The organism is Streptomyces sp. NPDC034086 (assembly GCF_055575515.1).
Genome location: NZ_JBVISM010000002.1, coordinates 470865 through 583657, shown reverse-complemented (window position 1 = coordinate 583657; position 112793 = coordinate 470865). Strand labels below are relative to the sequence as shown.

Below are 112793 nucleotides of genomic sequence, written 5' to 3'. Positions count from 1 at the left end.
TGACGTGGATCCGGGTCACTCCGCGGACCAGGGGCTGGATGCGCTCGTCCGGGAAGGTCAGGCGCTGCATCCAGTCGAGGATCTCCTCGCCGAGCAGGGTGCAGGCGAAGGAACCGGGGGTGGTGGAGACCGTCTTGAGGATGCGGGCGAGGTTGTGGTTGAGCCGGGTGACGGGATAGTCGGGCGCTCCGGCCTTCTGGATCATGCGGGCGAACATCATCGAGTGGCGGCACTCGTCGGCGATCTCGGTGAGGGCGTACCGGACGTGGTTGCTGGTCAGCGGCTTGTCGTAGATGTGCCGGACCAGGAGCTGCATGAGGATGATCTCGAACCAGATGCCGAGGGAGGCGAGGGACGCCGCTTCGTGGCGGGAGAGGTCGATGCGCTGCTCCTCGCCCATCTTCTTCCACATCGGGGTGTCGTAGAGGGAGAGCAGCTCGGGCGGCCAGTAGTACGTGCCGTCGATCGGCGGGGCGTCCCAGTCGAGTTCCCGGTCGGGGTCGAAGGAGTGCTTGGCGGAGGACTCGAGGAGTCGTTCGGCGATCTGCTCGCGGTCCTTGAGGAGGCCGAGGGCGTCCCTCAGCGCGGCTCGTTCCGTCACGGTCGTCATGGCTCCGGGTCCCTCGCGGTCGGTCGGGTTACCTGCGGTCACCTCTTATGAGACTGCTTGTCAGCAAGGTCGTCAATCCCTCGCGCACGACTTGTTGACCCCGCGTCTACCAACGTGTGACGCTGCCAACTGTCCGCCCACGCGCGGCAGTACGCGAGACGAGGAGGCATCCGTGTCGACGCACGAGTTCTACACCCAGGCCCCGCACGAGAGCGTCTGGCCGGTCCCCGCCTCCGGTGCGGCCCGCTTCAGCTGGGAGTACGACGGGGGCCGCGACCGCCTCCTCGCCCTGTACCAGAAGGGCAAGGACAAGCAGTGGGACGGCGCCAAACGCATCGACTGGGACATCGAGGTGGACCCGTACGACCCCCTCGGCACGCCCGACGAGATGCTGACGCTGCACGGGACCCGCCACTGGGCCGGGATGACCGAACGGGACAAGGGCGAGCTGCGACGGCACTACAGCGCCTGGAACTTCAGCCAGTTCCTGCACGGTGAGCAGGGTGCGATGGTGTGCGCGGCGCGCATCGTGGAGTCGGTCCCGGACCTGGACGCGAAGTTCTACTCCGCGACCCAGACCATGGACGAGGCCCGTCACGCGGAGATCTTCGGGCGTTTCCTGCACGAGAAGGTCGGGATGCTCTACCCGATCAACGACAGCCTCCAGGGGCTGCTCGGCGACACCCTGCGCGACTCCCGCTGGGACATGCCCTACCTGGGCATGCAGGTGCTCATCGAGGGGCTGGCGCTCGCCGCCTTCGGAATGATCCGCGACACGACGGACAAGCCGCTGCCCAAGCAGATCCTCGCGTACGTGATGCAGGACGAGGCCCGCCACGTGGCCTTCGGGCGGATGGCCCTGCGCGACTACTACAGGCAGCTGACCGATGCCGAGCTGCGCGAGCGCGAGGAGTTCGTGATCGAGGGCTGCTACCTGATGCGCGACCGGCTGCGCGGGGTGGAGGTGCTGGAGAACTTCGGCGTCCCCCGGCGGGAGGCGGTGGAGTACACCGAGCAGTCGGAGTTCCTGCACTTGTTCCGGAAGCTGCTGTTCAGCCGGATCGTGCCCTGCGTCAAGGACATCGGGCTCTGGGGGGACCGGCTGCAGAAGGCGTACCTGGAGATGGGAGTCTTCGAGATGGGCGACTCCAACCTCGACCTGCTGATGACCCAGGACGAGGAGATCGCCGAGACCCTGGACCGCGAGCGCTTCGCGGCGGAGGAGCGGGCGCGGGTGGCGGAGGTCGAGGCGGCCATCCAGGAGGGCGCCGCCCCGGCCTGAGGGCGGCCGGGCCGGCTGGGGGACCTCCCCGGCGCCTTCGGACCCTCGCGCGTCAGTGTTCCGCCAGTGCCGCCTCCATCACCGCCCGGGCGATCGGGGCCGCCGCGCCGTTGCCGCTGATGTCCCCGCGCACCGCCGAGGCGTCCTCGACCACGACCGCCACCGCCACCGCCGGCTGCGGTTCGTCCTCCGCGCGGGCCCAGGCGATGAACCAGGCGTACGGGGTGCCGGCGTTGCCGACGCCGTGCTGGGCGGTGCCGGTCTTGCCGCCGACCCGGGCGCCGGGGATCGCCGCGTTGCGCCCGGTGCCGTCCTCCACCACCTTCACCATCAGCTCCTGCATGCGCAGCGCCGTGGCCGGGCTCATCGCCCGTCCCAGGGTGCGCTGGTCGGCGCGCCGCAGCGGGGAGCCGTCGTCCCGGGTCGTGCGGTCCACCAGGTACGGGGTCCGCAGCTCGCCGCCGTTGGCGACGGCCGCCGCGACCATCGCCATCTGGAGCGGGGTGGCCCGGGTGTTGAACTGCCCGATCGAGGAGAGCGCCAGCTGGTCCGGGCTCATGTCGGTGTCGAAGTTGGACCGGGACACCCACGACGGCACCCGCATCCCCTCGTCGTTGAACCCGAAGCGGGCGGCCGCCTCCGCCATGCCGCGCAGCCCCACCCGCACGCCGATGTCGGCCATCACCGTGTTGCAGGACCACTGCACGGCCTCCGCCATCGAGGCCTCCGCGCAGCCGGTGGCCGCGTTCGGCAGCACGGTGCTGGTGCCGGGCAGCCGGTACGGGTCGGGGGTGCGGGTGGGTGCGTCCACATCGGTGACCACGCCCGCGTCGAGGGCGGCGGCGGCCGTCACGATCTTGAAGGTGGATCCGGGCGGGTAGGTCTCGCGCAGCGCCCGGTTGAGCATCGGCCTCGCGGGGTCCGCGTTCAGCCGCGCCCAGGCCGCCTTGACCCGCGTACCGGTGCCGGAGAGCAGGCCGGGGTCGTACGAGGGGCTGCTGACCAGGGCCAGGATCCTGCCGGTGGCCGGCTCGACGGCGGCCACCGCGCCCCGCTTGCCCCCGAGCCCCCGGTACGCGGCCTGCTGCACGGCGGCGCGCAGGGTGGTCTCGGCGTTGCCGCCGCCGGGGCGGCCGCGCGAGAGGTCGTACCAGAGGGGGAAGGCGGACAGCCCCGGGTCGGTGCCGGAGAGGACGGCGTCCTCGGCCCGCTCGACGAAGCTCGTCCCGTACGTCTGGGAGGAGAATCCGGTGACGGGCGCGTAGAGCGGGCCGTCGGTGTAGGTGCGTTCGTAGCGCAGCAGCTGGCCGCTGTCGCGGGAGCCGGTGACGGGCTTGCCGTCGACCAGGATGTCGCCGCGCGGTTCGGCGTAGCGCGCGATGGCGGGGCGCTTGTTGGCCGGGTTCGCCCCGTAGGCGGCGGACTCCCACACCTGGACGCGGGCGACGTTGGCCAGCAGGGCGGCGAGCAGCAGGGCGCAGAAGTACGCGCACCAGCGGATGTAGCGGATCACGCGGGGGCCTCCCCCGGTTCCGGGCCGGGTCCGGGGCCCGGTCCCGGGCCGGGTCCGGGTCCGGGTCGGCGGGCGTTGTCGCTGAGCCGGACCAGCAGGGCGACGATGATCCAGTTGGTGACCACGGAGGAGCCTCCCTGCGCCAGGAAGGGCATGGCCATGCCGGTGAGCGGGATCAGGCCGGTGACGCCGCCCGCGATGACGAACACCTGGAGGGCGACGATCGAGGCGAGCCCGGTGGCGAGCAGCCGCCCGAAGGGGTCGCGCAGCGCGAGCCCGGCCCGGAACCCCCGGGACACGAGGAGCCCGTAGAGGAGCAGGATGGCGGTGAGGCCGACGAGGCCGAGCTCCTCCCCGGCGGTGGCGAGCACGAAGTCCGACTTGGCGGCGAAGCCGATGAGGAAGGACTGGCCGTGCCCGAGCCCGGCGCCGAGCAGGCCGCCTGCGGCGAAGGCGAAGAGGGACTGGGCGAGCTGGCCGGGGCCGTCGCCGCGCTCGATGGAGGCGAAAGGATTCAGCCAGTCGTCCACGCGGCTGTGCACGTGCGGCTCGAAGGTCCCGACGGCGTACGCCCCGAGGGCGGCGAGCAGCAGCCCGATGGCGATCCAGCCGATCCGCCCGGTGGCGGTGAACAGCATGATCACGAAGAGCCCGAAGAAGAGCAGAGAGGTCCCGAGGTCACGCTCCAGGACGAGCACCCCGACGCTGAGCAGCCAGATCGCGAGGATCGGCCCGAGCACCCGGCCGGGCAGGAGCCGCAGCTTCCAGAAGAGCCGGCGGCCGGTGAGGGCCAGGGCGGTGCGGTTCGCGGCCAGATAGGCGGCGAAGAAGAGGGCCAGCAGGATCTTGGCGAACTCCCCGGGCTGGAAGGACAGCCCCGCGAAACGGATCCAGATGTGGGCGCCGTTGACGGCCGGGAAGAAGACGGGGACGAGCATCAGCACGAGAGCGGCGGTCACGGACAGGTAGGCGTACCGCTGCAGCACCCTGTGGTCGCGCAGCAGGGCGAGCACGAGGACGAAGAGCACCACCCCGAGCGCCGACCACCGCAGCTGGTCCTCCGCCCCGGGCTCCCCGGGGGTGGCGAGGTCGAGGCGCTGGATGAGGACCAGGCCGAGCCCGTTGAGCAGGACCGCGATCGGGAGGAGCAGCGGATCGGCGTACGGGGCCCTGAACCGGACGGCGAGGTGGGCGAGCAGCGCGGCGCCCCCGAGCCCGGCGGCGTAGGGGGCGGCGGGGTAGGGGGCGTCGGGGTGGGCGGCCCCCGCCCGGCCGGGCGCGCCGTCGGCCGCGAGGCCCACGTAGAGGTGGCCCAGTACGGAGATCAGGACCGCGCCCGCGAGGAGCGCCAGCTCGATGCCGCGCCGCTTGGCGGCACGGCCGTCGGGGGGCGGGGACGGAGCGGGCTCCGTCACCTTCGCCGTCAGAGCGGTCATACGGGGAAACGTAGCAAGGTCGCGGCTGGTATGTCCGCTTATGTCATAGGGTGCCGAAGAGTCGTCAGAAACGGTCAGCAGCGACAGGAGTGAGGAGCCCCGGCGCATGGGACCAGTGGAGTTCATCGTCCTCGCCTTCCCGGAGGAACAGCTGCGGGTCCCGGCGGTCGAGGCCGTGATGGGGCTGCGGAAGACCGGGGTGGTCCGGCTGATCGACGGGCTCGTCACGACGAAGACGGCGTCGGGGGAGGTCCTGGCGGCGGAGTTCGACGAGTTCGTGGAGCTGCGGGGCATCCTGGCCGGCCGTGACGTGGCCCGGCTGATCGGCCCGGAGGACGTGCAGGAGGCGGCGGAGCTCCTGGACCGGGGCAGCAGCGCGCTGCTGCTGGTGGTCGAGCACGTCTGGGCCCAGGACGCGGCGATCGCCGTACGGGCCGCGGGCGGGCGGATCGTCGGCTCGGTCCGCATCCCGGCGGAGCGGGTGGGGGTGGCGTGATGTTCATCCGGCCGGTGGGCGTGACGGTGAGGGCGGCGGTCCGCCCGGCGGGCCGCCCGCTGCTGCGCGGGCTGCTGCGGCGGGCGGCGGGCGCGGCGGAGTGGGCCCAGGCGGAGGACACCGGGGAGGCGATGGTGGAGGGGTTCGGGGAGGAGGACGAGTTCGGGGAGGGCGACGGGCGGCCCTGGGGGGAGGCACCGGGTCCGGGTCCGGTCGCCGAGACGGAGGAGCAGCCGGGCACGGCGGAAGCACCCGAAGCGGGCGGGGTGGGGGCGGGAGCCGGCCCACCGCCGGTCGGCGGCCTGGTGGCGGCCGGCGCCCTGGTGGCGGAGCTGACGCAGCTGGCCGACCTGACCCGGGAGGGTCTCCTGACGCGGGACGAGTTCACCAGGGCGAAGGCCCTCCTGCTGGGCAGCGGGGGCACGGGGACGGAAGCCTAGGGGGCGGTATCAGGGCTGGTTTGGGGGTTTCCCGTCAGTCCCATCGTCCTTCCGTGTCGGGCCGGTCCCTCAAGGGCGCTCCTTCGTCGCGTCGCTACGCGATGGCCTTCGGCCACCCTTGACAGACCAGCCCGCCCCGGAAAGCCGAAAGACTGCCGAGAACCCCCCAAAGAAACGGGACGGACCAGAGGAGAAGCACTCCCGCATCAGCGATGAGACGAGGTGGGCGGACGTCGGTCCGCCGGGCATCCGGGCCCCTCAGAGACCCTCGGCAGTCCACCCCCACGCGCCAGATCGCTACGCGCTCCCCATGGCTTAGCGTCCGGCGACCGTCCTGGGCCGGTACCTGCACGAAATGCCGATCAGAGCCCCATCCGGGAGCGGTGGGCGCGTCAGATCGCTACGCGCTCCTCCCGGCCCAGTGTCCGGCGGCCGTCCTGGGCTGGTCATAAGCGGGCTGGACGTTGGCCACGGCGGTGGTGAATTCACGTCCCGAGGCGCCATGGATGTAAGCGAGTTCCATCCAGTGCTCGATCCCGGTGTTCGAGACGTTCTCGTTGATCACCGCCATCAGGACGCCCTCGGCACCTGAAGCAATGTCGCGCACGCGCTGACGGAGGAGCCGGTGGGGGACGTACTCGTAGCACTCACTCATCGCGCGCCCCCGCAAAGGTGCCGAGGAAGCGCTCCCAGCCGGCCAACGCCGGGTCGAGGAGATCCGTACTGGGTTCCGCCATGACCTCCACCCGCACCACAAGGGTGTCCGAGGCTTCGTCGCGGGTACAGCTGCACAGGTTCACGGGCCACTCCTACCGTCGTCAGGACGCTGAACCACGACGTTAGGGAGGGATGCCGGAAAGGAGGGGCCCGGTCCGGGCCCCTTCCCGCTACGCGGCCAGCAGACCGATGTCCACCGCCAGGCGACTGGCTCGCTGCCGGCGTTCGGGCAGCCGCGAGGCTGTCTCCTCCAGCACGATGGCCCGTGCGTACCCGTTGTACCGGGTCGTGTCCGGAGCCACGGCGTGGGCCTGTTCCAGTGTCGCGAGCGCCACGTCCGGCTGTCCGTCCAGGTGGTAGGCGCGCGCCTGCTCGATGCGGTGGCGGGCCCGGCGCGGCAAGGACGGGATCACCGCCGTCTCCGGACCGGCGGCCTGCCGTACGGCCTCACCGGCGGTGCGCAGTTCCACCGCCACGCTGACCCCGTGTGCACCCATCACCGGGCGACCGAAGCTCGTCACGTGGTGGAAATAACCGTGGGGAAGCCCCTCGGCCACACGGTCCGCTCGCTCCCACCACCCCCAGGCGGCGCCGGTCTCGCGGCGCCTCGCGGCAGTCAACCCGGCCTCCGCCCGCAGCGCGCCCACCATCGCCCGGACCTCCACGGCCGCATCCGCCAGCCCCGGCTCCAGTAGGCGCAGCGCCCGCTGGACCACGTCGTCCGCCTCGTCGTACTGGCCGGAATCACGGTGCGCCTGTACGGACAGCCAGGCAGCGACGGCCATGGCGTGGGGGTCCTCGGATTCCTGCGCGGCACTCATACCGCGATCGGTGACCCGCCAGAGCAATGAGGGGTCCGGCTGGTAGGCGACGAAGAACTGGGCGAGGAAATAGGTCTCCGCCTTGAGGCGCAGCGCACTTCGGCGCTCGGCGGCGGTCTCCGCCTGCCGCACCGAGAGTTGCGTGTCCCGGATCAGTCCCGGCAGCAGGGCACCGATGACCGCCCGGTGGTTCGACGCCTTGTGCCGGGCCGCCCAGGCAGCGTCCAGGGCCGCTCGCAGGAACGCCTGGGAGGGGGCCTGCCGGTCATCACCGACCGGAAAGGCGGTGAGCGCGGCACGGACAGCAGGCAACTGGTCATGCCCGGGGCCGAGGAAGAGATCGGTGTTCTGCCCCGTACCGATGTCGCCCACCAGGTCATTGAGGCGACGGACACGGAGGGCCTGGCCGATGGCGAGGACCTCGGGCAGTCTCGGCATTCTCATGGCGCCCGTCTCGACTTTCTTGACCCACGACGGATGATGGCCGAGGAGCCCGGCCAGCTGCTCACGGGTCATACCTCGGCGAGTGCGGTAGATCTGAACACGTTGCCCGAATGCGACAGGGTGGTCGTACGGGTCGGGGGGTGCATCGGAGGACACGGCCTTGCCCCTTCTCTGTGCAGCTCGACAGCGAACAGCCTAGGTGCCAGGGCCATTTGCAGTGCTGAAAACCATCAGCCCCGGACAGTCCGCCTGACGCGTCCGCCCGCTTCCTCCGCTGCCCTGATCGACATGTGGTGCAGGTACCAGCCCAGGACGGCGGCCGGACGCTAAGCCGGGAGGAGCGCGTAGCGATCTGACGCGCCCACCGCTCCCCGATGGGGCTCTGATCGACATTTCGTGCAGGGATCAGCCCCGGACGGTCGTCGGACGCTATGCCGACAGGAGCGCGTAGCGATCTGACGCGTCCGGGTGGACGGCCGGGGGTCTCTGGGGGCCCGCATGCAGGACACGGTCAGGGCCCGCCCCACCCCGTCACATCGCTGATACGGGAGTGCTTCCCCTCTGGACCGTCCCGTTTCTTTGGGGGGTTCTCGGCAGTCCTTGTCTTTCCGGGGCGGGACGGTCGGTCAAGGGTGGCCGGAGGCCATCGCGCAGCGACGCGACGAAGGAGCGCCCTTGAGGGACCGGCCCGACACGGAAGGACGATGGGACTGACGGGAAACCCCCAAACCGACTGTGACACCGCCCCGCAGAACCCCCGCCCCCGGAACCCCGCCCCGCCCAACCGGGTGACCGGCCTCGACCCGCCAGTCGGGCTCGGGGGAGGGGGCGGGTTCGCGTGGCAGCATCGGGCGGCGGAGGTGATTACATGACAAAACGACTACTGCGGACCGTGTGTCTCGCCGCCGTCTTCGTCACCGCTGGCTCCCCGCCCCCCGTCCACGCCGAGCCCGCACCGCGCCCCGGACCCGCCGTCGCCGAAGGTCCCCTCCCCCAAGCCCGCACCGCGCCCGCCACCGCGCCCGCCACCGCGGCCGCAGCCGCGCCCGCCCGCGGGGTCGGGGAGCTGCTCGTCCGGTTGCAGGGCCTGTACCAGAGGGCCGAGGAGGCCAGCGAGGCCTACAACGCCGCCGACGTGGCGCTCAAGGCCCGCCGGGCGGAGGAGGAACGTCTCACCACCGCCCTCGGCAGGGCCCGTTCCGCCCTCGACTCCGAGCGGGCCACCGCCGGGCGGCTCGCCCGGGAGCAGTACCAGGGGGCCCACGGCGGCGCCCTCTCCCCGTACCTGCGGCTGCTGCTCTCCGGGGACCCCCAGCAGGCCGTCGACCAGCGACGGCTCGCCGCCCGCGAGGGTGCCCGGCGGGCGGCGGTCGTGGCGCGGCTGGAACGGGACCGCAAGCAGGCGGGAGCGCTCGCCGGAGCCGCCCGCAAGGCCCTCGACGAGCAGCGGGCCCTCGCCGCGCAGCAGGAGCGGGCCCAGCGGGAGGTCACGGGCCGGCTCAAGGAGGTGGAGCGGCTGCTGGCCGCGCTCACCCCCGAGGAGCTGGCCGGGCTCGGGGCGCGCGAGGCGGCCGTCACCGCCGGGGCGCAGCGCTCTCTGCTGGACTCGGGCCGGCTGCCCGCCCGTACGGGGACGCCGACCGCCGCCGGCGGGGCCGCCCTGCGGTACGCGGCGGCGCAGATCGGCAAACCGTACGTGTGGGGCGCGGAGGGGCCGGCCTCCTTCGACTGCTCGGGGCTGACCTCGCGGGCCTGGGAGCATGCCGGGCGGTCCATCCCCCGGACCAGTCAGGAGCAGTGGGCGCGGCTGACCCGGGTGCCGCTGGACCGGCTGCGCCCGGGCGATCTGGTGGTCTACTTCCCGAAGGCCACCCATGTGGCCCTGTACCTCGGGGACGGCAAGGTGATCCAGGCACCCCGTCCGGGGGCCGCCGTGAAGGTGTCGCCGATCGCCGCCAACCCGCTGCTCGGGGCGGTCCGCCCGGACCCCGAGGGGACGCCGCTGGAGGAGTTCACCCCGCCGCCGCTCCCGGAGGCGGCGACGGCGGGGGACGACACGGGCTACTCGGCGGAGGAAGGACCGGCGGCGGAGGCGGAGACCTCCGCCAGGTAGTCGGCCGTGTCCTCGGGGTCGTAGAAGTACGCGTCGAAGTCGGCCGGGTTGTCGAAGCCGTTGGCGAACCGGTCCGCCACCGGCTGGAGCTGCCCGGCCGCGCCGATCAGGTTCAGCACGTGCTCCGGGGGGACGCCCAGCATGGCGTTGGTCCACTGGGTCACCGGCTTGCCGGTGGTGAACCAGTACTTGTCGAAGGTCGCCTTCATCCACGCCTCGTCGAACGGCTTGTCGCCGTGCATGAGGATCGAGGAGAGGTACGAGGCCGCGCACTTGGCGGCCGAGTTCGAGCCCTGCCCGGTGATCGGGTCGTTCGCGACGACCACGTCCGCGACGCCCAGGACCAGGCCGCCGCCGGGGAGGCGGCCGATGGGGTTGCGGACGACGGGCGCGTACCGGCCGGAGAGCGTGCCGCCCGCGTCCGTCAGCTCCACCTTGGTCGCCCGCGCGTACTCCCACGGCGTGAACTTCTCCATGAGCTCCAGCGTGAGCGCCAGGTGCTCGGCCGGGTCGTTGACCCCCTTGAAGACGTCCAGGGGTCCGCCCGGCACGCCCTCCCAGAACAGGATGTCGGCGCGCCCCGAGGTGGTCAGGGTCGGCATGACGAACAGTTCGCCGACGCCCGGGACCAGGTTGCAGCGCACGGCCTCGGTCTCCAGGTGCTCGCGGCGCGGTCCGAGGCCGTGGACGTACGCGACGGCGAGGGCGCGCTGCGGGGCGTCGTAGGGGGAGCGCGCGGCGTCCCGGCCGAACATCGACACGAGCTCGCCCTTGCCGGCGGCGACGAGGACGAGGTCGTACGTACGGGAGAAGAAGTCCAGGTCGGCGACGGACGCGCCGTGGATGACCAGCTGTCCGCCGCGCTGGGTGAAGGTGTCCAGCCAGCCGGCCATCTTCACGCGCTGGTCGACGGACTGCGCGTGTCCCTTGAGGCGGCCGAGCCAGTCGATGGCGCGGGAGCCGTCGGGGGCGGCGACGGAGACGCCCAGGCCCTGGATCTTCGGGGCCTGCCTCTCCCAGAAGTTCAGCTGGAGGTCCCGTTCGTGCTGGAGCGCCGTGTCGAACATGCACTGCGTCGACATGACCCGTCCGGTGCGGATCTCGTCGGGGGTCCGGTTGGACATGAGGGTGATCTCGTACCCCTTCGCCTGGAGGCCGAGGGCGAGTTGGAGACCGGACTGGCCGGCCCCGACGACGAGTATCTTGCGCATCTCACGTTCTCGATTCGGGGGGAGGGTTTCTTCGGCACGTGCCGGGCCCGCGCGCGGTGTCAGCGCACCGCGCCCGCCCGTGCGGGAGCGGGCCCGCCTATGCGGGGGTGGCGTCCAGCGCGTGGCCCACCAGGGTCAGCAGGGACTCCACGACCGTGTCCCGGCGCCGCGCGTCCATGATCACGACGGGCACGTCCGGCGGGATGGTGAGCGCCTCCCGCACGTCCTCGACGTCGTAGGAGCGCGAGCCCTCGAAGTGGTTGACGGCGACCGCGTACGGAAGCCCGCAGGTCTCGAAGTAGTCGAGCGCCGGGAAGCAGTCCCGCAGCCGGCGCGTGTCGGCCAGCACCAGGCCGCCGATGGCGCCGCGCACGAGGTCGTCCCACATGAACCAGAACCGCTCCTGGCCGGGGGTCCCGTACACGTAGAGCACGAGGTCGTCGTCGAGGGTGATGCGCCCGAAGTCCATGGCGACGGTGGTCGTGTTCTTGTCCGGGGTCCCGCTCAGGTCGTCGGTGGTGACGCTGGCCTGGGTCATCACCGCTTCGGTGCGCAGCGGGGTGATCTCGGAGACGGAGGACACGAAGGTGGTCTTGCCGACGCCGAAGCCACCGGCGACGAGCACCTTGACGGCGACGGGCGCGCGCGAGCGGTCGTACTGCCACGGCTGGACGGGCTCGTCGTCCAGGGGGCCGGGCGTCCCGGCGGCGTCGGTGACGGCGGAGGCGAAGTCAGAGACGGCGGAGGCCACTGAGCACCCTTTCGAGCAGCGCGCGGTCGGGCCGGCCGGTGCCGTGGCCCGTGCCGTAGACGCGGATCCGGCCCTGGTCGGCGAGGTCGCCGACGAGGACCCGGACCACGCCGAGCGGCAGCTTCAGCAGTGCGGATATCTCGGCGATGGTCCGCATCCGGCGGCACACCTCGACGATGGCGCGCATCTCGGGCATGCGGTCGGGGGTCTTGGCCGGGCCGCTGTCGAGGGTGGCGACGAAGGTCTCCACCAGCAGCACCTGCGTGAAGCGGGTGCGGCCGCCCGTGAGGGAGTACGGGCGGACGCGGGCGGGACGGCGGTCGGCGCCGCGTATCGGCAGCCGGTCGGAGGCCGTACTCCTCACGGGGTCTTCTCCATCGACTGGCGCAGCTCACTGCGGACTTCGGGGGTCAGGACGTGGCCGGCGCGGCCGACGAAGAGCGCCATGTGGTAGGCGACGACGCTCATGTCGCAGTCGGGAGTGGCGTGCACGCCGAGCAGGGAGCCGTCGCTGATGGACATGACGAAGACGGAACCGTTCTCCATGGCGACCATCGTCTGCTTGACCGTGCCGAACTCCATGAGGGCGGCGGCGCCGGTGGTGAGGCTGCCGAGCCCGGACACGATGGTGGCGAGGTCGGCGGAGGCACCGCGGGGGCCCTTGGGGCGGTCGCCCGGGGCGGGTTCCGCCGCCGGCTCGGAGGAGAGCAGCAGCAGCCCGTCCGAGGACACGACGGCCACGGAGTTGACGCCGGGCACCTCCTCGACCAGGTCGGTCAGCAGCCACTGCAGGTTGCGGGCCTGGGTGCTCAGTCCGTACGTACTGGGCGCGGTCATGTGCGTGCCTCCTGTGCGCTGTCCCCCTGGTCGGTGTGCCCCTGCCCCAGGTCCTGCGGGTCCCGGCGGTCCTGGGCGAGTTCCGCCGCGACGACCCGGCGCCCGTCCTGGGCGCCCTGGTAGAACCCGCCGAGCCTGCGGCGCAGTTCCTCGGCGTCGACGCGGCGCGGCTCGGGGCGGACCGCCGCGGGCTGTGCGGTGCCGGGGGCCGCCACGGAGCGGGGGGTCCGCTTGGGGAGGCCCTTGGCGGTGACGGTTCCGGTGGCGGGCTCGGCCATGGGCTCGGGGTGGCTGCCCTGGCGGGGGACGAAGCCGTCCTCCGCGTCGGCGGCCCGCCGGTGGCTGGACCGTTCGGCGTGGGGCGCCGACTCGGTGTGTCCTTCGTCCTGTACGGGTGCACCGGGCGCGGTGTCCGGTCCCCCGGGGGCCTCCTCGTCGAAGGCCTCGGCCAGGGTGACCACCTTGGGGGGCTCGACGCCGGCGGTCTGTCCGGCGTCGGGGGTCTGTCCGGCGTCGGGGGCGGCGGTGACGACCTGGTCGGCCGGGGGGAGCCCGGTGTCCGGGGACGGCTGCGCGGGCCGCGCTTCGGCGAAGGCCCCGGCACCGAAGGCCTCGGCCACCAGTGACCCGGCGTCGAAGGTGTCGGACTCGTAGGAGTCGTGGGAGTCGCGGGGCTCGTCGGAGTCGCGCGGCTCCAGGGACGCGTGGGGCTCGGCGGTTCCGGCCGCGGAGGCCGCGGAGGCCTCTGCGGCCTCGGCCTCGGCCCCGGACGGCTCCTGCTCCGCGGTGTCCCGGCCGGCGCCGGCCGCTTCGCCCGCTTCCGCCTCGAAGGCCTCGGCGAGCGTGACCACCTTGGCGGGCTCCGCGTCCGCGGACACCGGCCCGGCCTGGGCCGTGGGCTCGGCATCCGCGCCGGCCGAGTCCGCCGCGTCCCGCTCGGCCGGGGCCGTGCGCAGCCGCGGCGGCAGGGTGTTCTCGTTGGCCTCGGCGATCACGCCGGGCAGCTGGAACGCGGGGGCGCCGGGCGTGCCCAGGGTGTGCACCGGGGAGGCCGGCGGGGTGTCGGGCAGCAGGGCCGCCGGGACCACGACCAGGGCCTCCAGGCCGCCGTGCCGGCCGGCGCGCAGCTCGGCGCTGACGCCGTGGCGGGCGGCGAGCCGTCCGGCGACGTACAGGCCGAGTCCGAGGCCATGTTCGGCCTCGGGTTCCTCGTCGTAGGCGTCGGGGGTGGCCAGGCGGGTGTTCAGGGAGGCGAGGCGGTCCTCGGTGACGCCGATGCCCTCGTCCACGACGGACAGGACCACGTCGCCGGCGTCGTTCAGCCGGCCGGACACCTTCACCTTGGCCTCGGGCGGGGAGAAGGTCGTGGCGTTCTCGAGGAGTTCCGCGAGGACGTGCGAGATGTCGTCGGCGGCGTGTCCGGCGACCTGGGTGTAGGAGGGCATGGCGGCGAGGTCGACGCGCTCGTAGCGCTCGATCTCGCTGACGGCGGCCCGCATGACGTCGACCAGGGGCACGGGCAGGCTCTGGCCGTGCCCGTGCTCCTGTCCGGCGAGGACCAGCAGGTTCTCGTTGTGCCGGCGCATGACCGTCGCGAGGTGGTCCAGCTTGAAGAGGGTGGCGAGCCGGTCCGGGTCGCCTTCCTTGGACTCCAGTTCCTCGATGACGGCGAGCTGGCGCTCGACGAGGCCGAGGGTGCGTAGGGAGAGCGAGACGGAGGTCGTCGACATGATGCGGCGGTGCTCTTCGAGCCCGGCGCGCAACTGCTTGAGCTCCTGTTCCAGGGCGTCGCGGCCGCCGGCGAGGGCCTCGTTGCGGCCGATGAGGCGGCGGCGGTCGGCGTCGAGCCCGGCGACCCTGGTGTGCAGGGCGACCGTCTGTTCGCGGACGGCGTTGAGGTGGCGCACGACCTCGGCGAACTCGTCGTTGCGGCCGGTGAAGCGGACCGGCTCCTGCGAGCCCTCGGGGGTCGCGAGCCGTTCGGCGCCGCGGCGCAGCACGGAGAGCGGGCGGGTGAGGGAGCGGGCGACGGCGGTGGAGAAGCCGACGACGAAGAGGAAGAGGACGCCGAGTCCGGCGACCATCAGCTCCAGCCGGGTCACGTCGTCGTCGCGCAGGGTGGTGAAGGCGGTGGCCCGGTCGCCGGCGAGGGTGGACTCCACCGAGCGCATCCGGTCGATGCGGGCGGTCAGGGCGGTGGAGACGGCTTGCGCGTCGGTGGCCCTGCGGTCGGCGGGGGTCAGGGTGGGCCGGTCGGTGAGCCGCTTGAGGTGGTCCTCGGCGGCCTTGACCTCGGGGCCGGTGACGGTGGCGGCGAGGGTCTGGCGTACGCCGGGCCGGGCGGCGCGCGCGAAGTCGTCGAGGGCGGCCTGCTCGCGGACCCGGGAGCGCTGGGCGGCGCCGGTGAGCTCGTCGGCGGCGGCGGAGTTCGGGGCCTGCTCGGCGCGGGGCACGGACAGGGCGGCGAGCAGCAGGCCGCGGGTGGCCGAGGCCTGGTCGACGGCCTGGCCGAGGGGGGCCATGGGCCGGGTGACGGCCAGGGCGGCCTCCGCGCGGGGCGGGGTGAGTTCGGCGAGGCGGTCGCCGGGGGCGAGGAGTTCGGTGAGGAGTGCGGCGTAGGCCTGGTGCGCGGCGAGGGCGGTGCCCTTGCCGTCGACGGCTTCGGCGCGGACGGCCTTGACCTTGCCGAGGGCGCGGGCGAGTTCCGCGTCGGCCTCCGGCTTGAGTTCGGCGATCTGCCGGTCGGTGCGCGCGGTGCGTTCGTCGACGGTGCCCTTGGCGTTGCCGGGCCGGCCCTTGGCCGCGTACTCGACGACGGCGTCGCGCTCGTCGCCGAGGAGGTGGGCGAGGGTGAGGGCGTGCCGGGTCTGTTCCGCCAGGGTGACCAGGCGCTGGGAGTCGTTCAGTTCCCTCGTGGCGGAGACGACGGCGGGGGTGCCTGCCGCGAGGACGGTGAGTCCGGCGACTGCTACTCCGACCACCAGCCTGCTGCGGACGCGTACGCGCCGTCCTGCCTTGGCGGGTCCGTCGGCGCTGGCGGTGCCGTTCTTCCGAGACCGCTTCTTCTGCACCGGTGCTCGCAATCCTGTACGTGTGCTCGTGCTCGTCTACTCGTGTGGCCGAGGTAACGGCCGGTCAACAAGTAAACGCCCCCTGCCCCCTCGTACCGCCTCAGACCTTCGCAGTGTGTTGGGAGGAGAGCCGCCCATCGCCCACCCGGCCACTCGAAGGAGTGAACATCACGGAGGAGGGGCCGACCAACTCGGGCACCGCGTGTCAGGGGCCCGCCGTGGACGGGTGGTTGAAAGAACGCGGCGGGCTTTGGCAGTATGCGCGCCCACATCTCGCGGGGAGCGGGCGGGCGGGGCCGTCGGGCGGTCCGGCACCCCGCCGCCGGCATTGGTACGGACCTGCCGCCCTCGGCCGGGTCCCGCCGGGCAGAATGCCCGCATGCGCATCGACCTGGCCTCCGAACCCGGCAACCCGGAACACCCCAATCAGGACTGGGTGTCGGCGTCGGCACCCGCTTCGGGAGGGGGCGTCGTGATCGTCCTGGACGGGGTCACCCCGCCCCGCGGGGACGACGGATGCGTGCACGGAGTGCCCTGGTTCTCCACCCGGCTCGGCGGCCGATTGACCGAACTGTCCGGATCGCGGCGGGACATGCCCCTGGAGGCGGTCCTGGCCCGGGCCATCGCCGACACCGCCGACGCGCACCGCGGCACCTGTGACCTTTCTCACGTCCGGACCCCCCAGGCGACGGTGGTGATGGTGCGCTGGGACGCGGCGTACGTGGAGCACCTCGTGCTCTCGGATTCCGTGCTCCTGCTCCGCGGACCCGGCGGCGCGGTCACGCCGGTGCTCGACGACCGGCTGGACCGGGTGCCGGGCGAGGTGCGCGGCTCGGTGGCGGCGACCGACGCGCTGCGCAACGCCGAGGGGGGCTTCTTCACGGCGGCCGCGGACCCGGCGGTGGCGGCCCGGGCCCTCACCGGGCGCACCCCGCGCGCGGAGGTGCGGGCGGTGGCCGCGCTGACGGACGGGGCGAGCCGCTGGACGGACACGTTCGGGGAGGGCGACTGGGCGGCCTGCCTGGACGTGCTGCGCAAGGAGGGCGCGCAGGGGCTGATCGGGCGGGTCCGGGCCGTGGAGTCGGATCCGCTGCGCCCGCCGGCCCGGTACAAGCGGCACGACGACGCCTCGGCGGTGTACGCGGAGCTGTGAGCCGCCCGGCGGGGGCCAGGCCGTCTCTTCCGGATCTTGCCTGACCGGCAAGATCCGGAAGAGACGGCCTACTCCTCGCCGGAGTTCAGCTGGTTGAGCAGGCGGGCCAGCTCCGCGACCTCGCCGCGGTCCCAGTCCGCCAGCTTGCGCATGTACCGCTCGCGCCGGGCGCCCCGTACGCGCAGGAACCGCTCCCGGCCCTCCGCGGTGAGGCCGACGAGGAAGGCGCGGCCGTCCGCGGGGTCCGGCTCGCGGGCCACCAGCCCCAGCACCTCCAGGGCGCGCAGCTGGCGGCTCATGGTGGCCTTGCCGACGCCGAAGTAGGCGGCCAGCTCGGTGGCCCGCTGGCGGCCGGCGGCCTCCAGCCGGACCAGCAGCCCGTACGCGGCCGGTTCGAGCTCGGGGTGCAGGGCGCGGGCCATCTCTCCGGAGGAGGCCCGGGCACGCCTCAGGAAGACGGACAGCTCCCGCTCCAGGGCGAGGAACTCCTGGTCTTCGCTGCCGTGCACGTGCCGCTCCCATCGATGGCGGGGCGCACTGTGGCACCCCTGTTCGGGACCAGTATTTCGCAGCGGGCGCGCCGACGGCCCGGGGCCCCGCCGTGGGGGTCCTCCGGGCCGTCGGGGAAGGGGCCGGGGCCGGTCAGGCGGCCTGGTCGAAGGACACCGCGGCCGGGGTGAGGGCGAGCTCCAGCACCTGGCGGACGTCCGTCACCGGGTGCACCTCCAGCCCCTCCAGCACCTCGCTCGGGACGTCGTCCAGATCGGCCTCGTTCCGCTTGGGGATGATCACGGTGGTCAGCCCGGCGCGGTGCGCGGCGAGCAGCTTCTGCTTGACCCCTCCGATCGGGAGCACCCGTCCGGTCAGCGAGACCTCACCGGTCATGGCCACGTCCGTGCGCACCTGGCGGCCGGACAGCAGCGAGGCCAGCGCGGTGGTCATGGTGATGCCCGCGCTCGGGCCGTCCTTGGGGACGGCGCCCGCCGGGAAGTGGATGTGCACGCCCCGGTCCTTGAGGTCGGCGACCGGGAGCTCCAGTTCCGCGCCGTGCGAGCGCAGGAAGCTGAGGGCGATCTGCGCCGACTCCTTCATGACGTCGCCCAGCTGGCCGGTGAGGGTCAGTCCGGCCGCGCCGGTCTCCGGGTCGGCGAGCGAGGCCTCGACGAACAGGACGTCGCCGCCGGCCCCGGTCACGGCGAGGCCGGTGGCCACGCCGGGCACCGCGGTACGCCGCTCCGCCGGGTCCTGGGCGGACTCCGGGACGTGGTGCGGCCGGCCGATCAGGCCGCGCAGCTCGCCCGCTCCGATGGCGAAGGGGAACGCGCGCTCGCCCAGCTCGTGCTGGGCGGCGACCTTGCGCAGGAGGCGGGCGATGGACCGCTCCAGGGTGCGCACGCCGGCCTCGCGGGTGTACTCGCCCGCCAGCTTGCGCAGCGCGTCCTCCTGGAGGTCCACCTCCTCGGCGGTCAGGCCGGCACGCTCCAGCTGGCGGGGCAGCAGGTGGTCACGGGCGATGACGATCTTCTCGTCCTCGGTGTACCCGTCGAGGCGGACCACTTCCATGCGGTCGGCGAGGGCCTCGGGGATGGCCTCCAGGACGTTGGCGGTCGCGAGGAAGACCACGTCGCTGAGGTCCAGCTCGACCTCCAGGTAGTGGTCCCGGAAGGTGTGGTTCTGCGCGGGGTCCAGGACCTCCAGCAGGGCGGCCGCCGGGTCGCCCCGGAAGTCGGAGCCGACCTTGTCGATCTCGTCGAGGAGCACGACCGGGTTCATCGACCCGGCCTCCTTGACGGCCCGCACGATGCGGCCGGGCAGGGCGCCGACGTAGGTCCGCCGGTGGCCGCGGATCTCGGCCTCGTCCCGCACGCCGCCGAGGGCCACGCGCACGAACTTGCGGCCCATCGCGTGGGCCACGCTCTCGCCGAGCGAGGTCTTCCCGACGCCGGGCGGGCCCACGAGCGCTAGCACGGCGCCTCCGCGGCGGCCCCCGATGACGCCCATCCCCCGCTCGCCGCGCCGCTTGCGCACGGCGAGGTACTCGGTGATGCGGTCCTTCACGTCGTCCAGGCCCGCGTGCTCGGCGTCGAGGACCGCCCGGGCGCCCTGGATGTCGTACTCGTCCTCGGTGCGCTCGTTCCAGGGCAGCTCCAGCACCGTGTCCAGCCAGGTGCGGATCCAGGAGCCCTCCGGGCTCTGGTCGCTGGCCCGCTCCAGCTTGTCGACCTCCTTGAGCGCGGCCTCCCGCACCTTCTCGGGCAGGTCGGCGGCCTCGACGCGGGCCCGGTAGTCGTCGGACTCCTCGCCCTCCTTCTCCCCGCCCAGCTCGCGCAGCTCCTTGCGGACCGCCTCCAGCTGGCGGCGCAGCAGGAACTCCCGCTGCTGCTTGTCGACGCCGTCCTGGACGTCCTTGGCGATGGACTCGGCGATGTCCTGCTCGGCCAGGTGGTCGGTGAGCGCCTTGACGGCGAGCCGGAGCCGGGCGACCGGGTCGATGGTCTCCAGCAGCTCCACCTTCTGGGCCACGGTCAGGAACGGGGAGTACCCGCTGTTGTCGGCGAGGGCGGAGACCCCCTCGATCTGCTGCACCCGGTCCACGACCTGCCAGGCGCCGCGCTTCTTGAGCCAGCTGGTGGCGAGGGCCTTGTACTCCTTGACGAGCTCGGCGACGGCCCCGGGCAGCGGGTCGGGGACCTTCTCGTCGACGCTCTCGCCCTCGACCCAGAGCGCCGCTCCCGGCCCGGTGGTCCCGGCGCCGATCCGGACCCGGCCGCGCCCGCGGATCAGCGCCCCGGGATCCCCGTCGGAGAGCCGCCCGACCTGTTCGACGGTCCCCAGCACTCCGATCCCCGCGTACGTCCCGTCGACGCGCGGCACGAGCAGCACCCGGGGCTTCCCGTCCCCGGCCGCCGCCTGCGCCGCCTCGACGGCTGCGCGCACCTCGGCGTCGGACAGGTCCAGGGGAACGACCATCCCGGGCAGCACGACCTCGTCGTCGAGCGGCAGTACGGGCAGGGTGAGCGTTACGGACGTCGAAGCCATGATCTTCCCTCCGGCAGTGAAGTTGAGCTACGTCGACTCAATGGTTCTGCGCCGCCCATTGTTCCCCCACACCCGTTCGCCGGGGGCGAACAACACCGGAGGCCGTACGCGCCGTCAGCTCGGGACGGTGAGCCGGATGTCGCCGGAGCCGGTGCGCACCGTGATGCGGGAAGGGGCGTCGGGGGCGTCGGCGAAGGAGACGTCCCGCTTGCCCGAGGCCGTGGTGGCCGACACCCGGTACGGGGCCTGCGGCGTCTTCAGGGTCACGTCGCCCGAGCCGGTCGTGAAGGACACCGAGCCCGGCGCCTTCTCGAAGCCGACGGTGGCGTCCCCGGAGCCCGACCGGAACTCGAACTCGGAGCCCGACAGGCCCTCGGCCCTCAGGTCCCCGGAGGAGGTGCGGATCCTCAGCGGGCCCGTGATCCGCTCGGCCCGGACGTCGCCGGAGGAGGATTCCAGCTCGGCGGAGGCCACTCCCGTCACGGTGATGTCACCGCTGCTGCTGCCGGCCGTGAGCTTCGCCGAGGCCGGCACCTCCAGCCGGTAGTCGACCCAGCAGGTGTCCCCCGGGTCCGGGCAGCCGTCGGTGAAGCGCAGCACCCCGGCCGAGACCCGCTGACCGGGCACGGGCGCGGTGTCGCCCCGGTAGTGCACGACCCGGCGGACGGCCACCCCGGGGCCGCCGCCCGGCACGACCTCGACGGAACCGCGCCGGAGACCCGTCAGCTCCACCGCGGTGACCGCCTCGGTGACGGTGGTGTCCGCGTCGGCGGTCTTCAGCCTGGCCTCCTCCACGAACGAGCAGCCGGACAGGAGGAGGGCCACGGCGGTGGCGGCGAGGGCGGTGCGGGTCAAGGTGCGCATGCGGCCGAGTCTGCCGGGCCCGGGGCCCGTCCGCGCTGGTGCGGGTATCCGGAGCCGTGGTGGGGTTAACCCCACCCCCGGTCAGGGCCCGGTCACCACCGGCCGCAGCTCCGAGGGCAGGCCCCACTCGCTCCACGAGCCGTCGTACACGGCCGGCCCCTCGTACCCGGCGAGGGTGGCGCCCAGCGCGAGGACGCAGGCCGTGACGCCCGAACCGCAGCTGAAGTACAGCCGTTCCCGCTCCCCCGCCAACGCCCCGAAGACCTCGCGCAGTTCCCCGGCGGGGCGCATCAGCCCGCCGGGCCCCTGGAGCTCGCCGAACGGCAGGTTCAGCGCGCCCGGCATGTGCCCGCCGCGCAGCCCCGGCCGGGGCTCCGGCGCGGTGCCGGCGAAGCGCTCCCGGGTACGCGCGTCGATCACGGCGGCGGCCGGGTCGGCGAGGGCGGCCGTGACCGCGGCGGCGTCCACCAGCAGCCCGGCGCGGGGCCGGGCGGTGAAGGAGCCGCGCGGGCCGTCGTACGCCGCCGGCTCGCCCTCGACGGGCAGCCCGGCCGCGGCCCACGCGGGCAGGCCCCCGTCCAGCACGGCCACCCGGTCGAAGCCCATCGCGCGCAGCATCCACCAGGCCCGGGCGCTGGAGTAGATCCCGGCGCCGTCGTAGACCACCACCGTGTCGGAGTCGTCCACCCCGAGCCCCCGCAGCGCCTCGGCGAACGCCGCCGGTGAGGGCATCGTGTGCGGGACCGCCGCGGAGTGGTCGGAGAGGGCGCCGTCGAGGTCGAAGGGCCGCGCGGCGGGGATCCTCGCGGGGGCGCCGCGGTGGGCCCCGACGGAGGCGTCGAACACGACGACCTCCACGAGGTGCGCGGCGAGCCAGTCCGTCCCGACGAGGGGGCCGGGTATCTCGGTCACGGGCATACGGAACCTCCTGGGTCGGGTACGGGCCGGCCCCCTTTCTAACGCAACGCCGCGGCGCCGCGGCTGCCGCCACCGCCGCGCGGGGCCGTTCCCCTGCCCCGCCCTTCCCCCGTTCCCCGGAGCTCCGCCCCCAGACCCCCGCGCCTCAAACGCCGGCGAGGCTGGGTTTGCCGACCAAGCTGGAGTTGCCGGCAGCACGCCTGCGAGGCCACAGCGGCGGGACGGCCAAACGGCTACGCGAGGGGGCGGGGGCGGGGTGGGGTGTCGTCCGGGGCTAAAACGAGATGGATGCGGCGCGCGGTACCGCTCCGCAGGACAAACCCGGAACAGGCGCCGAACATCGAAGCCCGCCCCGGACGACACCCCGCCCGGGCACCGCCCCCGACCCAAAACCACCTGACCGCACCCCGCCCGACAGGGCACCACCCCGCCCGAACACCGCCCGGCAGGGCAACACCCCGCCCCCGAACCACCCGGCCAGGGTCACCCGCACGCCCCCCACCGCGCGTACACCGCCACCCGCGCCCCGCGCACCGCCGTCACCGAGCAGCGTTCGAAGCCCGCCGCCAGGGCCTCCCGCTTCGCCGCCTCCGCCGGGTACGGGTCCAGGGGCTGGCCCGGCGGGTCCAGCAGGGCGATCACCCTCGGGGCCGCCAGGACCGCCGCGCGGATGCGGTCCGGCGGGAGTTCCGTGCCGTGGAGGGTCCCCGACTCCACCGGCGCCCGGGACAGGGCCACGTCGCGCAGGGTCCCGTACACCCCCGGCGACGACAGCAGCCACTCCCGCCGCCGCGAGGGCATGAACAGCACCGCGTCCCCCGGCCGCGCCCGCTCCCGCACCGCCGCCGCGACGGCGAGCGCGTCGTCCTTGCGCGCCTCCGGGGTCCGCAGCCACACCGACCACGCACCGAACGGCAGCAGCAGCACCCCCACCAGCGCCCACGGCAACCACCCCCGCGCCCCCGCCGGCCGCACCCCCGCCAGCCGCACCCCCGCCAGCACCGCGAGGCCGGCCAGCGCGTAGAGGACGTACCGGTCGACGTACCACGGGTGCACCACCGAGACGGAGATGAGCACCCCCGGCGGCAGCAGGGCCAGGGGGGCGGCGACCCGGACGGCCCTCCGGCCGGGGACCCCGCGGGCCAGCAGGGCCACCGCCGCCACGACCACCGCGTACGCCGCCCAGTCCTGCCACGAGGGCCGCCCCAGCCACCCCAGCTGCGCCTGCGCCTGCCGCGCGCTGACCAGGGCCAGTGGCAGCAGCCCGGCGAGGACGGCGCCCGCCGCCCACCGCCAGCCCCGCGCCCGCCACGCGGTGAACGCGTGCGCCGACAGGGCCAGTACGGCGAACTCGTGCAGCCAGCATCCCAGCAGCAGCACCACCGCGTACGCGGCCCACCGCTCGCGGAGCATCAGGTACGTCGCCCAGGCCACGGCGGCCGCGACCAGTGCGTACGAGCGCCCCTCCTGCGCGTACGTCTGCACCGGCGGCAGCACGGCGTAGGCGGTGCCGGCGATCAGCGCGGCCCGCCCGCCGGCCAGCCGGTGCGCCACCGCGGCCACCCCGGCGGCGGCGAGGGCCGTGCCGGCCACGGACGGCGACCGCAGCGCCCACAGGCCCCCCTCCCCCAGGGCGAAGACCGCGTGCATCAGGAGGTAGTGGAGGCCGTGCACGGCGTCGACCCGGCCCAGCAGTTCCGCCAGCCCGCCCAGGGGCCGGTGCGCGACCTGCCAGGTGGTGGACTCGTCGCGCCACATGCTCCCGCCGCGCGGCAGCCCCCACAGCCCGAGGAGGACGGCCGTCAGCGGGGGCACCCAGCGCCAGGGGGTGATGCGGCGGATGACGGCCTCCGGGTGCTTTCCGTTGCGGGGCGGGGCCTCCATACTCGGTGTTCTTCGGAGTACCTGCGGAGGTGGGTGTGCGAGCGATCCGAGCGGCCGGGGCCGCGGCGGCGGTGCCGCTGGGCGCGTTGCTGGTGCTGGCGGGCTGCGCCGGCGAACCCGGCGGGGCCCCCGAGGCGACGGCGGCGACCGCGCCCCGGACGGCACCGGCGACGGCGTCCGCACCCGCGACGGCCTCCGCACCGGCGACGGCCTCGGCACCGGCCTCCGCACCGGCACCGGCGTCCACCACCGCCACCGCGACGCCCTCCCCCACCCCGCCCCCCGCCGCGCGGACCCTGGTCCGCGTCACCCGCAGCGGGGGGTTCGCCGGCCAGTCCCGTACCGTCCTCGTCAGCGGCGACGGCTCCTGGACCCTGACGGACGGCGAGGCCCGTGACCTGCGCTCCGGGAGGCTGGACCCGCCCCGGCTGGATGCCCTGCGGTCCGCGCTGCGGGAGGCGGACTTCGCGCGCCTGCCCCGGGTGGCGACGGCCGATCCGCCGGTCTACGACGGGTTCACGTACGCCTTCGCGCACGGCGGTTTCGAGGTCGCCGCCGACGAGACCGCGCTGGCCCCGGCCCTGCGGAAGGTGCTGGACGCGCTGCCCGGTTTCGACGCGACGGGATGAATCTCTGATTCCGGATGACCCCGGCTCCTGTCCGAACCCCGCATGGCCGCAGGCCGGTGCCTCCTCTACGCTGCACCCCATCACGCGGGATCTTCAGGGGCGGGACATGGAACAGACACACACCACCCACAACGTCGCCGCGGCCACCCCAGGTGCCCAGCGGCGCGTGCTCGTGGTCGAGGACGACCGCACCATCGCCGACGCCATCGCGGCCCGGCTGCGGGCCGAGGGCTTCCAGGTGCAGGCGGCGTACGACGGGCCTGCCGCCGTCGCGGCCGCCGAGAGCTGGCAGCCCGAGCTGCTGGTGCTGGACGTCATGCTGCCCGGCTTCGACGGGCTGGAGGTCTGCCGCCGGGTCCAGGCGCAGCGGCCGGTGCCGGTGCTGATGCTCACGGCCCGGGACGACGAGACGGACATGCTGGTCGGTCTCGGGGTCGGGGCCGACGACTACATGACGAAGCCGTTCTCCATGCGCGAGCTGGCCGCGCGGGTGCACGTCCTGCTGCGCCGGGTGGAGCGGGCCACGCTGGCCGCGACGGCCCCGCGCGGGGCGACGCTGCGCCTGGGCGACCTGGAGATCGACCACGCGCAGCGCAGGGTGCGGGTGCAGGCGGAGGACGTGCACCTGACACCAACCGAGTTCGACCTGCTGGTGTGCCTGGCCGGGACGCCGCGGGCGGTGCTCTCGCGGGAGCAGCTGCTGGCGGAGGTGTGGGACTGGGCCGACGCGTCGGGGACCCGTACGGTCGACAGCCACATCAAGGCCCTGCGGCGGAAGATCGGCGCTGACCGGATCCGTACGGTCCACGGCGTCGGGTACGCCCTGGAGACCCCGGCGCAGGCGTGAGCGGCCCGTCGCGCGGGCCGGGGCCGCGGCCCTACTCGCCGTTCTCGATCAAGACGAAGCTGGGCGTGCTCGTCGTGGTCTCCGTGTTCATCACCACGGGGCTGCTGATGGTGGCCCTGCGCACGGCCACGGAGCTGCGGTTCATCACGGTCTTCTCGGTGATCGCCTCGATGCTGATCACCCAGTTCGTGGCGCACGGCCTGACGGCGCCGCTGGACGAGATGACGACGGTGGCCCGGGCGATCTCCCACGGGGACTACACGCGCCGGGTGCGCGGTGCCGGGCGCCGCGACGAGCTCGGCGACCTGGCCTCGACGATCAACCGGATGGCCGACGACCTGGAGGCGGAGGACAGGCACCGTCGAGAACTGGTCGCGAACGTCTCGCACGAGCTGCGCACGCCGATCGCGGCGCTGCGGGCGGTGCTGGAGAACGTGGTGGACGGGGTCTCGGAGGCCGATCCGGAGACCATGCGGACCATGCTGAAGCAGGCGGAGCGGCTCGGCCGGCTGGTGGACACCCTGCTGGACCTGTCGCGGGTGGACAACGGGGTGGTGCCGCTGAAGGCGCGCCGGTTCGAGGTGTGGCCGTACCTGTCGGGGGTGCTGAAGGAATCGGGGCTGGCGGCCGCCGGGCGGCCGGGGCTGACGTCCGGTTCGGGCGGACATACCCGTAATGACGTGCATCTTCACCTGGACGTGCATCCTCCGGAACTGACCGCGTACGCGGACGCCGAGCGGCTGCACCAGGTGGTGGCGAACCTGATCGACAACGCGGTCAAGCACAGCCCCGCGCACGGCCGGGTCACGGTCCGGGCCCGGTCCGGTGAGGCGCCGGGGAGCCTGGCGCTGGAGGTCGTGGACGAGGGGCCGGGGATCCCGGAGGCGGAGCGGCACCGGGTCTTCGAGCGGTTCAACCGGGGCTCGGCCGGGGCCGGGGACGGCGCGGGCGACGGGGGCACCGGTCTGGGTCTGGCGATCGCCCGCTGGGCCGTGGGCCTGCACGGCGGGCACATCGGCGTGGCCGAATCGTCACGGGGCTGCCGGATCCTCGTCACCCTTCCGGGCAGCTCACAGGTGTCGTCTTGACGTAGGGTTCGAGGGGGAAGGACATGATCTCGGCCACACGTGCCCGAGGTCGTCAGGGGTGCGAGGCCTAGGGGGTCGCAACCTGGCTGCCCCCTACCCGAACCACGCTTGTTTCCCGCCATTCCGATGGGTGAAACCCGCCGTTCGGTGTGACCTGCGCGACGGAAGTCCCGCCCGGCCTGCATCACACGCCCGGGGAGGCGTAGCCTTTATCCCCGCTGTCCATACCTTGTGAAGCGGAAGAGGGCGGTTGCCGCCGTGTCGCCACAGTCCCCCAGTAACCCGAGCACCACGACCGACGCAGCAGAGGGCGGGAAGAACCCCGCCTCAGGCTTCGGCGCGAATGAGTGGCTCGTCGACGAGATCTATCAGCAGTACCTCCAGGACCCGAATTCGGTCGACCGGGCCTGGTGGGACTTCTTCGCCGACTACAAGCCGGGGGGCGCCGCCGCCCCGGTGAAGGCGGACGAAGCCGTCAAGACCCCGACGACGGACGGCGCCTCCGCACAGGCCGCCACCGCCACCGCCGGGATTCCGCAGGCCGTCGACGCCGCCACGGGGGCGGCGCCTGCCGCGCCCGCCGCCGCGCCCACACCTGTGTCAGCTCCTGCCCCTGCTCCTGCCACCCCCTCTGGTGCCCCTGCTGTGACTGTCACCTCCCAGGCCCCGGCCGCCGCACCGGCCGCGCCCGCCCCGGCTCCGGCCGCCACCACCCCGGCCCAGAAGGCCGCGCCCGCCACCGAGGCCCCCGCCGGGCCCGAGCTGGTGACGCTCCGCGGCCCCGCCGCCGCCGTGGCCAAGAACATGAACGCCTCGCTGGAAGTGCCGACGGCCACGTCCGTCCGCGCCGTCCCGGTGAAGCTGCTGTTCGACAACCGCATCGTCATCAACAACCACCTCAAGCGCGCCCGGGGCGGGAAGATCTCCTTCACGCACCTGATCGGCTACGCGATGGTGCAGGCCATCAAGGCCATGCCGTCGATGAACTACTCCTTCGCGGAGAAGGACGGCAAGCCGACCCTGGTCAAGCCGGAGCACGTGAACTTCGGCCTCGCGATCGACCTGGTGAAGCCGAACGGCGACCGCCAGCTCGTCGTCGCCGGCATCAAGAAGGCCGAGACCCTCAACTTCTTCGAGTTCTGGCAGGCCTACGAGGACATCGTGCGCCGCGCCCGCGTCGGCAAGCTGACGATGGACGACTTCACCGGCGTCACCGTCTCGCTGACCAACCCCGGCGGCCTGGGCACCGTCCACTCCGTGCCCCGCCTGATGCCCGGACAGTCCGTCATCATGGGCGTCGGCTCCATGGACTACCCCGCCGAGTTCCAGGGCACCTCGCAGGACACCCTGAACAAGCTGGGCATCTCCAAGGTCATGACCCTGACCTCGACCTACGACCACCGGGTCATCCAGGGTGCGGCCTCCGGCGAGTTCCTGCGCATCGTCGCGAACCTCCTCCTCGGCGAGGAGGGCTTCTACGACTCCGTCTTCGAGTCGCTGCGCATCCCGTACGAGCCGGTCCGCTGGAACCGCGACATCGACGCCTCGCACGACGACGACGTCACGAAGGCCGCCCGCGTCTTCGAGCTGATCCACTCCTACCGGGTCCGCGGCCACGTCATGGCCGACACCGACCCGCTGGAGTACAAGCAGCGCAAGCACCCCGACCTCGACATCACCGAGCACGGCCTCACCCTGTGGGACCTGGAGCGCGAGTTCGCGGTCGGCGGCTTCTCCGGCAAGTCCATGATGAAGCTGCGCGACATCCTCGGCGTGCTGCGCGACTCGTACTGCCGCACCACCGGCGTCGAGTTCATGCACATCCAGGACCCGAAGCAGCGCCGCTGGATCCAGGACCGCATCGAGCGCCCGCACACCAAGCCGGAGCGCGAGGAGCAGCTGCGCATCCTGCGCCGCCTGAACGCGGCGGAGGCCTTCGAGACCTTCCTGCAGACGAAGTACGTCGGCCAGAAGCGCTTCTCGCTGGAGGGCGGCGAGTCCGTCATCCCGCTGCTCGACGCCGTCATCGACTCGGCCGCCGAGGCCCGCCTCGAAGAGGTCGTCATCGGCATGGCCCACCGCGGCCGCCTGAACGTCCTCGCGAACATCGTCGGCAAGTCGTACGCGCAGATCTTCCGCGAGTTCGAGGGCAACCTCGACCCGAAGTCCATGCACGGCTCCGGCGACGTCAAGTACCACCTGGGCGCCGAGGGCACCTTCACCGGCCTGGACGGCGAGCAGATCAAGGTCTCGCTGGTCGCCAACCCCTCCCACCTGGAGGCGGTCGACCCGGTCCTGGAGGGTGTCGCCCGCGCCAAGCAGGACGTCATCAACAAGGGCGGTACGGACTTCACCGTCCTGCCGCTGGCGCTGCACGGTGACGCGGCGTTCGCCGGCCAGGGCGTGGTCGCCGAGACGCTGAACATGTCGCAGCTGCGCGGCTACCGCACCGGCGGCACCGTCCACGTCGTCATCAACAACCAGGTCGGCTTCACCGCCGCCCCGGAGTCCTCGCGTTCCTCGATGTACGCGACCGACGTGGCCCGCATGATCGAGGCGCCGATCTTCCACGTGAACGGTGACGACCCGGAGGCCGTGGTCCGCGTCGCGCGGCTCGCCTTCGAGTTCCGCCAGGCGTTCAACAAGGACGTGGTCATCGACCTCATCTGCTACCGCCGCCGCGGCCACAACGAGTCCGACAACCCGGCGTTCACGCAGCCGCTGATGTACGACCTGATCGACAAGAAGCGCTCGGTGCGCAAGCTGTACACCGAGTCCCTCATCGGTCGCGGCGACATCACGCTGGAAGAGGCCGAGCAGGCGCTCCAGGACTTCCAGGGCCAGCTGGAGAAGGTCTTCGCGGAGGTCCGCGAGGCCGCCACGCAGCCCGCGGTCGCCGCGCCGGCCCCGGTCGAGCAGGCCGACTTCCCGGTCGCCGTGAACACGGCGATCTCGCAGGACGTCGTCAAGCGGATCGCCGAGGCGCAGGTCAACATCCCCGAGGGCGTCACCGTCCACCCGCGCCTGCTGCCGCAGCTCCAGCGCCGCGCGGCGATGATCGACGACGGCACCATCGACTGGGGCATGGGCGAGACCCTCGCCTTCGGTTCGCTGCTGATGGAGGGCACCCCGGTCCGGCTGTCCGGCCAGGACTCCCGCCGCGGCACCTTCGGCCAGCGCCACGCGGTCCTCATCGACCGGGAGACCGGCGAGGACTACACCCCGCTGCTGTACCTGTCGGACGACCAGGCCCGCTACAACGTCTACGACTCGCTGCTCTCCGAGTACGCGGCCATGGGCTTCGAGTACGGCTACTCGCTGGCCCGTCCGGACGCGCTGGTGCTGTGGGAGGCCCAGTTCGGTGACTTCGTCAACGGCGCGCAGACCGTCGTCGACGAGTTCATCTCCTCGGCCGAGCAGAAGTGGGGCCAGACCTCCGGCGTCACGCTGCTGCTGCCGCACGGCTACGAGGGCCAGGGCCCGGACCACTCGTCCGCGCGCCCGGAGCGCTTCCTCCAGCTCTGCGCGCAGAACAACATGACGGTCGCGATGCCGACCCTGCCGTCGAACTACTTCCACCTGCTGCGCTGGCAGGTCCACAACCCGCACCACAAGCCGCTGGTCGTCTTCACCCCGAAGTCGATGCTGCGTCTGAAGGCGGCGGCGTCGAAGGCGGAGGAGTTCACCACCGGTTCCTTCCGTCCGGTCATCGGCGACAGCACCGTGGACCCGAACGCGGTCCGCAAGGTCGTCTTCTGCGCCGGCAAGGTCTACTACGACCTGGAGGCCGAGCGGGAGAAGCGCGGCATCACGGACACCGCGATCATCCGCATCGAGCGCCTGTACCCGCTGCCGGGTGCCGAGCTCCAGGCGGAGATCGCCAAGTTCCCGAACGCGGCGAAGTACATCTGGGCGCAGGAGGAGCCGGCGAACCAGGGTGCGTGGCCGTTCATCGCGCTGAACCTGATCGACCACCTCGACCTGGCGGTCGGCGCCGACATCCCGTCGGGCGAGCGCCTGCGGCGCATCTCGCGCCCGCACGGCTCGTCGCCGGCGGTGGGTTCCGCCAAGCGTCACCAGGCGGAGCAGCAGCTGCTGCTGAACGAGGTCTTCGAGGCGTAGTCGCCGGCGCGACCCGCACGGAGAAGGAAGGCCCGGCCCCTGTGAGGGGGCCGGGCCTTCCGGCTGTCCGGGGTGGGGCGGCGGGCCGCGTGCGCTACGGCTGGGGTTCGAAGTCCCAGTAGGGGCGGGTGCGCTGGCGGGCGGAGACGGTGTGGACGTGCTGGGGGCCGAGGGTGCGGGTGAGGGCCGTCAGGGCCCTGTCCTCGTGCGTGGAGGCCTCGCTGTCCTCGCGTACCGAGCGCAGGTCGGCGGCCAGGGCGGTGCGGGCGCTGAGCGCCATCGGGTGGTCGGGGCCGAGGACCCGTTCGGCGCCGCGCAGGGTCTCGCGGCTGAGTTCCAGCGCGGCTTCCAGGCGGCCGGTGATGTTGCGGTGCCCGGTGGCGTTGAGGGCGCAGCCCAGGGTCCAGGGGTGGTCGTCGCCGAGGGCGCCGCGCATGCCGACGAGGGCCTGTTCGGACAGGTTCAGGGCCTCGGTCCGCTCGCCCTGGGCGCGGAGCACCAGGGCGAGGTTGCCGACCGTGCCGATGCTGTACGGGTGGGCGAGGCCGAGCTGGGACTGGTAGCCGCGGACGACGTCCTCGGAGATCCGGCGGGCCTCCTCGATGTCGCCGTACTCGCGCAGGTAGGTGGCGTAGTCGGAGGCGACCATCAGGGTCCAGGGGAAATCGGCGCCGAACACCCGGGTGGAGCGTTCCAGGACGCCGCGCAGCCGGGCGCCGGCGCCGGGGATGTCGCCGGTGCGGCGCAGGCACTGGCCGAGGTTGTGTTCGGCGCGCAGGGTCTGCGGGTGGTTGGCCCCGAGGACCTGGACGTGCAGTTTGAGGCCCTGTTCCTGGCGGGCCAGGGCTTCTCGGTAGCGGCCCATCAGGCGCAGGCCCATGGCGCAGCCGATGCCGGAGGAGAGGGTGGCGATGTGCCGGACGCGCAGGACGCGTTCGCGGCGGCGCAGGGTGTCCAGGTCGGTGTCGTAGGCCTCCTGGTAGCGGCCGAGGAGGCGCAGGACGACGGCGACGTTGTTCTGGGCGCCGAGGGTGGTGGAGTCGTCCTCGCCGAGGAGTTCGCGGTAGGTGGTGAAGGCGTGCTCCAGCAGTTCCCGGGCCCGGTCGAACTTGGCGGTGCTGAGCAGGACCCCGGCGTAGGTGCTGGTGGCGCGGAGGGTTTCCAGGTCGCGGTCGCCGCGTTCGGCGAGGAGCCGCTCGGCGACGGAGCGGGCGAGGGTCTCGGCCTGCCGGAAGTGGCCGAGCATGCGCAGGGCGCCGCCGTAGTGGTAGCTGAGTTCGCGCACCTGGTCGTGGTCGTCGCCGAGCATGGCCCGCCAGACGGCGTCGGTCCGTTCCGACAGCCGCAGGCAGGTGTGGTATTCGCCGGCGAGGATCAGGTAGCGCAGGCAGTGCAGCAGGAAGTTCTGGATGCGGGGGTTGCTGCTGGTGAGCACCCCGGCGTGGTCGAGGTGCGGGACGAGTTCGGCGTAGCGGGGCCAGAGCCGGGAATCGGTGGGGCGGCCCGGGTCGGCGGCGGCGAGGACCCGGCGGACGGCGCGGGAGAGCTGTTCGGCCTCGTCCTCGGCGAGGTTCTCGCGGACGATGTTGTGGACCATGCGGTGCAGCTGGACGGTTTCCAGGCCGCCTCCCTCCTCGACGGAGAGGTCCGAGTACTCGAGGCGGACGACGGAGAACTGGACGAGCTTGTTGAGGGCCGCGTTCCAGCGGATCTGGTCGTTGAGGATGCCGGCGAGGTGCTCGGGGACGCCGTCGGCGGGGAATTCGCGCAGCAGGCGCAGCGGGACCCGGCCGGGGGCGAAGAAGACGAACAGCCGCAGCAGGGCGAGGGCGTCGGGGAAGTTCTCCCGGACGTTGTTGAGGAGTATGGCCAGCGCGGTCGGGAAGGGCAGCGGGTAGTCGTCGGAGAGGGTGACGGCCTCGTGGGAGTCGAGGCGGTTCTGGAGGAGGGTGAGGTACTCGCCGACGCCGAGCGGGGAGTCGGCGAGCCAGCCGGCGGTCTGGTCGAGGGCGAGCGGGTAGTCCTCGAGGGCTTCGGCGAGCTGGTCGGCCTCGTCGCCGGTGAGCCGGCGGGCGCGGCGGCGGATGAAGGTGACGGACTCGGGGCGGGCGTAGAGGGGGACTTCGACGAGGCTGGTGTGCCGGGCGGCCCATTCGCGGTTGCGGGAGGTGATGATGACGTCGCCGGCGCCGGAGGGCAGCAGGTCGGTGAGGTCGTCGGGGTGGTCGCAGCCGTCGAAGACCATCAGCCAGCGGTGGTACGGGGAGCCGCGCCGCAGCGCCTCCAGTACGGCCCGGATCTGCTCGCCGTAGCTGCCGGAGCCGGGGGGCAGGCCGAGCGCGGGGGCGAGGTCGGCGAGCCGCTCGCGCAGGGTGGGCCGGTCCTCGGCGGGCACCCACCACACCACGTCGTACTCGGAGGCGAAGCGGTACGCGTACTCGGTGGCGACCTGTGTCTTGCCGACGCCGGAGAGCCCGAGCAGGGTGACGGTGGAGGCGCCGGGCGGGGCCTCGGTGAGGGCGTCGCGCAGCCGGCCGATGACGTCGTTGCGGCCGGTGAAGCGCGGGTTGCGGCGCGGGACGCGGCCCCAGACCTCGGGCGGGTCGTTGGGGAAGCGGGGGCCCCGGCGGCCGCTCTCGGTGCCGATCCGGTCGGTGGGCAGCTCCAGCCGGCGCAGGACGCGGTACTCGGCCTCGTAGGCGTCCAGTCCCCACAGGTCGGTCTTCTCCAGCACGGCGACGGCGCTGGGCAGCGGGGCGTCGGTGAGGCAGACGGCGGCGAACATGCCGGGGTGGGAGGCGGTGACGGTGCGCAGGGCGGCGTTCCACTCCTCGTCGGTGTGGGTGCCGGCCGAGAAGAAGCGCTCGCTGAGCACCACGAGGACCCTGCCGCCCGCACGGGCCAGGTCGTCGAGGGCGGCGGTGAGGCCGGAGCCGCTGGGGTCCCAGCGCTGGAGGGCGACACGGTGTCCGTGCTCCTCCAGCCGGTGGGCGATCCACACCGCCCAGGGGCGGTTGAAGCCCGCGTAGCTGATGACGAAGCGCTGCGCGGGGGCGGCTCCGTCGCGTTCGTGACGCATGGCGGTACCGGTCATGCGGCCGTCTCCCTGGGGTCCGTGCGGTGGACGGGTGCGGGGCGGTGCGGAGGGGCTGGCTTGAAAGGTACCGCAGCGGACGGGGTGTCATACCCCCACGAACGGGGCGAGTTCGGGGTGTGCCTCGCACCAGGCGCGGCGTTCGCGCGCCAGGGCGCGGCGCGCGGCGGCGTGCTGGTCGCCGGGGGGCGGGGTGGCGTCCATGGCGCGCTCGGCGGCGGCCATGCCGTCGACGAACTCTCGGCCGCTGACGGTCAGTGCGGGGTCGGCGCGCAGGACGGGCAGGACGGCGGCGACCTGGGCGCGGATCCTGGCGTGCTGGGCCCAGGCGCCGCGGGCCCCGTAGAGGGCGGCGTGCTGCCAGTACCCGGCGAGGGCCAGGTGGGCGTAGGTGCCGTGCAGCAGCCCTTCCAGGGGGCGCGGGTCGGCGCGCCAGGGCGCCCAGTAGCGGGGGGTGCGGTCGGCGGTGTGCAGGGTGAGGACGTCGGCGAGGGCGGCGAGCTTGCCGTGCTGCACCTCGTGGACCAGCGTCGCGGCCAGGGCGGGCGGCGCCTGCGCACGGGCCAGGACGGAGCCGGCGGCGGCGGGCAGGGTGGCGCCGCTGGAGCGGGTGCCGCCGGCCAGCGGGACGACGGAGCGCAGCAGGCGGCCGGTCTCCTCGGCGCGCGCGGAGTCGTAGCGTTCCAGCAGGGTGTGCGCGCCGGCCCACTGGATGTCCCAGCGCCTGTGCCCCCTGGGGGTGAGCCGGCGGGCCGGGCGGACGGGGGCCGTGCCAGCGGCCGCGTCCTGGTCCGGGGGCGGGACCCGGTAGGGGTCGAGGTCGTCGAGGGAGGTCGGGCCGCCGCCGGGCAGGGCGTGCAGCGGCAGGACGTCGGAGGTGTCCCAGGAGCGTTCGGTCAGGGCGAGCCGGCCGGGGCCGTGGGGGCGGAGCAGGCCCAGGGTGGGCAGCACCAGGCGGCCGTTGACGGGCCGCAGGGTCATCTTGAAGCCGATTCCGGCGCGGAGCGCGGCGGCCGCCGCGAGCGCTCCGAGGTGCCCGAGGTCGGGCGCGGGGCCCTGCGGGGCGTGCAGGCGGCGCAGGGTCTCCTCGGCCCAGACGCCGGTGGCGGGGTAGTGCAGGACGTCCCGCACGGCCGCGGGGTCCTGGCGTTCGGCCTCCTCCAGCAGCGCCCAGTGCTCGGCGGTCTCCGCGCCGGGGGCGGCGTCCAGTACGGCGCGCAGCAGGAGCAGCCGCTTGGAGCGGCGTACGTCGCGTACGAGGCGGGTGCCCTCCTCGGAGGGTTCGGTGGAGGCGAGGGCGCGCAGGGTGTGGGAGCTGACGGTGAACCGGGCGAGGCCGGGCGTCCCGGGCCGCTCCGGCGGTGCGGTCGGCTCGGGCCGCTCCGGCGGTGCGGTCGGCTCGGGCCGTGCGGGAGTGCCGGGGGCGTTGCGCTGGGCGGGGAGGCCGGTGCCGGTGCCGGTGCCGTGGGTCATGAGGCGGCCCGTCCCGTGGTGGCGGCCTCGTGCAGGGCGCGGGCGATGTGCCGGATGACGGCCTGGAGGTCGGCGCAGTACACGGACGGCTGACGGAAGCCCTCCCCCGCCCGGTAGCGGTGCGGGTAGTGCCCGCCGCCGCACACCTCGACGAGTTCGCAGGCGCGGCAGTCCGCGGCGAGGGCGTCCCGGCCGAGCTGGCGGGCGGCGAAGCCGGGGTGGTCGAGCAGGTCGTCGAAGCTGTGCCGCTCCAGGGTCATGCCGGTCGAGGCGGCCCCCTCGTAGGCGGACTTCAGCGAGTCGGCCTGTTCGATGCTGCCGTCGGTCTCGACGACGGCGGTGGTGACGGGCGCCAGGCCCAGGGTCTCGGTGGCGGCGGGCAGACCGAGCAACAGGGCGATGACCTCCTCGAAGAGCCGGATCCTGGTGCGCCGCGCCCCTTCGTGCCACCAGCGTTCGAAGACGGCCAGGAGCCAGTCGGCGTACGGGGTCCCGTGCCCGGCGCGGCCGGGCGGCGGGCTGCTCCAGTTGCCCAGGGGCAGCAGCAGGCCGACGCTGGGCGGGGCGAAGGAGAGCAGGGACTCGTACGTCTCCACCGGGTCGTGGGCGAGGTCCACCACGCACAGCACCCCGGCGTAGCTCTCGGGGTGGCGGGCGAGCAGCCGCAGCCCGCGGGCGGCGGCGGCGAAGCCGGGGCGGCCCGCGTGGTCGACGCGGCGCCGGTTGTGGGCGGGCAGGCCCCCGTCGAGGCTGACGCCGACCCGGATCCCGGCCGCGGCCAGCGCGGCGATCCGGCCGGCGGTGAGCAGGGTGCCGTTGGTCTGCACGCCGGCGGTGACGCGGGTGCCCGGCGCCCGCCGGGCCACGGCGTCCCGTACCGCCTCGACGGGGGCGGCGAGCGCGGAGGGCGCGGCGAGGAGGGGTTCGCCGCCGTGCAGGACGAGGTCCACGCGGGGCAGGTCGTGGGCGGCGGCGTGCTCGGCGATCCGTTCGGCGGCGCGCAGGGCGGTGGCGGGGTCCATGACGGCGGGGCGGGTGCGCCAGCTGCGGTCGGCCATCTCGTAGACGTAGCAGTAGGTGCAGGCGAGGTTGCAGCGGCTGTGCGTCTTCAGCACGAACTGCCGGATGGGCTGCGGACGGTGGCCCGCGGCGCGCAGGCCGGGGACGTCGAGGCGGGCGTACGGCCAGCGGGCGTGGCGGGCGTGACCTGCGAGGGTCCGGTGCGCGGGCAGCGCGGGACCGCTCGTGATCGCTTGGCTCATCGCCTGTACCTCTCCCCTGCGGACGGTCCATCCCTGCCCTCCGCACGGGCCCGGCTAACGGCGGAAAGTGGTCAACTCCGGCACGGGGCGGCGGCCGTCAGGCGACGCCCGAGTCGAACGCGTTGAGGATTTCGGCGGGGTGCGTGACCCGGTCCACCAGGCCCGCGATGACCTCGGCGAGCACGGGGTGGTCGATCCCGCGCAGCGCCGCCAGGTCGAGGCCGGAGAGGTCCGGGAGCCCCGGTCCCGGCCCGGGGCACGGGCGGGCCGGCCGTGGTGCTGCCGCTTCCTGACGTCCGGTCATCATGGGCTGCCCGTCCCCTTGTCGTGTGTGGTCCACTGCCCTCTTGCCGTGTGCGGTCCACTGCCCTTTCCCTGCCCCCGGCGCGGGGAAACGGATCAGGTGCCCGCCTCCAGGGCCCGTACGCGCGCCCGGACGGCCCGGGCCCGTTCCCCGTCGGGGGCGCCCTGGCGCTGCCAGAGCTCCAGGGCGCCCCGGTAGGCGTCGAGGGCGGCCCGGGGGCGGGTGAGGCGTTCCAGGACCTCCCCGCGCAGCTCCTGGGCCCGGGCCGCGAGCCGTAGGGCGGGGCCCTCTCCCGGTCCGTCCCGGTCGGCTTCCAGCGCGGCCCGCCAGGCCCGCCGGTAGGAGTCCGCCGCACGGTCGAGGCGGTCGGCGGTGTGGGTGTGGACGTGGATCTCCTGCTGGACGTCCCCGTGTTCCCGCCAGGCGCGGGCCCGTTCCAGCGGGCCGTGGCTCTGCCGCACGGCCAGCTCCAGCAGGTACTCCGCCTCCCGCAGGTCGACGAGGTCCCCCTCGTAGGTGTGCCGCAGCCGCAGCCCGGCGGCCAGCCTCCGCAGCCGGTACGCCGCCCCGGGGTCGGACTGCGGCACGGCCGCGCGGCTCTCGCGCAGCACGCGTACGGCGGTGGAGGCGAAGCGGCGTCCGTCGGCGGCCCGGGCCCGGTCCAGGAGTACGTCGCCCCACTCGGGCAGCAGTTCCCCGAAGGCCTCCCCGTCCCGGGGGATCAGCCGCCGGGCCCGGCCGTAGGCCTCGGCCGCCGCCTCCAGGGCCGCCGGGTCCGCGTCGCGCGCGTACCGGGCCCGGTGCACCCGGGCCAGGCACAGCAGGGCGGCCAGCCGCAGCCCCGACTCCCCGGCCGCCTCCTCCAGGGCCCGCGCCAGCTGTCCGGCCGCCTCCTCCAGCCGCGCGGGCAGGTACCGCAGCGCCCCGCCCAGTTCGACCCGCGCCCGCGCGGCGAGGCGCCGGGCCCCGTCGGGGGGCGGGGCGGGGGCCGCCGGGGCGGCGGCCGGGCAGGGCGCGGAGGGCGGGCGGCGGCCGGGGGCCGCTCCCCGGCCGGGGGCCGGGCCGGGGGCGGCCGGGGTGCGGTGCGGCGGGGGCAGCAGGAGGGCGAGGGCCGCGGTCAGGGTGGCGGCCGCGCGTTCCGCCAGGGCGGTGCGTTCCACCGGGTCCGGGGTCCGGGGAAGGAGGGCCACCAGGACGCGGCCGAGGTTCAGCAGCAGTTCCGGGTCCGCCGCCGCCGGGCCGGAGGCGAGCGGCTCCAGCGCGGCCCGCGCCTCGTGCAGCGGCCCGGGGTCGTCGCGCAGGGTGCTCAGCCGCAGCAGGGTCCGGGCCCGCATGACCGCGCAGGCGTGGCGCAGCTCCGGACCGGCGGCGGCCGCGGCGGCGAACTCCCGGTCGGCGGCGGCCAGCAGCTCCGGCGCCGGTCCCGCGGCCACGGCCCGTTCGTACAGCACCCGGCCCAGCGCGGCCCGGCCGGCCGGGGTGCGGAGCCCGGTGACGGCCCGTTCGGCTTCGGCGAGGAGTCCCGGGTCCCGCTGGACGGCCCACAGCCGCAGCAGCACCCCGGCGAGTTCGGTCTCGGCCTCCCCCGGGGGGTCGCCGGGTCCGGGCGGGACGGCCACGGCCCGCCGCAGCAGCGCGGCGGACTCGTACAGGGGCCGTGCGTCCGCGTCGGGCACCCCCGCCGCGAGCCGCTCCCGGGCCGCGCGGACCGCCCAGGCGCGGCCCGGTGTCGGTTCCGGTAGCGGGACGGGCGGCGCGGGTGGGTCCGGGGTCTCCTCCGGCGGGCCGGGCAGGTAGCGGCGCACGACCTTCGCGGAGACCTGCGCGAAGGCCTGCGGGAGCTGTCCCGGCGGTACCCGGCCCCCGTCCCACCCGGCGTCCGGTCCGGGCGCGGGCGCGGAGTCCGCCTCCGCCGCGGGCACCCCGGTGAGCTGCGCGACGGCCAGGGCGGGGAAGTTGCGCACGCCCCGGCCGAAGTGCGCCCGTACGTACTCCGAGCAGTGCTTGAGCACCAGCGCGGCCTCGTCCCGCCCGAGCGGCCCGAGCAGCACCTCCTGCACCCCGGGCACGAACTCGTACCACTGCCCGGGCGATTCGCCGCTGCGCCGCAGCAGCCCGCTCAGCAGGACCTCCGCGAGGTCGGAGGGCTCCGAGTCGGGCAGCATCGTGCGCTGCACCAGCCGCATCACGGGCAGGGTCAGCGGGGCCGCCGACAGGTAGACGGCGAGCTGGACGGCGCCGGGCCCGGCGGAGGAGCGGAAGCGGCGCACCAGTTCGCGCGGCGGCCGGGCGGCGCGGGGCGGGGGCACGGGGGCGGCCGGGTGGCGGGCGAGGACGCGGCCCACGTCGGCGGGCACGGGCCCGGTGCCCAGTCCCGCGACGAGCCGCGCCCACGCGCCGAGGGCGACGGCGTTCGGCGGCAGCACGGGCACGGTCAGGCCGCCGGCGGGCCGCCCGGGCCGGGGCGGCCGCTCGGGCCGGAACCTGAGCCTCGGCCCGCCGCCGGTACCGCCTCCCCCGCCGGCCCGTTCCAGTACGCCGCGCTCGGTCGGCAGCCAGCTGCGGCTCCACAGCCGCTGCGGCAGGGGCTGCACGACGGCGCACGGCGCGCACTCGGCCCACCGGTGCAGCAGCCGCTGCGCCTCGCCCTCGCGCCAGAGCGGCCCGGCGCAGTCGGAGACGACCATGGTCAGGGCCCGCCCGGTGGGGTCGCGCAGCTGGTCGCCGGAGCGCAGGCCGGGGCCGGGCGCGGGGCCGCGGCCGACGGCGGCGGTGCCGTCGGGGAGCCGGTGCAGGTGGTGGGCCTGCACGTCACGGAAGGCGCCCAGGCGTTCGCACACCAGCCGCAGGTCCTCGAACATCTCCCGCCACACCGCCATGGAGGGCGAGGCGTCCATGACCAGCCGTACGGTCGCCTCGCGCCGGCTGTCCGGCCGGAACACGGGGATGACCAGTCCGAGGGCGCGGGCGCTGGCCTCGGCGGTGGCCGCCTCGTCGAGGACGGTACGGGCGGGGCGGCCGGGGGGCCGGTGGCGCTGGAGGGCGCGCAGGGCCCGCTGGATCTCCAGGATGCGGGGCAGCGCGGCCGCGCCGGGCACCCGTACGGGGACCCCGCCCGCGACGGGGACCTCGGCGGCCGCTCCGGTGTCGGGGGCCGGGCGCTCCCGGGCCGGGTAGAGCCTGACCGGGTCCTCGGGCTCCGGTTCCGCCGGTTCCGGCTGCGGGGGCGGCCCGGCGGTGCCCGGGGGGCCCGGGGGGCGCTCCGGTCCGCGGGGCGCGGTGGAGGCATGCTCGGGGGAGGTGCCGGGCCGGGCCGCCGCCCTGCCGGTACGCCCGGCCAGCCACAGCGCGTCGGCCAGTTCCTCGGCGGACGGATCGAGCCCGGCGGCCCGCAGCAGCCCGGCGAGGGCCCGGATCTCGGTGTCCGCGCCCCGGGTTGCGGCTCCGGCGTGGAGGCCGGGTTCCTGGGACACGGCCGCTCACCTCGGGCGGTCGAGGCGCTGGATGAGCAGGTCCGCGAGGCCGTCCCGGCTGGGCGGGGCGGCGTAGTGGGTGAGGTAGATGGCGTTCAGCAGCTGGTCGGCGGCCAGCAGCTCGGAGCGGGAGCGGCTGAGGAACTCCCGGATCAGGTCGGCCCCGAGCTGGGCGGCCTCCTCGCCCAGGTGCGCCCGGACCATGGTGGCGAGCCGTTTCTCGCCGGGCTGGCCGAGCTTGAGCTGGATGCAGCGGCGCAGCAGCGCGGCGGGGAAGTCCCGTTCGCCGTTGCTGGTCAGGATGATGAAGGGGAAGGCGCGGCAGCGCACCCGCCCGTCCCGGACGGTGACCTTGGCGCCGTCGTCGGTGAGCACCTGCACCTCGGGCTCGGTGTCCGCGACGCGTTCCAGCTCGGGAAGGGTGAACTCGCCTTCCTCCAGCACGTTCAGCAGGTCGTTGGGCAGGTCTATGTCGCTCTTGTCGAGCTCGTCGACGAGCAGGACGCGGGGGCGTTCGGTGGGCAGCAGCGCCGTGCCGAGCGGGCCGAGCCGGATGTACCTGCCGATGCCGGGCGCGGTGCCGGCCGCCGGGCCGCCCTCGCCCGCCGCCCCGCGCGCGCCGGCGGCGATCTGCACGTCCTGGAGCCGGGCGAGGGCGTCGTAGCGGTAGAGGCCCTCCTGGAGGACGGTGCGGGAGACCACCGGCCAGCGGAGCACCCGGCCGAGTTTCAGCTCGTGGGCGACGGCGTGGGCGAGGGTGGACTTGCCGGTGCCGGGGTAGCCGGTCACCAGCAGGGGGCGGCGCAGGTAGAGCGCGGCGTTGACGGCTTCCAGCTCCTCGGGCTCCGGCCGGTGCAGTTCGGCGGCCTGGCGGTGGGCGCCGAGGCGGCGGGCCACGTTCCCGTCGGGGGCCGCGGCGGGCCCGCCCGGATCCAGCACGGGGCCACCGTCGAAGTCCCGCCAGGGCGGCGGGTCGGGCAGGGCCGCGATCCCGTCGTGGGGTTCGCCCACGCCCCGGTAGATGAGCCATTCCTCGTTCACGGCCGCTCCCTCCCGCGAAGCCCGCACCGCCGGCACCGCCCGCATCGCCCGTACCCCTCGTCGTGCCCGCACCGCCCGCACCGCCCGCACCGCCCGTACGGCCCGCACCGCCCGCCGGTCCGTTCCGGGCCCCGCCTCACAGGTCCCCCTGCAACGGCTCGTCCTCCGGCAGCGCCCGCGCCGGGTCGTCCCACACGAGGGTCAGCCCGGCCGCCCAGTAGGCGTCGGGATCCGCCCCGTACGCCCGTCGCCGCAGGGCCTGGACGCGCTGCGGCAGCACCGCGCCCCGTCCCGCCCCGGCCAGTTCCTCCCGCAGCCCCCGGTGGAAGGGGGCGCAGGAGACCCCCGGGTCCGCCGGGGGCCTGCGGCACACCACCACCCCGTAGCCGGCGTCCCGTACGGAGTGCAGCGCGCCGAGCGTCGGTTCGGTGTCCGACGCCCCGCAGAGCACCGGGACGGTGTGGTCCAGGAGCCCCGCCAGCCATCCCGGCGAGGGGCTGCGGGGGCGGCCGCGCAGGCAGTCGGCCCGCTGGCCCAGCAGCGGTCCCGCCTGCACGCGCGCCCAGCGCCCGGCGGAGACGGTGTCCCCGCCGAAGCGGAACACCACCGGCCGCTGCACCCCGACCGGGGTCCCGCCCGACACGGTCCATTCGTCCACCGAGAACCCGAACAGCTCCGGCGCGACCGCGATTTCGAGGAGCGCGGCCGCCTCGTGGGTGTCGCACCGCCGGAACCCCTCGGCGAGCGGGGCGCGCAGCACGTCGGGCAGGGCCGCCGGGGTGGCCCGTACGCCGGCGGCCACGGGGGTGACCCGGCCGGGGCGGGCGGGGCCGGCCAGCACCGACACCCGCCAGTCGTAGACGTCCTCCCAGCCGTGCGCCCAGGCCTCCAGCAGCACCGAGGGGCCGGGCGGCAGGCCGCCGGAGCTGCGGACGGGGCCGTACGCCTCCCGGCCGGCCGCGGCGCGCCGGCGCCTTTCCCGCTCGGCGAGGCCGCGCTCGTGCCGCTCGCCGAGTTCCCTGCGCAGCGGGCGCCACAGCCGCTCCGCCGTGGCCCGTACCCAGTCCCAGAGCTCCTCGTCCGCGCCCGGGGCCGGCGGCTCGCGGTAGTCGGCCACGCTCACGCCGGTCGCGTACCGGAGCATCGCGGCGGCCTCGCCGCCCGCGCCGGGCGGGTCGTGCAGCAGCCCGAGGCCGTCGCGCCAGGTGAGGGGGGCGGGCAGGGTGGTGTCGGGTTCCTCGCCCCGGGCCTGTTCGGCGAGTTCGCGGACGGCCTCCGAGGAGACGGGCGCGGGGAGTTCGGCGAACAGCCCGCACAGGGTGGTGCGCTCGCCGGGGGTGAGCCGGCCGCGGCGGCCGTACGGGTCCCCGTCCCCGGCGGGCAGTTCGTCGTGGACGTCGGTCCAGGTGCGGCGGCTGTCGAGGTCGCTGAGGTGGCGGTCGAAGTGGTAGAGGTCGTGGGCCTGCATGACCCTGCGGTAGAGGCCGCTCCGGCCGTTCGCCGGCGCGGGCAGGGTCCGCAGCTGGGCCACGGACACGGCGACCCCGCCGCCGCCCCCGTGCCGGCGGGCCTTGACGATCCCCACGACCTCCCCGCGCGTCAGGTCCACCACCGGCCCGCCGGACATGCCGGCCTCGATCTCGTCGTCGTCGCCGAGGCGGATCGCGGCGCCGCCCGCGGCGATGCCGCGCAGGCGGGTGGTGCGGCCGGTGATCTCGCGGACGCCCAGTTCCTCGGTGCAGCCGAAGTACGCGGCCTCGTCGAGGCGGGGCCTGGCCCGGTCGGTCAGCCAGACGCAGGCGTGGGTGACGGGTGCGAGGACGCGGACCAGCGCCAGGTCGGGCAGGTCCCACAGGGCGCGCCGCCCGGGCCGTCGCTCGTCGAGCCGTTCGGGGAGTACGCATTCCACCCGGCCGGTGACCGTCCCGGTGGCGCCGTCGCCGCCGGGGGAACCCCCGGAGAAGAAGGTGATGCCGATTTCACGCCCGGTCAGCCGCACGGCAGCACCCCCTTCGCCGACCACGTGCGCGCACGTCAGGACCCAGCCCGGGGCGATGAAGAACCCGCTCCCCCACGTCGGCCCCGTCCCAGGGCTCTCATACCCGTCCGGGGGCGCGTGGACGCGTACGGTGGCGGCCCGGACCAGGGGTTCCAGGAGCTCGAAGGCGCGCGCGGATCCGGCCGTGCGCCCGTCAGGCATCCCTGGTCCCCCGTTCCCCGCTCGCCCCGTGAAGGGCGTCCACCGTAGCGCCGCGGGGCCCACGGGCGGGAGGGTCTCGCCAGTAAGCGGATTATCCTGGCGGAAAGACCCCCATCACCACCACACGGCACGGAGCCCGACTTGTACTTCACCGATCGCGGCATCGAGGAGCTGGAGAAGCGGCGCGGCGAGGAGGAGGTCACCTTCGAGTGGCTCGCCGAGCAGCTCCGCACGTTCGTCGACCTGAACCCGGACTTCGAGGTCCCGGTGGAACGCCTGGCGACCTGGCTGGCCCGGCTGGACGACGAAGACGAGGACGACGAGTAGCCCGAGCGGCGCGGACCGCGCGCAGGGGCCCGGCCGTGCACGGCCGGGCCCCTGCGCGCGTCCTCGGGCGCCGTTGGCCGGAAGGCAGCGGGTGCGCCCGCCCGGAAGCGGCCGGCAGACGCGCGGCCGGGGCGGGAGCCCGGGAGCGCGGACCGTCCGGCGTGCGGGATCGGTCCGGCTCACCGGCTGCCCCGGGAGAGGTTCGTGGTCCACGACCGGCCGGGCCGCGCGTGCCCGTTCGTTCCGGCCGACGGCCACCGGTTCACCGCCGACCGTTGGGAAAGCCCAACGGCCCGGCCGCTCGAGGCGGTCGGGCCGTTGTCACGTGCGCTTTGACCAGCAGCGCGGGGAGATCCCTCGGGCACCCAGGATCAGGCGGCCTTGGTCTCCCAGAAGATGCGGTCGATCTCGGCGATCAGCTCGAGCGCCTTGGCGCCGGTCGCCGGGTCGTTCGACGCCTTGGCGGCCGAGAGGGCCTTCAGGGTGTCGTTGACCAGGGTGTGGAGCTGCGGGTACTTCTCGAAGTGCGGGGGCTTGAAGTAGTCGCTCCAGAGCACCGAGACGTGGTGCTTCGCGAGCTCGGCGCGCTGCTCCTTGATGGTGATGGCGCGCGCGCGGAAGTCGGCGTCGTCGTTGGCCTGGTACTTCTCCTGGACGGCCTTGACGGACTCGGCCTCGATACGGGCCTGGGCCGGGTCGTACACGCCGCAGGGCAGGTCGCAGTGGGCGGAGACCTTCACCTTGGGGGCGAAGAAGCGGGAAAGCATGGAGTGGGTCCTCCTCGTGATCGTCTTCTCAAGAGTGGAGATTACTCGCTGAGAATCCGGAATTCGCGGCCGCCCCCATGGGCTTAGGACAAAAGTCCAGCCTCGGCCGGGCGCGGGTGAGCGAACGTACGGGGCCGTACGGCAGCATGCGGGGAGGGACGAGGAGGCCGGAGATGACGGAGAGCGGGCGGGTGCGGACGCGGGTCGGGATCACCGAGGTGGCGGGGCCGTCGATGGTGCCGACGCTGGTGCACGGCGACCGGCTGGTGGTCCGGTACGGGGCGCTGGTACGGCCGGGTGACGTGGTGGTGTTCCGGCATCCGCTCCAGCAGGACCTGCTGGTGGTCAAGCGGGCCGCGGAGCGGCGGGCGGGCGGCTGGTGGATGCTCGGGGACAACCCGTTCAACGAGACGGGGGACAGCACCGACTACGGAGCGGTCCCCGAGGAGCTGGTGCTGGCGGTGGCGTTCCTGCGGCTGCGGCCGCGCCCGGCGGGTCAGCGCTCGCTGCGGGCGTGGCTGTCCTGGGCGGTGTCGGCGGTGCGGCCGCTGCGCGCCGACGTCTCGGCCTCCAGCCGCTTGCGGGCGCGGTAGGCGGCGACGTTGGCGCGGGTGGCGCAGCGGTCGGAGCAGTAGCGCCGGGACCGGTTGGTGGAGGTGTCGAGGTAGGCGTTGCGGCAGGGCGGTGCCTGGCACAGGCCGAGGCGGTCGGGGCCGTGTTCGGTGAGGGCGAAGGCAAGGCCCATGGAGGCCATGGCGGCGTAGCCGGCGGAGGCGTTGGAGGGGTGTTCGGCGAGGTGGATGTGCCAGTCGGGGCGGCCGTCCTCGCCGAGGGTGTCGTGACCGCTGACCTGGGGGCTGACGGGGAACTCCATGAGGAGGGAGTTGAGCAGGTCGACGGCGAGGGCGTGGTCGCCGCCGTCGGCGGCCTCGAAGACGGCGCGCAGCCGGCCGCGGACGTTGCGGAACCGGGTGACGTCGGTGTCGGTGACCCGGCGGGCCATCTGCACGCTGGGTCCGAAGAGGGCGCGGACGTCCTCCACGGAGGTCAGGGCGTCCTTGTTGCGGGCCGGCTCCTCGGTGTTGACCAGCCGTACGGCGAAGTCCGAGTAATGGACCAATTCCACTGGTAGTCCTTACGGATGCGGTTTAGTGTGCTGCGTGAGCCGGGTAACGGCTCCTATGCCTTCGAGGGTATTACGTGTGGAGGAGTTCGGGATGGCGGACGCGGTGACTGGCTCGTTCGGTACGGACTGGCGGGCCTGGCAGGAGAGCTGGGACCGCCAGCAGGAGTGGTACATGCCCGACCGCGAGGAGCGGTTCCGGGTGATGCTGGACATGGTGGAGGCCGTGGTGGGCCCCGCGCCCCGGGTGCTGGACCTCGCGTGCGGTACGGGAAGTATCACGGACCGGCTGCTGCGGCGGTTCCCGGAGGCGACGAGCACCGGGCTGGATCTCGACCCCGCGCTGCTGACGATCGCCCGCGGCCACTTCGCCGGCGACGACCGGGTCTCCTTCGTCACCGCCGACCTCAAGGACCCGCACTGGCGCGCGGCCCTCCCGTACGACTCGTACGACGCGGTGCTGACGGCGACCGCCCTGCACTGGCTCCACGGCAAGGAGCTGGCCGTCCTGTACGGGCAGATCGCGCCGCTGGTGCGCCCCGGCGGGGTCTTCATGAACGCCGACCACATGCCCGACCCCACCACCCCGCGCATCGACGCCGCCGAGCGCGCGCACCGGCACGCCGGGATGGACCGGGCACGCGCGGCGGGCGTTCTGGACTGGAGCGACTGGTGGGACATGGCCGGCTCCGACCCGGTGCTGGCCGAGGCGGTCCGGGCCCGCTTCGAGATCTACGGGGAGCACGCCGACGGCGACACCCCCGACGAGGCCTGGCACGTCCGCACCCTGCGCGGGGCGGGCTTCGCGGAGGCCCGCTCGGTCTGGCGCTCCCCCTCGGACGCGCTGGTGCTGGGGCTGCGCTAGGAACTCCGCCGCACACGCCGCAGGGGCGGTACGGGTTCCCGTACCGCCCCTGCGTCAGCGCGTGCCGCCTACAGCACCTTGGACAGGAACGCCTTCGTCCGGTCGTGCTGCGGGTTGCCCAGCACCTCGCGCGGGTGGCCGGACTCGACCACCACGCCGCCGTCCATGAAGACGAGGTTGTCGCCGACCTCGCGGGCGAAGCCCATCTCGTGGGTCACCACGATCATGGTCATGCCCGACTCGGCCAGGTCCCGCATGACGTCGAGGACGTCACCGACCAGCTCCGGGTCCAGGGCCGAGGTGGGCTCGTCGAAGAGCATCAGCTTCGGCTCCATGGCCAGCGCGCGGGCGATCGCCACGCGCTGCTGCTGGCCGCCGGAGAGCTGCGTCGGGTAGTTCCCGCCCTTGTCGCCGAGGCCGACGCGGTCGAGGAGGCGTACGGCGCGCTCGCGGGCCACCGCCTTGCTCTCGCCCTTGACCATGACCGGGGCTTCCATGACGTTCTCTATGGCCGTCATGTGCGGGAAGAGGTTGAAGCGCTGGAAGACCATGCCGATGTCCCGGCGCTGGGCCGCGACCTCGCTGTCCCGCAGCTCGTAGAGCTTGTCGCCCTTCTGCTTGTAGCCCACCAGCTGGCCGTCGACCGAGAGCCGGCCGGCGTTGATGCGCTCCAGGTGGTTGATGCAGCGCAGGAAGGTGGACTTGCCGGAGCCGGACGGGCCGACCAGGCAGAAGACCTCGCGGGGGGCGACCTCGAGGTCGATCCCGCGCAGGATGTGGGCGGCGCCGTACGACTTGTGGACGCCTTCGGCCTTGACCATCGGCTGGGCGGTCACTTCGCCACCTCCGTACGGCGGAACATGTTGAGGTTGGCCTTGAGCCGCTCGAACGGGGTGGGCGGCAGGCTGCGCAGCGAGCCGCGGGCGTAGCGGCGCTCCAGGTAGTACTGGCCGACGCTGAAGACGCTGGTCAGCGCCAGGTACCAGATGGAGGCCACGAAGTACATCTCGATGACCGCGCCGGCGGTGCTGCCGATGTTGGAGCTGGCGCGCAGGAGTTCGGTGTACTGCACCGCCGAGACCAGGGAGGAGGTCTTCAGCATGTTGATGAACTCGTTGCCGGTCGGCGGGATGATCACGCGCATGGCCTGCGGCAGCACGACGCGGCGCATGGTCTGCGTCTGGGTCATGCCGAGCGCGTGCGAGGCCTCGCTCTGGCCCTCGTCGACGGACTGGATGCCCGCGCGGACGATCTCCGCCATGTAGGCGCCCTCGTTCAGGCCGAGGCCCAGCAGGGCGACCATGAACGGCGTCATGACGTCGACGGTCTCGTTCTTGTAGATCGGGCCCAGGTCGATGTACTGGAAGATCAGCGGGAGGCTGAACCAGACCAGCAGCTGCACGTAGACCGGGGTGCCGCGGAAGAACCAGATGTAGAGCCAGGCCACGAAGCTGGTGACCGGGTTCTTCGACAGCCGCATCACGGCGAAGAGGATGCCGAGCGCCAGGCCCAGCGCCATGGCCGAGATGCTGATGATGATGGTGTTGCCGAGGCCGGTGATGACCGCGGGGTCGAACAGCTTGTCGCCGACCGTTCCCCAGATGATCTTGCCCTGGGAGAAGGCGTACACGAGCCAGGTGAGCAGTACGGCGACGACCACGGCGCTGATCCAGCGCCCGTAGTGCCGTACGGGGATGGCCTTGATCGCCTCGTAGGGGTTGCCCGAGGCGCCGGGTCCGGCCGGAGTCGCGGCCGGACCCTTGTCGATCTTGTCAGTCACAATGACTGCCCTTCAGTGGAGCGCTCGGTCTTACTTGCCCGCGTTGATGGTGGCGGACTGCACGGCGCTGTCCTTGACGTTCCACTTCTCCAGGACCTTGGCGTAGGAGCCGTCCTTGATGATGGCGTCGAGGGCTTCCTTGAGGGCGTCGCGCAGCTGCGTGTTCTCCTTGGAGACCGCGATGCCGAAGAGGCCGACGTCGGCCTGCTGGCCGGCGACCTCGAAGTCGTTGCCGCCGCCGGAGGTCTTCGCCGTGTAGGCGGTGACCGGGTAGTCGTTCAGGTCGGCGACGGCGCCGCCGGCCTTGACGCGGGTCTGGGCCTCGGCGTCGGTGTCGAAGGCCTCGATGGTGAGCTTCTTGTCACCGCACTTCTCGGCCTGCGCCTTGAAGGTGTCCTCGTACGTGGTGCCGCGCTGGACGGCGACGGTCTTGCCGCAGAGGTCGTCGAGGGACTTGATGTTGTCCGGGTTGCCCTTCTTGACCAGGAGCGAGACGCCGGAGGAGAAGTAGTCGACGAAGTCGACGCCCTTGCCGATCTTCTGGCCCTTGTCGTCGAGGCCTTCCTGGCGCTTCTTGTTGTCCGTGATCGAGGACATCGCGATGTCCTGGCGGCCGGTCTCCAGGGAGGTGATCAGGCCGTCGAAGGTGCCGGAGGTGAACTGGAGCTTCACACCGAGCTGCTTGCCGAGCGCCTCGGCGATGTCGGGGTCGACACCGACGATCTTCCCGCCGTCGACGAACTCCATCGGCGCGTAGGCCGTGTCCGAACCGACCTTGATGACGCCGGCGTCCTGGATCTTCTTCGGAAGCTTGGAGAACAGCGGGGCGCTGTTGTCCGTCTTGCCCGAGTTCGAGGAGCCGTTGCCCTCGGTCTGGTCGCCACATCCGGTGAGGATCAGGGCGCCGGCGACCGCGATCGCGCCGACCGCGGCGATCCGGGACCGGGCGGCGGTCGTACGACGGGTGGTGCTTGCGGTCATGAGCTGGTTCCTCCGACAGGGGTGGAAAAGCATCCGAGAGAAGGCCGGGCACGCACCATCGGGTGTCGCGACCTTGTGTGATTACGGCATCTTGCCATTCGGACTGACGCATTCAGGCTGCTCGTCAGGTCAAAATCAGATAACGGGCGCCCCCGACTACCCAACAGGACTGCGGGCAAGGCCCCTCGGAGCCGCACAAACCCCCGTGACCTGCCGTTTTCGCCTCACTATTTGCTGCGCGTCTCGGCTGGTGGACAACAAGCTTTGGACTTTTAGCCAAAACCAGGACAAGCACCCTACGATCAGTCCGGAATCGACTCGTCTGGCCGAGTGTTCTTCGGGTAGAACAGATCCTTACACCCCTCATCCGGGGCTCAGGGCGCGCGTGCGGCGCGCCCGCGCGTACGAACCTCCCCTCCGCGGAGACGGGCCAACCGTCGACGCGGAGAACGAACGCGGTGCCCGCCCACCCCTTAACCAGGAGTGGCCACCCTCAACGATTCAAAGGACTTAAGGGGTCACACGAAGTGGCAGCGGAGATCGTCAACCCTCGCAGTGACAGTGCGACGGACAACAACCCCGATGCGGTGTTCGCACTGCACCGCGGCGGCAAGATGGCCATCCAGGCCACGGTGCCGGTCAACGACAAGGACGACCTGTCCCTGGCGTACACCCCCGGCGTGGCGAAGGTGTGCACCGCCATCGCCGAGCAGCCGGAGCTCGTGAACGAGTACACCTGGAAGTCGAACGTGGTCGCCGTCGTCACCGACGGCACGGCCGTGCTCGGTCTCGGTGACATCGGGCCCGAGGCCTCCCTCCCCGTGATGGAGGGCAAGGCGATCCTTTTCAAGCAGTTCGGCGGCGTGGACGCGGTTCCGATCGCGCTCGCCACCAAGGACACGGACGAGATCGTCGAGACGGTCATCCGTCTGGCGCCGTCCTTCGGCGGGGTGAACCTGGAGGACATCTCCGCGCCCCGCTGCTTCGAGATCGAGCGCCGCCTCCAGGAGGCGCTGGACATCCCGATCTTCCACGACGACCAGCACGGCACGGCCATCGTGACGCTGGCCGCCCTGCGCAACGCCGCGAAGCTCACCGGCCGCACGCTCGGCGACCTGCGGGCCGTCATCGCGGGCGCCGGCGCCGCCGGTATCGCCATCGCCAAGATCCTGGTCGACGCGGGCATCGGCGACGTCTGCGTCACCGACCGCAAGGGCGTGGTCTCCTCGGACCGCGCCGACCTGACGGACGTCAAGGCGGAGATCGCGGGACTCACCAACAAGAGCGGCCTCAACGGCACGCTGGAGGAGGCCCTCGCGGGCGCGGACGTCTTCATCGGCGTCTCCGGCGGCACGGTCGGCGAGGAGGCGGTGGCCACGATGGCGGAGAACTCCTTCGTCTTCGCCATGGCCAACCCGAACCCGGAGGTGCACCCCGACGTCGCGCACAAGTACGCGGCCGTCGTGGCGACCGGCCGTTCGGACTTCCCGAACCAGATCAACAACGTGCTGGCCTTCCCGGGCATCTTCGCGGGCGCCCTGAAGGTGCGCGCGACCCGGATCACCGAGGGCATGAAGATCGCCGCCGCCGACGCCATCGCCGGCGTCGTGGGTGACGAGCTCGCCGCCGACTACGTGATCCCCTCGCCGTTCGACGCGCGCGTCGCCGAGGCCGTCACGGCCGCGGTCGCCGCGGCGGCGAAGGCCGACGGGGTGGCCCGCCTGGCCTAGGCGGTCCCGCTGAGCACAGCGCTACGGGTGAGGCCCGGCCGGATCGATCCGGCCGGGCCTCTTCGCGTACGCGTCGTTCCCTCGCGGGGAATGCACCCTCCCCGCCCCCGAACGGGGAGGGGTCGCTCCACCTCGTTGCCGGGCGCGCAGGAGAACGCGGGAACGCAAAGCGAGAACGCGACGAGAATGACAGGCTCATGACGAGCGCGCCGCAATGGCTTGAATCCTACCCCCTCCCCGGGCCGTCCTGGACGTTCCGGTTGGATCCTGGACACGGACAAACCACCTGGTACGGGCGGTAGTTGAGGATCGAACGAGCACTTCCACTCGCGCCCGGCGCCGATCGGCCGCCTCTGGCCACAGGGGCCTACCGACCGGTAGCGTCTGGCGCCATGTTCGCTGCCTATGCCGCCCGAATCGACCGAGACCAGCCGCTCAGCGGCCTTGAGCTGGGCGAGCGCCCGGCCCCCGAGGCCCGCCCCGGCTGGGTGACCGTCAACGTCAAGGCCGCCTCCCTCAACCACCACGACCTGTGGTCGCTGCGCGGAGTCGGCCTCGGCGAGGACAAACTTCCCATGATCCTCGGCTGTGACGCCGCCGGGACCGACCAGGACGGGAACGAGGTCGTCCTGCACTCCGTGATCGGCCAGAGCGGCCACGGAGTCGGCCCGGACGAGCCCCGCTCGATCCTGACCGAGCGCTACCAGGGCACCTTCGCCGAGCAGGTGACCGTCCCCGCCTGGAACGTGCTGCCCAAGCCCGCCGAGCTGTCCTTCGAGGAGGCCGCCTGCCTGCCGACGGCGTGGCTGACGGCGTACCGGATGCTCTTCACCAATGCCGGGGTCCGGCCGGGCGACTCCGTACTCGTCCAGGGCGCGGGCGGCGGGGTCGCCACCGCCGCGATCGTCCTGGGCAGGGCGGCCGGCCTGCGCGTCTTCGCCACCAGCCGCGACGCGGCCAAGCGCGAGCGCGCGGTGGAACTCGGCGCGACGGAGGCCTACGAGCCGGGCGCGCGGCTCCCGCACCGCGTGGACGCGGTCATCGAGACGGTGGGCGCGGCCACGTGGTCGCACTCGGTCAAGAGCCTGCGCCCCGGCGGCACCCTGGTGATCTCCGGCGCGACCAGCGGCGGCACCCCGCCGGCCGGCGAGCTGCACCGGATCTTCTTCCTGGAGCTGAAGGTGGTCGGCTCGACCATGGGCACCAAGGACGAGCTGGAGGACCTGCTGTCCTTCTGCGCCACCACCGGCGTCCGCCCGGTCATCGACCGGGTGCTGCCCCTGGACCGCGCCCGCGAGGGCTTCGAGCAGCTCGCGTCGGGAGACCTCTTCGGAAAGATCGTCCTCACGGTCTGACCGCCCCGCCCGTCAATCAGGGTTGACATTCCCCCCGTGTCAACCTAGATTGACGGCATGACCGAAGCGACCGACCTCGCCGCACGGGCCGGGGACCAGGACCCCCGCGTGGGCCTGCGTGCCGTGGCCGCCCTCCGCAGGCTGCTGGAGCAGCTGGAGGCCGTACAGGTACGCAGCGCCCGCGCGCAGGGCTGGTCCTGGCAGGAGATCGCGGCCGAACTCGGCGTCAGCCGGCAGGCCGTACACAAGAAGCACGGGAGGCTCTGATGTTCGAACGCTTCACCCGGGACGCCCGCGACACGGTGACGGGCGCGGCCGCCCAGGCCCGCACGGCCGGGGCCGCCACCGTCACCGAGGAACACCTGCTGCTCTCCCTGCTGGAGCGCGGCGCCCTGGACCGTCTGGGCGTGGACCGCGCCGCCGTCGCGGCCGGCCTGCGGGCCGCCCGCCGCCGGGGCGGGATGTCCCGGGCGGACGAGGAGGCCCTCGCCGGCCTCGGCATCGACCTCTCGGAGATCGTCTCCCGGGTCGAGGAGACCCACGGCGCGGGCGCCCTCGCGGCCCCCGCGCCCCGCAGGCGCACCCTCGGCTCCACCCTCCGCACGGCGCTGGGCCGCCCGGAGTCCGACACGAGGCACGTTCCGTTCGCCGGGGGTGCGAAGAAGGCCCTGGAACAGTCCCTGCGCATCGCCCTGGGACGCGGGGACCGTCACATCGGCACCCTCCACCTGCTGCTGGCCCTGCTCTCGCACCCCGGCCCGGTCGCGGAGGCCCTGTCCGACCACGGGATCACCTACGCCACCGCCGAAGCGGCCCTGGCGGCTTAGGCCGTTTCTTCCGGATCTCGCCGGTCAAGCCCGCGGGTCAGGCAAGATCCCGAAGGGACGGCCTAACCCCCGGGCCGCAGCCCCGCCGCGATGCGGGCGGCGGCCGCCGCCAGGTGCGCGCGGGCCTCGGCGAGCTGGGCGGGGGTCACGCCGTGGTCGCGGGCCGCGTCGCGGACGTCGTCCCGGAAGCGGTCCAGCAGCCGGTCCAGGTCCCGCGCCGGATCGGCGGTGGGCACCAGGTCCTCGGCCCATCCGGATCCCGAGGGCCCCGGGGCGCTCGCCGTCCCCGCGGGCCCGGCCTCCGCCGTACCGCCGCCACCCAGCCACGCCCCCGCCAGGCTGCCCAGGACCCCGCCGGACCTGGCGAACTGCTCCTGGAGCTGGGCGGCGATGCGCTGGACCTCCTCGCGGGCCCGCTCCTGCGCCTCCTTGGCCTGGCGGCGCGCCTGCTGGGCCTCCTCGCGGGCCCGGCGGCTCTCGTCCTTCGCCCGGCGGGCCTGCTCCTTCCACTCCTGCTTCGCCTTGCGGAACTCCTCCTTGGCCGCCTTCCAGGACTCGTCCTCGAAATGGGCCGTCGTGGCGGAGGCCGCGGCCCGCATCTCGCGGCGCAGGTCGCCGGCGGCGCCGCGGACGTCGTCACGGATCTCCGCGGCCAGCTCGGACACGGAGTCGCGGATCTCCAGCTCCAGGTCGGCCAGCTCCCCCACCCGGCCGGCCAGCTCGGCGCGGCCCGCCTCGGTGATGGAGTACACCTTGCGCCCGCCTTCGGTGGCGTACGTGACCAGCCCCTCGGCCTCCAGCTTCGCCAGCCGGGGGTACACGGTGCCCGCGGAGGGCGCGTACAGCCCCTGGAACCGCTCCTCCAGCAGGCGGATCACCTCGTACCCGTGACGGGGAGCCTCGTCCAGCAGCTTGAGGAGGTAGAGGCGGAGGCGGCCGTGGGCGAAGACGGGCGGCATGTCAGAGCACCTTCTTGTCGAGCTGGAGCGGGGCGGCGGCCTGCGGGCGGCTCAGCAGGGCGATGGCCCCGGAGACCGTGGTGGCCCGCAGGGTGCCGGTTCCGGTGCCGAGGGTGCCGGTGATCCGCTTGGCGCCGAACTGGCCGGTGACCCGGAGGTCCGCGAAGCCGTTGGAGACGCTGCCGGTGGCGGTGTTCGCCTCGACCCTGGCATCGGCGGGATGCGGGAGGCGGATGGCCACCTGGCCGGAGACGGAGTTCAGGAAGATGTCCACCGGCTCGGGCGCCGCCGGGTCGGGGACGAGGTCGATGAGCATGTCGCCGCTGACCGAGTCGGCCCGTACGCTGCCGGCCGCGCCGTCGACGACCGTCAGGCCGCCGGAGACCGAGTGGAAGGCGAACTCACCGGTGACGGACTGGGCCTCGACCCCGCCGGAGACGGTCCGCGCCTCGACCCGCCCGGAGAGCCCGACCAGGGTGGCGTCGCCCGACACCCCGTTGACCTCGGTACCGCCGGAGATCCCGGACACGAAGGCGGCGGCACTGACGGTGGCGAGCTGGACGCGGGTGCCGGCCGGGACGGTGAGCGTGACGGTGACGCTGCGTTCCCAGGCCTTGCGGCCGTCCGCGGAGGAACCGGCCCAGGCCTTCCACGGCTTGCCCTCGATCCACTTCCGGAAGCCCTGGGAGCCGTTCCAGGGCAGGTCCTCGTAGGACAGCGTGAGGGTGCCGCCGTCCTGCACCACGTGCAGCGGCGGTCCGTCGACCTCGGTGACCTCCAGCCGGGCGGGGCCGTCCTCGGCGGCGACGACGTTCACCGTGCCGCCGACGACGCGCACGCGGAGGTCGGCCACGGGCCGCTCGAAGGTGAGCTTCTGTGGTGCGGGGACCGACCACGTCATCTGCTCTGGCATGTGCTGCTCCTCCTCAGGCTGGCGCACGCAACATATCGCGTCTCCTTGGACACGATATATCGCGGCCAACCGAAGTCAAGCACCACCGACGGGCGCGCCACCCCATGTCCGGGACGGCCGTCCGAGCTGAGTCGACGCGGCGGGCGAGCGGAAAACGGACGTGAGGGGGCGGGGACGGGGCGGGGTGTCGTCCGGGGCTGGAACGAGATGAACCCGGCGCACGGTGGCGCGTACGACTCGGTACCGGAACGGGCGCCGAACCTCGAAGCCCGCCCCGGACGACACCCCACCCCCGAACCGCCCGGCCAAGGCAAAGGCCCGGCCAGGGCCAGGGCAAGTGCTACGCCACCAGCAGCGGACTCCCGCTCCGCCGGAGCCACGCCCGGTACGGCGGGGTGCGGAGCGCGGCTTCGCGGTACGCGTCGCGGAGGTCCTCGAAGACCTCCGCGTGCTCCCCCGGCCGCGTCGCCAGCAGCAGCCGCACCGCCAGCGGGTCCCCGGACAGCGGCCGGATGGCCATGTCGTCCCGCGGCCCGGACGTCGGCTGGCACGGCGCCACCGCCTCCCCGGACACGATCAGCGACGCCGCGGTGTGGTAGTCGGCGTGCAGCACGGGCGGATCGACCCCCGCGCCCGCGAAGACCCGTCTCAGGCCGTCCCATTCGCCGTCGACCGAGGGGTCCACCGTCCAGCGGTCGTCCGCCAGGTCCTGTAACGCCACCACCGGCGAGCGCGCGGCCGGATGGTCGCGGGACATGGAGACGAACTGCGGCTCGCGCTCCATGAGCACCCGCAGCTCCAGCCCGGCCGGCACCCTCAGCGGGCTGCCCTCCACCTCGTGGACGAACGCCACGTCCAGCTGCCCGCCCGCCGTCATCCGCAGCAGCGCGTTCGCGGAGACGTCGACCACGAGCGACGTCTCCCGCTCCGGCGCGCGCCGGTGCAGCCGGCGCAGCCACCCCGGCAGGGCCCGGCTCGCGGTCGAACCGATGCGCAGCCGCGGCCCGTTGGCCGCCGCGCGCGCCTCGGCGACCAGCGCGGCCATCTCGGCGAGCAGCGGCCGCGCCCGCCCGAGCACCGTGCGCCCGAAGGGTGTCGGCCGGCAGCCGGTGCGTTCGCGCAGGAACAGTTCTCCGTCCAGGGCCCGTTCGATCCGGCGCAGTTGCGTCGTCAGGGAGGGCTGACTCACGCCGAGTTGCCGGGCGGCCTTGTGCAGACTGCCGGCGTCCTCGATGGCACACAGCGCGCGCAGGTGCCTCACCTCGAGCTCCATGACCCGAGGGTAGGCGGGCCCCGGGGACCGCACCAGCCACCGATAGCCCCTCAAATCACGCCATTCTGCGGCTTGTTGACCAAGGTTCCGCCTGCCCGAAACGCTCCCGATAGGTGCGCGCTATCGGGCTCTGACATCATCCCCCGGCCCCTTCGGCTCCCGCAGACTCCGGTACCGGACCACCCATCCACCCCCCACCGCACCATCCGAGTAGGAGTCCCCCACATGCGCCACTCCCACAGGACCATGCTGTCGGCCGCCACCGTCGGTCTCGCCGTAGCCGCCGCCCTCGGCGGTGTCGCGCCCTCCGCCGGCGCCGCCACCGCTCCCGTCGGCGGCCCGGCGAGCTACGCCGCGTACGAGCGTTCGCAGGAGAACGAGGCCGCCAACCGGGCCTTCTTCGAGGCCGTGAAGCGGTCGGTCGCCGAGCAGCGGGCCGCGAACCCGGGCGCGCTCGCGGTCACCGTCACCTACAACACGCGCAACGCGCCGAGCTTCCGCACCCAGATAGCCAGCTCGACCCGCATCTGGAACAGCTCGGTCACCAACGTCAAGCTCCAGGAGGTTTCCACCGGCGGGAACTTCGCGTACTACGAGGGCAACGACTCCCGCGGCTCGTACGCGAGCACGGACGGCCACGGCCGGGGGTACATCTTCCTGGACTACCGGCAGAACCAGCAGTACAACTCCACCCGCGTGACGGCCCACGAGACCGGTCACGTGCTGGGCCTGCCGGACCACTACACGGGTCCGTGCAGCGAGCTGATGTCGGGCGGCGGCCCGGGCACCTCGTGCCAGAACGCCACCCCGAACAGCGCCGAGCGGACGCGCGTCAACCAGCTGTGGGCCAACGGGCTGGTCGCCTCGGGGCTGGACTCCAAGGGCTGACGACCGCCGCTAGGCCCCGCCCTCGGGGGCGTACAGAGCGCAGTCCGGGTTCCGGCAGGGACCCGGGCTCCACTCGGGTACGAAGACCCCCAGGGACTTGCGCCGCCGGAGCACCGTCTCCACGGCATGCCCGCAGGCCGGACACGTCCGCTGCTCGTGTCCGGCCCGCGGGGCGACCGTCCCGCGCTCGTTCTGCTGCTGTTCACCGGCCATACCTCCACGGTAGGCCGTTTTCGCGCGTCGTGGCGGGCTCAGCGCGGCGGGGCGGGCGGTGCGGTCAGCGCTTGACGTCGTACGAGGTGATGACCTGGCCGCCGCCGAGGGCGGTGCAGCCGGTGAGCTCCAGCGGGCGCACCCCGAATCCGGCGCGGGACATCGGCATGCCGGTCCCCACGACGACCGGGTAGGTCTTGACGACGTACTCGTCGATCTCGTCCGCGAGCTGGGCCGCCAGGTCGGCTCCGCCGCACAGCCAGATGCCGAGCCCGTCCCGCGCCTTCATCGCGCGCACCTCGGCGACGAGGTCGCCGCTGATGAGCCGCACCTGCGGGTCCGGCGGGGTGGTGAGGCTGCGGGAGACGACGTACTGCTCGCGCATGTGGCCGTACGGGCTGGTCAGCCCCACCTTGAGGCCGGGCTCGTAGGTGTTGCGGCCCATGATCACCGTGTCGAAGCGCTTGGACGCGGCGTCCGCGATGCCGAGCTGCTCGCGGCCCGGACCGGAGATCGTCTCGGGGTACTCGGCCGCGAGGTGGCCGACGAACTCGGGGTCGAGGAAGCCGTAGACGAAGTCGGCATCGCCATCCGGGGCTCCGATGAAGCCGTCGACGGTGGTGGCGATGAAGTACGTGAGCTTGCGCAAGCGAGTCTCTTCCGTTCGGGAGTGCCGCCGCTCCGGGGCACGTCGATGAAAGTACTTCACCTGAAGTGCTTTGCCAACCCCCTTTCGGAAGCGGCACTCCCCCGCACCCGCGGGGAATCCCCCGCCCCGGCGCTCAGCCCCGCGCCACGCCCTGCGGCTTGCGCCACATCGGCCACATCAGCGGCCCGTCCGGCAGGCGTACGGCCTCGCCCGTGAACTCCCACCCGAGCCGCTCGTACAGCCGCATGCTCCGTTCGCTGCTCGCCTCCAGGTACGCCGGAACACCCTCGCGGTCGCAGCGCTCCAGGACCGGCCGGATCAGCCCGGTGCCCAGCCCCTCGCCCTGCCGGCCGGGCGCGACGGCGATCATCAGCAGGTACTCGTGCTCCTCGGCGGTGGGGTGCACCTCCCCGGTGAGCCGGCCGACCAGCTCGCACCGCTCGTTGTCCGGGTCGGCGACCTCCCGCATCCTCGCCGGGACGTCGTCGCCGGCGGCCCCGTCCTCCGGCTCGCCCGCCGGGATCCGCAGCCACAGCGCCGCCGCCGAACCGTCCGCCGTGCAGTCGATCCGGCCCTCGGCGAGGGCCACGTCCACGAAGACCCCGAGGAACTTGCCGTGCACGGCGGCCCGGTGTTCCGGGTCCGGGAAGACCCAGCTGCTCACCGGGTCGCTGCGGAAGGCCTCGTCCAGCAGGCGCGCGACCGCGTCCCGGTCCGACTGATCCGCCTGACGTATCTCCAGCACCACGGGGCACACCCTTCACTCACGTGTCAACTACCGCGAGTGATCCTAGAGTTGTTCCGAGCGCTTCTCGCCACACGCCCCGGAAAGGGCCTGTTCCGGCGCCCCGCAGCGCCGGAACAGGCCGCTCCGCGGCACCGGACGGACCGGCCGCTACTTCGTGCGCCGCGTCACGAACTCCGCGAGCGCCAGCAGCCCGCCCGCCGCCGCGAGGTCGGGGACCGCCCGGGACAGCTCCTGCACCGCGCGGCCCATCCGGTCGGCGGCGTGGGCCTGCGCCCAGTCGCGGCCGCCGGCGCGTTCCACCGCCCGGGCGGCCCGGGCGACGTCCTCCTCCTTCACCGGGCCCGCGTACAGGTGCGCCAGCTCCTCACCGGCCTCCGTGCCCGAGGTCAGCGCGGCCACCACCGGGAGGGACTTCTTGCGGGCCAGCAGATCCGCCCCGGCGGGCTTGCCGGTGTGCCCGGGGTCGCCCCAGATGCCGATCAGGTCGTCGATCAGCTGGAAGGCGAGCCCGGCCTCGCGCCCGAAGGCGTCCATCGCCTCGACCTCCTCCGGCCCGGCCCCCGCGTACAGCGCGCCCAGCGCGCACGCGCAGCCGAGCAGGGCCCCGGTCTTGGCCGTGGCCATGGCCAGGCACTCGTCGAGGGAGACGTACGTCCGCTCCTCGAAGGCGCAGTCCGCCTGCTGCCCCTCGCACAGCTCGACGACACAGGCCGCGAGCCGGACGGAGGCGGCCGCCGAGGCCGGGTGGGGGTCCTCGGCGAGCAGCCGCAGCGCGAGGGCCATCATGGCGTCGCCCGCGAGGATCGCGGCCGGCGTACCGAAGACGGTCCAGGCCGTGGGCCGGCCGCGGCGCCGGACGTCCCGGTCGATGATGTCGTCGTGGAGCAGCGTGAAGTTGTGCGCGAGCTCCACGGCCGCCGCCGCCCGCACGGCGTCCGCGGCGGCGCTCCCCGGTGACCCCAGCGCCCGCGCCGAGGCGAGCACGAGCGCCGGCCGGATGGCCTTGCCCGCGCCGCCGGCGGCCGGAGTGCCGTCCTCGTGCTCCCAGCCGAAGTGGTACGCCGCCACCCGGCGCATCGCGCCGGGCAGGCTCTCGACGGCCCGGCGGAGGGCCGGGTCGACCGTTTCCCTGGTGTCCTCCAGCAGGGCCGCCGCTTCCTGTCCCTCGCCCGTCGCCACGGCGTTCGCGGTCATCAGCGCCAGCGGCCGATCTCGACGTTCTCCAGGACGCCGAGCGCGTCCGGCACCAGGACGGCGGCGGAGAAGTAGGCGGTGACCAGGTAGGACATGATCGCCTGGTCGTCGATCCCCATGAAGCGCACCGACATGCTCGGCTCGATCTCGTCGGGGATGCCGGGCTGATGGAGGCCGATCACGCCCTGCTCGTCCTCGCCGGTGCGCATGCACAGGATGGAGGTCGTCCGGGCGGCGCTGATCGGGATCTTGGTGGACGGGAAGATCGGCACGCCCCGCCAGGCGGTCACCCGGGTCCCGGCGACGTCGACCGACTCCGGGTAGAGGCCGCGCTTGTTGCACTCGCGGCCGAAGGCGGCGATGGCCTCGGGGTGCGCGAGGAACAGCTTGGAGTCGCGCCGCATGCTGAGCAGGGCGTCGAAGTCGTCCGGGGTGGGCGCGCCGTCGTGGGGCTGGATGCGCTGGTCGTAGTCGGCGTTGTGGAGCAGGCCGAAGTCGGGGTTGTTGAGCATCTCGTGCTCCTGGCGCTCGCGCAGCGCCTCGACCGTGAGCCGCAACTGCTGCTCGGTCTGGTTCATCGGGTGGTTGTAGAGGTCGGCCACGCGGGTGTGGACGCGCAGGACCGTTTGCGCAATGGAGAGTTCGTACTCGCGCGGCCGGGCCTCGTAGTCGACGAAGGTCCCGGGGAGGACGGGCTCGCCGACATGGCCGGCGGAGAGGTCGATCGCGGCCTCGCCGTACGGGTTGGTGCGCCGCGCGGGCCGGGTGCGTACGCGTTCCACGTGCGCCCGCAGCGAGTCGGCCCGGTCGGCGAGGAGCCGGAAGTCCTGCCGGGACAGCGTCAGGGCCGTTCCGGCGGTGGCGGCGCGGGCGGTGTACTCCCAGATGGCCGCCTCGTCGGTGAGCGAGCCCTCGCCGAAGTACGCGCCGTCGGCGACGGTCCGCAGGACCGCGTCCTCCCCGTAGGGGCCGGGGCCGACCTGCTCGACGCGGCCGTGGGCGAGCAGGAAGACCTGGTCGGAGGGGCTCCCGAAGGAGGTGAGCTCCTGTCCGGCCTCGAAGTCGATCTGGCGGCAGCGCGCGGCGAGTTCGGCGAGTACCTCCTCGTCCTCGTAGTCGCGCAGCAGGGGCAGCTCGCCGAGCTCCGCCGGGATGACCTGGACGCGGGAGCCCGTCTTGACGAACTCCACGACGCCGTTGCCGACGGAGTGGCTGAGGCGGCGGTTGACGCGGTAGGTGCCACCGTGAACGGAGACCCACGGGAGCGTCTTCAGGAGCCACCGCGAGGTGATCTCCTGCATCTGCGGCGCGGACTTGGTCGTGGACGCCAAGTTCCGGGCGGCCGCGGTCCCGAGACTGCTCTGCGGTGTCCGGGATTCGGCTTCGGAACCTGCCTGGACCGACATGTCTGTCCTTTCGATCACTCCATGGGTGTGCGGGACGGAAGCCTTCCAGTGCGCCGTGCGACCGGACCACTACACAAACGGGTGGGACTACTCCAAACGGGCGAGGGGCATGCTGAAAGGTTCAGCCACTCCCCCCTCGGCCGTCCCGCCCGTACCGCTTCCGGCCATCTCGATGGCGGGGTGGCGGCCGGCTGGCCGGTTCACCACCCCCGCCCGCCCGCCCTCGAACGGATCTCCGCACGACCGGACCAGGCGCTGGCCGAATACCGCCCTAGCCGCGGAAGGGCGGCCTCCACTACACCGTTAAGTAACGGAACGAACACACACGGCGAAAGGAGGCGGTCATGGCCGCACCCATGTCCGCGGACCGCTTCATCCAGGCCCTGCGCGCCGAGGGCCTGACCGTCGTGGAGGTGGGCGCCTGGCGCACCCACAACCGCAACCACAGGGGCCCCTGGGGCCCGGTGCACGGGGTGATGATCCACCACACCGCCACGCGCGGCACCGCGTACACCGTGGAGCTCTGCCGCGACGGCCACTCCGCCCTGCCCGGCCCCCTCTGCCACGGTGTGATCACCAAGGACGGCCGGGTCCACCTCGTCGGCTTCGGCCGCGCCAACCACGCCGGCGCCGGCGACTCCGACGTACTGGCCGCCGTGATCGCCGAGAGGCGGCTGCCGCCGGACCACCACGCCGACACCGACGGCAACCGGTACTTCTACGGCTTCGAGTGCGAGAACCTCGGCGACGGCGAGGACCCCTGGCCGGCCGTCCAGATCGACGCGATCACCCGCGCGGCGGCCGCCGTCTGCCGTGTCCACGGCTGGGGCGCCCGCTCGGTCCTGGGCCACCGCGAATGGCAGCCCGGGAAGATCGACCCCCGCGGCTTCACCATGGACCGGCTGCGCGAACGCGTCGCCGAACGCCTCAAGTGACAGGCCCGACAATGGACCGGTGACCCACCCCGAACTGCGCCCCCGCCCGCCGTCCCCCCTCGTCGAGGCGGCCGACGAACGCTTCGGCGCGCACGGGGTACGGCTCCTCCTCAAACGGGACGACCTCGTCCACCCGCAGCTGCCCGGCAACAAGTGGCGCAAGCTCGCGCCGAACCTCCGGGCAGCGATGGAATCCGGCCACGACCGGCTCGCCACCTTCGGCGGCGCCTACTCCAACCACCTCCGGGCCACGGCGGCGGCCGGCCGGCTCCTCGGCCTGGAGACGGTCGGCATCGTCCGCGGCGACGAACTGGCCGGGCGCCCCCTCAACGACTCCCTCGCCCGCTGCGCGGCGGACGGCATGCGGCTGCACTTCGTCACCCGCTCCGAGTACCGCAGCAAGGCCGACCCGCGGACCCAGGCCCGCCTCCTGGACTCCGCGGGAGCCACGGGCGCCTACGTGGTCCCCGAGGGCGGCAGCAACGCCCTCGCCCTCACGGGCTGCGCGGAACTGGGCCGCGAGCTGCGCGGGGCGTCCGACGTGGTGGCCGTGGCCTGCGGTACGGGCGGCACGCTGGCCGGCCTCGCGGCGGGGCTGGCCCCGGGCCAGCGCGCGCTGGGCGTACCGGTCCTGGCCGGGGGCTTCCTGGGCTCGGAGATACGTTCCCTCCAGACCCTGGCCTTTGGCGGCCCGGCCGGCGACTGGACCCTGGCCGAGGGCTTCGACCACGGCGGCTACGCCCGCGTCCCGCCCGAGCTCGACGCCTTCGCCGCCGACTTCGAGTCCCGGCACGGGGTCCCGGTGGAGCGGATCTACGTGGCGAAGCTGCTGTGGGCCCTGCACACCCTGACGGCGTCCGCCGCCTTCCCCCCGGGCACCACCCTGACCGCGGTCATCACGGGCGCCCCCTAGCCTGCGCGGGGCGAACTCCCCCACCCGCCCTTCGCTCCACAGGACACCCCGAACAGGCGCCGACCATCGACGCCCGCCCCAGGCGACACCCCACCGAACCCCCGCCCGGCAGAGGCCCGGCCGGGGCAGAGGCCCGGCCGGGGCAGAGGCCCGGCCGGGGCAGAGGCCCGGCCGGGGCAACGTCAGCCCGTCTCCTCCCGGTACGCCGCCGCCTCCTCCAGGTCCAGCCGCCGCAGCAGCGCCCTCAGCATCTCGTCGTCGATGCGGCGTCGGTCGCGGAGGGACACGAAGACCTCGCGTTCGGCCTGGATCATCTCCCGCGCCAGCCGCCGGTAGACGTCGTCCGCCGACTCCCCCGTCACCGGGTTGACCTCCCCCAGCCGCTCCCACACCGCGTTGCGCCGCCGTTCCAGGACCGTCCGCAGCCGGTCCGCCAGCGGTGGCGGCAGGGTGCTGTTGGCCGGGTCCCGCAGCAGCTCCGCCAGCCGTTCCTCCGCCGCCCGCGAGGCCTCGCTCTGCGCCTGCGCCTCCGCGAGGGTCTCCGCCTGCGCGTCCCTCGGCGGCAGCCTCAGCACCCGGATCAGCGGCGGCAGCGTCAGTCCCTGCACCACCAGCGTGCCGATGACGGTCGTGAAGGTGAGGAAGAGGAGCAGGTTCCGGTGCGGCACCCCCATCGGCACGGAGAACGCGATCGCCAGCGAGACGACCCCGCGCATGCCGGCCCAGCCCACGATCGCGGGGGACTTCCAGTCGGTGTCCGGCTCCCGGTGCCGGATCCGCTGCGACACCCACCTCGGCACGAAGGTCGCCGGGAACACCCACACGAACCGCGCCACCACCACGGCGAGGAACACCACGAGGGCGTACCGGGCCGCCGCCACCCCCTCGTACTCCCCCAGCCCCTTCAGCACCACCGGCAGCTGGAGCCCGATCAGCGCGAAGACCACCGACTCCAGCACGAAGGCGACGACCTTCCAGACGGCCTCCTCCTGGAGCCTCGTCGCGAAGTCGACCTGCCAGTTCCGGTGCCCCAGGTACAGCGCGACGACCACCACCGCCAGCACCCCGGACGCGTGCACCCGCTCCGCCGCCGCGTACGCCACGAACGGGATGAGGAGGGAGAGGGTGTTCTGCAGCAGCGGCTCCCGCAGCCGCTTCCTCAGCTGGTGGATGGGCACCATCAGCAGCAGGCCCACCGCGACCCCGCCCACGGACGCGCGGAGGAACTCCTCGATCCCGCCCGCCCAGCCGGCGCTCGCCCCGACCGCCGCGGCCAGCGCCACCTTGTAGGCGGTGATGGCGGTGGCGTCGTTCACCAGGGACTCGCCCTGGAGGATCGTCGTCATCCGGTTCGGCAGCCCCAGCCGCCGGGCGATCGCCGTCGCCGCGACGGCGTCGGGCGGCGCGATCACCGCGCCCAGCACCAGCGCCACCGGCAGCGACAGCCCCGGCACGACCAGGTAGGCGACGTAACCGACGGCGAGCGTCGCGAAGAGCACGTACCCCACCGACAGCAGCGCGACCGGCCGTACGTTGGCCCGCAGGTCCAGGTACGAGCTGTCCACGGCCGCCGTGTGCAGCAGCGGCGGGAGCAGCAGCGGCAGCACGATGTGCGGGTCGAGGGCGTACGAGGGCACCCCCGGCACGTACGCGGCGACCAGACCCGCCGCGACCAGCAGCAGTGGCGCCGGCACCGGCGTGCGCCGGGCCGCCCCCGCCACGGCGGCGCTCCCGGCCACCAGTGCCACCAGCGGCAGTACCTCCATCGAAGATCCACCCTCCTCCGTCGTCACCGTCGTCGCGCCCGCACCCCGGCCGTAACCTGGCCATCATGAGCGAGTGCACCCACGTTGCCGAACTGCCGCGCCCCGAGCCGGTCCCGCAGGCGCTGACCTGCCCGGAATGCGAAGTGCTCGGCAGTCATCCCGTACAGCTCCGGATGTGTCTCGGCTGCGGGTACGTGGCGTGCTGCGATTCCTCCCCCCACCGGCACGCCACGGCCCACCACCACGAGAGCGGTCACCCGGTGATGCGGAGCTTCGAGCCGGGCGAGACCTGGCGCTGGTGTTTCGTCGACGGTTCCCTGGTCTGAGGTGCCGCGCCGGACGATCGGGGGGCGACGGTTCGATCGCCGGCAGCGGGGTAGGTCAACCCTCCGCCGGTTCCCCAGAATTGGGCCCGCAGACCTCTAGCCACTGTGCGTGCTCGTAGACTTACCATCGGTCACCGCACGTGGCGGGGTCGGCCCGGTCGCTCCAGAGCGGGCTCATGAGGGGTGCCGCGACACGATCGCCCGGATCGCGGTAGCGTCACCGGCGAACAGAGCTCGTACCACCTTGGAGGTGAGGGTGTCCCAGATCGCAGGCGAGCCCGGGACCCAGGACTTCGTGGAAGTCCGGCTGCCGGCTGCGGGTGCCTACCTGTCGGTGCTGCGAACGGCCACGGCCGGACTCGCGGCACGTTTGGACTTCACCCTCGACGAGATCGAGGACCTCCGCATCGCGGTGGACGAGGCCTGCGCGATCCTGCTCCAGCAGGCCGTGCCGGGCTCCGTCCTCAGCTGCGTCTTCCGGCTGATCGACGATTCGCTGGAAGTGACCGTATCCGCCCCGACCACCGACGGGCGGGCGCCGGAGCGCGACACCTTCGCGTGGACGGTCCTGTCGGCCCTGGCCGGCAAGGTCGAGGCGACGGTCGAGGAGAACCGGACAGTGAGCATCAGCCTCTACAAACAGCGCGGCGCGGGACCAGGCCCGGCGTGAGCGGCGGGGAGATCCCGGTCCGGGGCGGGGATCGGCCCCGGGTGAGGCACGAGGTCGACGGCGGCATCCCGGAGCAGCAGCACGCCCGGCCGCACCCGGCTGACGCCGATGCGGAAGACGGCTTTTTGGACTCGGCGGAGCGACGGGCGGGCCCTATGAGCGAGAACCAGCACGACCAACCACTGCCACCGCGGGCCCCGGCCCCGGAGGCCCGGGCGGCGGACGCCCAGGCCCCCGAGGCCCGGGCGCCGGAGGCGCCGCCCGCACCCCCGGCGGTGCCGGATCCGCGGGACCGCAGCGGCGCGCGGGCGCTGTTCTTCGAGCTGCGGCAGCTGCCCGAGGGATCGCCCGAGCGGGCGGAGCTGCGCAACCGGCTGGTACGGATGCACCTGCCGCTGGTCGAGCACCTGGCGCGGCGCTTCCGCAACCGCGGCGAGCCGCTGGACGACCTGACCCAGGTCGCCACCATCGGCCTGATCAAGTCGGTGGACCGGTTCGACCCGGACCGCGGGGTCGAGTTCTCCACGTACGCCACACCCACCGTGGTGGGCGAGATCAAGCGGCACTTCCGCGACAAGGGCTGGGCGGTCCGCGTCCCCCGGCGCCTTCAGGAGCTGCGGCTCTCGCTGACCACGGCCACGGCCGAGCTGTCCCAGCAGCACGGCCGCTCCCCGACGGTGCACGAGCTGGCCGAGCGGCTGGGGATCTCCGAGGAGGAGGTGCTGGAGGGGCTGGAGTCGGCGAACGCCTACAGCACGCTCTCCCTCGACGTGCCGGACACCGACGACGAGTCGCCGGCGGTCGCGGACACCCTGGGCTCGGAGGACGAGGCGCTGGAGGGCGTCGAGTACCGGGAGTCCCTCAAGCCGCTGCTGGAGGGGCTGCCGCCGCGGGAGAAGCGGATCCTGCTGCTGCGCTTCTTCGGCAACATGACCCAGTCGCAGATCGCGCAGGAGGTCGGCATCTCGCAGATGCACGTCTCCCGGCTGCTGGCCCGCACCCTGGCCCAGCTGCGGGAGAAGCTCCTGGTGGAGGAGTAGCGGGGAGCGGCGGGGCGGGGCGGAAGGGCCCGGGAGAACCGGACTACCGGGACCGCTCCCCGGACCCGATGCCCAGCGCCTCGGTCGCCGTCGGGTTCACCAGCAGCGCGGCGACGGCCACCGCGGCCAGGGCCAGGGCCACGGCGGCGGCGGTCATCGCCCCGCCGGTGGTCCACAGGGTCCAGGCCACCGGCAGCGCCATCAGCTGGGTGATCAGCGCCGGGCCGCGGCTCCAGCGGCGGCCCAGGCGCAGCCCGCGCGCCGCGATCAGCGGGAGCGCGGCGAGCGCGAGCAGGGTGAGCCCGCCGGTTTCGGCCTGCTGCGGGGAGTCGGGGTCGCCGGCGATGCCGACGAACAGCATGTAGACGCCGAGCCCGGCCAGGGCCAGGCCCTCCAGCGCGGTCAGTACGGCGGCGGCGGTCAGCCGGCCCGGCAGCGCTGCGGACTCGGGGGCGGCGGGGGCGGGGGAGGTCGGCTTCTTGCTCACCCCAGCAGGGTAGCCGCGTGCCGCCGGGCCCGGACGGTACGGTCGGTATGGGCCGCATATGGAGGGGTGGGTAGTCTGGCGCTCATGCGCGCTCTCCTCGTGGCCAACCCTGCAGCGACGACCACCAGTGCGCGCACGCGCGACGTCCTGACCCACGCCCTCGCCAGCGAGATGAAGCTGGAGGCGGTGACCACCGAGTACCGGGGGCACGCGCGTGACGTCGGGCGCAGGGCCGCGCGGGAGGGTTTCGACCTGGTGGTGGCGCTCGGCGGTGACGGCACCGTGAACGAGGTCGTCAACGGGCTCCTGCACGACGGCCCCGATCCCGAGCGGCTGCCGGGGCTGGCGGTGGTGCCGGGCGGCTCCACGAACGTGTTCGCCCGCGCGCTCGGACTGCCGAACGACTCGGTCGAGGCGACGGGTGCCCTGCTGGACGCGCTGCGGGAGAGGCGCGAGCGGACCGTGGGCCTGGGACTGGCGTCGGGCGTCCCGGGGAGCGAGGACGAGTCCGTTCCGGAGCGCTGGTTCACCTTCTGCGCGGGCTTCGGCTTCGACGCGGGCGTGGTGGGGCGGGTCGAGCAGCAGCGGGAGCGCGGCAAGCGTTCGACGCACGCGCTGTACGTGCGGCAGCTGATGCGCCAGTTCTGGGAGGAGCCCAACCGGCGGCACGGCACGATCACGCTGGAGCGGCCCGGCGCGGATCCGGTGACGGACCTGGTGCTGTCGATAGTCTGCAACACCTCCCCCTGGACGTACCTGGGGAACCGGCCCCTGTACGCCTCTCCGGAGGCGTCGTTCGATACCGCACTTGACGTACTGGCGCTCGACCGTTTGTCAACTCCGGCCGTCGCCCGGTACGCGACACAGCTCCTGACCTCGACTCCTGAGCGGGGCCCGCACGGCAAGCACGCGGTGTCCCTGCACGATCTGACCGACTTCACCTTGCATTCGAAGGTGCCGCTCCCCTTCCAGATGGACGGGGATCACCTCGGACTGCGCACCAGCGTTCGGTTCACAGGCGTACGCCGTGCACTGCGTGTGATTGTGTGAGTGGAAGGGCCTAAAGTCCTTTCAGTCGAACGTTTACACGCCAGTCCACCCCCAAGAACTAGGGCTGTGACCTAGTAGACACCGACGAATCCAAAAAAACTTTCCGGAAGGGGTTGTATCCCCGTCCGAGGTTTGCGAATCTCTACATGGCGATCGGGACAGCCCGCACAACCCGGCACCCACACAGACCGCCAGAACCCCTCCACGAATCTTCGGACCGCACCAGGCGACTGGGCGTCGGCCCTTCCCTCACGGGGGGATTCGTGAAAGCGTTCACATTCACAAGCAACCTGCCCGCAATACAAGGAGATGGAGCAGCCATGGACTGGCGTCACAACGCCGTTTGCCGCGAGGAAGACCCCGAGCTCTTCTTCCCCATCGGCAACACCGGTCCTGCGCTGCTGCAGATCGAGGAAGCCAAGGCCGTCTGCCGCCGTTGCCCCGTCATGGAGCAGTGCCTGCAGTGGGCGCTCGAGTCCGGTCAGGACTCCGGCGTCTGGGGCGGTCTCAGCGAGGACGAGCGCCGCGCCATGAAGCGCCGCGCCGCTCGCAATCGGGCGCGCAACGCCACCGCCTGACATCGACTTTCGAGCCTCGAGCCGCAGCGCGTAGTACCCGTATAAGCGCTCAGCAACGTGCTCTCGAGCCCCGGACCGGGAACCATCGGTCCGGGGCTCAGTGCTGTGCCGCCACGGCGCGGCCGGACGGCCCGTCACCCTGGGTGACGGGCCGTCGTCCTACTTCTGCGGGCTGACGGGGATGTCGAGGACGACCCGGGTGCCGCGCGGCTCGGCCCGGACCATGTCGAAGGTGCCGCCCAGCTCGCCCTCCACGAGGGTCCGTACGATCTGGAGCCCGAGGTTGCCGGCCCGCTGGGGGTCGAAGCCCTCGGGCAGCCCGGACCCGTCGTCGACCACGGTGATCAGCAGCCGGGAGTCCTCGCGGCCGGTGCCGGACCGGCTCGCCGACACCTCCACGGTGCCGCCCTCCCCGTGGGTGAAGGCGTGCTCCAGGGCGTTCTGCAGGATCTCGGTCAGCACCATCGACAGCGGAGTGGCCACCTCCGCGTCCAGGATCCCGAACCGGCCGAGGCGCCGGCACTGCACCCTGCCGGGCGAGATCTCGGCGACCATCGCGATGACGCGGTCGGCGATCTCGTCGAACTCGACCCGCTCGTCCAGGTTCTGCGACAGGGTCTCGTGCACGATCGCGATCGAACCGACGCGGCGCACCGCCTCGTTGAGCGCCTCGCGGGCCTGGGGCGAATCCATGCGGCGGCCCTGGAGCCGCAAGAGGGCGGCCACGGTCTGGAGGTTGTTCTTCACCCGGTGGTGGATCTCCCGGATGGTGGCGTCCTTGGTGATCAGTTCACGTTCGCGACGGCGCAGTTCGGTCACGTCGCGGCACAGGACGAGCGACCCGATCCGGGTGCCCTTGGGCTTGAGCGGGATGGCGCGCAGCTGGATGACCCCGCCGTTGCCCTCGACCTCGGTCTCGCGGGGGGCCCAGCCGCTGGCGAGCTTGACGAGGGCCTCGTCCACCGGGCCCCGGGAGGGGGCGAGTTCGGCGGTGGTGGTGCCCAGGTCCTGGCCGACCAGGTCGGCGGCGAGGCCGAGGCGGTGGTAGGCGGAGAGGGCGTTCGGGGACGCGTACGTCACCACGCCGTCGGCGTCCAGCCGGATCAGGCCGTCCCCGACGCGCGGGGAGGCGTCCATGTCGACCTGCTGCCCCGGGAAGGGGAAGGCGCCGGCCGCGATCATCTGGGCGAGGTCGGAGGCGGACTGGAGGTAGGTCAGCTCCAGCCGGCTCGGTGTACGCACGGTGAGCAGGTTGGTGTTGCGGGCGATCACGCCCAGGACGCGGCCCTCGCGGCGGACGGGGATCGACTCGACGCGGACGGGCACCTCCTCGCGCCACTCCGGGTCGCCCTCGCGCACGATCCGGCCCTCGTCGAGGGCGGCGTCGAGCAGCGGCCGGCGGCCGCGCGGGACGAGGTGGCCGACCATGTCGTCCTGGTAGGAGGTGGGGCCGGTGTTCGGCCGCATCTGGGCGACGGAGACGTACCGGGTGCCGTCGAGGGTGGGGACCCAGAGCACGAGGTCGGCGAAGGAGAGGTCGGAGAGCAGCTGCCACTCCGAGACCAGCAGGTGCAACCACTCCAGTTCGGCTTCACTGAGAGCGGTGTGCTGGCGTACGAGGTCGTTCATGGAGGGCACCTTGCGAGCGTACCCCGGGTACGGGGATGACTTTCCCCACGGCGAATACTCAGGAGTATCCAGGAGGGGCACAGTCCGCGTACTGTTGGAGGAAGTGACGGGTCCGCAGACCCTCCTTTGGATGGACAGGACAGATTGGTCTAGTCCAGAATGGTTCCAGACTTCCGCCCTCCCCGCACAGGAGGACGGATCGAGGTGGCCGCGCGTTCTGCCCTGACCGCGCAGGCACCTTGCAACGGCCGCCGGGCACCGCACACCCTACGGCCGTGAGTACTCCGGGCTACGGTGCCGGGCGGGCTGAGGGTCCCGCCCCGGCACCGTGGCCCAGAGGAATCCCCCTCGGCGTGACGCCCTTCGTGCGACTCCCCCCGGAAGTGCCCGCTCCGCGCCCGCTTCCCGCTTCCCGCCTCCGGCCCTTCCCGGCCCGCCCCGCCGTCGCGCGACCGCCGGGCCATCCCCCGCATCACCGCCCCCGCGGAACGGGGCTCCCGCGCGCCTCGCCGAAGAGAGCGGGGGCGCCCGCCGGGCATCGGGACCACCATGGAAGAGAGGGGCGGAGGCCCGCCTTCCGCGGGCAGGCTCTGCTAGATTGGTCTATACCACAAGCGACCATCCTCCCTCTCAGATCGGCAGGCCCAGCGTGGAAGTTGTCATCGTCCCGGACGCCAAGGCAGGCGGCGAGCTCATCGCGGAGGCCATGGCCGCCCTGGTCCGCCGCAAGCCCGACGCCCTGCTGGGCGTGGCGACCGGCTCCACCCCGCTGCCCGTCTACGAAGCCCTCACGGCCAAGGTCAGGGCCGGCGAGGTCGACGCCTCCCGGGCCCGGATCTGCCAGCTCGACGAGTACGTGGGCCTGCCGGCCGGACACCCGGAGTCCTACCGCGCGGTCGTGCTCCGCGAGGTCGTCGAGCCCCTCGGCCTGACCGAGGCCTCCTTCATGGGCCCCGACGGCTCCGCCGACGACGTCCAGGCGGCCTGCGAGGCGTACGACCGTGCCCTCGCCGCCGCCGGCGGGGTGGACCTCCAGCTGCTGGGGATCGGCACCGACGGGCACATCGGCTTCAACGAGCCCTGCTCCTCGCTGGCCTCCCGCACCCGCATCAAGACGCTGACCGAGCAGACCCGCGTGGACAACGCGCGCTTCTTCGACGACGACCTGGAGCAGGTGCCGCACCACGTCATCACCCAGGGCATCGGCACCATCCTCGACGCCCGCCACCTCATCCTGCTGGCCACCGGCGAGGGCAAGGCCGAGGCGGTCGCCCAGACCGTCGAGGGCCCGCTGTCCGCGCTGGTCCCCGCCTCCGCGCTCCAGCTGCACCGGCACGCGACCGTCGTCGTGGACGAGGCGGCCGCCTCCAAGCTGAAGCTGGCGGACTACTTCCGCCACACCTACGCCAACAAGCCCTCCTGGCAGGGCCTGTAACCCCGGGCGGAAAACGAAAAGGCCGGGCCCCCCTCCTCGGGGGCCCGGCCTTCTCGCGTCTCAGCCGCGCCCGGCGATGACCTCGGCCGCCGCCCGCCCGCACACGCGGGAGGCTCCGTGCGTGGCGATGTACAGCGCCCCGCGCGGCTCGGCGCGCGGCAGCCCCATCTCCACGACCACGGTGTCCGGCCTGGCCTCGACCAGGGCGTCCAGGACCTCCGTCATCCACGGGTGCCGGTGCGCGTCGCGGACCACCGCGACGACGGTGCGGTCCCCCGCTGCCGCCAGCACGTCGGCGGCGGCGCAGCCCTCCGGGTAGACGCCCGAGCCGGTCCCGGGGACCAGCCCGGCCAGCTCGGCGGCGACCCCCCACGGGGTCTCGTCGCCCACCGCGATGTTCGCGACGGGCGCGAGCGTGGCCACGTACGGGGCGCCGGCCGGAGCCACCCGGCCCGACACGGCCAGTGCGCGGCGGGCCGCGGTCAGGCCGATGCCGGACGCGCCGCTCCCCTCCCGCGGCGCGTCCGGCCGGGACCGGCTGGTCCACTCGGCGAGGGCGCGCACCCGTGCGGCGGCGTCGGCGAGCCGCTCCTCGGGGAGCACGCCCTCGCGTACGGCGGCCACCAGCGCGTCGCGCAGACGCAGCACGGTCGCCTCGTCGGCCAGGCCCCCGCCGACGCAGATGGCGTCGGCGCCGGCCGCGATGGCGAGGACCGAGCCGCGCTCGATGCCGTAGGTCCCGGCGATGGCGTTCATCTCCATGCCGTCGGTGACGATGAGGCCCTCGTAGCCCAGCTCCTCGCGCAGCAGATCGGTGAGGATCCGCGGGCTGAGGGTGGCGGGGCGGGTGGGGTCGAGGGCGGGCACCAGGATGTGGGCGCTCATCACGGCCTTGGTGCCCGCCTCGATGGCCGCCTTGAACGGGATCAGCTCGCGGGCCTGGAGGGTGTCCAGGTCCACGTCGATGCGGGGCAGGGCGTGGTGCGAGTCGACGTTGGTGTCGCCGTGGCCCGGGAAGTGCTTGGTGCAGGCGGCGACGCCGGCGGCCTGGAGGCCCTCGACGTACGCGGCGGTGTGCCGGGCGGCGAGGGCGGTGTCGGCGCCGAAGGAGCGGACGCCGATGACCGGGTTGCCGGGGTTGGAGTTGACGTCCGCGGAGGGGGCCCAGTTGAGGTTGACCCCGCATGCGGCGAGGCGGCGGCCCAGCTCGCGGGCGACCCCGCGGGTCAGCGCGGTGTCGTCGACGGTGCCGAGGGCCAGGTTGCCGGGGAAGGACGAACCCTCCCGGACCTCGAGGCGGGTGACGTCGCCGCCCTCCTCGTCGATGGCGACGAGTACGTCGTCCCGTACCTCCCGCAGCTGCGCGGTGAGCGCGGCGAGCTGCTCGGGCGAGGCGATGTTGCGGCCGAACAGGCCGACCGCGGTGAGGCCCTCGCCGACCTGGCGCAGCAGCCATGCGGGGGCGGTGGTGCCCTCGAAGCCGGGCTGGAGCACGGCGAGCGCGTCGCGGGTGAGGGTGTCCGGGCGGTGCGCAAGGACAGTCATGGGCCGTTATCCCTTCACGGCGCCGGAGGTCATGCCTCCGACGGCCTTGCGCTGGAGGAAGATGAAGATCACCAGGACCGGGATCGCGAAGATCGACGACGCGGCCATGGTGGCGCCCCAGTCGTTGCCGAAGGCGGTCTTGAACTGGGTCAGCCACAGCGGCAGGGTCTGGGCGGACTTGTCCTTGTTCAGGATCAGGACCATCGCGAACTCGTTCCAGGCGGTGATGAAGCCGAAGAGCGAGGTGGACATCAGGCCGGGGGCCAGCAGCGGGAAGATCACCTTGCGGAAGGCCTGGCCCCGGGTGCAGCCGTCGATCTGGGCGGCCTCCTCCAGCGTCACCGGGACGGCGGCGATGAAGCCGCGCAGGGTCCAGATGGTGAAGGGGAGGACCATCACGAAGTAGATGGCGGTGAGCAGGCCGATGCTGTTCAGCATCTCGGCATCGCGGGCGATCATGTACATCGCGATGACCATGACCTCCCAGGGGGCCATCTGCGCCATCATCACGCCGAGGACGAGGCCCTTGCGCCCCTTGAACTTCATGCGGGCGATGGCGAAGCTCGCGGCGAGGGCGACCAGCAGGGCCAGCAGGACGGCGCCCACGGTGACCACGAGGCTGTTGGTGACGTACGTCCAGAAGCCGTCGACGCCGGTGGCCTTGCCGAAGTTGTCGAGCGTCGGGGTGAAGACGAAGACCGGGTCCTTGGTGAGGATCTCCCCGTTCGGCTTGAGGGCCGAGGAGAACATCCAGTAGACCGGGAAGACGAAGACCAGCGCCAGGAGCAGCGCGCCGAGGTTCTTGGCGACGGTCGCGGGGCGCAGCGGCCGGCGGGTGCGGAGCCGCTGCGCGGGCTCGTTCGGGGCGGCGGTGGTGCTCACTGCTCCTCCTCCTGCTTCAGGATCAGGCGGAAGTAGAAGGACATGACGACCAGCAGGATCAGGATCGTCAGGACGGAGATCGCGGCGGCGAGACCGTAGTGGGCCTGGCTCTGGCCCTCGACGTAGGCGAAGACCGGGAGGATCTCGGAGGCGCGGTCGGGGCCGCCCTTGTTCATGGCGTAGACCTGGGTGAAGGCCTTGAAGACCCAGATCACCTCGAGGAAGGTGGTGACCAGGAAGAAGGGCTTCAGGTTGGGGAAGACGACCTTCCAGAAGGTCTGCCAGCCGTTGGCGCCGTCCATGCGGGCGGCCTCGTACAGTTCGGCGCCGACCGTGGTGAGGCCGGCGTACATGTTGAGGGCGACGAAGGGGATGGAGCCCCAGACCACCAGCAGCGTGACGATCGTCAGGGTGGACAGGCCGGTCTCGAACCAGTTGTGCTGCTCGTAGCCGGAGAAGCCGATCGTGCGCATCACCCAGTTCATGACGCCGAACTGCTCGTCGAACAGCCAGTAGAAGACCTGGACGGAGGCGACGATGGGCATGGCCCAGGCCATCACCAGCGCCATCGAAAGGACCAGGCGCATCCACTTGCCGAGCCGGTTGAGCAGGATGCCGATGAGGCTGCCGATCACCATGATCAGCGCGACGTTGGCGAAGGTGAAGACGAAGCTGCGGACGACGACGGTCCAGAAGTTCGTGTCGCCGAGCAGCTGGGTGTAGTTCTCGAGTCCCGCGAAGGGGTACTTCCGCTGGATGAACTCGATCTTGTTGATGTCCTGGAAGGACAGGATCACGTTCTTGATCAGCGGGTACAGCAGCAGGAGCGCCAGGGACGCCACGGCGGGCAGCACCAGCAGGTAGGGCACCCACCCCGAGGGGAGGGACCTTCTGCCCCCGCGAGGAGACGTGTCACCGGGGCCGGGGCCGGGGCCGGTCGTGGCGGTGGGCGCCTTCGGGGGCCGTCCGGCGGACGTGTGTGGTGCGTCCTGTGGAGCGTTGGTCGCCGCTCCCTGGGAGTGCACGGTCATGGGCTTGGCTTCCTCGCGGTTGACTGTGGAGTCAAATGCGCGACCGGGGGCGCGGCGGGGGGGGTGGCCGCCCGCCGCGCCCCCCGGTGCGTTCACACTGCTGGGCTGTGCGGATACTGCCGGGTGGGGCCGTCGTTACTTGTTGATGCGGTTCGCGATTTCCTTGTCCGCGTCCGCGCCCGCCTTGGCGGCGTCCTCACCCTTCAGGACCTTGGTCATGAACTCCTTGATCGGGTTCGGCTCGGTCTCGACGTTGGCCCAGCCCGCGGTCACCGGGGTGATCTTGCCGTTGAGGCCGGCCTTGGCCATGGCCTCGGCGAAGGAGCCGGCGGCCGGGGTGAAGTTGGCGCCGACCTGGTTCGGCAGCAGCGCGCCCTTGACCTCGGCGGCGTACTTGGTCATCTGGTCCTTGCCGGTGGCGAGGGCCAGCCACTCCTTGGCGAGCTCCTTGTTCTTGGAGCGCTCGGCCACGGCGAGGTTCGAGCCGCCGAGGAAGACGGTGCCGGACTTGTCGGCCGTCTTGCCCGGGATGGGGAAGTAGCCGAAGTCGGCTTCCTTGCCCGCGTCCTTCAGTGCCTTCTCGGCACCGCCGGCCTCCCAGCCGAGGCCGATCCAGGAGGAGACGCCGCCCTTGGGGACGATGTCGGTGGACTGCTGCGGGGTGGCCTCGTCCTTGTCCTTGGGGGCGGTGGAGAAGGACTGGAGCTTCTTGTAGAACTCCATCGCGGAGGCGGCCTGCGGGGTGCCCAGCTGGCCCTTCCACTTGGCGCCGTCCTTGACGGCGAGGTCGCCGCCCTCGTCCCAGACGAAGCCGGCGAGGATGTACCAGCTCTGGCCCGGGAGGTAGATCGGCTGCGCGGAGGGGTCGGCCGCCTTCAGCTTCTCCAGGCCGGCGATCCACTCGTCGCGGGTCTTGGGCGGGGTGACGCCGGCCTTCTCGTAGGCCTTCTTGTCGTAGACGACGACGCGGCTGGCGGCGTACCAGGGGGCGGAGTAGAGCTTGCCGTCGACCTCGGCGGAGGCGAGCATGCTCTTCTGCCAGGCGTCGGCGCCGAGCTTGGCCTTGTCCTTCGTCAGGTCGGCGAGGCCGCCGGTGACCGCGTAGCCGGCGGTCTGGGTGTTGCCGAGCTCAAGGACGTCCGGAGGGGTGTTCTCGGAGAGGGCCGTGGTGACCTTCTCCTGGATGCCCGTCCACTTCTGCTCCTCGACCTTGACCGTGACACCGGGGTGCTTGGCCGAGAACTCCTTGTTGACCTGCTCGATCCACGCCTTGGGCGCGGAGCCGTCCATCACCCAGACGGTGATCTCCTTGGCGCCACCCGACGCGTCGGCGTTCGGCTTGTCGTCGCCGCCATTGCCGCACGCCGCGACTCCGACCATCATGCCCACGACACCGACCGCCGCAATGAGCTTGCGCTTCACGCCACCCTCCTCAGGGATGCTGCTGCACCTTCCCTCGCCCGCCGCGGTGACGTACGTACCAAGTACTGCCGTGGGGCCGGGATCTGATCCACATTGGTTTAGACCAGTACCGGGAGCTTGGCCTAGACCTTTAGGGGTGTCAAGGGTCTAATGAGCGGGTGCTCGGTCCGTTATCGGACCGACACCTCGGGGCGGGGAGGAGGCCTGCCCTCCCACCCGTGTCACCATGTGACCGCACATATCGGAGGAGCCGGTGACGGCAGCGAAACTGGAGTCGGGAAGGCGGGCGGCGATGGCCACCGAAGGGGCGACCACGGAGCCGGAAGGCGGGCCGGCCACTCGAACGGCGCGTGTGCCCAAGTACTACCGACTCAAGCGGCACTTGCTCGACATGACCGAGACGCTCCCTCCCGGCACCCCGGTGCCGCCGGAGCGCACCCTCGCGGCCGAGTTCGACACCTCCCGCACCACCGTCCGGCAGGCCCTCCAGGAGCTCGTCGTCGAGGGACGGCTGGAGCGCATCCAGGGCAAGGGCACCTTCGTCGCCAAGCCCAAGGTCTCACAGCCCCTCCAACTCTCCTCCTACACGGAGGACATGCGGGCCCAGGGTCTGGAACCCACCTCGCAGCTCCTGGACATCGGCTACGTCACCGCCGACGACACCCTCGCGGGCCTGCTGAAGATCACCACCGGCGGACGCGTGCTGCGCATCGAGCGGCTGCGCCTGGCGAGCGGCGAGCCGATGGCCATCGAGACCACGCACCTGTCGGCCAAGCGCTTCCCGGCGCTGCGCCGTTCCCTCGTCAAGTACACCTCGCTGTACACCGCCCTGGCGGAGGTGTACGACGTCCGTCTCGCCGAGGCCGAGGAGACCATCGAGACCTCCCTGGCGACCCCGCGCGAGGCGGGACTGCTCGGCACGGACGTCGGCCTGCCGATGCTGATGCTCTCGCGGCACTCCCTCGACGCCGACGGGGAACCGGTCGAATGGGTGCGATCGGTATATCGCGGCGACCGTTACAAGTTCGTTGCCCGTCTCCAGCGACCTGCCACGTGATCACTGGTTGACTGCCCTTCCACCTGGGGTGGACGCTCGTACCGCTATGCGGACGGGGGCTTACATCCACGGGTGGGACCCCCGTAGATTCCCTGCGCTCACGCAGATGATCAACGAGGGGACGAGGATCATGCCGGAACCGGAAGCAACAGGTACGGACGGGGCTCCGACAGCGGGAGGGGCGGCGGGTCCAGGCCCCGGCGGCACGGACTCGTCCTCGCCCTCGCCCTCGTCCTCGGGGAGGCCCTCTCCGCGGTCCGTGGCGATCTGGGTGGGCGTGGCCCTCGTCGGCGCCCTCGGGTGGGGCGTACTGGCCCTCTCCCGGGGTGAGGAGATCTCGGCCGCCTGGCTGCTCGCCGCCGCGCTGGGCTCGTACGCCATCGCCTACCGCTTCTACGCGCGGTTCATCGCCGACCGCGTACTGAAGGTCGACAAGACCCGGGCCACCCCCGCCGAGCGCCTCGACAACGGTGTCGACTTCCACCCCACCGACCGGCGCGTGCTCTTCGGCCACCACTTCGCCGCCGTGGCCGGCGCCGGCCCCCTGGTCGGCCCGGTCCTCGCCGCGCAGATGGGCTACCTGCCGGGCACCATCTGGATCGTGGCGGGCGTCATCTTCGCCGGCGCCGTCCAGGACATGGTGACCCTGTTCTTCTCCACCCGGCGCGACGGCCGTTCGCTCGGCCAGATGGCCCGGGACGAGATCGGCCCCGTCGGCGGGGCCGCCGCCCTGATAGCCGTGTTCGTCATCATGGTCATCCTGCTGGCGGTGCTGGCGCTGGTCATCGTCAACGCGCTGGCGCACTCCCCCTGGGGCGTCTTCTCCATCGGCATGACCATCCCGATCGCCCTCTTCATGGGCCTCTACCTGCGCGTCCTGCGCCCGGGCCGGGTCACCGAGGTCTCCTTCATCGGCGTCGCGCTGCTGCTGCTCGCGATCGTCGCCGGCGGCTGGGTCGCCGAGTCCTCCTGGGCGGACACCTTCACCCTGGAGAAGGAGACGCTGGTCATCTGGATGGTCGTGTACGGCTTCGTCGCCTCGGTGCTGCCGGTGTGGCTGCTGCTCGCGCCCCGCGACTACCTGTCCACCTTCATGAAGGTCGGCACCATCGCCCTGATGGCGGTCGGCGTGGTCCTCGCGATGCCGACGCTGAAGATGCCCTCGGTCACCGACTTCGCCTCGCGCGGTGACGGCCCGGTCTTCGCCGGTGCGATGTTCCCCTTCGTCTTCATCACCATCGCCTGCGGGGCCCTGTCCGGCTTCCACTCGCTGGTCGCCTCGGGCACCACCCCGAAGATGATCCAGAAGGAGACCCAGGTCCGGATCATCGGCTACGGCGCCATGCTCACCGAGTCCTTCGTCGCCGTCATGGCGGTGATCGCGGCGTGCATCATCGAGCCCGGCCTGTTCTTCGCGGTCAACTCCCCCGGCGGCGTCGTCGGCACCACCGTCCAGAGCGCCTCGGAGGCGGTGACCGGCCTCGGCTTCGCCATCAGCCCGGACGCCCTCGCGCAGGCCGCCAAGGACGTGGAGGAGGCCAGCCTGCTGTCCCGTACGGGCGGTGCGCCGACCTTCGCGCTCGGCATGTCGGAGATCTTCTCGGCGGTGGTCGGCGGCACCGCGATGAAGGCCTTCTGGTACCACTTCGCCATCATGTTCGAGGCCCTGTTCATCCTGACCACCGTCGACGCGGGCACCCGCGTCGGCCGGTTCATGCTCCAGGACACCCTCGGCAACGTCCACAAGTCCTTCAGGAACGTCAGCTGGAAGCCGGGCGTGTGGCTCGCGAGCGCCGTCGTGGTCGGCGGCTGGGGCTACTTCCTGTGGGTCGGCGTGAAGGACCCGCTGGGCGGCATCAACCAGCTCTTCCCGCTGTTCGGCATCGCGAACCAGCTGCTCGCGGCGGTCGCGCTGGCCGTCTGCACCACGCTGCTGGTCAAGTCCGGGCGGCTCAAGTGGGCCTGGGTCACGGCCGTTCCGCTGGCCTGGGACGTGGCCGTCACCCTCACGGCGAGCTACCAGAAGGTCTTCTCCGACGACGTGAAGGTCGGCTTCTTCGCGCAGCGCGACAAGTACCAGGCCGGCATCGACGCCGGGAAGGTGCTCCCGCCCGCGAAGAACATGGACGACATGCACACCGTGGTCACCAACGCGACGGTCGACGGGGTCCTGTCGGCCCTGTTCGCGGTCCTGATCATCATCGTGCTGGCGGACGCGGCCCGGACCTGCATCAAGGCCATCGCCCACCCCGAGTCCGTCCGCCTCTCCGAGGTGCCCTGGAGCGAGTCGAAGATCATCGCCCCGGCCGGACTCATCGCCACGGCCGAGGAGAAGGCCGAACTCGCGGCCGCCGGCCTCGACGGGCGCGGCAGCCCGGCCAGGGAGCCGGTCGCGTGAACCGGGTGCGCGGGGCGCTGGCGAAGGCCCGGTTCTTCGTACGGGAGTTCTCCGGCGAGGCCGCGTACGACCGGTACGTGGCGCACGCCCGCTCGCACGACCCGGATGCCGAGGTCCTGACCCGGCGCGCCTTCGAGCGGGCCCGTACCGACGCCCGCGAGGCGGACCCCCGGGAGGGCTTCCGCTGCTGCTGAGGGCACCGGGGCAGCCCGGGGAGGGCCCCGCCGTCCCGCACCGGGGGCGGCGGGGCCCTCCGGCTCGTCCGGCCCGCCTCCCGCGACGACCGGCTCCCGGCGACCGGCCCGGGTGACGCACACTCGGGGGCATGGACTTCGAGATCAGAACCGCCGGGGCGCACGAGTACGAGCGGCTGGGCGAGATCACCGGCGCGGCCTACAGCGGTGACGGGCTGCTCGACCAGAACGAGGACGACACCTACCTGAACGCGCTGCGCGACGTGGCCGGGCGGGCCGGCGAAGGCGAGGTGCTGGTCGCCGTACGGGACGGCCGGCTGCTCGGCGGCGTGACGTTCGCCGCCCCCGGGAGCCGGCTCGCGGACGTCGCCGGCCCGCGGGAGGCGGAGTTCCGGATGCTCGCGGTGGCTCCCGAGGCGCGCCGGCAGGGGGTCGGGGAGGCCCTGGTACGGGCCTGCGCCGATCGGGCCCGCGCCCTGGGCCTCACGGCGCTGGTGCTGTCCACCCAGCCGGCCATGCCGGGCGCCCGGCGGATCTACGAGCGGCTGGGCTTCGTCCGCACTCCGGAGCTCGACTGGTCGCCGTTCCCGGCCCTGACGCTGCTGACCTACCGTCTGGAGCTGTAGCCGCACCGACACAACATGTGGGGGGTCGCGCATCGGTGGCCCCCCACATGTATGCTCATCCTCGCTGTCGCCGCAGGGGAATCCGGTGTGAATCCGGAACTGTCCCGCAACGGTATGACAAGTCCGAGGACCTGCCGACAGTGCGCCCGGGTCGACCGAACCGGGTGCCGACACGTCCGGGCTTCGCGGTTGGGCCGGTGGACGCCGTGCGGTGAGTACGCGATTCCGTCGCGCCCGCACGCGCCTCCCCCTGCCCCGATCCGCCGATGACCGGGCCGAGCGAGGGAGAGCTCCCGCCGTGACCATCGCGCCTTCCGCACCGCGCGCCGAGTCCGTTTCTGGCGACACCACCGAAGGCCCGGGGGCCGCGCTGCTGCGTACTCTCACCGAGCTGACCGCCGACCTCCCCGACACCGACCCCGGCCGGGTCGCCGCCGCCGCGCTGCGCGGACGCAGCTCCGCGGCCGACGAGGCCGAGCTGCGCGGGCTGGCCACCGAGGCCGCGGCGGGCCTGATCTCCGAGGACCCGGCCTACTCCCGCCTCGCCGCCCGCCTGCTGACGCTGGCCGTGGCCGACGAGGCCGCCGGCCAGGGCGCCACCTCCTTCGCCGAGTCCGTCGCCGTCGGCCACCGCGAGGGCCTGATCGCCGACCGGACCGCCGCGTTCGTCGCCGCGCACGCCGGCCGGCTGAACGCCCTGGCCGAGCACGCGCTCGCCGACGGCGCGGACGACCGGTTCGGCTTCTTCGGCCTGCGCACCCTGCACAGCCGCTACCTGCTGCGGCACCCGCACACCCGCCAGGTGATCGAGACCCCGCAGTACTTCATGCTGCGCGTGGCCTGCGGCCTCGCCGAGGACGAGAGCGTCCAGGCCGTCGAGGAAGTGGCCTCCCTCTACCGGCTGATGAGCCGCCTCGACTACCTGCCGTCCTCCCCCACGCTCTTCAACTCCGGCACCCGCCACCCGCAGATGTCCTCCTGCTACCTGCTGGACTCCCCGCTGGACGAGCTGGACTCGATCTACGACCGCTACCACCAGGTGGCCCGCCTCTCCAAGCACGCCGGCGGCATCGGCCTCTCGTACTCCCGCATCCGCGCCCGCGGTTCGCTGATCCGCGGCACCAACGGCCACTCCAACGGCATCGTGCCGTTCCTGAAGACCCTCGACGCCTCCGTCGCCGCCGTGAACCAGGGCGGGCGCCGCAAGGGCGCCGCGGCCGTCTACCTGGAGACCTGGCACGCCGACATCGAGGAGTTCCTGGAGCTGCGCGACAACACCGGCGAGGACCAGCGCCGCACGCACAACCTCAACCTCGCGCACTGGATCCCGGACGAGTTCATGCGCCGCGTGAACGCCGACGCCGACTGGTCGCTGTTTTCGCCGGCCGACGTCCCCGAGCTGGTGGACCTGTACGGCGAGGAGTTCGACGCCGCCTACCTCAAGGCGGAGGCGGCGGGCCTCGCGAAGAAGACCATGCCGGCCCGCGACCTGTACGGCCGCATGATGCGCACCCTCGCGCAGACCGGCCAGGGCTGGATGACCTTCAAGGACGCCTCGAACCGGACCGCGAACCAGACCGCGCTGCCCGGCACCGTCGTCCACTCCTCCAACCTCTGCACCGAGATCATCGAGGTCACCAACGACGGCGAGACCGCCGTCTGCAACCTCGGCTCGGTCAACCTCGGGGCGTTCGTCGCCGACGGCGAGATGGACTGGGAGCGCCTGGACGAGACCGTCCGCACGGCCGTGACCTTCCTCGACCGCGTCGTCGACATCAACTTCTACCCGACCGAGCAGGCCGGCCGCTCCAACGCCAGGTGGCGTCCGGTGGGCCTGGGCGCGATGGGCCTCCAGGACGTCTTCTTCAAGCTGCGCCTGCCCTTCGACTCCGCCGAGGCGAAGGCCCTGTCCACGCGGATCTCCGAGCGGATCATGCTGGCCGCGTACGAGGCCTCCTGCGACCTCGCCGAGCGCAGCGGCCCCCTCCCCGCCTGGGCCGAGACCCGTACCGCCCAGGGTGTCCTGCACCCCGACCACTACGGCGTCGAGCCCACCTGGCCCGAGCGCTGGGACGCCCTGCGCGCCCGGATCGCGAAGACCGGCATGCGCAACTCGCTGCTCCTCGCGATCGCCCCGACCGCGACGATCGCCTCCATCGCGGGCGTGTACGAGTGCATCGAGCCGCAGGTCTCCAACCTCTTCAAGCGCGAGACGCTCAGCGGTGAGTTCCTGCAGGTCAACGCCTACCTGGTGGAGGACCTCAAGGAGCTCGGGGTGTGGGACGCGCAGACCCGCGAGGCGCTGCGCGACTCCTCCGGCTCCGTCCAGGGCTTCGGCTGGATCCCGGCGGAGATCCGGGAGCTGTACCGCACGGCGTGGGAGATCCCGCAGCGCGGCCTGATCGACATGGCGGCGGCCCGTACCCCGTACCTGGACCAGAGCCAGTCGCTCAACCTGTTCCTGGAGACGCCCACCATCGGCAAGCTCAGCTCGATGTACGCGTACGCCTGGAAGCAGGGTCTGAAGACCACGTACTACCTGCGCTCCCGCCCGGCGACGAAGATCGCCCGCGCCGCGTCCGGCGCCGCCGCCGTCCCGGCCGCCGCCACCCCCCTCCCGCAGGCCCTCGACGCCGAGGCGCTGGCCTGCTCCCTTGAGAACCCCGAGTCCTGCGAGGCCTGCCAGTAATGAGCTCCAACGACCAGAAGAACCTTCTCGACCCGGGCTTCGAGCTGACCCTGCGTCCGATGCGCTACCCGGACTTCTACGAGCGCTACCGGGACGCGATCAAGAACACCTGGACGGTGGAGGAGGTCGACCTCCACTCCGACGTCGCGGACCTGGCGAAGCTGACGCCCTCCGAGCAGCACATGATCGGCCGTCTGGTGGCGTTCTTCGCGACGGGCGACTCGATCGTCGCGAACAACCTGGTGCTGACGCTGTACAAGCACATCAACTCCCCGGAGGCGCGCCTGTACCTGTCGCGCCAGCTGTTCGAGGAGGCCGTGCACGTCCAGTTCTACCTGACGCTGCTCGACACCTACCTGCCCGACCCCGACGACCGCGCGGCGGCCTTCGACGCGGTGGAGAACATCCCCTCCATCCGCGAGAAGGCGCAGTTCTGCTTCAAGTGGATGGACTCGGTCGAGAAGATCGACCGGCTGGAGACCGCCGCCGACCGGCGCCGTTTCCTGCTGAACCTGATCTGCTTCGCCGCGTGCATCGAGGGCCTGTTCTTCTACGGCGCCTTCGCGTACGTCTACTGGTTCCGCTCGCGCGGCCTGCTGCACGGTCTGGCGACGGGCACCAACTGGGTCTTCCGTGATGAGACCATGCACATGAACTTCGCGTTCGAGGTCGTGGACACGGTCCGCAAGGAGGAGCCGGAGCTCTTCGACGACGCCCTCCAGCAGCAGGTCACCGACATGCTGAAGGAGGCCGTCGAGGCGGAGCTGCAGTTCGGCCGCGACCTGTGCGGTGACGGCCTGCCGGGCATGAACACCGAGTCGATGCGCGCGTACCTGGAGTGCGTCGCCGACCAGCGCCTGGTCCGCCTCGGCTTCCCGCCGGTGTACGGCTCGCAGAACCCGTTCTCCTTCATGGAGCTCCAGGGCGTCCAGGAGCTGACGAACTTCTTCGAGCGCCGGCCGTCGGCCTACCAGGTCGCGGTGGAGGGCACCGTCGACCTGGACGAGGACTTCTAGGTCCCGGCCCGCGGCGGCCCCGGGCGGGCCGCCGCGGCGAGCCGGCGGTCGGTGCGGCGCTCGTGCAGGGCACCGGGCAGGACGGGGGCGAGGAGGAGCGCGGCCACGGCGAGGACGACCAGGTAGTCGAGGAGCGTGTTCATGCCTCAAAGATCGTCGGTACCGCCGGAACCGGACAGTGGCAGGACTGTCATGGAAGAGCGAATTACTGCCACACTGGCTCCATGCTGAAGAACGTGGCGGTGGCCCTCGTCGACGGAGTGGCGCCCTTCGAGTTCGGGATCTTCTGCGAGGTCTTCGGGATCGACCGGAGCGAGCAGGGACTGCCCGTGTACGACTTCGCGGTGTGCGCGGCCGAGGACGGGCCGCTGTCCATGGCGGACGTCGGTTTCGCCATCGCGCCGGCGCACGGGCTGGAGCGGCTGGAGGAGGCCGACCTGATCTGCCTGCCCGCCGACCGGCGGGCGCCGGTGCGGGACTACCCCGAGCCCTTCCTCGACGCCCTGCGCCGGGCCGTGGGCCGGGGGGCGCGGGTGCTCAGCGTGTGCTCCGGCGCCTTCGTGCTCGGTGCGGCCGGGCTGCTGGACGGGCGGCGCTGCACCACCCACTGGATGCACGCCCCGGCGCTGACCCGCCGCTACCCGGCGGCCCGGGTCGACCCGGACGTGCTCTACGTGGACGAGGGGGCGGTGGTCACCGCCGCCGGCACCGCCTCCGGCATCGACGCCTGCCTGCACGTGGTCCGCCAGGAGCACGGGGCCGAGGTGGCCAACACCATCGCCCGCCGGATGGTCGTACCGCCCCACCGCGACGGCGGGCAGGCCCAGTTCATCCGGCGGCCCCTCCCCCGCACCGCCTGTGACACCGTCGGCGAGGTGATCGGGTGGATGGCCCGCCACCTGGACGAGGAGATCACCGTCGAGCGGCTCGCGGAGCGGGCCCGCATGTCACCCCGGACCTTCGCCCGGCGCTTCCTCCAGGAGACGGGGACGACCCCCTACCAGTGGGTGCTGCGCCAGCGGGTGCTGCTGGCGCAGGAGTTGCTGGAGGCCACGGACGACACGGTGGACGCCATCGCGGGCCGCAGCGGCTTCGGGACCGCGGCAGCCCTGCGCCACCACTTCCTGCGGACCCTGGGCACCACCCCGAACACCTTCCGCCGCGCCTTCCGGGGACCTCGCGCCGCGGCCTGACCGGCGGTCCAACGGCCGGACCAACGGCCGGTTCCCGCCCATGACTTGACATTCCGGAGGGGCGGGTCTGGCCGCGGTCCGCAGACGGTGGTGTCATCCGGAGACGCCGGCCGCGCCCCGCACCCCCCACACGCGCGAGGGCCCCGCCTCCGGTTCCGGAGCGGGGCCTTCGTCCGTGTGCGGCGCGCGGCCGGATCAGTCGTTCGGGACGATCTCGTAGCGCGGGGTGTTCTCCGCCATCTGGCGCAGCGCGTCCTTGCGGTCGCGCTTGGAGAGGCGGTCGATGTACAGGTACCCGTACAGGTGGTCGGTCTCGTGCTGGAGGCAGCGCGCGAAGTAGCCGGTGCCGCGGACCTTGATCGGGTTGCCCCGGGCGTCCTGGCCGGTGACCTCGGCGTAGTCCGGGCGGGCCAGGGAGGCGTACGCGGTCGGGACCGACAGGCAGCCCTCGTTCGAGTCGTCCAGGACGCGGGAGCCGGCCGGCAGCTCGACGAGCTTCGGGTTGACCACCACGCCGGTGTGGCGCACGCCGTCGTCGTCCGGGCAGTCGTAGACGAAGACCTTGGCGTCGACGCCGATCTGGTTGGCGGCCAGGCCCACGCCCTCGGCGGTCTTCTGGCTGGCGAACATGTCGTCGATGAGCTGCGCCAGCTCGTCGCCGAACTCCGTGACGTCCTTGCACTCGCGGTGCAGCACCGGGTTGCCGACCACCGTGATCGGGCGGGACGTACCGCGCTCGCGGTGGGCGAGCTCGCGCGCCTCACAGTCCTCGGTGTCCACGACGTACCCCTCGTCGTCGATCGGGGTCACCTGGTTCTCCTGCTGCGCCATGTCCGCCGTACGCCTTCCCTCAAGTCCGTGGTGTGCCCGTACAGCCTACGGCCCTGGGTCAGCAGACTTCCTCGAGATCCCGCCACTCCCGGCTGTCCGGGCTGTCGGCGACCCAGCCGTCGAGCAGCCCGCGCACCAGGCCCGCCGGCGCCGCGATGCCGCATTCGCGCTCGGGCACCCACAGGGAGCCGGATCCGGCCGTGCGGTGGCCGAGCGGACCGGGGTGGCCCGGTTCGCTGTGGTCGTGCGGGTCCAGGTGGTCGCCGTTGCCCTCGCCGCTCGGCATCTCGCTCTCCGAACAGGTCCGGCACAGCAGCCGCACCGAGGAGGACCAGTCCTCGGCGGCGAAGCCGGCGTCCGAGGCCAGCTGCTCCAGGGCGTCGCGGTCGGCCTCGGTGGCCGCCTCCAGCAGCACCACCCAGGTCGGCACCGGCGAGGGGGCCCACAGCTCGATCTCGTCGAAGACGGGGTACGAGGGACCGGCCGCGGTGATCCGCTCGCCGTGCGGCACCCCGTCGTGCAGCACGACCTCGCCCCAGCGCCGTCCGGAGGAGGGCAGCGGGATGGACAGGACCTCCATGCGGGCTGGATCGAGCCTGCGGCCCCACACGACCTCGGCCTCGCCCTCGGGGGACAGCCGTACGGCGGCGCTGCCGAGCTCCATGCCCACCGGCTCGCCCGTCCCCGCCGTGCTGTGCGGGTCGCCGGGCACCTTCAGGCCGTACGCCTGCCAGGCCCGGCGGGCCAGCGGCCAGTCCTGGAGCGCGGTCGCGGCGATCCCGACGTTCCACCAGTCCGGGGCGCCGGTCTCCCGGTCGAGCAGGGCCACCGCGCGCAGCCCCGCCGCTCTGGCCTGCTCCCAGTCGTGCCGGAACTTGTGCAGCAGGGCCAGGTTGAACCAGGACTCGGACAGCCAGGGCTCCAGGTCCGCAGCCCTGGTCAGCAGCGCGCCCGCGTCCTCGTACCGACCGTCGCCGATCAGCGTGAACGCGCGGTCGGTGGCCTGCCGCCACGAAGCGGAGGGCCGATGCCGTACCTTCCCGAAGATCCTCACGATTCCCGCCTGCTTGGGGGCACCCCCCAGCGGTGGCTGGGGGACAGGTGCAGCCTTGCGCACACCCTCACGGACACTCCTACTGCATCCAACCATGCCCGCTCGGACAGCCGCTCATTACCCATGGGTTACCCCGGCGGAACGGCCCCGACCCCGCCCCGCCCTCCCCTGGCCAGAACCCTCGCCAGGGACTCCACGACCTCCGGCTGGTAGTCGCGCCCGGTGCCCAGGCGCAGCTGTTCGAGAGCGGCCAGTGAGCCGCCCGGGTGACGGCTCCCGCCCGCGAGGTCGTCGTACGCGTTGACCGCGCGCACGATCCGGGCGGCGAGGGGCTGCTCGCGGTAGGGGTCCGCCTGGCGTTCCACGATCACCGCGACCTCGGCCGGCACCCCGGTCTGGCGCGCCACCTCACCGCCCAGCTCGGCGATCCGGCGGGCTTCGGCGGCGGGCAGCTCCGCGGTGGCTCCGGCGGGGACCGGGTCGACCAGCGAGAGCTGGCCGATGTCGTGCATCAGCGCGGCGTACTCCAGCACGGTGAGCTCCCGTTCCGACAGGCCCAGCTCGCGCCCGACCTCGTGGCTCAGGGCGGCGACCCGGCGGGCGTGCCCGGGGGCGGTGTAGCCGGCGATCTCGGTGGCCCGGGCGAGGGAGGTGATGGTCTGGCGGTAGGTGGTGCGGACGGCGGTGATGCGGTGGAGGGACAGCTGGGTCAGCAGCAGCGGCACGCAGAAGACCGGCAGGGCCCACAGGCCCGCCACGGCCACCCCGAGGGCCATGACGACCCCGGTGGCGCAGATCGCCGAGCCGGTGCCGGGCAGGGCGCGCAGCTCGTCGCGGAGCAGCGGCCCGTACGGCCACCCGGTGCGGGCCCCGGCCGGGACGGCGGCGAGCACGGCGTCGCACAGGGCGGTGAGGCCCAGCAGGAGCAGCAGGAACAGGACGAGGTACGGGCCCTGCCCGAGGCGGTCGCCGAGCCGCCCGGAGTGGTGGAGCGGCTGGAAGCAGGCGGCGGCGAAGGCGACGGTGAGGACCCGGCGGGCCACGTGGTCCAGGGCCGGGCCGTGGCCCCGGGCGACGTGCGGGACGATCCCGGCGAGGGCGGCCGCGACGACGACGGCGACGGTCTGGAGGACCCCGTGGTGGGTGGGGTGCCCGGCGTTCTGCCCGAGCAGGGCGTACGCGAGGGCTCCGGCGGCGCCGAGCGGTGCGGGCTGGCGGAGCGCGGCGGGCCCGGCGCCCCCGGCGGAGGGGCCCGCCGGGCCGGGGCCGTGGTCGCGGCGGGCGAGTTCGCCGAGGGCGACCAGCGTGCCGAAGGCGAGGGCGGTACCGGGCTCCACGACGCCGGTCCACAGGGTGTGGCCCAGCCCGGCGGCCGCGAGCAGCCCGGCGGCGGCACGTACCGCCCAGACGGCGAGGGCCCTCACCGGCCGCCCCCGGCCCGCCCGGCCGGATCGGCGGTCCCGGTGCCCTGGGGCGGCATCGCGGTCCGCCCCCGCGGCGGCGGGCCCGGTGCGGCCGGGATGACCTGGAGGTCCGCGTCCGAGGTGACGACGGGGTGCCAGCCGTGCCGGCCGATGGCGGCGACCAGGGCCCGCACCATCGCCGGGTCGAACTGCGCGCCCGCGCAGCGCTCCAGCTCCGCCAGGGCGGTCTCCACCGGCCGGGCCCGGCTGTAGGAGCGGGTGGAGGTCATCGCGTCGAAGGAGTCGGCCACCGCCACCACCCGGGCCAGGACCGGGATCTGCTCCCCGCTCAGCCCGTACGGGTACCCGCGGCCGTCGACCCGCTCGTGGTGGTGCAGGATCGCCGACCGGGCCTCCCCGAGGAACCCGATGCCCCGCACCATCTCGTGTCCGTACTCGGGGTGCAGCTCGATGATCCTGCGCTCCTCCGGGGTCAGGGGCCCGTCCTTGCGCAGCAGCCGGGTCGGCACGCCCAGCTTGCCGACGTCGTGCAGGATCCCGGCGATCCGCACCACCTCGAGGCGGTCGCCGTCCATGCCCAGCTCGCGGGCGATCATGGCGGAGGCCTGGCCGACCCGTTCGCTGTGCCCGCGCGTGTAGCGGTCCTTGATGTCGACGGCCTGCACGAGGGCGCGGATCGTGGCCCGGTGCGCGGCGCTCTCGCGGTGGTACTGGGTGAAGACCCAGCAGGAGATGTACATCGGCAGCAGGACGAGCACCGCGGCCGGGAGCCCGTACGGGCTGCGCCACATGACGGCCATCATCAGTCCGGCGAGCCCGTGCACGCAGTACGGGGCCAGGGAGGCGGCGGTGCCGCGCCAGGCGGTGGCGGCGGGCCGGTGTTCGGCGGCGGCGAGGACGGCCCCGTCGAGGGCGGTGAGGACCAGGCAGAAGACGACGGCCGCGACGGCGGCGGGGAGCAGCACGTACGGGAAGTCGGCCACCACCCAGGCGGCGGGGCCGGCGTCCCGGCCGTTCGTCCCGGGCGGTCCGGCGCCCGCGCCGTCCCGGCCGGTGAGGGCCTGCGGGCCGCCGAGGAGCCCGTACGCCTGCCCGGCCGCCCACGCGGCCGTCGCCTGCTGTGCGGCGTGCCAGATCCGGCGCACGCGGGCGGGCCGCTGGACGACGCTCTGGACGAGTCCGCCCGGCAGGGCGACGAGCGCGGCGGCCGGCGGCGGGAGCAGGAAGACGGCGGCCATCACCACCGGGAGGAAGGAGCCGGTGCCCTCGGGGACGCGGCGGCCCAGGACGGGCAGGGCCCGTGCCCCCTCGCAGCCGACGGAGAGGAGGGCCAGCAGGGCGACGGCGGGCCAGGGCGTCGAGGCGCCCGCGAGGAGGGCGGGCGCGACGCAGGCCGCGGCGGCGAGCACGGCGGCCAGGACGCAGGCGCGCGCCGCCGGGGGCAGTACCCGCATGGCGCTCTCCTCCCCCAGGGGCCGGGAAAACCGGGTACCGGACACGAGCGGTACCGCGAGGGGAGAATAGGGCGGCCCCCGAACCGAGCGGGGCCCATTGTCGTATCGCGCCGTACGGGCGCCCCCGGATTAGCACCTTCGAGTGAACGAAGTGGAGTTCCGGGGGCGGCGGACCGGCGGAGGGAAGCCGGCCGTTCAGCCGGTCGCGGGCCCGGCGGTGATGTCGCCTTCGGGCACGGCCTGACCCGAACGGATCAGTTCGATCCGTCCCATGACCTTGGAGCGGAGGTCGCTCGGCACGTCGTCCGATCCGCAGCAGCGCTTGACCAGCTTCTTCACGGCCTGCTCCAGGCCGTACTTCTCGAGACAGGGATTGCATTCGCCGAAGTGGGTCTCGAACTTCGTGCAGTCACTGTCGGGCATCTCGTGGTCCAGGAACTCGTACAGATGGTCCAGGACCTCGGCGCACTCCGTCTCGTGCGGCTCTCCGCAGCTCATGAGCCCGAGCCTTTCAGGTCGTTCGACTCTCCCGCGCCGGCGGGTACCAGCCCGCGCTCACGGGCATAGTCCTCCAGCATTCCGCGGAGTTGACGGCGCCCACGGTGCAGCCGCGACATGACCGTACCGATGGGTGTACCCATGATGTCCGCGATCTCCTTGTACGCAAAGCCCTCTACGTCGGCAAGATAGACCGCGATGCGGAACTCCTCCGGAATGGCCTGGAGTGCTTCCTTCACGTCCGAATCGGGCAGGTGGTCGAGCGCCTGCGATTCGGCGGAACGCAAACCGGTCGACATGTGCGACTCGGCCCGCGCGAGCTGCCAGTCCTCGATCTCCTCGGCGGCACTGCGCTGCGGCTCCCGCTGCTTCTTGCGGTAGGAGTTGATGAACGTGTTGGTCAGGATGCGGTAGAGCCACGCCTTGAGGTTGGTGCCCTCGCGGAACTGGTGGAAGGACGCGTACGCCTTCGCGTAGGTCTCCTGGACCAGGTCCTCGGCGTCGGCCGGGTTGCGCGTCATGCGCAGCGCGGCGGAGTACATCTGGTCGAGGTAGCCGAGGGCGTCCCGCTCGAAGCGCGCGTTGCGCTCCGCGGTCGTCTCCTGTGCCTGGCCTTCGTCGGTCCCAGCGACAGGACCCACCTCCTCCGACAGCGTGGCGGCTCCGAAAGCGGATCCGCTCGAATCGGAGAATAGTCGACCATCCCGGCCCTCCGCCGCCCGAAGCGAACCGCGCTTGGGGGCGGGCAGCACCGTCCAGTCCAGGTCAGCGGCCTGCGGACGGTTCTGGCTGATGACCTGGGTCATGCGCTCCCTCTCCTCCGACGTCTTTCCCCTGCGTTCCGACACTCCCCACAACAGGCGGCCCCCGCAGGGCATTCCCCGGTGCGCCACGGGTCCCCGGCGTCCGGCGGGGTCCGCCGGGGGGCCGGGTGAGCGGGGTCACCCCGGAATCTGTCAGGTCCGGACCGGGGCCGGACTCCCCGCGCCGGGAACGGGGCTCAGCCGATGAGCCGGGCGAGCCACTCGGCCACCGCGCCGGTGATCACTTCCAGGGCCTCCTCCTGCGTCGGGCCGCCCTTCTTCGGCACGGCGAAACCGTGGTCGCCGCAGGCCACCTCCACCAGCTCGTACGGGTCCCCCGCGCCCGGCGGCGGGAACTCCTCCGGCCGTCCGAAGGGGTCCCGGCCGCCCTGCACCACCAGCGCGGGCCGTCCGGCGCCGAGCAGCTCCTCGGCGCGGGACTTCTCCGGCCTGCCGGGCGGGTGCAGCGGGAAGGCCAGCGCGAGCACACCGGCCGCGCCCAGCCCGGCGGCGGTGCGGCAGGCCACCCGGGCCCCGGCGCTGCGCCCGCCGGCCACCACGGGCGGGCCGGGCCGCTCCAGGGCGGGCCACAGGGCCCGCCAGCCCTCGTCCAGCACCTTGGGCGCGGCGGCGACCTTCTTGCCGGCGACCCGCCAGGGCTGCTCGACCAGGGCCACGGTGACGCCCCGGGCGGGGAGGGCGGCGGCCAGGGCCTGGAGGTCGCGGGCCTCGATGCCGCCGCCCGCGCCGTGGCCCAGGGCCAGCACCAGCCGGGCGGCGCGGGCGGTGTGCCAGGTGATCCGGGCCTCGCCGGCGGGGGTGCCGACGTTCTCGGTACGCGTGCTCATGGGCCCATCCTGCCGGGCGCGGGCCGCCTTCCCCGCCGCCCGGACCCGGGGCGTGTCGTCGCCCCAGGGCCGGGCAGGGCAGGGTGCTGACGGCCCCGGGAACCCCTGGCACCCCTGGCACCCCTGGCACCCCTAGAACAGGGTGGCCTCCTCCGGTGCCTCCAGTTCCCCGAGGAGTTCGGGCCCGTTGTTGCGTACGTTGCTCACGGCCGTGGCCACCGGGTACGCCCGCATCAGCCCGCCGGGCGGGGCCGCCAGCAGGTCCCGCAGGCCGTTCTCGTCGGTGCGGGCGGGGTCCAGCCAGGCGTCCCAGCGGTCCGGGGTCAGCATCAGCGGCATGCGGGGGTGGATCTCCGAGAGGGACCGCGGCCCCCCGGCGGGCGCCACCCCCAGCGGTGCGGTCTCGGCCTCGGCGGTGATCACCGAGCAGGTGGCCCACCAGGCCCGCGGGTGGTCGGCGGGCAGGGCCGCGTCGCGCCAGAACTCGTAGATCCCGGCCATCGCGAAGACCGAGCCGTCGGCGGGGAGCACGAAGTAGGGCTGTTTGCGGGCCCGCTTCCGCTTCCCCTCGACCTCCAGCCGCCGCTCGTCGTGCGCGGTGACCCACTCGTAGTACCCGTCGGCGGGGACGATGCAGCGGCGCTGCGCGAAGGCGCGGCGGAAGGAGGGCTTCTCGTGCAGGGTCTCGGACCGGGCGTTGATCATCCGGGCCGCGCCCTCCGGGTTCTGCGCCCAGGACGGCACCAGGCCCCACTTCAGCACCCGCAGCTGGCGAACCGGACGCGGATCCCGGGCGTCCTTCAGGGGACGGTCGAGGACGACGTGGACCTCCTTCGTCGGCGCCACGTTCCAGTCGGGGGCCAGGGTCTCGCTCGGCTCCCACCGCTCGATCCCGAATATTTCCGCCAGCTCCCGGGGCGTCCGACTCGCCGCAAACCTTCCGCACATGGCTGACACACTGCCATGGCACCGATACCCGACCGCAAGGAGTCCGCCACTCCATGGACAGCAGCACGACGGCCGGCCTCTGGGACCGGCTCACCGGAATACAGGCCTCGCCCCCGTGGTGGCTGGTCGTGGCGACGGGACTGGCCGCGCTCGCCGTCGTCGCGCCGCGGCCGGTGTGGCTGCTCTCCCGCAACGCGATCACCATCGCGCACGAGGGCGGCCACGGGCTGCTCGCCCTGCTGACCGGGCGACGGCTCACCGGGATCCGGCTGCACTCCGACACCAGCGGGCTCACCCTCAGCTGGGGCAAGCCGACCGGGATCGGCATGGTCCTGATGCTCGCCGCCGGCTACACGGCGCCCGCGCTGCTGGGCCTGGGCGGCGCGGCCCTGCTGGCGGCGCACCGGATCACGCTGCTGCTGTGGGCGGCGACCGCGCTGCTGCTGGCGATGCTGGTGATGGTCCGCAACGCGTACGGGCTGCTGACGGTCGTCCTGACCGGCGGGGCCTTCCTGCTGGTGTCGTGGAAGGCCCCCGAAGCGGTGCAGGCGGCGTTCGCGTACGCGGTGGTGTGGTTCGCCCTGCTCGGCGCGGTGCGGCCGGTGTTCGAGCTCCAGGCCCAGCGCCGCGGCGGCGGAGCGCCGGAGTCCGACGCCGACCAGCTGGGCCGGCTCACGCACGTGCATCCCGTCGCCTGGCTGCTCCTGTTCCACACGGTCACCCTGTGCTGCCTCATCGGCGGCGGGCGCTGGCTGCTCGCCCTCTGAGACGGGGCAGCGATCCAGGTCCGGGGCCGTGGGGAGCCACTAAAGTAAGGGCCATGACCGACACCCCCGCGCTTCCCGACCTCTGGCCCGCTCCGTTCGCGGACGGGGCCGTCCACGCCACCGTCACCGTGCCGGGGTCCAAATCGGTCACCAACCGCGCACTCGTGCTCGCCGCCCTCGCGGCCGAGCCGGGCTGGGTGCGCCGCCCGCTGCGCTCGCGCGACTCCCAGCTGATGTCGGACGCCCTGCGGGCGCTGGGCGTCGGCATCGAGGAGACCGTCTCCTCCAGCTCCGCCGACGGCGACAGCGGCGAGGCCTGGCGGATCATCCCGGCCGCCCTGCACGGCCCGGCCACCGTCGACGTCGGCAACGCGGGCACCGTCATGCGCTTCCTGCCGCCCGTGGCCACCCTGGCCGACGGCGACATCCGCTTCGACGGCGATCCGCGCTCCTACGAGCGGCCGCTCGGCCAGGTCATCACGGCCCTGCGCACCCTCGGCGCCCGGATCGACGACGACGGCCGGGGCGCACTGCCCATGACCGTCCAGGGCGGCGGGGCCCTGGAGGGCGGCACGGTGGAGATCGACGCCTCCAACTCCTCCCAGTTCGTCTCCGCGCTGCTGCTGTCCGCGCCGCGCTTCAACCAGGGCGTCGAGGTCCGGCACGTGGGCGGCAAGCTGCCCTCCCTGCCGCACATCCGGATGACCGTGGACATGCTGCGCGCGGCGGGCGCCCAGGTCGACACCCCCGAGGCCGGCGGCGAGAAGGACGTGTGGCGGGTGACGCCCGGCGCGCTGCTCGGCCGGGACATGGTCGTCGAGCCCGACCTCTCCAACGCCCAGCCCTTCATGGCCGCGGCGCTGATCACCGGCGGTTCGGTCACCATCCCGGACTGGCCGGCGCGCACCACGCAGCCCGGTGACGCGCTGCGCGAGATCTTCACCGCGATGGGCGGCTCCTGCGAGCTGACCGAGGCCGGTCTGGTCTTCACCGGCACCGGCAAGATCCACGGCATCGACGTGGACCTGACCGAGGTCGGCGAGCTGACCCCGGGCATCGCGGCCGTCGCGGCCCTGGCCGACTCGGAGTCGGTCCTGCGCGGGGTGGCGCACCTGCGGCTGCACGAGACGGACCGGCTGGCGGCGCTGACCGCGGAGATCAACGGTCTCGGCGGTGACGTCACGGAGACCGAGGACGGTCTGCGCATCCGCCCGCGCACGCTGCACGGCGGCGTGTTCCACACGTACGACGACCACCGCATGGCCACCGCGGGAGCGGTGATCGGCCTCGCGGTGCCGGGCGTGGAGATCGAGAACGTGGCGACGACCGCGAAGACCCTGCCGGACTTCCCCCGGATGTGGACCGACATGCTCGGTCGAGCTCCGCAAGGCACGACGGGAGCGGGAGCGTAGGGGCCCCGTCATGCGCAGGTACGGCAAGCACACCGACGAGGACGACATCCGCCAGCGCCCGAACCCCAAGGGCAACCGGGCCAGGACCAGCATCCGGCCCAAGCACGAGGACGCCGCCGACGGCTTCGTCCTCACCGTGGACCGCGGCCGGCTGACCTGCCTGGTCGAGGACCGCAAGGTCACCGCCATGAAGGCCCGTGAGCTGGGACGCAAGGCGGCGGTGGTCGGTGACCGGGTCTCGCTGGTCGGTGACCTGTCGGGCAAGAAGGACACCCTCGCGCGGATCGTGCGGATCCAGGAGCGCAAGTCCGTCCTGCGGCGCACCGCGGACGACGACGACCCGTACGAGCGGGTGGTCGTCGCCAACGCCGACCAGCTGGCCATCGTCACGGCGCTGGCGGACCCGGAGCCCCGGCCCCGGATGATCGACCGCTGTCTGGTGGCCGCGTACGACGCCGGGCTGGAGCCGCTGCTGGTGCTGACGAAGTCCGACCTGACCTCGGCGGACAAGATCCTGGAGGTCTACTCGACCTTCGGCCTGAAGTACGTGGTCACCAACCGCGAGGAACTGGCGACGGGCGACGCGGCCGAGCGGGTGCGCGAGCTCCTGGAGGGCCGGATCACCGCCTTCGTCGGCCACTCCGGCGTCGGCAAGACCACCCTGGTCAACTCGCTGGTCGCCGAGGGCCGCCAGCGGGCCACCGGTCATGTCAACGCCGTGACCGGCCGCGGCCGGCACACCACCACCTCGGCGCTCGCGCTGCCGCTGCCCTCCGGGGACGGCTGGGTCATCGACACCCCGGGCGTGCGCTCCTTCGGTCTGCACCACGTGGACCCGTCCCGGGTGGTGCTGGCCTTCCCCGACCTGGTGCCGGGGACCGAAGAGTGCCCGCGCGCGTGCAGTCACGACGAGCCGGACTGCGCGCTGGACCGGTGGGTGGAGGAGGGTCACGCGGACCCCGCGCGGCTGTATTCGCTGCGGCGGCTCCTCCAGACCCGCGAGCGCCGTGAGGGCGACTGACGGCGGACCGGCGGCAGGCCGGCCGTCCGGTGGGGTTTGCCGCCGCCCCCGTCCGGTGAATGCATAATCGCATCACGTGACGCCGGGTCACCTGATGCGGGGAGGCGTACGCCATGGCGTGGCTGCTGGTCGTGGTCGCCGGGATCCTGGAGACGGGTTTCGCGGTGTGCCTCAAGCTGTCGCACGGTTTCACCCGGCTGTGGCCGACGATCGCCTTCGCGTGCTTCGCGCTCGGCAGCTTCGGGCTGCTCACCCTCGCGCTGAAGAAGCTGGACGTGGGACCGGCGTACGCGGTGTGGACGGGCATCGGGGCGGCCGGGACGGCCATCTACGGCATGGTCTTCCTCGGCGACCTGGTCTCCACCCTCAAGCTCGTCTCGATCACGCTGGTGATCATCGGGGTCATCGGCCTCCAGCTCTCCGGTTCGGCGCACTGAGCAGCCGCAGCAGTTCCACCGCCGCCGGGTCCTGGTCCGGCGTCCCGGGCGCGACCACGTAGGACAGCGCGAGGCGTACGGCGAGCTCGCAGCGGCGGGGCGGCTCCTGCGGCAGCGCGGCGGCGGCCCGGTCGCGGGCCGCCCGGGTCAGCTCCCCCGGCCCGAGCGCCTGCCGGCTCCCGGCGGGGGGCGGCGCCGGCAGCCCCGGCCCCCAGGAGCCGGTCAGCAGGGCCCGTACGAGGACCCTTGCGCGGGCCGCCCGGACGGTCCACTCGGCGACGGCGGCGAGCCGCTCGGCGGGGCCGCGGTCGTCCGGCGCGGCCAGCGCCCGGTCCACGCCGTCCAGGTACCAGTCGGCGGCCCGGCGCACGAGGGCGCGGCCCAGGCCCGCCTTGCCGCCGAACTCGTTGTAGAGGGTCTGGCGCGACACGCCGGCGGCGGCCGCGACCTCGACCATCCGCACGGCCGGCCAGGGCCGGGAGGCGAGCGCGGCCTCGGCCGCCTGCAGCAGGGACTCTCGGGCCGTCGCCATCGCCACCTCCCCACTGGTCCGCCGACCGGGCTCCAGCCACCAGAGTTGACGGGCCGCCAGATCCCGTCAAGGGCGCGTCCCGGCCGCACCGTGGACCTCGTTCGCCGGGCCCGGCGAGTGTCGATACTGTTCGGCCATGTCCACGTATGCCGATGACCTGCGCCTCGCCCTCGAACTCGCCGACGCCGCGGACGCCGCCACGATGCGCCGATTCCGCGCCCTCGACCTCCAGGTCGAGACCAAGCCGGACATGACCCCGGTGAGCGAGGCCGACAAGGCCGCCGAGGAGGTCGTCCGGGCGGGGATCCTGGCCGCGCGGCCCGACGACGCGATCCTCGGCGAGGAGTACGGGCTGATGGGCGGGGGCCCGCGCCGCTGGGTCGTGGACCCGATCGACGGCACGAAGAACTACGTGCGCGGCGTCCCCGTCTGGGCGACGCTGATCTCGCTGATGGAGGAGGCCGGTGACGGGGTCTTCCGTCCCGTCGTCGGCGTGGTCTCGGCCCCGGCGCTCGGCCGCCGCTGGTGGGCCTCGCAGGGCGGGGGCGCCTTCGCGGGCGGCGCGCTGGGCGAGCCGGCCGGGCCGATCGCCGTGTCGAGGGTGGCCTCGCTGGGCGACGCCTCGTTCGCCTATTCCTCGCTGAGCGGCTGGGAGCAGCAGGGCCGGCTGCCGGGCTTCCTGGACCTGACCCGCGCGTGCTGGCGCACGCGGGCGTACGGCGACTTCTGGCCGTACATGATGGTCGCGGAGGGCTCGCTGGACCTGTGCGCCGAGCCGGAGCTGAACCTGTGGGACATGGCGGCCATCGCGGTCGTGGTCCAGGAGGCGGGCGGCCGCTTCACCAGCCTGGACGGGGTGGACGGCGTGGACGGCGGCAACGCGGCGGCCTCGAACGGCCTGCTGCACGAGGAGATGCTGGGGTACCTCGGCCGCACCGTCTGAGAGCCCGCCGGGCGCGGCGCCCGTGCGCGCCGTGCGTACCCCCTTGATGACTTTCCGTGTGCGTGGGACTCTGAGGATCCCCCCGCTTGTGCGCTTGTGAATCACTTCTCTAAGGCGAGGTCGTTTCACCGCCGCACCCACCCGGGCGGGGGGCTCACCCCCAGGAGGTGGCTCCCTTCATGCTCGTCCGTGACGCCATGAGCACCGTGATCCTCACCCTCGGACCCGCCCACTCCCTCCGCCAGGCGGCCTGCCTGATGTCCGGGCGGCGCGTCGGCGCGGCCGTCGTCCTCGACCCCGACCACAGCGGCATCGGCATCCTGACCGAGCGCGACATCCTGAACTCGATCGGCGCCGGACACGACCCCGACCGGGAGTCGGTGGGCGCCCACACCACGAACAACGTCGTCTTCTGCACCCCCGACGCCACCGTGCGGGAGGCCGCCGAGGCCATGGTCCACGGCGGGTTCCGGCACCTGATCGTGCTGGAGGACGGCGGCCCGGTCGGCATCGTCTCCGTCCGCGACGTCATCCGCTGCTGGGTACCGGCCCGCCGGGCCGTGCCCGCGTAACCCGCCCGCACCACGGATGACGGCGGGCCGGAACCCCGGCGAAGGGGTTCCGGCCCGCCGTCCCGCTCCGGCGAGCGGCCGGGTCAGCCGCGGAGGGCCTGGACCGCGGCTTCGAGCCGCTTGCCGAAGCCCTCGTCCGCCCGGCGGAAGTTGTCGATCGCCCGCTCGATGATGTCGTCACGGGACACCTTGGCGATGAAGCCGGACAGGTTCTCGATCAGGCGGGACTTCTCGTCCTCGGAGAAGAGGCGGTAGAGGTCGCCCGCCTGGACGAAGTCGTCGTCCTCGGCGTGCGCGGGGGTGGCGTGGTTGCCCGTGCCGCCGGTGACGGGGGTGGACTGCCACAGCGGGCGGCCCGTCTGGAAGGGGCCGCCGAAGCTGTTCGGCTCGTAGTTCTTGGCGCCCTTGTGGCGGCCGTCGTACAGGTGGCCGTCACGGGAGTGGGTGCGCGCCTCGGTGGCGTGCGGACGGTTCACCGGCAGCTGGTCGGCGTTGATGCCGACGCGGTAGCGGTGGGCGTCGCCGTACGCGAAGAGACGGCCCTGGAGCATCTTGTCCGGGGAGGGACCGATGCCGGGGACGAAGTGCGCCGGGGAGAAGATGGACTGCTCGACCTCGGCGAAGATGTTCTCCGGGTTGCGGTTGAGCTCCAGTTTGCCGATCTCGATCGGCGGGTAGTCGGCGTGCGGCCACACCTTGGTGAGGTCGAACGGGTTGAAGCGGTAGCTCTCCGCCTCGGCCGCAGGCATGATCTGGACCTGCACGGTCCAGCTCGGGAAGTCGCCGCGCTCGATGGACTCGCGCAGGTCGCGCTGGTGGGAGTCGGGGTCCTCGCCGGCGAGCCGGTTGGCCTCGGCCTGGGTGAGGTTCCTGATGCCCTGGTCGGTCTTGAAGTGGTACTTGACCCAGAAGACCTCGCCGGCCTCGTTGTTCCACTGGAACGTGTGCGAGCCGTAGCCGTTCATGTGGCGGTAGGAGGCGGGTATGCCGCGGTCGCCGAAGAGCCAGGTCACCTGGTGGGTCGACTCGGGCGACAGGCCCCAGAAGTCCCAGACGTTGTCCGCCTCCTGCGAGCCGGTGTACGGGTCGCGCTTCTGGGTGTGGATGAAGTCGGGGAACTTGATGGCGTCCCGGATGAAGAAGACCGGGGTGTTGTTGCCGACGAGGTCGTAGTTCCCCTCTTCGGTGTAGAACTTCAGCGCCCAGCCGCGCGGGTCACGGCGCGCGTCCGCGCCGCCGAGGCTGTCCGCGACGGTGGAGAAGCGCAGGAACGTTTCGGTCTTCTTGCCGACCTCGGAGAGGAACGCGGCGCGGGTGTACCGGGTGACGTCCGCCGTCACCGTGAAGGTGCCGTAGGCGCCGGCACCGCGGGCGTGCACCACGCGCTCCGGGATGCGCTCGCGGTTGAAGTGCGCGAGCTTCTCCAGCAGGAGCTGGTCCTGGACCAGAACGGGGCCACCGACGCCGGCCGTCTCGCTGTTCTGGTTGTCGGCGACCGGAGCCCCGGCCTCCGTGGTGAGCGGTCCCTGCGTCACGTGCGCCTCCTGCGTCATTCCTGCATGTCCTGTCCTGGGCGTTTGCCGTACCCGATCCTACAATGGACATTGTCTAAGTCAATCAGCAATCCAAGTCCGTACCAGTTCGGGATCTGCACCGGATCGCCGCTGTTAGGCTGGCTGTATGAGTGACCTGCTGGAACGACTCCGCGGACGCGGCTGGCGCATGACGGCCCAGCGCCGCGTCGTGGCCGAGGTGCTCGACGGTGACCACGTGCACCTGACGGCAGACGAGGTGCACGCACGCGCTGTGACCAAACTGCCCGAGATTTCTCGAGCGACGGTCTACAACACCTTGGGCGAACTCGTTTCGCTCGGCGAGGTGCTGGAAGTCTCGACGGACCGGCGGGCGAAGCGGTACGACCCGAACGCCCACCGCCCCCACCACCACCTGGTATGCGCCCAGTGCGGCGCCATCCGCGACGTCCACCCGGCGGGCGACCCGCTGGCCGACCTGCCCGACGGCGAGCGCTTCGGCTTCGTGGTCTCCGCGGTCGAGGTGACGTACCGCGGGGTGTGCCCGAACTGCGCGGGCGCCTGACGGACGCACGGACACACGACACACGGAAGGGCCGGGGGCCGGACCCCCGGCCCTTCCGCATGACCCCTACGCGTCCTCCCGCCACCGGCGGGGCGTTCCCGTTTCGCGTTCGGAAACGACTCGAGGCCCGGATCCATGGGATCCGGGCCTCGGGCCTTCAGTAGCGGGGACAGGATTTGAACCTGCGACCTCTGGGTTATGAGCCCAGCGAGCTACCGAGCTGCTCCACCCCGCGTCGGTAAACCTGACTCTACGGGAAGCCACCCGGCAGATGCAAATCAGTCGCGCGGAGGCACCGCTAGGCCGAGAGCTCCTCGGCCAGCGCGTCGCGCAGCCGGGCGGCGCGCTCGGACACCTCGGCCGGGCCCAGCTCCATGGCCCGTACGCACCACTTCTGTCCCTCGGCGAGGTCCCCGTGCCGGGCCGCGAGCAGCCCGAGCCGCAGGGCCGCCCGGCCGTGCCCGGCGACCGCCGCGCGGGTCCACCACAGGGCCGCCTCGGGTTCGTTGCCCTCGCGGGCCAGCAGCAGCCCGAGGTTGAAGGCGCCGTTGCGCGAGCCTGCCTCCGCCGCCTCCCGGTACCACCGTGCGGCCACGGCGAGGTCGCCCCGGGCGGCGGCGAGCATCCCGACCCGCACCTGCGCCCGCCGGTGGCCCTGCTCGGCGGCGCGGGCGTACCACTCCTCGCTCTCGCTGCGGGCGCCGCCGCCCGCGGGCTCGCCGAGGGCCACGGGCTCCGGGGGCGGGGCCAGCGACTCCAGCAGGGAGGCCAGCCGGAAGGCCGCCTCGGCGCTGCCGCCGCCCGCCGCGCACCGCAGGTGCCGCTCGGCGGCCCGCTCCTCGCCGTCGCGCACCAGGGCGATCCCGACCTGGAGCGCCGCGTCGGTGTGCCCGGCGGCGGCGGCCCGCTCGTACCACTTCAGGGCGGCGCGGTCCTCGTCCCGGCTGGCGAAGAGGATCCCGAGGTTGAAGGCGGCGTCGACGCTGCCGGCCTCCGCAGCCTTGGAGAACCACGGCTCGGCACCGGCCGCATCCCCGGCCTGGAGCAGCATGATCGCCAGCGCGTTGGCGGCCTCGCGGTGGCCCGCGTACGCCGCCCGGCGGTACCACTGCTCGGCCTGCGCCGTCCGCTCCTGCGCGGCGCAGAGCAGGGCGAGGTTGTAGGCGCCGTTCTGGTCGCCGGCGTCCATCGCGGCCCGGTACCACTTCTCGGCGGTCTGGGTCTCGCCCCGGGCGGCGTGCAGCGCGCCCAGGGCGTTCGCCGCGTTGCCGTCGCCGTCCTGGGCGGCCCGGTGCCACCACGCGGCCGCGCTGTCCTCGTCGCCGGCGTCGCGCAGCAGGAAGCCGAGGGCGCACGCGGCGCGGGCCTCGCCCTGCTTGGCGGAGCTCAGGTACCAGCGGCCGGCCTCCTTCAGCTCGCCGCGGGCCTCCAGCAGGGCGCCCAGGTGCAGCCCGGCGCGCCGGTGTCCGCGCGCGGCGGCCTGGCGGTACCACTGCTCGGCCTCGGCCGGGTCGCCCTTGCGCAGGTGACGGGCCAGGCGGTACGCGGCCTCGCGGTGCCCCTGTTCGGCGGCGGCCCGGAACCAGCGCTCGATGCCCTTGTCCCCGCGGTGTTCGAGCAGGTCGGCCAGGGCGTACGCGCCCAGGGCGTGGCCGGACTCCGCCGCCTGGCGCAGCCAGTACTCGGCGGCGGGCTCGTCCCCGCGCTCGCGGTAGTGGCGGCCCAGGGCGTGCGCGGCGGGGGCGGAGCCGGCGACGGCGGCGACCCGCCACCAGCCGGCGGCCTCGTCGGGGTAGCCGCGCTGGAGGAGCAGGACGCCGAGGTTGTTGGCGGCGGCGCGGTCGCCCGCGGCGGTGGCTCCGCGCAGGTAGGGCTCCGCCCCGGCCAGGTCGCCGCGGCGCAGCAGCAGGGCGCCGAGCACGCTCATGGCGCCCGGGTCGCCCTTGTCGGCGGCCACGCGGTGGCGGGCCTCCAGCTCGGCGTCGGTGGCGCCCTCGGCGTCCCCGAAGGCTTCTGCCGCGAAATCCGCATCGGTCAGTGCGGTCTGCGCGTTAACAGTCGGAGCGGCCTCGCCCGTTCCCACGCCCGGCTCGGCCTCCGCCCTCACAAACCGCCCTGTCTCCAGCAGAGTTGACCTGTCCCCCATAAATCCCATCGTCGCATCACCTGCTACCCGCGTACACCTGGTATGTCGCAGCCAGTGAGGTCACTACAGCGTTTTGTCGACATGCCCACAGAGAGACAAGTCAAACACGTTCCCACCCCAACTCACCCGTCCCAGTGACCCCGTGTCTCCCCCGCGCGGCCCTTTCGGCCGGCCGTCCTCGACAGGCGGTCCGGGCGGGCATGACGAAGGCCCGGATCCCATGGGATCCGGGCCTTCGTCTTCAGTAGCGGGGACAGGATTTGAACCTGCGACCTCTGGGTTATGAGCCCAGCGAGCTACCGAGCTGCTCCACCCCGCGTCGGTGAAACCACAGTATCACGACGCGGGACGGAGCCATTACCGGCTTTCGCGCACCGCCTAGCCGCCCGGCTTGGGCGCCGTCAGCTTCGCTTCCGCGTCGATCGCCCGCTTCAGCGCCGCCTGGAGGTCGCTCTGCGCCTTGCCGTACGCGGCCCAGTCGCCCGCCTTCATGGCCTTGTCGGCCTCCTCGACGGCCTTCTGGGCGTCGGCGAGCGCCGCCTTGACCGTCGGGTCCTGCGCGGTGGGCGGGGTGTTCGGGTTCGTCGGCGTGGTGGGCGGGGTCGGGGTGGTGGGCGTGGTCGGGGCCTCCGCTCCGAAGACCACGTTCAGCGCCTTCTCCAGGGTGTCCTCGAAGGCCGTCTGGCCGCCGTAGGTCACCAGCACCTTGCGCAGCAGCGGGTACTTCAGCCCGGAGCTGCGCACGTACACCGGCTCCACGTAGAGCATTCCGCCGTCCATCGGGACCGCGAGCAGGTTGCCGTACTCGATCTCCGAGTCACCGCCGCGCAGCAGCCTGATGGACTCGGCGATCTTGGGTTCCGACTGGAACTTGCTCTGGACCTGGCCGGGGCCGTCCGGCGGCTTGCTGGTCGGCATCTTCAGAATGCGGATCTTGCCGTAGTCCCGGGTACCGGGATCGGCGTTCACCGCCATGAAGGCGCTCAGGTTGGGCCGCTCGTTCGGCGTGAAGGTCGTCGTGAGCGAGAAGACCTGGTCCTTCTCCGGCTGGCCCGGCATCTTCATCGACAGGTAGTACGGCGGGACCGCCGTGCCGGCCTTGGTCGTCGGGTCGTCCGGGACGGCCCACGCCTCACTGCCGCTGAGGAAGGTCTGCGGGTCCGTGACGTGGTACCGGGTCAGCAGCTCGCGCTGGACCTTGAACAGGTCCTGCGGGTAGCGCAGGTGGTCCATGAGCGGCTTGGAGATCTCGCCCTTGGGCTTCACCGTGCCGGGGAAGGCCTTCATCCAGGTCTTCAGGACCGGGTCCTTGGTGTCCCACTGGTACAGGTCCACCGTGCCGTCGTACGCGTCGACGGTCGCCTTCACCGAGTTGCGGATGTAGTTGACCTGGTTCTCCTGGGCGACCACCGCGCGCTGGCTGTTGGTCAGCGAGTCCGCGGTGCTCTGGCCCAGCGTGGTGCGCGAGGCATAGGGGTAGCCGTTCGTCGTCGTGTAGGCGTCGACGATCCACTTGATCCGGCCCTCGATGACGGCCGGGTACGGCGCCCCGTCGATGGTCAGCCAGGGCGCGACGGCCTCGACGCGGTCCTTGGGCGTGCGGTTGTACAGGATCCGCGAGCCCTCGCCGATGGCGCCGGAGTACAGGATCTGCGGCTCGCTGAACGCGAGCGCATAGGCGGCCCGGTTGACCGGGTTGTCCAGGTTGACCCCGGAATCCCCTCGGTAGCTGGTCTCCTTCTCGCCCTTGTCGTCCGAGTAGTCGAGCTCCTTCTGCGGACCGCCGACGATCGAGTACTGCTTCGTCTGCTCGCCGTAGTAGATGCGCTGCTCGAAGTCCGTGCCGAACATCCCCTTGGAGGGCAGGTCGGACTGCGTGAAGTCGGGGGCGCCGTCCTTGACGGTGGTGCCCTTGGCCGCGACCACGCCGTAGCCGTGGGTGTATTTGAAGTGGTCGTTGATCCAGTTGTTCTTCGGGATGCCGCCGATGTTCAGTTCGCGCAGCCCGATGACCGTGTCCTGGCCCGCGTACCGGTCGACCGCCAGGGTGGACGGGAAGCCGTAGTAGCCCTTGACCTGCTGGAGCTGCTGGAAGGCCGGCGAGACGATGTTCGGGTCGAGGAGGCGCAGGCTGGCGGTGGTGTCCGCCACCGGCCGCAGCTTGGTGCGGTCCTCGGTCTGCGGGACGCCCGGGTAGTCCTTGACGTCGGCCCCGTCGATCCCGTACGCGTCGCGCGTCGCCTTGATGTTCTTCTCGACGTACGGGGATTCCTTGGCCTGCTCGTTCGGCTGGACCTGGAACTTCTGCACGATCGCCGGGTACAGCCCGCCGATCAGGATCGCCGAGAGCACCATCAGGCCGAAGCCGATGACCGGCAGCTGCCAGGTGCGCCGCCACAGGGTGGCGAAGAACAGCGCCGCGCAGATCGCGGCGATGGCGACGAGGATCGTCTTCGCCGGCAGGTAGGCGTTGGCGTCGACGTAGCGCAGACCGGCCCAGTTGTCGGCGGCCTTGAAGTCGCTGGACTTCACGGCGAGGCCGTACCGGTCGAGCCAGTACGCGACGGCCTTGAAGGTGACGAACAGGCCGAGCAGCACCGACAGGTGCCCGGTCGCGGCGGCGGTGGCCCGGGCGCCCGGGCTGGTCACGCGCAGTCCGCCGTACAGGTAGTGCACGACGACGGCGGCGATCACCGAGAGCACGGCCGCGGCGAAGCCGAAGCCGAGCAGGAAGCGGTACCAGGGCAGGTCGAACGTGTAGAACGACACGTCCAGGTGGAACTGGGGGTCCTTGCGGCCGAAGGGCACCCCGTTGACGTACATCAGCCAGGTCTTCCACTGGCCCGCCGCCGAGGCACCCGCGATCAGCCCGACGATCGCCGCGACGGCCAGGAGCAGCCACCTCTTGTAGGGGGCGACGCTCATCCGGTAGCGGTCGAGGCTCTGCTGCTCCATCGACATCGCGCTCAGCGGCGGCCGCAGCCGGTACGCCAGCCAGATGTTCAGCCCGACCGCACCCGCCATCAGCAGGCCGAAGACCGCGAAGAGGCCGATCTTGGTCCACAGCGTGGTGGTGAAGACGGAGGAGTACTTGACGGAGCGGAACCAGAGCCAGTCCGTCCAGAATCCGGCGAACATGATGAACGCCATGGCCAGGACGGCTAGGACGCCCAATGTCGTCAGAAGAGTCCGGGCACGCCGGGAGGGGCGGCCGACTCTCATCCGTGGCCCGGAGGGGCCTCCGCCGCGGTCCGGCATCTGGAAAGCCAAGGTGCGCACCTCGAAAGTCGCTGTGTCTGGTCCTGGGCCCACGATCGTAGGGCCCACCCCTGCAACTTACTGAGGCTTTAGTCAGTTCCCGGTATCGGGGGGAAAGGAGGCAGGATGTTGCCCATGTCCAACCTTTCGCCCTCCCCCGGCACCCCCATGGCGGCCAGCCCGCTGACCCGCGCCGTCCTCGAGATCGACGAGTACGCCTCCACCCTCGGCTGGGACAAGCCGGCCCGGCTGTTCGCCCTGGTCGACACGGCCCGGCTGCGCCGGCAGGAGCCCCGGCTCGCCGGTCAGCTCGGCCAGGACCAGGACGACACCGGGAAGAACCAGCTGACCCCGATCGAGCAGGACGAGGTACCGGCCGGGACCCCGCTGGACAAGTTCCTGGGCACCATCGCCTGGCCCGACGCGGTCGTCGGGTGCGCCCTGACGGTGGAGCGGCTGATGCTCCCGCCGTCCGCCGAGGCCTCCGTACCGGAGGGGCTCAACGACAAGCAGCTGGCCAAGTGGGTCGCCGCCCACCCGGAGCGGCAGGAGGTGCGCCTGACGGTGGGCGTGCTGCGCGACGGTTCGCGCGAGTCGGCCGTCCGGCTGCGGGAGAAGGACTCCTCCAGCGAGGTGCTGACCGGCGCGAGCCTGGTGCCGGGCCTGGCCGACGCGCTGGCGGCGACCTTCCTCGTCTAGGTCGTCCGGCGGCCGCCCGGCCGGGGGCGGGGCGCGGTCAGGACGCGGTGCACTTCGGCAGTCCGGCCGTGTCCCCCTTGCGGATCTTCTCCAGTGACGCGGTGGCGTCGCCGATGGTGGAGACCTTCACCAGGGTGAGTCCCCCGGGGGTGTGCCGGGCGGCGGAGGCGCAGTTCTCGGCCGGGGTCAGGAAGTACTCGGCCCCGGCCTTGCGGGCGCCGATGGTCTTCATCTGGATGCCGCCGATGGGGCCGACCTTGCCCTCGTCGTCGATGGTGCCGGTGCCCGCGACGAACTTGCCGCCCGTGAGGTCCTCGGGGGTGAGCTTGTCGACGATGCCGAGGGCGAACATCAGCCCGGCGCTCGGGCCGCCGACGTCGGCGAGCTTGATGTCGATCGAGAACGGGAAGGTGTGGTCGGTACCGGCCCGGATGCCGACGATGGCGTGGCCGTCGTCCTCCGCCTTGCCGGCGGTGATGGTCACCTTCGACGTGCCGGCGGGCTCGCGGCCCGCCTTCTCGGCCTCGGCCGCCTCGGCGGCGGGCACGGTGGTGAACTCGACCGGCTCGCCGGGCTTGTGCTTGGTCACCAGCTTCGCGACGTCCCCGGGGGCGGTCACCGCGGCGCCGTCCACCTCCCGGATCACGTCCCCGGCGTGCAGCTTGCCCTCGGAGGGGCTGCCCTTGACGACGGTGGAGACGACGACGCGGGCGGCGACGGGGATGCCGAGCTGCTTGAGGGCGGCCACCTTGGCGCTCTCCTGCGACTGGCTGAACTCCTCGGCGTTCTCCTGCGTGGATTCCTTGTCCGTCTTGCCGTTCGGGTAGAGGTTCTCGTGCGGCACGACGATGTTGTCGCCGGCCATCCAGCCGTACACCGCTTCCAGCAGGTTCATGTCGTAGTCGGCGCCGGTGACGCGGACCGTGGTCATGTTCAGGTGGCCGCTGGTCGGGTAGGTCGGGCGCCCCGAGATGTTCAGCACCGGCTCGCCGCGCGAGTCGCCCAGTGTGTTCACGGTCGGGCCCGGGCTCATCTCGGAGTACGGGACCTTGATGAAGACGCCCGCGCAGAGCAGCGCGAACAGCACGAGGAAGGAAGCGAGCATCGTCGCGGTGCGGCGTGGCATGGATCGACAGTACGGGACGGCCCGGCCGGGCGGCCCGTGGGGCCGGTCCGTACGGGGCCCGCGGGCGCAGCCTTCACGGAATTCTCAGCGACGCCCTGGTCGGGGGCGTGCGGGACGGGCTGGGGCGGGGCCCGTGGGGACGGGAAAGGGGCTCACGGGACGCGTCAGACGGCGTCGGAACCGGAGTGCGCCTTTTCGTTCGTCCTGGCCCGGTCGGCCCGGTCCATGGCTTCGCGGAACCTGGCGTAGCCGGCCAGTTCGGATATGTCGCCCTGGGTGCGGTCCCGGGCCGCCCAGCTGCCCCATATCGCCGCTCCGATCGCGGCGAACAGCGGAATCAGCAGCCACACCAGTGATGCCATGAAGGTGCCTCCCTGCCCCGAAAGTGCGTGTCGTTGTGGCTTCAACGCTCGTGCCCGGAGGGGGGTTACGCAAATCGGGGGCGTGTCGCGCGGCCGAACGGGGGGGGTGACGCCACCCCCCGGAACGGGCCGTGCGGCCGGAGGCCGGCCTCAGCAGGCGCCGACCCACTCCTCGGTTCCGTCCGCGAAGGTCTGGTGCTTCCAGATCGGCACCTCGTGCTTGAGGTCGTCGATCAGCATGCGGCAGGCCTCGAAGGCCTCGCCCCGGTGCGGGCAGGAGACGGCCACGACCACGGCCAGGTCGCCCACGGCCAGGTCGCCGACGCGGTGCACGGCCGCCAGGGCGCGGACCGGGTACTTCGCCACGACACGGTCCGCGATGCGGCGCATCTCGGCCTCCGCCGTCGGATGGCAGGAGTAGCCGAGCGAGTCGACGTCGGCACCGCCGTCGTGGTTGCGCACCGTCCCCACGAAGAGGGTGGTGCCGCCCGTGGCGTCGTCGCCGACGGCCTGGAAGACCTCGTCGATGGAGAGCGGGGTCTCACGGATCTCGAGCAGCCGGACGGGGTCCTGAGCGGCCTGCTCGCCGGGGTGGTCGAAGTGCGGTGCCATGGTCCCCATCGTGCCCTAGCCGCGGACCCGGTGGAATAGCCGTTTCGCCCGGGGCCCGGCGCTCCGCTTGGGAGCCTCCTACAGGAAACCGCCCCCGTCCCGGCCCGTGACCGGTCCGGGGCCGCGCCCCCGCGGCTCAGAGTCCGCGGCGGCGCCGGGCGCGGCGTACGGCGGCGGCGGCGCCCAGCAGGGCCACCGTCGCACCGGCGGCGCCGGCGGCCGTGGCGGCGTCCTTGCGGCCGAGGCGCCGGCCCGCGACGGTGTGCCGGCCCGCCACCTCCTGGAGCAGTTCGGCCAGCACCTCCTCGTTGGTCCAGCGGGGCCGCCAGCCCGCGGCGTGCAGCCCGCTGACGCTGACCACCCACGGGTGCATGGTGTACGCGAGGTCACCGGCCGGGGACGGGGTGAGGCCGATCCGGTGGAGCCGGGCGGCGGCGCCCAGCGCGACGGCGGAGGGCAGCTCCATGCGGCGGATCCCGCTCAGCTCCTCCACCTCCTCCTGCTCCAGCCAGCCCTCGCAGCCGACGGCCAGCTCGCCCTCGACCTTCTCCAGGGCCGCGTACTCCAGGGCGCTGACGAGGTCCTCCACGTGGCAGAACTGCCAGGTGGGGCGGGACCCGGCCACCACGAGCAGGCGGGGCGACTCGAAGTAGCGGGTCAGGGCGGTGTCGGTGCCGCCGACGAGGACCGCCGGGCGCAGGACGGTCACGTTCAGCCCGGGGTGCGCGCGGGGCGCCCGGCGGCCGAGGCGCTCGATCTCCAGCAGGTCGCCGACGCCGGTGGCCTCGGCGGTGGCACGCAGCTCGGAGTCCTCCGAGAGCGGGATGTCGTTGTCGGGCAGGGCCCCGTAGACCATGGCGGAGGTGCACAGCACGACCCGGTGGACGCCGGCGGCGGCCGCGGCCGTGAGGACGGTCTGGGTGCCGCGCACGTTGTAGGCGGTGCGCGCCGCCGGGTCGGTCTCCAGGTCGAGGTCCAGCGCGAGGTGGACGACCACGTCCGCGCCGCGCAGCTTCTCGGCGATCGCGGGGTCCCGTACGTCCAGGACGTGCCACTGGGCGGCGGCGCAGTCCCCGCGCCGCTCGTCGATGGCGACGACCTGCTTGACCTCGTCGGACGCGGCGAGGCGGCTCACCAGGGCGGCTCCGACGCCCGAGGCGGCGCCGGTCACCGCGATCACGGGGCTGTGCCGGCGGGGGCCGGCCTGGTTTCGCGGCTGGCGAACGCCGGGGGCGCTCTCGTCGTGCTCAGGGCGGATTTCGGCGTCGTGCGGCGCGCGAGCCTGCGGATCTGGGGAACTCACCGGGCGTCTCCAGCGGTTGTCTTCAGTGGGGACGCGCCGTGACGCGTACCCACCAGGTGATGTCCATCCTGCCGCAGCCCAGGACCGGGCGGAGCACCGAGCCCGGAAGCGGGAGTGGTGTCTACGCTGGGTGGTGTTGTCGGACCATCGCCCGCCGGCTCCCGCCGGCGGCCCTACGAGCCGAGGAAACCCGTGAGCGACACCCCATTCGGATTCGGCCTTCCGCCGGAGGAGCCGGAGGACGGCGACAAGGGCAGGAAGGGCGGCCAGGGCGGCCAGGGCGGTCCCGCCGATCCGTTCGGGTTCGGCCCGGGCGGCCTCCCCGGCGGCTTGCCGGGCGGTGCGGAGAATCCCTTCGCCGCGATGTTCGGCTCGATGAACCCGAACGACCTCGGTGCCGCCTTCCAGCAGCTCGGCCAGATGCTGAGCTACGAGGGCGGGCCGGTCAACTGGGACATGGCCAAGGACATCGCCCGCCAGACCGTGGCGCAGGGCACCGCGGACGGGGTCAAGGACGTGAGCGTCGGCGTCGCGGAGAGGTCCGCGGTGCAGGAGGCCGTGCGCCTGGCCGATCTGTGGCTGGACGGTGCGACCTCCCTGCCGTCGGGCGCCAACGCGGCCGTGGCGTGGAGCCGCGCCGAGTGGGTGGAGGCGACCCTTCCGGTGTGGAAGGAGCTCGTGGACCCGGTCGCCGAGCGCGTCGGCGCGGCCATGGGCAGCGTGCTGCCCGAGGAAATGCAGGCGATGGCGGGCCCGCTGCTCGGGATGATGCGCTCCATGGGCGGGGCCATGTTCGGCCAGCAGATCGGTCAGGCCGTGGGCACCCTCGCGGGCGAGGTCGTCGGTTCCACCGACATCGGGCTGCCGCTGGGTCCGGCCGGGCGGGCGGCGCTGCTGCCGCTGAACATCGAGGCCTTCGGCAAGGACCTGGGTGTCCCCTCGGACGAGGTGCGCCTCTACCTGGCGCTGCGCGAGGCGGCCCACGCCCGTCTGTTCGCGCACGTGCCGTGGCTGCGCTCGCACCTGTTCGGGGCGGTCGAGGGTTACGCGCGGGGCATCAAGGTGGACACCTCGAAGCTGGAGGACGTGGTCGGCCAGCTCGACCCGACGAATCCGGAGCAGCTCCAGGAAGCCCTCCAGGGCGGTATGTTCCAGCCGCAGGACACCCCCGAGCAGAAGGCCGCCCTGGCCCGCCTGGAGACGGCGCTCGCGCTGGTCGAGGGCTGGGTGGACGCGGTCGTGCACGAGGCGGCCAAGCCCCGTCTGACCTCGGCCGACGCGATGCGCGAGACCATGCGCCGGCGGCGTGCCTCGGGCGGTCCGGCGGAGCAGACCTTCGCGACGCTGATCGGGCTGGAGCTGCGTCCGCGGCGGCTGCGCGACGCCTCGCGGCTGTGGGCCTCGCTCACCGACGCGCGCGGCGTGGACGGCCGCGACGGGCTGTGGGAGCACCCGGACATGCTGCCGACGGCGTCCGACCTGGACGACCCGGACGGGTTCGTGCACCGCGAGCAGCTGGACTTCTCCGAGATCGACAAGATGCTCGGCGAGGCCGCCGAGCGGCGTGACGAAGAGGGCGACGGCGACAAGTGAGCCTGTACGAGGACGCCGTCCTGGTCCTGAAGGGGTACGA

102 protein-coding genes, 2 tRNA genes and 1 riboswitch (2 of these 105 cut by a window edge) are annotated in these 112793 nt (G+C 73.0%); of the genes, 42 read left to right on the top strand and 62 right to left on the bottom strand.

Features of this window, described 5'->3' with window-relative positions; translation table 11 throughout:
- A protein-coding gene (locus ACZ514_RS08085) for an AurF N-oxygenase family protein (RefSeq protein WP_468175889.1) crosses the window boundary here: on the bottom strand, positions 1-610 show its 5' portion. It extends 320 nt beyond the left edge of the window; only the first 610 of its 930 coding nucleotides appear in the window; the start codon lies at positions 608-610; its stop codon lies off the left edge, out of view.
- Between the two features lie 172 nt (positions 611-782).
- On the opposite strand from ACZ514_RS08085, the gene ACZ514_RS08080 reads away from it, so the two are divergent.
- Positions 783-1892: a ferritin-like domain-containing protein gene (locus tag ACZ514_RS08080; protein WP_469124362.1), complete on the top strand. Its 1110-nt coding sequence runs from the start codon at positions 783-785 to the stop codon at positions 1890-1892.
- Positions 1893-1944: 52 nt separating this feature from the next.
- Here ACZ514_RS08080 and ACZ514_RS08075 read toward each other — a convergent pair whose 3' ends face one another.
- On the bottom strand, positions 1945-3405 hold the full coding sequence (locus ACZ514_RS08075; protein WP_469124361.1) for a penicillin-binding transpeptidase domain-containing protein: 1461 nt from the start codon (positions 3403-3405) through the stop codon (positions 1945-1947).
- A complete protein-coding gene (locus ACZ514_RS08070; protein ID WP_469124360.1) occupies positions 3402-4841 on the bottom strand; it encodes an FtsW/RodA/SpoVE family cell cycle protein in 1440 nt (479 codons plus the stop codon). Before ACZ514_RS08070 ends, ACZ514_RS08075 begins: the two co-directional genes overlap by 4 nt.
- 106 nt (positions 4842-4947) lie before the next feature.
- On the opposite strand from ACZ514_RS08070, the gene ACZ514_RS08065 reads away from it, so the two are divergent.
- On the top strand, positions 4948-5337 hold the full coding sequence (locus ACZ514_RS08065) for a DUF6325 family protein (RefSeq protein ID WP_469124359.1): 390 nt from the start codon (positions 4948-4950) through the stop codon (positions 5335-5337).
- Complete coding sequence (locus ACZ514_RS08060; RefSeq protein ID WP_469124358.1) at positions 5337-5777, top strand: hypothetical protein; 441 nt, start codon at positions 5337-5339, stop codon at positions 5775-5777. Before ACZ514_RS08065 ends, ACZ514_RS08060 begins: the two co-directional genes overlap by 1 nt.
- 400 nt (positions 5778-6177) lie before the next feature.
- On the opposite strand, the gene ACZ514_RS08055 is transcribed toward ACZ514_RS08060, so the two are convergent.
- The 3 genes from ACZ514_RS08055 to ACZ514_RS08045 all read right to left on the bottom strand — a co-directional run bounded on the left by ACZ514_RS08055 (position 6178) and on the right by ACZ514_RS08045 (position 7915).
- The gene (locus tag ACZ514_RS08055) at positions 6178-6432 is read right to left on the bottom strand and encodes a hypothetical protein (RefSeq protein WP_469124357.1); all 255 of its coding nucleotides are present in this window, start codon (positions 6430-6432) and stop codon (positions 6178-6180) included.
- Positions 6425-6577 carry a hypothetical protein gene (locus tag ACZ514_RS08050; RefSeq protein WP_469124356.1) on the bottom strand — a complete coding sequence of 51 codons (153 nt, stop codon included), beginning with the start codon at positions 6575-6577 and terminating at the stop codon, positions 6425-6427. Before ACZ514_RS08050 ends, ACZ514_RS08055 begins: the two co-directional genes overlap by 8 nt.
- Before the next feature lie 87 nt (positions 6578-6664).
- Positions 6665-7915, bottom strand: a complete 1251-nt coding sequence (locus tag ACZ514_RS08045) for a helix-turn-helix domain-containing protein (RefSeq protein WP_469124355.1) — start codon at positions 7913-7915, stop codon at positions 6665-6667.
- A 712-nt stretch (positions 7916-8627) separates the two neighbouring features.
- Here ACZ514_RS08045 and ACZ514_RS08040 point away from each other — a divergent pair.
- Positions 8628-9872, top strand: a complete 1245-nt coding sequence (locus tag ACZ514_RS08040) for a C40 family peptidase (protein WP_469124354.1) — start codon at positions 8628-8630, stop codon at positions 9870-9872.
- On the opposite strand, the gene ACZ514_RS08035 is transcribed toward ACZ514_RS08040, so the two are convergent.
- From ACZ514_RS08035 to ACZ514_RS08015, 5 genes are all read right to left on the bottom strand, one after another.
- Complete coding sequence (locus tag ACZ514_RS08035) at positions 9821-11083, bottom strand: styrene monooxygenase/indole monooxygenase family protein (RefSeq protein WP_469124353.1); 1263 nt, start codon at positions 11081-11083, stop codon at positions 9821-9823. The genes ACZ514_RS08040 and ACZ514_RS08035 overlap by 52 nt on opposite strands.
- Positions 11084-11180: 97 nt before the next feature.
- Complete coding sequence (locus ACZ514_RS08030) at positions 11181-11834, bottom strand: GTP-binding protein (RefSeq protein WP_469124352.1); 654 nt, start codon at positions 11832-11834, stop codon at positions 11181-11183.
- Positions 11815-12198, bottom strand: coding sequence for a DUF742 domain-containing protein (locus ACZ514_RS08025; protein ID WP_468173381.1), 384 nt, complete (start codon positions 12196-12198; stop codon positions 11815-11817). Before ACZ514_RS08025 ends, ACZ514_RS08030 begins: the two co-directional genes overlap by 20 nt.
- Complete coding sequence (locus tag ACZ514_RS08020; protein ID WP_468173382.1) at positions 12195-12671, bottom strand: roadblock/LC7 domain-containing protein; 477 nt, start codon at positions 12669-12671, stop codon at positions 12195-12197. The genes ACZ514_RS08025 and ACZ514_RS08020 overlap by 4 nt, the downstream gene beginning before the upstream one ends.
- The gene (locus ACZ514_RS08015; RefSeq protein WP_469124351.1) at positions 12668-15742 is read right to left on the bottom strand and encodes a sensor histidine kinase; all 3075 of its coding nucleotides are present in this window, start codon (positions 15740-15742) and stop codon (positions 12668-12670) included. Before ACZ514_RS08015 ends, ACZ514_RS08020 begins: the two co-directional genes overlap by 4 nt.
- 379 nt (positions 15743-16121) lie before the next feature.
- On the opposite strand from ACZ514_RS08015, the gene ACZ514_RS08010 reads away from it, so the two are divergent.
- On the top strand, positions 16122-16895 hold the full coding sequence (locus ACZ514_RS08010) for a protein phosphatase 2C domain-containing protein (protein ID WP_469124350.1): 774 nt from the start codon (positions 16122-16124) through the stop codon (positions 16893-16895).
- Positions 16896-16963: 68 nt separating this feature from the next.
- On the opposite strand, the gene ACZ514_RS08005 is transcribed toward ACZ514_RS08010, so the two are convergent.
- From ACZ514_RS08005 to ACZ514_RS07985, 5 genes are all read right to left on the bottom strand, one after another.
- Positions 16964-17404: a MarR family winged helix-turn-helix transcriptional regulator gene (locus ACZ514_RS08005; RefSeq protein WP_388939661.1), complete on the bottom strand. Its 441-nt coding sequence runs from the start codon at positions 17402-17404 to the stop codon at positions 16964-16966.
- Positions 17405-17537: 133 nt separating this feature from the next.
- Entirely contained in the window at positions 17538-19934 is a 2397-nt protein-coding gene (gene lon, locus ACZ514_RS08000; protein ID WP_468696010.1) for an endopeptidase La, read from the bottom strand.
- 114 nt (positions 19935-20048) lie between these two features.
- The gene (locus ACZ514_RS07995) at positions 20049-20798 is read right to left on the bottom strand and encodes a DUF4097 family beta strand repeat-containing protein (RefSeq protein ID WP_469124349.1); all 750 of its coding nucleotides are present in this window, start codon (positions 20796-20798) and stop codon (positions 20049-20051) included.
- Between the two features lie 81 nt (positions 20799-20879).
- A complete protein-coding gene (locus ACZ514_RS07990) occupies positions 20880-21716 on the bottom strand; it encodes a sulfurtransferase (protein ID WP_469124348.1) in 837 nt (278 codons plus the stop codon).
- A 483-nt stretch (positions 21717-22199) separates the two neighbouring features.
- On the bottom strand, positions 22200-23600 hold the full coding sequence (locus tag ACZ514_RS07985; RefSeq protein WP_469124347.1) for a glycosyltransferase family 39 protein: 1401 nt from the start codon (positions 23598-23600) through the stop codon (positions 22200-22202).
- A gap of 35 nt (positions 23601-23635) precedes the next feature.
- Between ACZ514_RS07985 and ACZ514_RS07980 the strand changes: the two genes are divergently transcribed.
- From ACZ514_RS07980 to ACZ514_RS07965, 4 genes are all read left to right on the top strand, one after another.
- Positions 23636-24229 (top strand): hypothetical protein, encoded by a 594-nt coding sequence (locus tag ACZ514_RS07980; RefSeq protein ID WP_468173395.1) that lies wholly within the window; start codon positions 23636-23638, stop codon positions 24227-24229.
- 106 nt (positions 24230-24335) lie between these two features.
- Positions 24336-25076: a response regulator transcription factor gene (locus ACZ514_RS07975; RefSeq protein WP_388939650.1), complete on the top strand. Its 741-nt coding sequence runs from the start codon at positions 24336-24338 to the stop codon at positions 25074-25076.
- Positions 25073-26164 (top strand): HAMP domain-containing sensor histidine kinase, encoded by a 1092-nt coding sequence (locus ACZ514_RS07970; RefSeq protein WP_468173397.1) that lies wholly within the window; start codon positions 25073-25075, stop codon positions 26162-26164. The genes ACZ514_RS07975 and ACZ514_RS07970 overlap by 4 nt, the downstream gene beginning before the upstream one ends.
- Before the next feature lie 258 nt (positions 26165-26422).
- On the top strand, positions 26423-30286 hold the full coding sequence (locus ACZ514_RS07965) for a multifunctional oxoglutarate decarboxylase/oxoglutarate dehydrogenase thiamine pyrophosphate-binding subunit/dihydrolipoyllysine-residue succinyltransferase subunit (protein ID WP_468173399.1): 3864 nt from the start codon (positions 26423-26425) through the stop codon (positions 30284-30286).
- A 94-nt stretch (positions 30287-30380) separates the two neighbouring features.
- Here ACZ514_RS07965 and fxsT read toward each other — a convergent pair whose 3' ends face one another.
- The 7 genes from fxsT to ACZ514_RS07930 all read right to left on the bottom strand — a co-directional run bounded on the left by fxsT (position 30381) and on the right by ACZ514_RS07930 (position 43133).
- On the bottom strand, positions 30381-33380 hold the full coding sequence (gene fxsT, locus ACZ514_RS07960; RefSeq protein WP_468173401.1) for an FxSxx-COOH system tetratricopeptide repeat protein: 3000 nt from the start codon (positions 33378-33380) through the stop codon (positions 30381-30383).
- An 87-nt stretch (positions 33381-33467) separates the two neighbouring features.
- A complete protein-coding gene (locus tag ACZ514_RS07955; protein ID WP_469124346.1) occupies positions 33468-34853 on the bottom strand; it encodes an HEXXH motif domain-containing protein in 1386 nt (461 codons plus the stop codon).
- Positions 34850-36115, bottom strand: a complete 1266-nt coding sequence (locus ACZ514_RS07950; RefSeq protein WP_468173405.1) for an FxsB family cyclophane-forming radical SAM/SPASM peptide maturase — start codon at positions 36113-36115, stop codon at positions 34850-34852. The genes ACZ514_RS07955 and ACZ514_RS07950 overlap by 4 nt, the downstream gene beginning before the upstream one ends.
- Positions 36116-36212: 97 nt before the next feature.
- Entirely contained in the window at positions 36213-36422 is a 210-nt protein-coding gene (fxsA, locus tag ACZ514_RS07945) for an FxSxx-COOH cyclophane-containing RiPP peptide (RefSeq protein WP_468173407.1), read from the bottom strand.
- A gap of 92 nt (positions 36423-36514) precedes the next feature.
- Positions 36515-39892 carry an SAV_2336 N-terminal domain-related protein gene (locus tag ACZ514_RS07940; protein WP_469124345.1) on the bottom strand — a complete coding sequence of 1126 codons (3378 nt, stop codon included), beginning with the start codon at positions 39890-39892 and terminating at the stop codon, positions 36515-36517.
- Positions 39893-39898: 6 nt separating this feature from the next.
- Positions 39899-40978, bottom strand: a complete 1080-nt coding sequence (locus ACZ514_RS07935) for an AAA family ATPase (protein WP_469124344.1) — start codon at positions 40976-40978, stop codon at positions 39899-39901.
- A gap of 91 nt (positions 40979-41069) precedes the next feature.
- The gene (locus ACZ514_RS07930) at positions 41070-43133 is read right to left on the bottom strand and encodes a VMAP-C domain-containing protein (protein WP_469124343.1); all 2064 of its coding nucleotides are present in this window, start codon (positions 43131-43133) and stop codon (positions 41070-41072) included.
- 141 nt (positions 43134-43274) lie between these two features.
- Here ACZ514_RS07930 and ACZ514_RS07925 point away from each other — a divergent pair, with 141 nt between their 5' ends.
- A complete protein-coding gene (locus tag ACZ514_RS07925; protein ID WP_007266501.1) occupies positions 43275-43460 on the top strand; it encodes a DUF6104 family protein in 186 nt (61 codons plus the stop codon).
- Positions 43461-43831: 371 nt separating this feature from the next.
- Here the strand turns inward: ACZ514_RS07925 and sodN are convergent, their stop codons facing one another.
- Complete coding sequence (sodN, locus tag ACZ514_RS07920) at positions 43832-44227, bottom strand: superoxide dismutase, Ni (RefSeq protein WP_267012273.1); 396 nt, start codon at positions 44225-44227, stop codon at positions 43832-43834.
- 173 nt (positions 44228-44400) lie between these two features.
- Between sodN and sodX the strand changes: the two genes are divergently transcribed.
- Complete coding sequence (gene sodX, locus ACZ514_RS07915; RefSeq protein ID WP_468173415.1) at positions 44401-44820, top strand: nickel-type superoxide dismutase maturation protease; 420 nt, start codon at positions 44401-44403, stop codon at positions 44818-44820.
- Here sodX and ACZ514_RS07910 read toward each other — a convergent pair.
- Positions 44724-45353 carry a CGNR zinc finger domain-containing protein gene (locus tag ACZ514_RS07910; RefSeq protein WP_468173417.1) on the bottom strand — a complete coding sequence of 210 codons (630 nt, stop codon included), beginning with the start codon at positions 45351-45353 and terminating at the stop codon, positions 44724-44726. The two genes, sodX and ACZ514_RS07910, sit on opposite strands and share 97 nt — an antisense overlap.
- 91 nt (positions 45354-45444) lie before the next feature.
- Between ACZ514_RS07910 and ACZ514_RS07905 the strand changes: the two genes are divergently transcribed.
- On the top strand, positions 45445-46215 hold the full coding sequence (locus ACZ514_RS07905; RefSeq protein WP_468173419.1) for a class I SAM-dependent methyltransferase: 771 nt from the start codon (positions 45445-45447) through the stop codon (positions 46213-46215).
- 68 nt (positions 46216-46283) lie between these two features.
- On the opposite strand, the gene ACZ514_RS07900 is transcribed toward ACZ514_RS07905, so the two are convergent.
- The 3 genes from ACZ514_RS07900 to ACZ514_RS07890 are packed head-to-tail and all read right to left on the bottom strand — an operon-like array spanning position 46284 to position 48976.
- Positions 46284-47036: an amino acid ABC transporter ATP-binding protein gene (locus ACZ514_RS07900; RefSeq protein WP_361602915.1), complete on the bottom strand. Its 753-nt coding sequence runs from the start codon at positions 47034-47036 to the stop codon at positions 46284-46286.
- Between the two features lie 11 nt (positions 47037-47047).
- On the bottom strand, positions 47048-47995 hold the full coding sequence (locus ACZ514_RS07895) for an amino acid ABC transporter permease (RefSeq protein WP_469124342.1): 948 nt from the start codon (positions 47993-47995) through the stop codon (positions 47048-47050).
- 30 nt (positions 47996-48025) lie between these two features.
- The gene (locus ACZ514_RS07890; protein ID WP_469124341.1) at positions 48026-48976 is read right to left on the bottom strand and encodes an ABC transporter substrate-binding protein; all 951 of its coding nucleotides are present in this window, start codon (positions 48974-48976) and stop codon (positions 48026-48028) included.
- Between the two features lie 527 nt (positions 48977-49503).
- Here ACZ514_RS07890 and ACZ514_RS07885 point away from each other — a divergent pair.
- From ACZ514_RS07885 to ACZ514_RS07870, 4 genes are all read left to right on the top strand, one after another.
- On the top strand, positions 49504-50706 hold the full coding sequence (locus tag ACZ514_RS07885) for an NAD(P)-dependent malic enzyme (protein ID WP_468173425.1): 1203 nt from the start codon (positions 49504-49506) through the stop codon (positions 50704-50706).
- Between the two features lie 392 nt (positions 50707-51098).
- Positions 51099-52061: a zinc-binding dehydrogenase gene (locus ACZ514_RS07880; RefSeq protein ID WP_469124340.1), complete on the top strand. Its 963-nt coding sequence runs from the start codon at positions 51099-51101 to the stop codon at positions 52059-52061.
- Between the two features lie 57 nt (positions 52062-52118).
- Entirely contained in the window at positions 52119-52328 is a 210-nt protein-coding gene (locus ACZ514_RS07875) for a helix-turn-helix domain-containing protein (RefSeq protein WP_467887426.1), read from the top strand.
- Complete coding sequence (locus ACZ514_RS07870) at positions 52328-52888, top strand: Clp protease N-terminal domain-containing protein (RefSeq protein ID WP_468173429.1); 561 nt, start codon at positions 52328-52330, stop codon at positions 52886-52888. The genes ACZ514_RS07875 and ACZ514_RS07870 overlap by 1 nt, the downstream gene beginning before the upstream one ends.
- A gap of 62 nt (positions 52889-52950) precedes the next feature.
- Here the strand turns inward: ACZ514_RS07870 and ACZ514_RS07865 are convergent, their stop codons facing one another.
- From ACZ514_RS07865 to ACZ514_RS07855, 3 genes are all read right to left on the bottom strand, one after another.
- A complete protein-coding gene (locus ACZ514_RS07865; protein ID WP_468173431.1) occupies positions 52951-53847 on the bottom strand; it encodes a PadR family transcriptional regulator in 897 nt (298 codons plus the stop codon).
- Position 53848: 1 nt separating this feature from the next.
- Complete coding sequence (locus tag ACZ514_RS07860; protein WP_468173433.1) at positions 53849-54760, bottom strand: DUF4097 family beta strand repeat-containing protein; 912 nt, start codon at positions 54758-54760, stop codon at positions 53849-53851.
- 340 nt (positions 54761-55100) lie between these two features.
- The gene (locus ACZ514_RS07855; RefSeq protein WP_468696173.1) at positions 55101-56033 is read right to left on the bottom strand and encodes a LysR family transcriptional regulator; all 933 of its coding nucleotides are present in this window, start codon (positions 56031-56033) and stop codon (positions 55101-55103) included.
- 225 nt (positions 56034-56258) lie between these two features.
- Between ACZ514_RS07855 and snpA the strand changes: the two genes are divergently transcribed.
- On the top strand, positions 56259-56921 hold the full coding sequence (snpA, locus tag ACZ514_RS07850; protein WP_468173437.1) for a snapalysin: 663 nt from the start codon (positions 56259-56261) through the stop codon (positions 56919-56921).
- Positions 56922-56930: 9 nt separating this feature from the next.
- Here snpA and ACZ514_RS07845 read toward each other — a convergent pair whose 3' ends face one another.
- The 5 genes from ACZ514_RS07845 to ACZ514_RS07825 form a co-directional block, all read right to left on the bottom strand.
- Complete coding sequence (locus ACZ514_RS07845) at positions 56931-57134, bottom strand: hypothetical protein (protein WP_468173439.1); 204 nt, start codon at positions 57132-57134, stop codon at positions 56931-56933.
- Positions 57135-57198: 64 nt separating this feature from the next.
- On the bottom strand, positions 57199-57783 hold the full coding sequence (locus ACZ514_RS07840) for a dihydrofolate reductase family protein (protein ID WP_468696178.1): 585 nt from the start codon (positions 57781-57783) through the stop codon (positions 57199-57201).
- 133 nt (positions 57784-57916) lie between these two features.
- Complete coding sequence (locus tag ACZ514_RS07835; protein ID WP_468173443.1) at positions 57917-58531, bottom strand: GNAT family N-acetyltransferase; 615 nt, start codon at positions 58529-58531, stop codon at positions 57917-57919.
- Between the two features lie 147 nt (positions 58532-58678).
- The gene (locus ACZ514_RS07830; protein WP_468173445.1) at positions 58679-59725 is read right to left on the bottom strand and encodes a family 2 encapsulin nanocompartment cargo protein polyprenyl transferase; all 1047 of its coding nucleotides are present in this window, start codon (positions 59723-59725) and stop codon (positions 58679-58681) included.
- Positions 59725-61131: a family 2B encapsulin nanocompartment shell protein gene (locus ACZ514_RS07825; RefSeq protein ID WP_469124339.1), complete on the bottom strand. Its 1407-nt coding sequence runs from the start codon at positions 61129-61131 to the stop codon at positions 59725-59727. The genes ACZ514_RS07830 and ACZ514_RS07825 overlap by 1 nt, the downstream gene beginning before the upstream one ends.
- 344 nt (positions 61132-61475) lie before the next feature.
- Between ACZ514_RS07825 and ACZ514_RS07820 the strand changes: the two genes are divergently transcribed.
- Both ACZ514_RS07820 and ACZ514_RS07815 read left to right on the top strand, forming a co-directional pair.
- On the top strand, positions 61476-62066 hold the full coding sequence (locus ACZ514_RS07820; RefSeq protein ID WP_468173449.1) for an N-acetylmuramoyl-L-alanine amidase: 591 nt from the start codon (positions 61476-61478) through the stop codon (positions 62064-62066).
- 19 nt (positions 62067-62085) lie between these two features.
- The gene (locus tag ACZ514_RS07815; RefSeq protein WP_469124338.1) at positions 62086-62979 is read left to right on the top strand and encodes a 1-aminocyclopropane-1-carboxylate deaminase/D-cysteine desulfhydrase; all 894 of its coding nucleotides are present in this window, start codon (positions 62086-62088) and stop codon (positions 62977-62979) included.
- A gap of 182 nt (positions 62980-63161) precedes the next feature.
- Here the strand turns inward: ACZ514_RS07815 and ACZ514_RS07810 are convergent, their stop codons facing one another.
- Positions 63162-64745 (bottom strand): Na+/H+ antiporter, encoded by a 1584-nt coding sequence (locus tag ACZ514_RS07810; RefSeq protein WP_468173453.1) that lies wholly within the window; start codon positions 64743-64745, stop codon positions 63162-63164.
- Positions 64746-64810: 65 nt separating this feature from the next.
- Here ACZ514_RS07810 and ACZ514_RS07805 point away from each other — a divergent pair, with 65 nt between their 5' ends.
- The 3 genes from ACZ514_RS07805 to ACZ514_RS07795 all read left to right on the top strand — a co-directional run bounded on the left by ACZ514_RS07805 (position 64811) and on the right by ACZ514_RS07795 (position 66781).
- Complete coding sequence (locus tag ACZ514_RS07805; RefSeq protein ID WP_468173455.1) at positions 64811-65071, top strand: UBP-type zinc finger domain-containing protein; 261 nt, start codon at positions 64811-64813, stop codon at positions 65069-65071.
- Positions 65072-65327: 256 nt separating this feature from the next.
- The gene (locus ACZ514_RS07800; protein WP_030012703.1) at positions 65328-65741 is read left to right on the top strand and encodes an ATP-binding protein; all 414 of its coding nucleotides are present in this window, start codon (positions 65328-65330) and stop codon (positions 65739-65741) included.
- Positions 65738-66781, top strand: coding sequence for an RNA polymerase sigma factor SigF (locus ACZ514_RS07795; protein WP_468173457.1), 1044 nt, complete (start codon positions 65738-65740; stop codon positions 66779-66781). Before ACZ514_RS07800 ends, ACZ514_RS07795 begins: the two co-directional genes overlap by 4 nt.
- Positions 66782-66824: 43 nt before the next feature.
- Here ACZ514_RS07795 and ACZ514_RS07790 read toward each other — a convergent pair whose 3' ends face one another.
- The gene (locus ACZ514_RS07790; RefSeq protein ID WP_468173459.1) at positions 66825-67268 is read right to left on the bottom strand and encodes a hypothetical protein; all 444 of its coding nucleotides are present in this window, start codon (positions 67266-67268) and stop codon (positions 66825-66827) included.
- An 84-nt stretch (positions 67269-67352) separates the two neighbouring features.
- On the opposite strand from ACZ514_RS07790, the gene ACZ514_RS07785 reads away from it, so the two are divergent.
- Both ACZ514_RS07785 and ACZ514_RS07780 read left to right on the top strand, forming a co-directional pair.
- Positions 67353-68318, top strand: coding sequence for a diacylglycerol/lipid kinase family protein (locus tag ACZ514_RS07785; RefSeq protein ID WP_468173461.1), 966 nt, complete (start codon positions 67353-67355; stop codon positions 68316-68318).
- A 320-nt stretch (positions 68319-68638) separates the two neighbouring features.
- Positions 68639-68896, top strand: coding sequence for a WhiB family transcriptional regulator (locus ACZ514_RS07780; RefSeq protein ID WP_004937597.1), 258 nt, complete (start codon positions 68639-68641; stop codon positions 68894-68896).
- 159 nt (positions 68897-69055) lie between these two features.
- Here the strand turns inward: ACZ514_RS07780 and ACZ514_RS07775 are convergent, their stop codons facing one another.
- Complete coding sequence (locus ACZ514_RS07775) at positions 69056-70525, bottom strand: sensor histidine kinase (RefSeq protein ID WP_468173463.1); 1470 nt, start codon at positions 70523-70525, stop codon at positions 69056-69058.
- A gap of 649 nt (positions 70526-71174) precedes the next feature.
- On the opposite strand from ACZ514_RS07775, the gene nagB reads away from it, so the two are divergent.
- Complete coding sequence (gene nagB, locus ACZ514_RS07770; protein ID WP_468173465.1) at positions 71175-71960, top strand: glucosamine-6-phosphate deaminase; 786 nt, start codon at positions 71175-71177, stop codon at positions 71958-71960.
- 60 nt (positions 71961-72020) lie between these two features.
- Here the strand turns inward: nagB and ACZ514_RS07765 are convergent, their stop codons facing one another.
- The 4 genes from ACZ514_RS07765 to ACZ514_RS07750 form a co-directional block, all read right to left on the bottom strand.
- On the bottom strand, positions 72021-73505 hold the full coding sequence (locus ACZ514_RS07765; protein ID WP_469124337.1) for a glycoside hydrolase family 3 protein: 1485 nt from the start codon (positions 73503-73505) through the stop codon (positions 72021-72023).
- A 6-nt stretch (positions 73506-73511) separates the two neighbouring features.
- Positions 73512-74330 carry a carbohydrate ABC transporter permease gene (locus tag ACZ514_RS07760; protein WP_468173580.1) on the bottom strand — a complete coding sequence of 273 codons (819 nt, stop codon included), beginning with the start codon at positions 74328-74330 and terminating at the stop codon, positions 73512-73514.
- Positions 74331-74383: 53 nt separating this feature from the next.
- Positions 74384-75418 (bottom strand): carbohydrate ABC transporter permease, encoded by a 1035-nt coding sequence (locus ACZ514_RS07755; RefSeq protein WP_469124336.1) that lies wholly within the window; start codon positions 75416-75418, stop codon positions 74384-74386.
- Positions 75419-75553: 135 nt separating this feature from the next.
- Positions 75554-76840, bottom strand: coding sequence for an extracellular solute-binding protein (locus ACZ514_RS07750; protein WP_468173471.1), 1287 nt, complete (start codon positions 76838-76840; stop codon positions 75554-75556).
- A gap of 292 nt (positions 76841-77132) precedes the next feature.
- Here ACZ514_RS07750 and ACZ514_RS07745 point away from each other — a divergent pair, with 292 nt between their 5' ends.
- The 6 genes from ACZ514_RS07745 to ACZ514_RS07720 all read left to right on the top strand — a co-directional run bounded on the left by ACZ514_RS07745 (position 77133) and on the right by ACZ514_RS07720 (position 84820).
- The gene (locus ACZ514_RS07745; protein WP_468173581.1) at positions 77133-77897 is read left to right on the top strand and encodes a GntR family transcriptional regulator; all 765 of its coding nucleotides are present in this window, start codon (positions 77133-77135) and stop codon (positions 77895-77897) included.
- Between the two features lie 130 nt (positions 77898-78027).
- Entirely contained in the window at positions 78028-80295 is a 2268-nt protein-coding gene (locus ACZ514_RS07740) for a carbon starvation CstA family protein (protein WP_469124482.1), read from the top strand.
- Positions 80292-80489, top strand: a complete 198-nt coding sequence (locus ACZ514_RS07735; protein WP_468173474.1) for a CstA-like transporter-associated (seleno)protein — start codon at positions 80292-80294, stop codon at positions 80487-80489. Before ACZ514_RS07740 ends, ACZ514_RS07735 begins: the two co-directional genes overlap by 4 nt.
- A gap of 131 nt (positions 80490-80620) precedes the next feature.
- Positions 80621-81115, top strand: a complete 495-nt coding sequence (locus ACZ514_RS07730; RefSeq protein WP_468173476.1) for a GNAT family N-acetyltransferase — start codon at positions 80621-80623, stop codon at positions 81113-81115.
- A gap of 64 nt (positions 81116-81179) precedes the next feature.
- Positions 81180-81256: riboswitch (adenosylcobalamin-variant (AdoCbl-variant) riboswitch) on the top strand.
- Between the two features lie 157 nt (positions 81257-81413).
- Positions 81414-83804, top strand: a complete 2391-nt coding sequence (locus ACZ514_RS07725; RefSeq protein ID WP_468173478.1) for a ribonucleoside-diphosphate reductase subunit alpha — start codon at positions 81414-81416, stop codon at positions 83802-83804.
- Positions 83804-84820 (top strand): ribonucleotide-diphosphate reductase subunit beta, encoded by a 1017-nt coding sequence (locus ACZ514_RS07720; RefSeq protein WP_468173480.1) that lies wholly within the window; start codon positions 83804-83806, stop codon positions 84818-84820. The genes ACZ514_RS07725 and ACZ514_RS07720 overlap by 1 nt, the downstream gene beginning before the upstream one ends.
- On the opposite strand, the gene ACZ514_RS07715 is transcribed toward ACZ514_RS07720, so the two are convergent.
- Positions 84817-84963 carry a hypothetical protein gene (locus tag ACZ514_RS07715; RefSeq protein ID WP_468173482.1) on the bottom strand — a complete coding sequence of 49 codons (147 nt, stop codon included), beginning with the start codon at positions 84961-84963 and terminating at the stop codon, positions 84817-84819. The two genes, ACZ514_RS07720 and ACZ514_RS07715, sit on opposite strands and share 4 nt — an antisense overlap.
- An 81-nt stretch (positions 84964-85044) precedes the next feature.
- On the opposite strand from ACZ514_RS07715, the gene ACZ514_RS07710 reads away from it, so the two are divergent.
- Entirely contained in the window at positions 85045-86013 is a 969-nt protein-coding gene (locus ACZ514_RS07710; protein ID WP_469124335.1) for a helix-turn-helix domain-containing protein, read from the top strand.
- Between the two features lie 195 nt (positions 86014-86208).
- On the opposite strand, the gene def is transcribed toward ACZ514_RS07710, so the two are convergent.
- The 8 genes from def to ACZ514_RS07670 form a co-directional block, all read right to left on the bottom strand.
- Positions 86209-86844 (bottom strand): peptide deformylase, encoded by a 636-nt coding sequence (def, locus tag ACZ514_RS07705; RefSeq protein ID WP_468173486.1) that lies wholly within the window; start codon positions 86842-86844, stop codon positions 86209-86211.
- A gap of 58 nt (positions 86845-86902) precedes the next feature.
- A complete protein-coding gene (locus ACZ514_RS07700; RefSeq protein WP_468173488.1) occupies positions 86903-87898 on the bottom strand; it encodes a tetratricopeptide repeat protein in 996 nt (331 codons plus the stop codon).
- A 128-nt stretch (positions 87899-88026) separates the two neighbouring features.
- Positions 88027-89322 (bottom strand): HD-GYP domain-containing protein, encoded by a 1296-nt coding sequence (locus ACZ514_RS07695; protein ID WP_469124334.1) that lies wholly within the window; start codon positions 89320-89322, stop codon positions 88027-88029.
- Positions 89319-90776, bottom strand: a complete 1458-nt coding sequence (locus tag ACZ514_RS07690) for an HD-GYP domain-containing protein (protein WP_469124333.1) — start codon at positions 90774-90776, stop codon at positions 89319-89321. The genes ACZ514_RS07695 and ACZ514_RS07690 overlap by 4 nt, the downstream gene beginning before the upstream one ends.
- A 195-nt stretch (positions 90777-90971) precedes the next feature.
- On the bottom strand, positions 90972-91274 hold the full coding sequence (gene rsrA, locus ACZ514_RS07685) for a mycothiol system anti-sigma-R factor (protein ID WP_007266439.1): 303 nt from the start codon (positions 91272-91274) through the stop codon (positions 90972-90974).
- Positions 91271-91915 (bottom strand): sigma-70 family RNA polymerase sigma factor, encoded by a 645-nt coding sequence (locus tag ACZ514_RS07680; RefSeq protein WP_007266438.1) that lies wholly within the window; start codon positions 91913-91915, stop codon positions 91271-91273. The genes rsrA and ACZ514_RS07680 overlap by 4 nt, the downstream gene beginning before the upstream one ends.
- Positions 91916-92274: 359 nt before the next feature.
- Positions 92275-92925: an alpha/beta hydrolase family protein gene (locus tag ACZ514_RS07675; protein WP_468173494.1), complete on the bottom strand. Its 651-nt coding sequence runs from the start codon at positions 92923-92925 to the stop codon at positions 92275-92277.
- A 132-nt stretch (positions 92926-93057) separates the two neighbouring features.
- Complete coding sequence (locus tag ACZ514_RS07670; RefSeq protein ID WP_468173496.1) at positions 93058-93873, bottom strand: SOS response-associated peptidase; 816 nt, start codon at positions 93871-93873, stop codon at positions 93058-93060.
- A gap of 53 nt (positions 93874-93926) precedes the next feature.
- Between ACZ514_RS07670 and ACZ514_RS07665 the strand changes: the two genes are divergently transcribed.
- The 4 genes from ACZ514_RS07665 (at position 93927) to ACZ514_RS07650 (ending at position 97510) form a co-directional block, all read left to right on the top strand.
- Positions 93927-94640: a M50 family metallopeptidase gene (locus tag ACZ514_RS07665; protein ID WP_468173498.1), complete on the top strand. Its 714-nt coding sequence runs from the start codon at positions 93927-93929 to the stop codon at positions 94638-94640.
- Between the two features lie 53 nt (positions 94641-94693).
- On the top strand, positions 94694-96052 hold the full coding sequence (aroA, locus tag ACZ514_RS07660) for a 3-phosphoshikimate 1-carboxyvinyltransferase (RefSeq protein WP_468173500.1): 1359 nt from the start codon (positions 94694-94696) through the stop codon (positions 96050-96052).
- 10 nt (positions 96053-96062) lie between these two features.
- Entirely contained in the window at positions 96063-97073 is a 1011-nt protein-coding gene (gene rsgA, locus ACZ514_RS07655; protein ID WP_468173502.1) for a ribosome small subunit-dependent GTPase A, read from the top strand.
- 113 nt (positions 97074-97186) lie between these two features.
- Complete coding sequence (locus ACZ514_RS07650; protein WP_388933858.1) at positions 97187-97510, top strand: DMT family transporter; 324 nt, start codon at positions 97187-97189, stop codon at positions 97508-97510.
- Here ACZ514_RS07650 and ACZ514_RS07645 read toward each other — a convergent pair.
- Entirely contained in the window at positions 97476-98042 is a 567-nt protein-coding gene (locus tag ACZ514_RS07645) for a TetR/AcrR family transcriptional regulator (protein ID WP_468696218.1), read from the bottom strand. The two genes, ACZ514_RS07650 and ACZ514_RS07645, sit on opposite strands and share 35 nt — an antisense overlap.
- Positions 98043-98178: 136 nt before the next feature.
- On the opposite strand from ACZ514_RS07645, the gene hisN reads away from it, so the two are divergent.
- Together hisN and ACZ514_RS07635 are read left to right on the top strand one after the other, a co-directional pair.
- The gene (hisN, locus tag ACZ514_RS07640) at positions 98179-98985 is read left to right on the top strand and encodes a histidinol-phosphatase (protein ID WP_469124332.1); all 807 of its coding nucleotides are present in this window, start codon (positions 98179-98181) and stop codon (positions 98983-98985) included.
- Between the two features lie 179 nt (positions 98986-99164).
- The gene (locus ACZ514_RS07635) at positions 99165-99557 is read left to right on the top strand and encodes a CBS domain-containing protein (RefSeq protein ID WP_468173507.1); all 393 of its coding nucleotides are present in this window, start codon (positions 99165-99167) and stop codon (positions 99555-99557) included.
- Positions 99558-99640: 83 nt separating this feature from the next.
- On the opposite strand, the gene ACZ514_RS07630 is transcribed toward ACZ514_RS07635, so the two are convergent.
- The gene (locus ACZ514_RS07630; protein WP_469124331.1) at positions 99641-101110 is read right to left on the bottom strand and encodes a catalase; all 1470 of its coding nucleotides are present in this window, start codon (positions 101108-101110) and stop codon (positions 99641-99643) included.
- A 127-nt stretch (positions 101111-101237) separates the two neighbouring features.
- On the opposite strand from ACZ514_RS07630, the gene ACZ514_RS07625 reads away from it, so the two are divergent.
- Positions 101238-101654 carry a Fur family transcriptional regulator gene (locus tag ACZ514_RS07625; RefSeq protein WP_388933871.1) on the top strand — a complete coding sequence of 139 codons (417 nt, stop codon included), beginning with the start codon at positions 101238-101240 and terminating at the stop codon, positions 101652-101654.
- Between the two features lie 161 nt (positions 101655-101815).
- On the opposite strand, the gene ACZ514_RS07620 is transcribed toward ACZ514_RS07625, so the two are convergent.
- The 4 genes from ACZ514_RS07620 to ACZ514_RS07605 form a co-directional block, all read right to left on the bottom strand.
- Positions 101816-101889 (bottom strand) — tRNA-Met (locus ACZ514_RS07620).
- Positions 101890-101952: 63 nt separating this feature from the next.
- Entirely contained in the window at positions 101953-103809 is a 1857-nt protein-coding gene (locus ACZ514_RS07615) for a tetratricopeptide repeat protein (protein WP_468173511.1), read from the bottom strand.
- 236 nt (positions 103810-104045) lie between these two features.
- Positions 104046-104119 (bottom strand) — tRNA-Met (locus tag ACZ514_RS07610).
- 59 nt (positions 104120-104178) lie between these two features.
- Entirely contained in the window at positions 104179-107079 is a 2901-nt protein-coding gene (locus ACZ514_RS07605; protein WP_469124330.1) for a UPF0182 family membrane protein, read from the bottom strand.
- Positions 107080-107184: 105 nt separating this feature from the next.
- On the opposite strand from ACZ514_RS07605, the gene ACZ514_RS07600 reads away from it, so the two are divergent.
- The gene (locus ACZ514_RS07600) at positions 107185-107757 is read left to right on the top strand and encodes a PPA1309 family protein (protein WP_468173515.1); all 573 of its coding nucleotides are present in this window, start codon (positions 107185-107187) and stop codon (positions 107755-107757) included.
- A 37-nt stretch (positions 107758-107794) separates the two neighbouring features.
- On the opposite strand, the gene ACZ514_RS07595 is transcribed toward ACZ514_RS07600, so the two are convergent.
- From ACZ514_RS07595 to ACZ514_RS07580, 4 genes are all read right to left on the bottom strand, one after another.
- Positions 107795-108883 carry a YlbL family protein gene (locus tag ACZ514_RS07595; RefSeq protein WP_468696230.1) on the bottom strand — a complete coding sequence of 363 codons (1089 nt, stop codon included), beginning with the start codon at positions 108881-108883 and terminating at the stop codon, positions 107795-107797.
- Positions 108884-109047: 164 nt separating this feature from the next.
- The gene (locus ACZ514_RS07590) at positions 109048-109245 is read right to left on the bottom strand and encodes a hypothetical protein (protein WP_125818082.1); all 198 of its coding nucleotides are present in this window, start codon (positions 109243-109245) and stop codon (positions 109048-109050) included.
- A 150-nt stretch (positions 109246-109395) separates the two neighbouring features.
- Positions 109396-109857, bottom strand: a complete 462-nt coding sequence (locus ACZ514_RS07585; protein ID WP_469124329.1) for a molybdenum cofactor biosynthesis protein MoaE — start codon at positions 109855-109857, stop codon at positions 109396-109398.
- 136 nt (positions 109858-109993) lie between these two features.
- A complete protein-coding gene (locus tag ACZ514_RS07580) occupies positions 109994-111160 on the bottom strand; it encodes an SDR family oxidoreductase (RefSeq protein ID WP_468173521.1) in 1167 nt (388 codons plus the stop codon).
- 192 nt (positions 111161-111352) lie between these two features.
- Between ACZ514_RS07580 and ACZ514_RS07575 the strand changes: the two genes are divergently transcribed.
- Both ACZ514_RS07575 and ACZ514_RS07570 read left to right on the top strand, forming a co-directional pair.
- On the top strand, positions 111353-112753 hold the full coding sequence (locus tag ACZ514_RS07575; protein WP_469124328.1) for a zinc-dependent metalloprotease: 1401 nt from the start codon (positions 111353-111355) through the stop codon (positions 112751-112753).
- On the top strand, positions 112750-112793 hold the beginning of the coding sequence (locus tag ACZ514_RS07570; protein WP_468173525.1) for an NUDIX hydrolase. 499 nt of this gene lie beyond the right edge of the window; 44 of the gene's 543 nt are visible here — the first part of the coding sequence; the start codon lies at positions 112750-112752; its stop codon lies off the right edge, out of view. The genes ACZ514_RS07575 and ACZ514_RS07570 overlap by 4 nt, the downstream gene beginning before the upstream one ends.

Coding starts and splice junctions, on each gene's coding strand:
- ACZ514_RS08070 (WP_469124360.1), bottom strand. CDS start 4,841: ATGACCGCTCTGACGGCGAAGGTGACGGAGCCCGCTCCGTCCCCGCCC.
- ACZ514_RS08065 (WP_469124359.1), top strand. CDS start 4,948: ATGGGACCAGTGGAGTTCATCGTCCTCGCCTTCCCGGAGGAACAGCTG.
- ACZ514_RS08060 (WP_469124358.1), top strand. CDS start 5,337: ATGTTCATCCGGCCGGTGGGCGTGACGGTGAGGGCGGCGGTCCGCCCG.
- ACZ514_RS08055 (WP_469124357.1), bottom strand. CDS start 6,432: ATGAGTGAGTGCTACGAGTACGTCCCCCACCGGCTCCTCCGTCAGCGC.
- ACZ514_RS08040 (WP_469124354.1), top strand. CDS start 8,628: ATGACAAAACGACTACTGCGGACCGTGTGTCTCGCCGCCGTCTTCGTC.
- ACZ514_RS08035 (WP_469124353.1), bottom strand. CDS start 11,083: ATGCGCAAGATACTCGTCGTCGGGGCCGGCCAGTCCGGTCTCCAACTC.
- ACZ514_RS08020 (WP_468173382.1), bottom strand. CDS start 12,671: ATGACCGCGCCCAGTACGTACGGACTGAGCACCCAGGCCCGCAACCTG.
- ACZ514_RS08010 (WP_469124350.1), top strand. CDS start 16,122: ATGCGCATCGACCTGGCCTCCGAACCCGGCAACCCGGAACACCCCAAT.
- lon (WP_468696010.1), bottom strand. CDS start 19,934: ATGGCTTCGACGTCCGTAACGCTCACCCTGCCCGTACTGCCGCTCGAC.
- ACZ514_RS07995 (WP_469124349.1), bottom strand. CDS start 20,798: ATGCGCACCTTGACCCGCACCGCCCTCGCCGCCACCGCCGTGGCCCTC.
- ACZ514_RS07990 (WP_469124348.1), bottom strand. CDS start 21,716: ATGCCCGTGACCGAGATACCCGGCCCCCTCGTCGGGACGGACTGGCTC.
- ACZ514_RS07985 (WP_469124347.1), bottom strand. CDS start 23,600: ATGGAGGCCCCGCCCCGCAACGGAAAGCACCCGGAGGCCGTCATCCGC.
- ACZ514_RS07975 (WP_388939650.1), top strand. CDS start 24,336: ATGGAACAGACACACACCACCCACAACGTCGCCGCGGCCACCCCAGGT.
- fxsT (WP_468173401.1), bottom strand. CDS start 33,380: ATGACCGGTACCGCCATGCGTCACGAACGCGACGGAGCCGCCCCCGCG.
- ACZ514_RS07955 (WP_469124346.1), bottom strand. CDS start 34,853: ATGACCCACGGCACCGGCACCGGCACCGGCCTCCCCGCCCAGCGCAAC.
- ACZ514_RS07950 (WP_468173405.1), bottom strand. CDS start 36,115: ATGAGCCAAGCGATCACGAGCGGTCCCGCGCTGCCCGCGCACCGGACC.
- fxsA (WP_468173407.1), bottom strand. CDS start 36,422: ATGATGACCGGACGTCAGGAAGCGGCAGCACCACGGCCGGCCCGCCCG.
- ACZ514_RS07935 (WP_469124344.1), bottom strand. CDS start 40,978: ATGCGGGCGGTGCCGGCGGTGCGGGCTTCGCGGGAGGGAGCGGCCGTG.
- ACZ514_RS07930 (WP_469124343.1), bottom strand. CDS start 43,133: ATGCCTGACGGGCGCACGGCCGGATCCGCGCGCGCCTTCGAGCTCCTG.
- sodN (WP_267012273.1), bottom strand. CDS start 44,227: ATGCTTTCCCGCTTCTTCGCCCCCAAGGTGAAGGTCTCCGCCCACTGC.
- sodX (WP_468173415.1), top strand. CDS start 44,401: ATGACGGAGAGCGGGCGGGTGCGGACGCGGGTCGGGATCACCGAGGTG.
- ACZ514_RS07905 (WP_468173419.1), top strand. CDS start 45,445: ATGGCGGACGCGGTGACTGGCTCGTTCGGTACGGACTGGCGGGCCTGG.
- ACZ514_RS07900 (WP_361602915.1), bottom strand. CDS start 47,036: ATGGTCAAGGCCGAAGGCGTCCACAAGTCGTACGGCGCCGCCCACATC.
- ACZ514_RS07890 (WP_469124341.1), bottom strand. CDS start 48,976: ATGACCGCAAGCACCACCCGTCGTACGACCGCCGCCCGGTCCCGGATC.
- ACZ514_RS07880 (WP_469124340.1), top strand. CDS start 51,099: ATGTTCGCTGCCTATGCCGCCCGAATCGACCGAGACCAGCCGCTCAGC.
- ACZ514_RS07875 (WP_467887426.1), top strand. CDS start 52,119: ATGACCGAAGCGACCGACCTCGCCGCACGGGCCGGGGACCAGGACCCC.
- ACZ514_RS07870 (WP_468173429.1), top strand. CDS start 52,328: ATGTTCGAACGCTTCACCCGGGACGCCCGCGACACGGTGACGGGCGCG.
- ACZ514_RS07865 (WP_468173431.1), bottom strand. CDS start 53,847: ATGCCGCCCGTCTTCGCCCACGGCCGCCTCCGCCTCTACCTCCTCAAG.
- ACZ514_RS07860 (WP_468173433.1), bottom strand. CDS start 54,760: ATGCCAGAGCAGATGACGTGGTCGGTCCCCGCACCACAGAAGCTCACC.
- ACZ514_RS07855 (WP_468696173.1), bottom strand. CDS start 56,033: ATGGAGCTCGAGGTGAGGCACCTGCGCGCGCTGTGTGCCATCGAGGAC.
- snpA (WP_468173437.1), top strand. CDS start 56,259: ATGCGCCACTCCCACAGGACCATGCTGTCGGCCGCCACCGTCGGTCTC.
- ACZ514_RS07845 (WP_468173439.1), bottom strand. CDS start 57,134: ATGGCCGGTGAACAGCAGCAGAACGAGCGCGGGACGGTCGCCCCGCGG.
- ACZ514_RS07830 (WP_468173445.1), bottom strand. CDS start 59,725: ATGACCGCGAACGCCGTGGCGACGGGCGAGGGACAGGAAGCGGCGGCC.
- ACZ514_RS07825 (WP_469124339.1), bottom strand. CDS start 61,131: ATGTCGGTCCAGGCAGGTTCCGAAGCCGAATCCCGGACACCGCAGAGC.
- ACZ514_RS07820 (WP_468173449.1), top strand. CDS start 61,476: ATGGCCGCACCCATGTCCGCGGACCGCTTCATCCAGGCCCTGCGCGCC.
- ACZ514_RS07810 (WP_468173453.1), bottom strand. CDS start 64,745: ATGGAGGTACTGCCGCTGGTGGCACTGGTGGCCGGGAGCGCCGCCGTG.
- ACZ514_RS07805 (WP_468173455.1), top strand. CDS start 64,811: ATGAGCGAGTGCACCCACGTTGCCGAACTGCCGCGCCCCGAGCCGGTC.
- ACZ514_RS07785 (WP_468173461.1), top strand. CDS start 67,353: ATGCGCGCTCTCCTCGTGGCCAACCCTGCAGCGACGACCACCAGTGCG.
- ACZ514_RS07780 (WP_004937597.1), top strand. CDS start 68,639: ATGGACTGGCGTCACAACGCCGTTTGCCGCGAGGAAGACCCCGAGCTC.
- ACZ514_RS07775 (WP_468173463.1), bottom strand. CDS start 70,525: ATGAACGACCTCGTACGCCAGCACACCGCTCTCAGTGAAGCCGAACTG.
- ACZ514_RS07765 (WP_469124337.1), bottom strand. CDS start 73,505: ATGACTGTCCTTGCGCACCGCCCGGACACCCTCACCCGCGACGCGCTC.
- ACZ514_RS07755 (WP_469124336.1), bottom strand. CDS start 75,418: ATGACCGTGCACTCCCAGGGAGCGGCGACCAACGCTCCACAGGACGCA.
- ACZ514_RS07745 (WP_468173581.1), top strand. CDS start 77,133: ATGGCCACCGAAGGGGCGACCACGGAGCCGGAAGGCGGGCCGGCCACT.
- ACZ514_RS07740 (WP_469124482.1), top strand. CDS start 78,028: ATGCCGGAACCGGAAGCAACAGGTACGGACGGGGCTCCGACAGCGGGA.
- ACZ514_RS07730 (WP_468173476.1), top strand. CDS start 80,621: ATGGACTTCGAGATCAGAACCGCCGGGGCGCACGAGTACGAGCGGCTG.
- ACZ514_RS07720 (WP_468173480.1), top strand. CDS start 83,804: ATGAGCTCCAACGACCAGAAGAACCTTCTCGACCCGGGCTTCGAGCTG.
- ACZ514_RS07715 (WP_468173482.1), bottom strand. CDS start 84,963: ATGAACACGCTCCTCGACTACCTGGTCGTCCTCGCCGTGGCCGCGCTC.
- ACZ514_RS07710 (WP_469124335.1), top strand. CDS start 85,045: ATGCTGAAGAACGTGGCGGTGGCCCTCGTCGACGGAGTGGCGCCCTTC.
- def (WP_468173486.1), bottom strand. CDS start 86,844: ATGGCGCAGCAGGAGAACCAGGTGACCCCGATCGACGACGAGGGGTAC.
- ACZ514_RS07690 (WP_469124333.1), bottom strand. CDS start 90,776: ATGCGGGTACTGCCCCCGGCGGCGCGCGCCTGCGTCCTGGCCGCCGTG.
- rsrA (WP_007266439.1), bottom strand. CDS start 91,274: ATGAGCTGCGGAGAGCCGCACGAGACGGAGTGCGCCGAGGTCCTGGAC.
- ACZ514_RS07675 (WP_468173494.1), bottom strand. CDS start 92,925: ATGAGCACGCGTACCGAGAACGTCGGCACCCCCGCCGGCGAGGCCCGG.
- ACZ514_RS07670 (WP_468173496.1), bottom strand. CDS start 93,873: ATGTGCGGAAGGTTTGCGGCGAGTCGGACGCCCCGGGAGCTGGCGGAA.
- ACZ514_RS07665 (WP_468173498.1), top strand. CDS start 93,927: ATGGACAGCAGCACGACGGCCGGCCTCTGGGACCGGCTCACCGGAATA.
- aroA (WP_468173500.1), top strand. CDS start 94,694: ATGACCGACACCCCCGCGCTTCCCGACCTCTGGCCCGCTCCGTTCGCG.
- rsgA (WP_468173502.1), top strand. CDS start 96,063: ATGCGCAGGTACGGCAAGCACACCGACGAGGACGACATCCGCCAGCGC.
- ACZ514_RS07650 (WP_388933858.1), top strand. CDS start 97,187: ATGGCGTGGCTGCTGGTCGTGGTCGCCGGGATCCTGGAGACGGGTTTC.
- ACZ514_RS07645 (WP_468696218.1), bottom strand. CDS start 98,042: ATGGCGACGGCCCGAGAGTCCCTGCTGCAGGCGGCCGAGGCCGCGCTC.
- hisN (WP_469124332.1), top strand. CDS start 98,179: ATGTCCACGTATGCCGATGACCTGCGCCTCGCCCTCGAACTCGCCGAC.
- ACZ514_RS07635 (WP_468173507.1), top strand. CDS start 99,165: ATGCTCGTCCGTGACGCCATGAGCACCGTGATCCTCACCCTCGGACCC.
- ACZ514_RS07630 (WP_469124331.1), bottom strand. CDS start 101,110: ATGACGCAGGAGGCGCACGTGACGCAGGGACCGCTCACCACGGAGGCC.
- ACZ514_RS07625 (WP_388933871.1), top strand. CDS start 101,238: ATGAGTGACCTGCTGGAACGACTCCGCGGACGCGGCTGGCGCATGACG.
- ACZ514_RS07615 (WP_468173511.1), bottom strand. CDS start 103,809: ATGGGATTTATGGGGGACAGGTCAACTCTGCTGGAGACAGGGCGGTTT.
- ACZ514_RS07600 (WP_468173515.1), top strand. CDS start 107,185: ATGTTGCCCATGTCCAACCTTTCGCCCTCCCCCGGCACCCCCATGGCG.
- ACZ514_RS07595 (WP_468696230.1), bottom strand. CDS start 108,883: ATGCCACGCCGCACCGCGACGATGCTCGCTTCCTTCCTCGTGCTGTTC.
- ACZ514_RS07590 (WP_125818082.1), bottom strand. CDS start 109,245: ATGGCATCACTGGTGTGGCTGCTGATTCCGCTGTTCGCCGCGATCGGA.
- ACZ514_RS07585 (WP_469124329.1), bottom strand. CDS start 109,857: ATGGCACCGCACTTCGACCACCCCGGCGAGCAGGCCGCTCAGGACCCC.